The following is a 113,921-nucleotide window of genomic DNA, read 5'->3' on the forward strand; positions in this document are numbered from 1 at the left end:
CCCCCGTGCTCTACGAGGCCAACCCCTCCCGCGTCGGCGGCCGCATGTGGACCCAGCGCGACCACTGGGCGTACGGGCAGACCTCCGAGATCGGCGGCGAGCTCATCGACACCAGCCACAAGAAGATGCTGGAACTCTGCCGCCGCTTCCACCTCCCCGTGGAGGACTTCCTCGGCGGCGGGCCCACCGGCGCGGAGGAAGTCCTCTGGTTCCACGGCACCTACTACCCGCGCCACCAGGCCGACGAGGACTTCAAGGCGGTCTACCAGGCCCTGCACCGCGACCTGTCCGAGGCGGGCGAGGTCATGTGGAACCAGACCACCCCCGCCGGCACCGCTCTCGACACCATGTCGATCCACGAATGGATCGAGTCACGCGTTCCCGGCGGTCACTCCTCGCCGCTCGGCCGGTTCATCGACGTCGCCTACAACGTGGAGTACGGCGCCGACACCACCGAGCAGTCCTCGCTCGCCCTGGTGCTGCTCATGGGCTACCAGACCAATCCCGGCCACTTCAACGTCTGGGGTCTGTCCAACGAGCGCTACCACATCACCGGCGGCAACGATCAGCTGCCGAACGCCATCGCGGGTGCGCTCGCCCCCGGCACCCTGCGCCGGGGCTGGTCGCTGACCGCCGTACGCGCGAACGCCGACGGCACGCAGACCCTCACCTTCGACGAGGCCGGCACCATCCGGACCGTCACCGCCGACCACACCGTCCTGTGCGTCCCGCTGCCCGTCCTGAAACAACTCGACCTCAGCCGGGCCGGGTTCGACCCGCTGATGCAGAACCTGTTGCGGGACGCGCGGATGGGGCACTGCACCAAGCTGAACATGCAGTTCGGCACCCGCCCCTGGCGCGGCACCGGTGCCTGGCCCGGTGTGTCCGCAGGCGATTGCTTCACGGACACCGACGTCCAGCAGACCTGGGACACCACCAAGATCCAGCCCGGCACGGGCGGCATCCTCATCCAGTACGGCGGTGGGCACCTCGCGCAGGAACTGACGCCCGCCGCGCCCTTCTCCACCGAGTCCGATCGGTACGTGCGCGACCTGGTCGCCCGCCGGATCGCGGGCATCGACGCCTTCTTCCCCGGCACCTCCAGGGCCTACACGGGCCGCGCCCAGCTCTCCGCCTGGCACCGCAACCCGTACACCCTCGGCGCGTACTCCATGTGGCCCGTCGGCTACCTGCACCGGTACGCGGGCTACGAGGGAACCGCCCAGGGCAACATCCACATCGGCGGCGAGCACTGCAGCTACGACTTCCAGGGCTTCATGGAAGGCGGCGCGACGGAGGGCGAACGCGCCGCGCTGGAGGTGGTCGAGGCGCTGCGCTGACGCCGAGTCCGCCGTGTCCGTGATCGCCCTCCGCTCGGCGGGCGTTCACGGACACGGCGGGTGAGGCCCGCTGCCGGGTCAGTGCTCCGCGTGCTCCCCGTGGTCGGCGACCTGCGCCGCGCCCCACCGGTGCAGGGCGTCGACCAGAGCGGGGTCCGCGGTGCGGAAGCGGAGGGCCGCGCCGTCGGGCCGCTCGCTGTACGAGACCTCGATCCCGGCGGAACCCGCGGACAGTTCCCGCAGGCCCGGCATGCCGGCGCCGTGGATGCGGGCCGGGTCGGCGTAGTCGCCCCGGCGGAACCGCTCCGCCTCATGGGTCAGGTGCTCGCGGATCAGCCGCACCTGCTCCGCGTCCGTAGCCGTGTCGCTGACCACCTCCTGCCGCAGGCCGTCGTCCACCGGGACGAAGCGGTGCGTCGTTCGTTCCAGGTCGAAGGGCATCACCGACGCGCCCTTGCGTGCGACGTCCTGCTGCCGCGCCGTCGGCGGCGCATCCGCCGCGGACGTCCCGCAGCCGGCGGCCGTCGCGAGCAACGAGACGGCCGCCAGTGCGGCGAGGCCGCGCCTCAGCCGTCGCGGCCGGCGGCGGTCGGCCCGCGCGGGGCCGGTGACCCGGGGCCTAGGTGTCACGACTTGCCTCCTCCAGCAGGCGCAGAGCTCGGATCACGGTCGGGCGCTGCGCCGTGGGCACCCGGTCGAGGAGCGCGGAGAGGCGGTCGGCCCGGCGCCGCGCCACCTCGGCCGCGACCCGTTCACCGTGCTCGGTCAGTCCCACGAGCCGGCCCCGTCCGTCGGCCGGGTCGGGGGCCCGGTCGGCCCAGCCCCGCGCCATCAGCTGGTCGACCAGCCTGCTCATGGTGGATTTGGTGACGCCCAGCCGCTCGCCCAGGACGCGCTGAGACATCCGGCCGGAGCGCAGGAGTGTGATCGCGTGTGCCTCTGCGGTGGTCATGGCGGCGCCGCAGGGGGTGCGATCGGAGTCGAGCAGGCCGAAGGAACGGACGAAGCCGACGAAGGCATCGGAGAACGCTTCCGCGGAAGCGTTGTCAAGGCGACCGGACATGGTTGCAATGTAGAATCAGTTGGTCCCGAACTGCAACTACTTTCCGGGAAGTTGGCGACGTCGGTTGCGCGGGGGCGCCCGCCCGGTGTCCGCCGCGGCCGTGACCGATACGCGGCCGTCGTAGGGTGGCCGACGTGACGACACAGGACGACGCACGCCAGGACAGCGTGCTCTACGGGTGCATGGGACTCGGCGGGACGTGGGACACCGAGCCCTACGGCGCGCAGGAGATCGCCCAGGCCGAGGCGGCGGTCGAAGCGGCACTGGACTGCGGCATCACCACCTTCGACCACGCGGACATCTACCGGCACGGCAAGGCCGAGGCGGTCTTCGGCGAGGTGCTCGCCCGGACGCCCGGGCTGCGCGAGCGCATCGTCGTACAGACCAAGTGCGGCATCCGGCTCGCCGACGGCGACCGGCCCGGCGTCTACGATCTGCGCGGCCACACCGTCCGGCGCCGCGTCGAGGAGAGCCTGACGCGGCTGCGGACGGATGTCATCGACGTCCTGCTGCTGCACCGCCCCGACCCCCTGGCGGACCCGGACGACCTCGCCGAGGCGCTGACCTCACTGAACCGGCAGGGTCTGGTGCGCCGGTTCGGTGTGTCGAACATGGGTGCACCGCAGATCGCGCAGTTGCAGGCACGGCTCGATGTCCCGCTCGTCGCCAACCAGTTGGAGATGAGCCTCCACCGGCGCGACTGGCTCGAAGCAGGTGTCCTGGTGAACACCCCGGCGGCCGCCGCCAACGGCTTCCCGTTCGGGACCCTCGAGTTCTGCCGGGACAACGGGGTGCGGCTGCAGGCATGGGGCGCCCTCGCGCAGGGACGCTACACGGGCCTGCACGAGACGCCCGACGAGGAGGCGACCGCGCAGCTGATCGCCGCCATGGCGAAGGCGAAGGGCACGACGCCGGAGACCGTCCTGTTGTGGTGGCTCCAGCGCCATCCCGCGAGGATCGCACCGGTCGTCGGCAGCGCGCGCCCCGATCGGATCCGCGCCTGCCGGGACGCCGTACAGCGCGACCCCGAGCTGAGCCACGAGGAGTGGTACGAGCTCTGGCTCACCGCCCGCGGAGCCCCACTGCCCTGACCGGCGCGCAAGCGGGCCGCACACGCGAGGTCGGGCTCGGCGGTGCACAAGCGAGGTCGCGCACGCGGCGGTGCGCACGTGGAGGTGCACACACGCGAGGCCGTGCACCCGCGGGGCGGTACGCGTGCGAGGCCGCGCATGCGGCGGTGGGCACGTGGCGGTGCGCACTCTGCGGTGCGCACACGAGGCCGCGCACACGCGGGGCGCTGTACACGCGAGGCCGTGCACGCGGCGGTGCGCACACGCGACGCCGTGCACGGCGGCGGGGTGCACACGAGCGGCCGTGCACGGGGCCGCGCGCACTCCAGCCCACGCGCACGCGGGGCGGGGCGCGCCGGGACACCCCCGGGCGCGGCCCCGCCCCGCCGGCCGAGGCCGCTCAGGTGTCCTCGCGGAGCAGGTCGGCGCACTTCTCGCCGATCATCATCGTGGTGATGCACGGATTGACCGTGACGAGGTCCGGCATGACGGACCCGTCCGCCACCCGCAGCCCGTCGACCCCTTTCACCCGCAGCCGGGCGTCGAGCGGCGCCGACGGATCGTCGTCCGCGCCCGTCTTCACCGTGCAGGCCGGGTGGTACACGGTGTTGTGCGTCTTGTGGATGTAGTCGAGCAGCTCGTCGTCCGTGCGGACATCGGGACCCGGCGCGACCTCCGCCCCGGCCCAGCCGGCGAGCGCGGGCTGCGCGGCGATGCGGCGGGCGAGCTTCAGACCGTACGTCATCACCCGCACGTCGTGCTCGTGGGTGAAGTACCGCGGGTCGACTATCGGCTTGTCGCGGTAGTCACGGGTCCGCAGCCGCACCGTGCCGCGGGACTTCGCGCGCGTGACGTTGGGCGTGAGGCAGAAGGCGTTCTCGGACGTCGGGAAGCCGTGGCGGGCGGTGTTCATGTCGAAGGGCACCGAGCCGTAGTGGAACATCAGGTCGGGCCGGTCCAGGCCCGGTTCGGTGTCGTAGAAGATGCCCGCCTCCCACCACTGGCTCGACACCGTGGTCATCGGCTGCTTCGCCTCCCACATGATCACGCCCTCGGGGTGGTCCTGCAGGTTCTCGCCGACGCCGGCGGAGTCGATGAGCACGTCCACACCCACGTCCCTCAGGTGCTCCGCCGGGCCGATTCCCGAGAGCATCAGCAGCTTGGGCGTGTCGATCGAGCCGCACGAGACGACGACCTCGCGGCGGGCACGGACCGTGCGGGAGTGCACCAGATCGGGGTCCAGGTACTCGGCGCCGACACAGCGGCGGCCCTCGAACACCAGCTTCTTGGCGCGCACCCCGGTGCGTACCTCCAGGTTCGGCCGCTTGCCCATCACCGGGTGGAGGTAGGCGACCGAGGACGACTGGCGGATGTTGTTCTCGTCCGAGTTGATCTGGAACCAGTTGGCACCCCGCACCACCGTCGTCCCGGTGTTGAACGCCGTCGTCGGTATGCCCTCCTGCGCGCACGCCTCCAGCAGTGCCGCCCCGCACGGGTCGCCCCCCTTGAGCGTGCGCAGCTTCACGGGGCCGGTGCGGCCGTGGTGGTCGCCCGGCGCGTCGTTGTTCTCCAGCCGGCGGTACAGCGGGAAGACGTCCGCAGCGCTTCACCCCGAACAGCCCGCCGCCGCCCAGTCGTCCAGGTCCTCCGCCGGCGCCCAGAAGGCGATGCACGAGTTGTGCGACGAACAGCCGCCGAGCACCTTGGCGCGGGCGTGCCGCATGAAGCTGTTGCCGCTGGCCTGCGGCTCGACCGGGTAGTCCCAGTCGTAGCCGGACTCCAGCAGGCCCATCCAGCGCTCCAGTCTCAGGACGCTGTCGTCCCCGACACCGCTCGGTCCCGCTTCCAGGACGCACACCGTGACGGAGGGGTCCTCGCTGAGCCGTGCGGCGACGACATTGCCCGCGGTTCCGCCGCCGACGACGACGTAGTCGAACTCTTCGTTCATGAGGTGGTGAACTCCTTCACTGCAACGGACTCCGGGGACGCGACGGCCGCGTGCTCGGCCAGCACGCCCGTACGGTGCCGCTGGACGAACCAGTAGTAGGCGAAGCCGCCCGCCGCGATCACACCGACGAACAGGACCGCACCCCAGCGCAGGTACCAGTGGTAGGGGGCGGTGGCGTTGTAGACGGCGGACCGCGGCCAGATCAGGTTGAGCGTCATCGCCCCGCCCCACAGGACGGCGAGGATGTTGACGGGCAGTCCCCAGCGGCCCAGGGAGAACTTGCCCTCGGCGGGCTGCCACCTGCCGCGCAGGCGCGCCACCAGCATCGGGCCGGTGACCAGCAGGTAGGCCACGTAGATCATGATGATGCCGATGCTGGTGACCACGGTGAAGATCTGCGGCTGGCGGATGTTGACCACGAGGATCGCCAGCGCCAGCACCCCGATGATCACGGTCGGCAGGACCGGTGTACTGAACCGGGGACTGACCTTCGCCAGCCGGGAGGACGCCGGCAGATTGTTGTCCCGGGCCATGGCGAACGCGAGCCGGACCGCCGCCGTGTGCACAGCCAGCGCGCACACCGTGACCGCGATCAGCACGCACCACAGCATCGCCTTGCCGGCCGTCGGTCCGAGCACGTCCAGCACGACGTACTGGAGCCCGTCCGTCGACAGCTTCTCGCCGCGCAGACTCGACACGCTCATCAGCGCCAGCAGCAGGATCAGTCCGCCGAGCACGAAGGAGGCGACGATGGCCCGGATGATGGCGCGCGGCGCGTTGCGGGAGGGGTCCAGCGACTCCTCGCCGAGTGAGGCGGCCGTGTCGAAGCCGTACATGACGTACGCGGAGGCGAGCGAGGCGATCAGGAACGCGCCGAGATAGCCGAAGGACTGGCCGGACCCGGTCCCGGCCGTGTCCGTGACGACCTGCGGTCCGCGCACGACGTTGACCGCGAGCAGCACGATCAGCACGACGGTGGCGATCAGTTCGATGAAGACGCCGGCGGTGTTGATCCTCGCCATCAGCTTCACGCCGAAGGCGTTGACGGCGGTGGTGAACGCGATCAGGACGGCGGCCAGCAGGACCGCGTTCGTCGCCACGTCGTACGTGCCGGTGCCGTCCCCGACGAACTGGAAGAACGAGGAGATCTGCGGCAGCGTCAGCTGGTAGGCCAGAGCGACCGCCGCGATGGAGACGACGGAGGCGAGGAGCATCATCCAGCCTGCGAGCCAGCCGATGTGCGGATTGCCCACCTTCTTCGACCAGTTGTAGATGCTTCCGGCGACCGGGTAGCGGGCCGCCAGCTCGGCGAAGCAGAGCGCCACCATGAACTGGCCGACGAAGACCATCGGCCACGACCACCAGTACGCGGCGCCGCCGGTGGCGTATCCGAAGTAGAACAGCTGGAAGGTGCCGGTCAGGATCGAGATGTACGAGATGCCCGCGGCGAAGGTGTGGAAGTTGCCGAGGGTGCGCTTGAGCTCGGGGCGGTAGCCGAATTCGGCGAGTTCGGCGTCGTCACCGGCCGGGACAGGGCCGGGTGGGGCAGAGGTCATGAGCTACTCCTTGACGGGGAATGGGAAGTGTCAGGCGAACCAGCCCTGCGGCCCGGGGGCCGTGTTGCGCCAGATGTGTTTCGCCTCGCGGTACTCGGCGAGGCCGGCCGGACCGAGTTCACGCCCTGTGCCGGACTGTTTGAACCCGCCCCACTCGGCCTGCGGCAGATACGGGTGGTAGTCGTTGATCCATACGGTGCCGAGCCGCAGCCGGGAAGCGATCCGCTGCGCCCTGCCCTCGTCGCCGGTCCACACCGCGCCCGCGAGGCCGTAGATCGTGTCGTTCGCGAGCCGCACGGCCGCGTCCTCGTCGCCGTCGCGGAATCGCTCCACCGTCAGGACCGGTCCGAAGGACTCCTCCCGGACGACCGACATCCCGGCGTGGCACTCGTCGAGCACGGTCGGCAGGTAGTAGAAACCGCTGTCGTACGCGGGGCCCTCGGGCCGGGCGCCGCCGCAGCGCAGCACCGCGCCCTCGGCGACGCCGGCCTCGACATACGCCTCCACCTTGGCGCGGTGCGCGGCCGAGATCAGCGGCCCGGTCTGCGCCTCGTCGTCGAAGGGCCCGCCGAGGCGGATCCGCTCCGCCCTGCGCACGACCTCGTCGACGAACCGGTCGTGCAGCGAGTCCTCCACCAGCAGCCGCGTCCCGGCCGAGCACACCTGCCCGGAGTGCAGGAACACGGCGGTGAGGGCCATGTCCACGGCCGCCTCGAAGTCGGCGTCCGCGAACACGATGTTGGGGTTCTTGCCGCCCAGTTCGAGTGCGACCTTCTTCACGGTGGGCGCCGCGGCCGCCATCAGAAGGCGGCCGGTCTGCAGGCCGCCGGTGAAGGAGAGCAGGTCCACATCGGGGTGGTCGGCGAGTGGCGCGCCCGCCTCCGGGCCCGCGCCCAGCACCAGATTGGCGACGCCGTCCGGCAGTCCGGCCTCCGCCAGCAGCCGCATCAGAAGGATCGCCGTGTGCGGAGTGAGCTCGCTCGGCTTGAGGACGAACGTGTTGCCGGCGGCCAGCGCGGGGGCGACCTTCCAGGCCGTCTGGAGCAGCGGGTAGTTCCACGGCGTGATCAGCCCGCACACCCCGACCGGCTCGTACACGACCCGGCTGTCGGTCCCCGCCGTACCGGTGTCGATCACCCGGCCCGTCTCGGTGGCGGCGAGCCGTCCGAAGTACCGGAAGCAGGCGGCGATGTCGTCGATGTCGTACGCGCTCTCCACCAGGCGCTTGCCGGTGTCGAGGGACTCGGCGCGGGCGAGTGCGTCCTTGTCGCGGACCAGGAGGTCGGCCACACGCAGCAGCAGATCGCCGCGCTCGGCCGCCGGGGTGTGCGGCCACGGGCCCTCGTCGAACGCGCGGCGGGCCGCTGCGATCGCGTCCACGGTGTCCTTGCCGCCCGCCTCGTCGACCTCGCCGACGAGGGAGCCGTCGGCGGGACAGCGGATCTCCCGGGTGCGTTCGTCACGGGCGGCGGTCCATGCGCCGCCGATGAACAGATCAGGCACCGATGCCTCCGAGGTTCTCGGTCAGCCAGGAATGGAAAATGCCGATGTGGTGCTCGGTCGGCACCAGGACACCTCCCGAGCGGTAGGCGCGGGACGCCATCGCGGGCTGGGTACGCTCACACGCCTCGAAGTCCTGGGCGTTGACCCGGTGGAACAGCTCCACGGACTTCGACACGTCCGCGCCCGACTCCACCACCTCGGGCGCGTACAGCCAGTCGCACTCGACGATCGTGCGGTCCTCGGCCATCGGGAACATACGGTGCAGGATCACGTGGTCGGGCACGAGGTTGATGAAGACCGTCGGCTTGACGGTGATCGCGTAGTAGCGGCGGTCCTGGTCTTCCGCCACCTCGGGCAGCTTGGCGAAGCCCTCGCTGCCGTCGACCGTGAAGCCCTTGACGTCCTCACCGAACTCGGCGCCGTGGCCCACGTAGTACTGCGCCGCGTATCCGTCGGCGAACTCCGGGAGCACCTCGGTGAGTTCGGGGTGGATCGTCGCGCAGTGGTAGCACTCCATGAAGTTCTCGACGATCAGCTTCCAGTTGGCCTTCACGTCATACGTGATGCGCCGGCCGAGCGCCAGGTCCTCGGTGCGGTAGCGCTCGATGGACGCGGTGTCCCCCAGGCGTTCCACGGCCGCGCCGATCACGGTCTCCTCGAAGGACGGCGGTTCGTCGGCCAGGCACACCCAGGCGTAGCCCAGCCATTCCCGCAGTGCCACGGTGACCAAGCCGTACTCCGTACGGTCGATGTCGGGCATCTTCACCAGGTTCGGGGCGGCGATCAGCTTGCCGTCGAGGTCGTAGGTCCAGGCGTGATAAGGGCACTGGAGGGAGCGCCGGACCTCACCGGACTCCTCGGTGCACAGCCGGGCGCCGCGGTGGCGGCAGATGTTGAGGAAGGCGCGCAGCTCGCCCTTGCGGTTGCGGTTGACGATGACGCTCTCGCGACCGATCTGGACGGTGCGGAAAGCGCCGGGCTTGTCGAGGTCGGCGCTGCGCACGGCGCAGAACCACATCGATTCGAAGAGCCGCTCCTGCTCCTGCCGGAAGATCTCCGGGTCGGTGTAGAAGTGGCCGGGCAGGGTGGCGATCAGGCTCGGGGAGACGGGGGACTCGGGGGAGACGGGGGTTGTCGTCACGACGGGCTCCTCAGGCGGGCGCGGCGCAGAGCCGGCGAGGGTCGAAAAGCTCGATGGGGTGTTCGGTGGTGCCGTTCAGCGACAGGTCGGCGACGATCTCGCCGACGACAGGCACGAACTTGAAGCCGTGTCCGGAGAACCCGCAGGCGACGGTGACCGACTCGGGGTGCTCCGGGTGGCGTGCGATGACGAAGTGCTCGTCGGGTGTGTTGGAGTACATGCAGGTGGCGGCCTTGAGAAATCGGCCGGGGAGGGACGGGACGCACCGGGCCAGCTGGTCCGCCATGGCGGCGACCTCGTCGTCGCGCACGGTCCTGTCGATGGTCTCCGGAGTGCACACCGCGCCGTTGCGGAAGAAGGCGACCTTCGCGCCCAGATCCGGCCCGTCGATCGACGGGAAGCCGTAGATCTGGGCGTCGTTCACGTCCTCCCAGATGTAGATGGGGTGCTTCTCGGGGAGGAAGGGCTCCGTGCCGCCTTCCGGCTGGAACCAGTACATGACCTGCCGCTCGATGGTGAACGGCACGCCGAGGTCGGTGAGCAGCTGCGGCGCCCAGGCGCCCGGGCAGATCACCAACTGCCCGGCCGTGTAGGTGTTCTCCGCGGTGTGGACGCGCACGCCGTCGCGGTACGGCTCCCACCGCACCATCGGTTCCTCGAAGTGCAGGTCCGCTCCGGCCTGCGTGGCGAGCTGGAGATGGGCGGCGACCGTGTTCTCGGGGCGCACCAGACCGGCACGGGGCTCGTACAGCGCCACCTCGTCGTCCCTCGGGGTGAGGGTGGGGAAGCGGCGGCGGATCTCCCCGGCGTCGAGCATCTCGTGGGGCAGGTCCCACTGCCGGGCCGACAGCAGGGAGCCGGACACGGTCCGTGACTCGGGGCGCCCGACCATCACACCGCCGCACAGCGTGGAGATCCGGCGTCCGGTGTCGCGCTCCAGCGCCTCGTACAGCTCGTACGAGCGCAGCAGCAGCGGCACGTAGGCGGGGTCCTCGAAGTAGGACTGACGGGTGATGCGGGAACCGCCGTGGCTGGAGCCGCGGTTGTGCACCGGGCCGAACTTCTCCAGGCCCAGCACGCGGGCCCCGCGCGCGGACAGGTGGTGGGCGGCGGCGCTGCCCATTCCACCCAGGCCGACGACGATCACGTCATGGGTGGGTGACATCCTCGGACCTCCCTAACGGCGGATACGGGCCATCTCGGGGTCGAACAGCGGCTCGTCGGCGACAGTTGCCGGGACCTTCTCGCCGAAGTACTCGACGTGGACGGGCGTGCCCGCCGGCAGCGGCGGCAGCCAGGCGTACGCAATGCAGCGGCCCAGCGTGTAGCCGTACGAGGCGCTGGTGACGTACCCGGCCGGCGCCCCGTCGACGTACACCGGCTCCTTGCCGAGGACGACGGCCGCCGGGTCGTCGAGCAGCAGCGCGGTCAGCCTGCGCCGCGGCTCGCCCGCCTTCTCCAGGGCCTCGCGGCCCGTGAAGTCGCCCTTGTCCATCCGCACGGCGAAGCCGACGCCCGCCTCGTACGGGGTGTGCTCGTCGGTCATGTCGAGGCCCCAGGAGCGGTAGCCCTTCTCCAGCCGCAGGCTGTTGAAGGCCGATCGGCCGGCGGCGATCACGCCGTGTTCCTGCCCGGCCTCCCACAGGGTGTCCCACAGCCGCAGCCCCAGATCGGCGCTGGTGTACAGCTCCCAGCCCAGCTCGCCGACGTAGCTCAGCCGCATCGCCGTCACCGGGACGTGCCCGAGGTGGGTCTGCTTGGCCCGGAAGTAGCCGAATCCCTTGTGGGAGAAGTCGTCCTGGGTGAGCGGCTGCACCAGATCGCGGGCGAGCGGTCCCCAGACGCCGATGCAGCAGGTGCCGGACGTGATGTCGCGGATCTGCACGTCGTCCGGGGCGTGCCGCAGCAGCCAGTCCTCGTCGGCCGGCGAGTTGGCGCCGATCTGGAACCGGTCGGCGGCGAGCCGCGCCACGGTCAGGTCGGACCGGACGCCGCCCCGCTCGTCGAGGAGGAGGGTGTAGGTCACCGCGCCGGGCTTCTTGGCCAGGTTGTTGCTGGTCATGCGCTGGAGGAAGGCGAGGGCGCCGGGGCCGGTGACCTCCAGCCTGCGCAGCGGCGTCATGTCGTACAGGGCCACCTTCTCGCGGGTCGCCCGCGCCTCGGCGGCGGCGATGGGGGACCAGTAGCGGGCCGACCAGGCGTCCCGCTGCGGCAGGTCGATTCCTTCCGCGAGCGGGGCGTTCGCCTCGTACCAGTGCGGGCGTTCCCAGCCGCCGCCTTCGAGGAAGTACGCCCCGAGTTGCTGCTGCCGGGCGTGGAAGGGGCTGACCCGCAGCGGGCGCGGCCGGTCCATGGGCTGGAGCGGGTGCAGGACGTCGTAGACCTCGACGAACTGCTGGGCGCCGCGCTCGGCGACATAGGCGGGGGAGCGCTGTGCGTCCTCGAACCGGGTGAGGTCGCATTCGTGGACGTCGGTCCGGGGACGCCCGTCGACCATCCACTCGGCGACGGCCTTGGCGACCCCCGCCGAGTGGGTGACCCACACGGCCTCGGCGAGCCAGAAGCCGCGCAGTGCCCGGGACTCGCCGAGCACGGGCATGCCGTCGGGGGTGAAGGAGAAGACGCCGTTGAAGCCTTCCTCCACCTCACTGCCGGCGAGCGCCGGAAGGAGCCACCCGCAGTCCTCCCAGCTCGGTGCGAAGTCCTCCTCGGTGAAGGGGTAGGAGGACGGCATGACCGGTGCGTCGTCGTAGGCCGGGACTGTGAACGGGTCGACGGGCAGTGGCTTGTGCGCGTAGCTGCCGATGCCGATCCGGTCGGTGTGCTCGCGGAAGTACAGGTCCCGGTCCTGGAACCGCAGGATCGGCCGGGACGCCTCCGTTCGGGGGTCGTTGACGCCGGCGAGCTCCGGCAGCGGCCGGGTCTTCGCGTACTGGTGCGCGAGCGGGAGCAGCGGGACGTCGACGCCCGCCATCCGGCCGACGACCGGGCCCCAGAAGCCTGCCGCCGAGACGACGTGGTCGGCGGGGAAGGTGCCGCGGTCGGTGACGACGGCGGTGACGCGGCCGCCCTCCTGCTCGATGCCGGTGACGGTGTGCCGCTCCAGGAAGCGGGCGCCGCGCGCTTCGGCCCGGGCCATCTGGGCGCGGCAGGCGAGGACGGCGCGGGCCAGCCCGTCCTCGGGGGTGTGGAAGCCGCCGAGGACCTTGGTCTCGTCGAGCAGCGGCCACAGTTCCTTGCACCGCTCGGGGGAGATCAGTTCGCCGCGGATCCCCCAGGAGGTGGCGTACCCGGCCTTGCGGTGCAGGTCGGCCCAGCGTTCCTCGGTGGTGGCGAGTTCCAGGCCGCCCACGGGGTTGAAGCAGGGCAGGCCGTCGACTTCGAGGGCGCTGAACTTCTCGACGGTGTACTGGGCGAATTCGGTGAGCGTCTTGGACGGGCCGGTCCGGAAGACGAGGCCCGGGGCGTGCGAGGTGGAACCGCCCGGGGCGGGCAGCGGTCCCTGTTCGAGGACCGTGACGTCGGTCCAGCCTCGGGCGGTCAGTTCGTCGGCGAGCGAGCAGCCGACGATGCCGGCGCCGATGACCACGACACGGGGGCTGGATGCGGGCGAGTGGGACATGCCCCTCCTTGAGTCGGGTGGGGTTGGCAGGGATGGCCGGGCGGCGGCGGGACGCGCGGGGAGGGCGGTGGTGACCGCGGGCGCGTCCGGACGCCGCCCGGGCGAAGCGGGGAGCCGGGTCAGCCGGCGTCCGGCACGTTCGGCCGCTCGGCGGCGACCGTGGTGTCCTGGCCGTGCCCGGTGTGGACCACGGTATTCCCGGGCAGGGTCAGCAGCCGCTGCCGGATCGACGCCAGGATCGTCGGGTGGTCCGAGTACGAGCGGCCGGTCGCGCCGGGTCCGCCGTGGAAGAGGGTGTCGCCGGTGAACACGGCGTCCAGGGAGGGCGCGTGGAGGCTGCAGCTGCCCCAGGTGTGGCCGGGGGTGTGCAGGACGCGCACCTCCGTGCCGGCGACCGGGAGCCGCTGGCCGTCGGCGAGTTCGCCGTCCGGCTTGCGCTCAGGGTGGACGTGGTCCCACAGCTCGCGGTCGGCCGGGTGCAGCAGGACGGGCGCACCGGTGGCGTCGGCGAGCGCGGCGGCCGCGCCGATGTGGTCGTCGTGGCCGTGGGTGCACACGACGGCGGTGACCCGGCGGCCGGCGACGGCGGACGTGATCGCGGCTGCGTCATGGGCGGCGTCGACGATCAGTACCTCCTCGTCGTCGCCGATGAGCCACACATTGTTGTCGACGTCGAAGGTCTCGCCGTCGAGGCTGAACGTGCCGGAGGTGACGACCCGTTCGGCGCGGACCGAGCCGCCCGTCACAGGACCACCACCGAGCGCAGGACCTCGCCGTGGTGCATCTTCGCGAAGGCGGCCTCGACCTGCTCAAGGGAGATCGTCTCGGTCACGAAGGAGTTGAGGTCCAGCAGGCCGTAGAGGAACTGGTCGATGAGGACGGGGAAGTCGCGGCTCGGCAGGCAGTCGCCGTACCAGGAGGACTTCAGGGCGCCGCCGCGCGAGAACAGGTCGATCAGCGGGATGTCGATCCTCATCTCGGGATCGGGGACGCCCACCTGGACGAGCACACCGGCGTGGTCGCGCATGTAGAAGGCCTGCTTGTACGTCTCCGGGCGGCCGACCGCGTCGATGGCGATGTCCACCCCGAATCCGTCGGTGAGCGCACGCACGGCCTCGACGGGGTCCGTTCCGCGGGAGTTGACGGTGTGCGTGGCGCCGAACTTCTCGGCCTGGTCCAGCTTCTTGTCGTCGATGTCGACGGCGATGACCTTGCGGGCCCCGTTCAGGCAGGCGCCCGCGATGGCCGCGTTGCCCACGCCGCCGCAGCCGATGACGGCGACCGTGTCCCCGTTGCCGACGTTGCCGGTGTTCACGGCCGCGCCGTAGCCGGCCATCACGCCGCAGCCGATGAGTCCGGCGGCCTCCGGCGGGGCGGCGGGGTCGACCTTGACCGCCTGGCCCGCCGCGACCAGAGTCTTCTCGGCGAAGGCGCCGATGCCCAGGGCGGGGGACAGGGGCGTGCCGTCCAGCAGCGTCATGGGCTGGGTCGCGTTGCGCGAGTCGAAGCAGTACCAGGGGCGGCCGCGGCGACAGGAGCGGCAGGCGCCGCAGGGGGCGCGCCAGGCGATCACGACGTAGTCCCCGGGGGCCAGGTCGGTGACGCCGTCGCCGACGGCCTCGATGGTGCCGGCGGCTTCATGGCCGAGCAGGAACGGGAAGTCGTCGTTGATGGCCCCCTCCCGGTAGTGCAGATCCGTGTGGCACACCCCGCACGCCTGGACGGCGACGAGCACCTCACCAGGGCCGGGATCGGGCACGAGGATGGTCTGCACCTCGACGGGGGCGCCCTTCTTGACCGCTACGACGGCACGGACCTCATGTGGCACGACGTGACTCCTCTGTAGTTGCGCAGTGCACGATGGGTTGCGCTGTGGGGAACATCGTGGGGAGGCGTGGGGCCGCCGTCAAGAGCCGTGGGTTAACGAGAGGCAAAACCGGTCGTGGCGCGGACGCGTACCCGACACACGACGACGCGGGGCCAGGTGTCCCTGGCCCCGCGTCGACGGGCGGTGCTGCTTCGGTCCGGTTGGGTGGTGTGGCGTCAGAAGCCGTACCCCATGCGCCGCGACAGGTCGTTGGCCGCCGCGACGGTGCGCGCCGCCACCTCGGGCAGCCGCGCCCGCTCCAGCCGGTAGGACGGCCCCGACACGCTGATCGCGCCGATGGCCTTGCCGTCGTGCGCGTGGACCGGAGCCGCGGCGGCGTGCAGACCGAGCTCCAGCTCCTCGGTGGCCAGCGCGAAACCCTGGGAGACCACCTTCTCCAGTTCACTGCGCAGCATCCCCGCACTGGTCACCGTGTTCTCGGTGAACCGCGGCAGCGGCCGAGCCAGCAGGCCCTCCCGCAGGGTCACCGGCAGGTGCGCCAGCAGCACCTTGCCGCTGGAGGTGGCGTGCAGCGGAGTGCGTCTGCCCAGCCAGTTCTGCGCGGTGACGGAGGACGGGCCGCGGGCCTGCATGATGTTGACCGCGGCGTCGTCGTCCAGCACCGCGATGTTGACCGTCTCGCCCAACTCGTCGGCCAGCTCCCGGCAGACCGGCGCGCCCTCCTGCGAGATGTCCAGACGCACCGCGGCGGCTCCCGCGAGGCGCAGCACGCCGGCCCCCAGGTAGTACTTTCCGCGGTCCTGGGCCTGCGAGACGAGGCCGCGGTTCTCCAGCACGCCGAGCAGCCGGAAGGCCGTCGACTTGTGCACGTCCAGCTCGTCGGCGATGTCGGTGACTCCGGCCTCGCCGTGCCGCGCCAGGATCTCCAGCACGCTCACGGCGCGGTCGACCGACTGGATCGCTCCTGCGCCGCCCTTCGGTGTCCGCTCCTGTGTCCCCTCGATGTGGTCAGCCGTTATCTGGTCGCGGGTCATAGCTCAACTCTCACCATCTTGCGGTCCATTGGGCACGCATCTTCGGGAAGCCCTTGACGCGGTGGGCCTCCCGACCGGATTCTGTTGCGCATAGCGCTCCCTCATGCGCTATGCGGAACATTATGTTACCGAAGAGTCTGGACCGAGGGGGGCCCGTGATTCCCGTCTGCCGCCTTGAAGACCTCCCTGCGGGCGAATCCGTCCGTATCGACACCACGCCGCCCATCGCGGTGTTCAACGCCGATGGCGAGCTGTACGCCATCGACGACACGTGCAGCCACCAGGACGCGTCCCTTTCCGAGGGATGGCTCGAAGGCTGTCTGGTCGAATGCCCGCTCCACGCCGCCTCATTCGATCTCCGTACCGGGCAGCCCACCTGTCTGCCCGCACGCCGTCCCGTCCGCACCCACCAGGTGGTCGTCATGGACGGTTTCGTCCACGTTCGCCCGGCCGCCCAGGAGGACACCGCAGCATGAGAACCGTCACCGTCGTCGGCGCCTCGCTCGCCGGGCTGTACGCCGCCCGCCAGCTGCGCGCCCAAGGGTTCGACGGGCGGCTGGTGATCGTGGGCGAGGAACGCCACCGCCCGTACGACCGCCCGCCGCTGTCCAAGGACTTCCTCACCGGCACGGCGGACGAGGCACATCTTGCCCTCGCCGACGCCGAGGAGGAGACGGAGCTCGCCGCTGAGTGGCTGCTCGCCACGCGCGCCCGCGGGCTCGACGCACGTGGCCGCACGCTACTACTCGACAACGGGCGCACCCTCGCCACCGACGGTCTCGTGATCGCCACCGGCGCCTCCGCCCGCCCGCTGCCCGGCGCCGACGGCCTCGCCGGCGTCCACACCCTGCGCACCCTCGACGACGCGTACGCCCTGCGGGAGGCGCTGAGCGGCACGTCACGGCGCGTCGTCGTGATCGGCGGCGGGTTCATCGGCGCCGAGACCGCCTCCTCGTGTGCCTCGCTCGGGCACGAGGTGACCGTCGTGGAGGCCGCTCCGCTTCCGCTCGTGCCCCAGCTCGGGCCCGACATGGCCGCTGTGTGCGCCGCTCTGCACCGGCGCGGCGGCACGGAGCTGATCACGGGGACGGGAGTCGCCGGCCTGCACGGAGGGGACGCCGTCACCGCGGTCGAGCTGGCCGACGGGCGCGTGCTTCCGGCGGACGTGGTCGTCGTCGGCATCGGGGCCGTACCCAATACGCGCTGGCTCGCAGGGTCCGCGCTGCTGGTGAACGACGGTGTGCTGTGCGACGACGGCTGCGCGACGGCGCTGCCGCAGGTCGTGGCCGTGGGCGACGTCGCCCGGGTGGGCGCGGTGCGCGCCGAGCACTGGACCAGCGCGACCGAGCAGCCCGCCGTGGCCGTGCGCAACCTGCTGGCCGGACGCACCGTGGAGCACGTACGCCCCCTGCCCTACTTCTGGTCGGACCAGTACGGGGCGCGCATCCAGTTCGCGGGACGGCGGCGTGACCGGGACGTGGTGCGGGTCGCGGAGGGCTCCCCGGAGGAGGGCAGTTTCCTGGCTCTGTACGAGCGCGAGGGCCGCACGACGGCGGTTCTCGCGGTCGACCGGCCCCGCCCCTTCCTGCGCGCCCGCAAGGAGCTGGCCCGGGCGGCCGTGCCCGCGCCGGCGTAGGCCCCGGCACCACCCTCGCGTGACACAACTCGCGCGCCTGCGGATGGGCGTGGGGCAGACGGGGTAGAACGGTGCCGGGCGCTGAGGCACGGCGCCCGGAGCTGCTCGTGAAGCGGGCTGTTCCTCAGATGGACAGAAGGACGGGTATGGCCAGCGGCACGGTGAAGTGGTTCAACGCGGAAAAGGGCTTCGGCTTCATCTCACAGGACGGCGGAGGCCCCGATGTCTTCGCCCACTACTCGAACATCTCGGGTACCGGCTACCGCGAACTGCGTGAGGGCGAGATCGTCACCTTCGACGTCACGCAGGGACAGAAGGGCCCGCAGGCGGAGAACATCGTCCGCAGCTGAGCCGCTTCGACGGCATGAGCACCGGACCGCCACCTTCCCGGTGGCGGTCCGGCTCGCGTTCGGGCCGGTATCCACGGCCCCGAGGTGTCAGTCCACCCGGAGTACGAGCTTGCCGCGGGTGTGGCCGCTCTGGTTGGCACGCCAGGCCTCGACGGCCTCGGCGAGCGGGAGCACACGGTCGACGTGCACCGTGAGCTTCCCGTCGTCGGCCAGGGCCGCCAGCTCCGTCAGGCCCACGCTGTCCGGCCGGACCCATACGTAACGGGCGCCCTTCGCGGGCGCCTTCGGGTCGGCGACGGACGCCACCCGGTCGGGCCTGTCGACGAGTTCGAGCGAGACGTCGACCGCGTCGCCGCCCACGAAGTCCAGGGCCGCGTCGACCCCTTGCGGCGCCAGCGCCCTGACCCGGTCCGCCAGCCCCGGCCCGTACGTGACCGGCTCGGCACCCAGCTCGCGCAGGAAGGCGTGGTTGTGCTCGCTCGCCGTCCCGATGACCCGGGCGCCGAGCGCCACGGCGATCTGCGTGCCGAACGACCCCACGCCACCGGCGGCGGCATGGATGAGGACCGTCTCGCCCGCGCGGACACCGACGCGCTGGACGGCCTGATGTGCCGTCAGCCCGGCCAGTGGCGTACCCGCGGCCTGCTCCCAGCTCATGGAAGCGGGCTTGCGGGCGAGCATCCGCACGTGGGCGGCGACGAGCTCGGCGTAGGCGCCCAGCTCGGCGGTGTCCTTGCGGACGTACCCGTACACCTCGTCGCCGACCTGGAACTCGTCCGCGTCGAGACCGACGCGCTCGACGACTCCGGCCACGTCCCAGCCGGGGATCAGGGGGAAGCGCACCTCCATGATGGCGTCGAGCCCGCCCTGCGCGAGCTTCCAGTCGACCGGGTTCACACCCGCGGCCTTCACGCGCACGAGCACTTCGCCGGGGGCCACCTTGGGCTCGGGGCGGTCCGAGAGCTCCAGCTCGTCGGCCTTGCCGTACCGGCTCATCGTCACAGCTTTCATGACCGGAATATAGCCGGACCGCTCACATGCGCATCGGTGACAAAAAGGCGTGTTCGCAAGGATTTGACGGCTCGGCAGAACGGTCGTCGATCACGCTGCGAAGCTTGCGTCCACCCCACACCGCAGCGGCCGACCCCCGCGCACCATCTGCTCGTGGACATCGACGACGGCTACGCCGATCCCGAGGCGGCCTGTCATGTGGTGCGGAGCCTGGAGCGGAACATCAGCAGGCACCACCGGTAGCACCCTTGTCCCGCCCCCGAAGCTGTCCCATACTCACACCGGTGATTGACAGGGGCACATCATGCAGGGATCGACCCCCTGCCGGTGTCCCTCCTGGCTGCACCTCACGGGTCCGTCACCCATCGGGCCCCTGAACTCCTGAGGAGGAGATCGAGTGAGGAACAAGCGCACCAACTCCGGTACGTCCAGACGGGTCCGCCTGCTCGCCGTCGCCGCCGGCATCGTGGCCGTCACCTCGGCCGGCCTGCCGAACGCCGGTGCCGCGACCCCGGAGACCTACAGCGCCACCCAGCTGTCCCGGGTGAGCGACGCCGTGCTGAAAGCCGGCGTCGGCGGCACCGCCTGGCACGTCGACGAGGCATCCGGCCGGGTCGTCGTGACCGCGGACAGCACCGTGTCCCGGGCCGGGATCGAGAAGTTGAAGCAGGCGGCGGGCGCCCGGGCGGGAGCCCTCAGGATCGAGCGTGACACCGGTGTCTTCACCCCGCTCGGCTCCGCCGGTGACGCCATCTACGGCAGCGGCTACCGCTGCTCGCTCGGATTCAACGTCGTCAGCGGCAGCACCTACTACTTCCTCACCGCCGGGCACTGCGGGGACGTGTCCAGGAACTGGTACACCAACTCCGCGCAGACCACACTCATCGGCCCGACCGTCGGGTCGAGCTTCCCCGGCAACGACTACGCCCTGGTCCGCTACGACAACGCCTCGCTCAGCCACCCCGGCGGCTTCTCCGCGGCCGACGCGTACGTCGGCGAGTCCGTCAAGCGCACCGGATCCACCACCGGCACGCACAGCGGCACCGTCACCGCGCTCAATGTCACCGTCCACTACAGCGGCGGCGGCACGGTCAGGGGCATGATCCAGACCAACGTCTGCGCCGAGCCGGGTGACTCCGGCGGCCCGCTCTACGACGGCAGCAAGGCGCTCGGCATCACCTCGGGCGGCAGCGGCAACTGCCGCACCGGCGGCACCACCTTCTACCAGCCGGTCCCCGAGGCGCTCAGCAAGTACAACGTGAGCGTCTACTGAACGACCGGCGGCCGGACCGGGCTGCGGGCCCGGTCCGGCCGCCGTGCGCGAGGGGGGACTAGAACGTCAGGTTCCAGGCGTTGATCCGGCCCGTGTCCTGGGTGGCGGCGTCACGCACACGCAGCTTCCACGTGCCGTTCGCCACCTCGCTCGAGGCGTTGACACTGTACGTCTTGGCCACGTTGTCGGTGCCGTCGTTGTTCGCGAAGTCCTCCAGCAGGTACACCGTGCCGTCCGGCGCGACGAGCGAGACGACGAGGTCGCCGCGGTAGGTGTGCTGGATGTCCACACCGACCTCGAGCGTGGCGGGCGCGTTGCCCGTGACACCGGAGACCGTGATCGGGCTCTCGGCCGTGGCGTTGTCGGCGATCGCGACATCGGCCGTGTTCTCGAAGAACGTCCCGGTCGGCGGCGTGCTGCCGCCGACGGCCTTCAGCGCGTCGACCTGACCCTCACCGAAGAACCCGTTGTCCGCCGTCGTACCCGTGCACCGGCTGTCGGCCGGGCAGGCGGTGTCGGTGGCCTGCGAGTCCAGCCGGGCCCGGATGTCCGCGGGCGTGTACGCCGGGTTGACGCTCGCCAGCAGCGCGGCGACGCCCGCCACGTGCGGAGAGGCCATCGACGTGCCGTTCATGTTGCCGTACTTGCCGCCGGGCAGCGTCGAGTAGACCCCGTAGGCCCCGTCGCCGCCGGGTGCGGCGACGTCGATGACGCCATTGCCGAAGTTGGAGTACGACGCCTTGACGTTGCCCCTGCCCATGGCGGCGACGGTGACCACGCCGGGCAGTTCGGTCGGGATGTCGATGCAGTCGTTGGTGATCCTGCGGGTGACCGGCGTCGAATCGTTGGGGCTCTCGCTGTCGGTCGTCTTGTTCGCCAGGTCGTAGTTCGAGTTGCCCGCGGCGGCTACCTGGAGCGAGCCCTTGCTCTCGGCGTACTCCTGTGCGCGCCGCACACCCTCGATGATGGCGGCCTGATCCGCGTTGTCCGGGCAGTTGAACTGCCACGGATCGGTGTAGAAGCTGTTGTTGGTGACCTTGAACCCGTGGTCACCGGCCCAGACGAAGCCGCAGATCGTGTTCTCCGCGAAGAACAGGCCGCTGGGCTGCTCCGCGATGCGGACCGACGAGATCTTCACGCCCGGCGCGACGCCGATGACGCCCTTGCCGTTCTTGGCCGCCGCGATCGTGCCCGCGACATGCGTGCCGTGGGTGTCGATGTCCCGCCACGCGCCCGCGCGGGTGTCCGCCTTGCCGTAGGCGCAGGAGACCGAGTCGGCCGCGTTGAAGTTGGGCGCGATGTCCTGGTGCTGGTCGTCCACGCCGGTGTCGAGCACACCGACCTTGACCGACGCCGAGCCGGTGGTCACCGCCCACGCCTGATCGGCCTTGATCTGCGTCATGTCCCAGCGGTTGGACTCCGTCAGCGTCGTCGCCGACTGCGCCGGATTCGCCGGCAGCTTGGGATTGTACGCGTCGGCCGGCACGTCCGACGTGCGGGTCGCGCCCACCTGCTGGACGCCGCTCACGGCGCGCATCGCCGGAGCGAAGGAGGCGGATGCCGAGTGCGCCACGATCACGCCGATCGCGTCGTAGGACGCGAAGACCGTGCCGCCGTTGGCCGTCACCGCACTGCGCGCGGCCGTGGTGTCACCGGGCGCGGTGATCACCAGGTAGGCGCGGGTGCCCGCCGCCCAGGCGGCCGCCTGGGCGGGAATCGCCTCGGGGGCCGCCGGTGCGGCGTGGGCCGACTGGACGGGTCCCGTGAGCGCAACGGCCGTTCCGACGGCGGCAGCGGCGGCCATGGCCGAGAGTCTCAGCCGGGTGGATATGTGGGAAAACAATGCGTCCTCCGAAGGCCCGGAGGCGCTGGTGGCGCCTGCCCCGGGCCGAGTGTTGTGTGGGGTGGACGCAAGATCTCAGACTCTTGTCGTGGAAGGAAGACTTCCGTTCGACGAACCGCAGTGCGTTTACACGCTGTTGACCTGCCCCGGCCTCATGCCCGGCTGCGGTACCGCCCCGGCGCCATCCCGTACTCGCGCTCGAATGCCTTGGCGAATGCGAACTCCGAGCTGTAGCCGGTGCGCTGGGCAAGGTGCGCAGAGGCGAGCCGTCCGCCCCCCTGCAACGGTCGGTTCTGCTGCTCGATGTACTGCCGCAACACGCTGAGCGGTGCCCCGCAACCAACCGAGCTCGCGAAGTACGAGCCTGGCCGGAGCTTGACGCCTGCGGAGCGCACGTAAGACCCGGCGAAGGCCGGGCAGCGCGCACAAGCCCCACCGGCGTGGGGACGAACCAGGAACCCACCCGAAGCCGGTGGATGGCACACGCCCGCGCCTTCGGCGTGCCCCCGGCGGCCGCCCGACCAGCGCGGTGAAGCGGCGGGCGGACGCGGCACGGGACAACCGCGACGGCTCGCTCACGCCGGTGACCGCCGAGACGTACGACGGGCTGGAACGAGTCGTCGACGTTCACCGCTTCATGGAGTCGAACCGGCACACGGGCAAGGTCGTGAGTCGGGTCTGACGCGGGGCTCAGCCCGCGGTCTGGCCGCGATCGAAGTAGGCGGCCAGCTCCGGGGCCAGGGCCTCGACCCGGCGTGGCGTACCGCCGTCCCGGAGCGAGGCCGTGGCCTGAACACCGGCGGCGACGGCCATCCGGGCGGCGACCGGGGAGGTGTCGGTCCGGCCGCCCTCCCGCACGAAGCGGACGAACTCGTCGATGAGAAGCGGGTCGGCGCCGCCGTGTCCGGCGTCGACCGCGGCGGCGGGGATGTCATGGGTCTCGTCCGCCTCGGGACGGTGGCCGGAGCGGCGCGTGTTCCACACCTTGACGCAGCCGCCCGGACCGTCGCCGAAGTTCTCCAGCCGGCCCGCGTCCCCGATGACGGTGTAGTTGCGCCAGTAGTCCGGGGTGAAGTGGCACTGCTGGTAGGCGGCGAGCACACCGTTGTCCAGGCGCATGTTGAGCAGGGAGACGTCCTCGACGTCGATGACCGGGTTGAGGGCGCGCTGGGTGTGCGGCGGCCAGTGGCCGTCCTTCGTGTACCAGTCGTCGGCCTTCGGCTCGCCCGGGGCGCGGCGGTGGGGGTTGTCCCCGTAGACCATGAGGTCGCCGAGGGCCTGGACATCCCTCGCCCAGCCGCCCGCGAGCCAGTGCAGGACGTCGATGTCGTGCGCGGCCTTCTGGAGCAGCAGACCGGTGGTGAAACGGCGTTGGGCGTGCCAGTCCTTGAAGTACCAGTCGCCGCCGTAGCCCACGAAGTGGCGGATCCAGACGGTCTTCACGCGGCCGATCGCGCCCCGGCCGATCAGGTCGCGCATCAGCCGCACCACGGGCATGTGGCGCATGTTGTGACCGACGTAGAGGCGGGTGCCCGTCGCGTACGCGGTGCGCAGGATCTCGTCGCAGCGTTCCACGGTGATGTCGAGGGGCTTTTCGACGAAGACGGGCTTGCCCGCGCGCAGGGCCTCGCACGCCACGTCGGCGTGGGTGTGGTCGGGCGTGAGGACCAGCACGGCGTCGATGTCCCGGTCGGCGATCACCTTGCGGTGGTCGTCGGTGGTGGCGGCGTCGGGGAAGGCCGTTGCCGCCTCCGCACGGGCCCGCGCGTCCGGGTCCGCGACCACGGTGACACGGGAGCCGGCTCCCGGGCGGTGGGCGGTGCGGGCGAGGCTGCCGCGCAGGCCGTAGCCGAGAACACCGATGCGGAGGTCGGTCATGGTCTTCCTTCCCTGGAACTACGGGTGGACGAGGACGTGGGAGAGCGCCACCCGGCCGGTACCGGTGAGCCCGGTCCTGACGAACCGGGTCTCCGAGTCGACTTCTATCAGGGCCGGCCGCAGCGCCGTGCCCGGGATCTGCACCGTACCCGTGTCCGTGATCATGTCGAAACCGGCGGTCGTCATCGGGGAGTTGCGCGTGTGACCGCGTCCTCGGTCCACCCTCTTGCGCGGGGTGGCAAGTGCTTACATGATGCGGTGCACCTCCGGCCTTGGGGACCAACGGAGCAGCCAGTATCGGTGAGATTGATCATGGTCCGGCTGTAGCCGCGGGGAGAGCGTTGACGCGGTTCTCGTACTCGCGGCGTGCCTTGCGCTGCGCCGGGATCACCGGGGCGTCCTCGGTGCCCTCGAGGAGCCGGGCGAGGAGTTGGCGGTGGACGGCGGGCGCGGCGCTGACGCGCAGGGTGTAGCCCTGGCCGCGTCGTACGGTCACGCCGTGGTCGAGCGCGGCCTGCTCGGCAGGGTCCAGTTCCTCCGCGCGGAGGAAGTCGGCGACCTTGCCCGGCATGTCCAGAGTGACCGGCAGTTCCGGGCCCGGCGGCGAGGGTCTGCACCATGAACTTCACGGTGGAGAGCAGTTCGCCGGTGCGCGGGTGGCGGGCGGTGAGGTCCTTGGCAGAGAAGGCGCCGTCGTGGATGCGCAGGGCGAGGCGGTCGCTGTGGAGGACGTCGAGGATGTGCTGGGTGCCGCGCACGAGGCGGAACATCTCGGAGATGTGCACGACATCGCCGGCCGCGCGTACGCCAGTAGGTCACCGAACTTCGGGCGCTGAAGTGGGTGGAGGCGACTGGAGGTGCCGGCCTCCTCCTCGAAGACGACCGGATCCTCGATCCGGGCCTCGGCGAGGACGAGGTTCTGCCGGGCGGTCGACACCCGCTTGTAGACCAGGTTCGCCATCGCCGGCCCCTTTCGCGCGGAGGAACGGACCCTACTGTCACCAAACCCTGTCATCAATCACCAACGGATCTGATGGGATCGACGCCGCCCCGGTGTCCCGGAATGTCGGGGTTCAATGGATGCGCGCCCGGCCTGTCGGCAAACGAACGTTTGCCGACACGTTTCCCCGGAGCGTCGACTACGACGGAAGGGGGTCATGGGCGGGGCCTGCGGGCGTGGAGGACGAAGGCCGGGGGTGTGTTGCGCCATATGGTGCGGCTGGGGACGACTTCCTCGAAGTGGTCGGCCAGCAGCTCGCGGAACCGACGGGCGGGGGTGAGGGGAACGGCGTGGAGGTAGGTGAACGCGGTGAAGGCACCCGCCGGGGCGAGCACCGCGGCTGTCGCCCCCATGAGACGGTGTTGGACGGCGGAGGGAAGGAGTGCCCAGGGCAGGCCGCTGACCACCACGTCGGCGCTTTCGATGCCGCGCTCGTCCAGCAACTGGCGCAGGTGCACGGCGTCGCGCTGGATCACCTCCGCCCCCGGGTGGCGATGGCGGAGGCGCTGGGCGAGGAGTGGGTCGATCTCGATCGCCAGGTGGCGGCCGCGGCCGCCGAGCCGGCGCTGGATCTCGGCGGTGAACGGTCCGGTGCCGGCACCCAGTTCCACCACGACGGGCTCGCCACGTTCGGGCACCGGGGCGCAGACCGCCTGGGCCAGGTGTCGCGAGCTGGGGGCGATGGCCCCCATGCGGGCCGGTGCGCGCATCCACTGCCGCAGGAACAGGGTGTAGTCGTTCGGCTCCTGCGAGGGCCTGCAGAGACGGCAGTGCTGGGCTGCGCGGGGCGTGGTGCTGGTGATCATGCCGATGTCCTTGTCGGGGAGTGCGGGTGGTCGATCGTGTCGGCGTGAACGGGCAATGAGCCGCGTGGTCCAACCGGGCAGGCCGTTCAAGGACGGTGCAGCGTCTCGATGATCTTTGCGGTGACGGCCTGGGGCCGCCGGTCGCCGCTTGGGCCGGTCCGCCAACGGCCTGTTCCTGCCGATCAGCGGGAACAGGCCGTGCCATGCCACGGGCTTGGCGTTCAGACCTGCTCGGTGGGGCGTACGAGGAGTTCGGCGACGGCCACGTGCCGGGGGCGGGTGACGATGTAGCCGACGGTGTCGGCGATGTCCTGGCTCTGCAGCCGGTCGATGTCGCCCAGGGCGGCGACGATGTGCTGCTGGATTACGTCGGGGTTGTGGGTGCGCAGTTCGGTGTCGACGCTGCCCGGCTCCACGACGGACACGCGGACGTGCTGGCGGGCCAGTTCCTGGCGCAGTGCCTCGCTGAAGGCGCCGACGCCGAACTTGGTGGCGCTGTACACGGCGGACATGGCGTAGGCGTTGCGGCCGGCGAGTGAGCCGATATTGACGATGTCGGCGACCTGACGCGGCTCCTGGGCGGCGGCCTTGACCAGGTGGGGGACCGCCGCGTGGGTGGTGTACATCAGGCCCATGAGGTTGATGTCGATCATGCGCTGCCAGTCGTTCAGGTCCGCGCCGGGGGCGGGCCCGAGCAGCATGAGGCCGGCGTTGTTGACCAGGATGTCCAGGCGGCCCAGGTTTTCGACCGTCCGCTCGACGGCCTCCGCGGCGGCCGTGGCGGTGGTGATGTCGGCGGGTACGACGAGGGCCTTCCCGCCGGCGTGGGAGATTTCCGCGGCGAGGTCGGTGAGGCGGTCCTCGCGTCGGCCGACCAGGGCCACGGAGGCGCCCTGGCGGGCGAGCTCCAGGGCGGTGGCGTGGCCAATGCCGCTGGAGGCTCCGGTGACCAGGGCAACGGTTCCTTCAAGACGCTGAGTCATGGTTCTAGCCTTTCGTTGGACGGCCGCGTTGTTGCGGGCCGTGCGGGACAGCGGTGGACGGCCCTGTGGGGTGGGGGCCGTACGGGGGTGGAGACTGCTCAAGGCCGGGCCGAGGGCACAATGTGGGGGTGAGCATCACTGGGCAGACCACCAACGCGACTCGCCGAGCGACCGAGGCCGAGCTGCCGCCGCGCGAGCGCCTGGTCCGGGCCGCGTCGCGGCTCTTCTACTACGAGGGCGTACGCGCGATCGGGGTGGAGCGGCTGATCGCCGAGGCCGGGGTGACCAAAGCGACCTTCTACCGGCACTTCGCCGCCAAGGACGACCTGGTCGTGGCCTATCTGCAGACCAAGGACGCCTACTACCGGGCGGTGGCCGAACCGCTGGCGGCCGGGCACCCGGCCGCGGAGGCGATCGACCTGATCTTCGAGGCCATCGCCGAGCACGCCCGCGAGCGCGGGTTCCGCGGGTCGCCGTTCATGAACGCCGCTGCCGAGTACCCGGACGCCACACATCCGGTGCGCCGCCTGGTGACGTCCCACCGGGACTGGCTTCGCACCCTCTTCCGGGGCCTGCTCACCGAGCTCGGACACACCGACCCGGAGTCGGCGGCCGGCGCCCTGCTGATGCTGTACGACGGGGCGATGGTCGCCGGCCACCTGGACGACTCGACTACTGCCCGTAAGATCCTGCTGGACGCGGTCCGGCTGATCCGATCGCGCGGCTGATTCCCCGCAGGGTGCGGGAAACCGCGATCCTCTGCGGGGCCGCCCCGGCCCCGCCGGTACGACGAGACTGTCGGACATATCCTGCTCCACTTTCACGCAACCGCCCTCCCGGACAGCGGGGACCTCTGTGTTGCCAGGCAGAAAGACCAGTCGCTCCGAGCGGTCGTCGTACGCGTCGTCGGCGTCGCGTCCAGGCCGCCTTGGCTGACACGGCTGGGCGAGTGGCGCCGCAACGGGCTTCACCACGCATTGGGAGAAAGACCGGTCGTTCTACCTCTTGGACGATAGCCTCCCAGGTGCCTTCGCGCCAGTTTCGCCCTCAGCGGCCCAGGTCTCCCTCGCCATCGCCCCGGCTGCGCGAAAGCCCTCCTCCCTTCTTCGGGAGCCCGAGGGAGGGCTGTGACCTGCGAAGACGCTCCGCACGGGCACGCTGAAGCGGACCCCGTCGGCGGAGGCGCACCGCCTACGTGCGGGACTCCGTCTGCAGATACGCCTCGGCCAGCGACACACCCGACGAACGCGCCACAATGCCCCTCCTCGCACTGCGGCCAGACTCTGGCCGGCACCCCGCCTCTTCCAGCGATGTGGCAGGCCGGCGGAGACGCGCCAGGCCGAAGAAGGGCCGTTGGCTACTCCGCGCCGTCCTCATCGTCGTCGAGCCCGGCCGCGTCCCGGGTCGGAGCCTGGCCTGGATCATGCACGCCCGCCGTCACGCCCGGGACTACGAACGGCTCATCCAGCACTCGGAATCTTTGATCACCTGGGCCGCGATCACGTTGATGACCAGACGCATCACCCGCCGGTCCTGCCGCAGGAGCACACAGCCCGCCTCGTATGAGGCCAACCGGGACTGATCGTTCTCAAGTTCACGGTCGGCAACGCCACCAGGACCGGCCCGTGCTCCCGGCCGGGAGCCTACTTTCCCACCAACTTCCCTGAAGCCGCTGACTGTTCATTCTCTGAGTCGCCGCACGGCTCTACAGGTGAGAAGTGAGACGAGACTGCTCGGGGAGGTAATTTCTGACTCCAGTGACGCGGTGGTGGAAGTGCCCGGGTGCTAGTCCGCCTGCAGGACGAACACAGGAAGCGCGGCTTGGCCGCGATGGCTTCGGGGAACAGCTCACGGGCGGCTGGATCAGGCTCCGGCTCGCTGATGACCGTGATCCGGAGACCGGCCCCGGTGAAAAACCTCGATCACCGCGTGCAGCGGCGTGCGCCAGATGCTGATCCGCGCGGTCTGGCCGCCCATGGTCCACTCGTCGGTCCAGTGGGTGGTGTCGAAGTAGTCGTACTCGGCCTCACGGCCAGCCCGACGGCGCATGATGAGCTGCCCCTGAGGGCCCATCTGCTCTCTGTCTGGGGCGAGTGATTGTCAAGAAGCAAAGGTTTTTGCTGTCCCCCTTTGACGCCCCGCGAGTGGTTCCGGATGTCTCACCGGCTACGCGTCGGTGACGTCCTGGGGCGTCGCCGGGTGGAGGGAGTCGATGTCCTCCATGAAACTCAACATCCGGGCGTTGACGAGGTCGGGGTGGTCGATCTGCGGCCCGTGTCCGGTCGCGGCGACGATCTCGGCGCGGGCGCCGGGAATCACCCGAGGAACGCGGTCGAGCTGACGCTTCGGGTGCACCAGCAGGCTGCGCTTACCCATGATCAGGTAGAACGGCGTCCGGATGGAGCTCAGTTCGGCGTCGGACAGCGGCAGTGGAGCGGGACGGCGTATCCGGAAGGCCTTCACGCCGGCCTGGATCCAGGCGCGCAGATCCGGATCGGATATGACCGGCTGCTCCAGCCACTTGGCCAGAGCCGGGCGCAGTCGCTTAGGAGCGAAAGTGGCGAAGAGGCCGGCGAAGATCCAGACGAAGAAGCGGAGCCCCACCTTCTCCAGCCCGCCCGGGTCGAGGGCGGTGACTGAGGCGAGCCGTTCGGGCCGGCGGTGGGCCTGGTTGATGACGAGCCAGCCGCCGTAGGAGGAGCCGACGAGGTGGACTTTGTCGAGGCCGAGGGCGTCGAGGGCCTCGTCCATCCACTGGGCGGCCCGCTCGGGTTGCCACATCGGTTCGCGGTGGATGCTGCGGCCCGGGTCGCCGGGGGTGTCAAGGGCGTAGACGGGGCGGTCGGCGCTGAGCGCGGCCGTATTGGGGTACCACATCGCGGAGCAGCCGCCCGAGCCGTGGATCAGGACGACCGGCGTGCGGGACTCGGCCGCCGGGTCCGCGGGGCCGTACCGGTAGACGTGAGTCGTCCCGAAGCTCGTCTCCACGTCGGTCTCGGAGCGGATCGGTGCGCCCTTCGCGTAGAGCACGTCGCAGGCGGCGAAGTAGCGGTCGCGCAGCTGGTCGTTGACGTAGCGGCCTATGTCGCGGCGCGTTCGGCGCGTGTTCTCGGGCATGGGCACCTCCGTGAGTTCCGCTCTTTGTGATACGACCGTATCATATTGGTGATACGGCGGTACCATGAAAAAGTGTCGCCGAGCCGGACCGGACGGCGAACAGACAACCCATCCACCCCCACCACGGCCGGAGACACCACGGATGCCCAAGCGCGTGGACCACGATGAACGCCGCACCCAGATCGCTGAAGCACTCATCCAGGTCGCAGGGCGGCAGGGCCTGCACGCGGTCGGCATGCGCGACGTCGCCGCCGAGGCGGGCGTCTCACTGCGCCTGGTGCAGTACTACTTCCAGACCAAGGAGAAGCTGCTCTTCCATGGCCTCCAACACCTGACCGACCGCTTCACCGCACGCGTCGGCGCCCGCCTCGCCGCCGCAGGCCGAGACCCGGGCCCCCGCGCGACCATCGAGGCACTGCTGCTGGCCTCGCTGCCGACCGATGAGGAGAGCCGCACCTTCCACCTTCTCTACAGCTCCTACGCGATCCTGTCCGTGACCGACGAGGCCCTCGCCGCCCAGCCGTTCATCGACAACCCTGACGCCGCCGAGAACGCCATTGTCCAACTGATCCAACAGGCACAGGAGACGGGCCGAGCCGACTCTGGAGCCAACGCTCGCACGGAGGCGATCAGCCTGCTTGCCATGACAGCGACCATGGGTACCAGCATCCTCGTCGGACAGCGCACGCCGGAGTCTGCCACCGCGGCACTCCAGTACCACCTCGACAGGATCTTCAATCGCAGCCAGACCGCGCCTACGACCCGGTGACTTCCGCTCTTGGTCTCACCGGGGTCGGCCTGAGCTGCCGTGGAGCGGAGACATCAGCTCACGGTTGGTGTCCCGCGGCGATCTTCAGCCTGTCGCAGGTCAGTCGTCGAAGGCGGCCAGGACGCGGCGGCGTCCACGGACTGAATCGTCGGCGTATGCCTTCGCGAGCCGGTCGGCAGGCAGCGGCCAGCCAACGCTTCCCGTCCTAGCCGGATACCGCTCGCAATACAACGGATGACGGCCTACCTCGTGGCTCAGCTCGGAACATCGAACGGCCTTTGGCGAGGGACCACACACTCGGAGTGCGCTCAGCCAGGCAGTTTCGCCGCGTAGATCCAATCGAAGCCGTCGTATCCGGGGCCGTCGAGATGTTCGGCCCGCATCAGGCCGGCACGTACCGCCACGCGCTGCGAGGCAGCGTTAGCCGGCCGGACTCGGGCGATCAGCGGGAGGTCGGTAACGTGGCGCGATACCCAGTCGGTCACTGCGATCGCCGCCTCGCTGGCGAAGCCCTGACCCCATGCCGAGGTGGCAAAACGGTAGAAGAGGTTGAGAACGTTCATGCCATTCAGGTCCATGGGCTTGATCCCGCAGAACCCCAATTGCCGGGCAGAGTTGTGGCGTCGGACAACCCAGTACCCGTATCCGCAGCTCTGCCATTGGTTGTTCCAGCGCTGATAGAGCACCTCGGCCTCTTCGGGCCGGGCGAGGGCGTCGGAGGGATTGTGCAGGCAGGTTGCGGGGTCACTGTGGATCGCGAAGATCGCATCGATGTCGGCTTCCGTCGGACGCCGCAGTGATAGTCGGGCGGTCGACAGCTCTTCGCCTGCCAGGCTCCATTCGCTCATACGAAGATCGTAGAGCCGCGAAGACGGCGGCGATGTGGAGTCCGGCGAGGTAAATAGTGGCGGACTCACTCCCGGCCTCAGCCGTTCACCACAGCCCCCACGCACCCGCCCTCCGCGCCGCCTTGGCGACCGTGGTGTGCAGCCGCTCCTCCGCAATACGGCGGACCTCGGCGACCTGCCGGGCCAGCACCGAGACCCCCGGCAGCAGCACCCGGTTCCGGCGCAGCCAGCCCACTGCGTGGTCGAACAGAGCCTTCGGCCCCTCCGAGTGCGCCGTCCACGCCCGCCCGTGCAGGAACGCCCGGAACTTCCGGCCCCACTCATGATCCTCGAACTGGTGGTAGCCGTACGCGTCCCGGATCTCCCACGCACGGTCGTACACGGTCTGCCGCCGCTCCGTGTACCGATCAGATCCCGGTCCACGTCGTCCAGGAAGAAGAACCGCTCCAGCTCGGGCCGCGTCGACTCCTCGGCGAACTTCCCGTACGCCTCAGCCTGCTCATCAGTTAAGAACTCCACCGGCATGCGGCGGACGCAACCATCCAGCCCCGGGTGACCGTGGATCTTTCGCAGGACGCCCGCTCGGCGCTGATCACCTGTGCTACTGGATCACGACAGCCGGACCATGATCAATATCACTGATACTGGCTGTTCCGTTGGTCCCCAAGGCCGATCCCCGTGTCCTCGGTGGTCCGGGCGGACGACACGGTGACGGTGGTTCCGGGGCGCAGCCCCTGCTCACTGTCGCCGTCGGCGGCTCCCGCGGCCACACCCACCACGCCGAACTGGCCTGACAGCCCGGACACCGGGAGCCCGCGCACCGAGTGCACCGGCCCCACGGGGAGGCGGCGCGGTGACGACGCCTACGTCGTGACCGCGCCGCGCAGCCCGGGCAGGACCGGATCCACCCGGCGCCCCGCCACCAGCCTGCCGGACGCCACGAATCCCTCCGGCCTGTCCGCCAGTTCGGCCACGAGCCGCTCCCGCCACACCGCGAGACGGGCGGCCGCCCCCGGGTCCGCCGCCAGGTCGTGCGTCTCCCGTGGGTCCGCCGCCAGGTCGAAGAGCTGCTCGTGCCCGTCCCGCGACATCCACACGTACTTCTCACGCCCGTCCGTGAGCCACTGGAGGGACTGGCCGAGGAGCACGTGCTCCCCGTGCAGCCACGGGCGCAGCGGCCCCGCCTCGTCCCGGGCCGCGGGCAGCGCACTGCGCCCGTCGATGCCCTCGGGCGCACCGACGCCTGCCGCGTCCAGCAGTGTCGGCATCACATCGCGCAGTTCCACGACCTCCTCGCACACCACACCGCGGGGCACGCCCGGCCCGGCCAGCAGGAACGGGACTCGGGCGGAGCCCTCGTAGGGGAAGCCCTTGCGCCACAGGCCGTGGTCGCCGAGCATCTCGCCGTGGTCCGACACGAAGGCCACCACGGTGTCGTCCAGCAGCCCGAACTCCTGCAGCGACTGCAGGAACCGGTTCACCTGCTGGTCGATGTGCGCCATGTGCCCGTAGTAGCCGGCCCGCGCCCGGTGCCAGGTGACCGGGTCCGCCCGGCCCACCAGGGTGTCGTGCACCCCGTCACCGCGCCAGGCATCGTAGACGTCCGCCCAGTCCCCGGTCGGCGGTCCGCCCTCCGGAGCCGCGAGGTACTGGTCGAAGGCCCAGGCGGGCGGGTCGTACGGCGGATGCGGGCGGTGGTAGGACAGGAACAGGAAGAACGGGGCGGTGGGGTCCCGCCGGTAGAGGAAGTCGACCGCGCGCATCGTGGCCCAGTTCGTCGGATGCAGCCGCTCCGCCTTGTCCCAGGGCCGTGCCACATGGGAGTTGCAGTTCAGCCCGTGGTCGGCGTAGTCCTCGGCGGCGCCCACGCCCTCCTGCGCGCCCAGCCAGCCGATGTAGTCGTCGTAGGCGCGCGGGTCGCGGTCGCGCCGCCGGCTGACGTGCAGGTAGCCGTCGTGGAGTTCGACGTCGTCGAAGCCGAGCCTCGCCCGCTCCGGCCAGACGTGCATCTTGCCCACGCACTTCGTCTGGAACCCCGCCTCCCGGAAGACCCCCGCCATCGTCGTCCGGTACGGCGTCCACGGCACCGCGTCCTCGTACCCGACGCGGCCGTGGCGGGCCTGCGAGAGCCCGGTGTGCAGCGCCGCCCGCGCCGGCACGCAGGTCGGGGTCGCTGAATACGCCCGGCGGAAACGGACACCACGGCTCGCGATCTCGTCGAGATGGGGCGTACGGACCACAGGGTGCCCGTCGGCGGACAGGCAGTCGCCGCGCCACTGATCGACACAGATGAGCACGACGTTGCGGGTGGGACTGTGGGGCATACGGTCACTTCCCTCGGCCGCTCTCGCGGGGGATCGGGCATCGGGCCGGTTCCAGGCCCATTGATCCCGTTCGCGGCCGACCGCTGTCAAGGCGCTCCCGCACAAGTCCACCGGCTCGCACACTCCGTCCAAGCGGCCGCGTCACGTCCCGTCCCGGCGCCTGCATATCGCGCGGCGCGAGGGCTACCCGTACCCCGAAGCACAGCTGGAGGGAGACGGTGACGGTGATCTCTGAAGCGGTTACTGTTCCTGCCGACGGTTCGGCGATCGCCGGTGACCTGGTGATTCCTCCGCAGGCCCGGGGCATGGTGCTCTTCGCGCACGGCAGCGGAAGCTCGCGGCACAGCCCGCGCAACAGGGCCGTGGCCGCGGCGCTGCAGAACGCCGGACTGGGGACCTTGCTGATGGACCTGCTCACCGAGGAGGAGGAGCGGGTGGACGCGGTGACGGCCGAGCACCGCTTCGACATCGGCCTGCTGGCAGGCCGTCTGGTGGCGGCGGTCGACTGGCTGGGCGAGAACCCGGCCGCCGCCGGACTGCCCGTGGGCCTGTTCGGCGCGAGTACCGGCGCGGCGGCCGCGCTCGTCGCGGCGGCGGAGCGACCCGGCCGTGTGCAGTCGGTGGTATCCCGCGGCGGCCGCCCCGACCTGGCGGACGAGGCCCTGGGCCGGGTGCAGGCGCCGGTCCTGCTGATCGTCGGCGGCGACGACAGGGAGGTGCTGCGCATGAACCGGGACGCGGCCGAGCAGCTGCGTACGCCGCACCGGCTGCATGTGGTGCCGGGCGCCACGCACCTCTTCGAGGAGCCAGGCGCGCTGGAGGAGGTGGCCGAGGTGTCGTGCGCCTGGTTCCTCAGGCCGGGCGGCTACGGATCGGAGGACGCCTGGCAGTGAGGCCGGGCGCGCCGGTGGTGACACCAGGCGCGCCCTGCCCTGCCGCTCACGCCGGGCTCAGTCCATCCACTGCGACTCGTAGCGCGCGTACGTCCCGTCGTGTGTCGCCAGGTGCACGAACTGGTCCACGTACTCCAGGAACTCCTCGTCCCCGCGCGGCGTCGCGAATGCCTTCTCGGAGAAGGTGAACGGCTCCTCGGGGTGGACCGAGCACAGCTCGGGACGGATCTTCGCCTGGTAGCGGGTCTCGCTCGCGTCCGTCATCATCACGTCCGCCCGGCCCTCGACGATCTCGTCGAAGATCGTCGTGTTGTCCGGATGCACCGTGAGGGTGGCCTGCTTGATGTGGGTCCGGGCGAACTGCTCGTTCGTACCGCCGGGGTTGACGACGACTCTTGTCCCGGGGCGGTCGATCTCCTCGAGCGTCCGGAACCTGTCCTTGTCCTCGCAGCGCACGATCGGCGTCTTGCCGTCCGTGCGCGTCGGCTCGCTGAAGTGCACCTGCCGGGCCCGCGAGAGGGTGATCGAGACGCCGCCGACGGCGATGTCGCACCGCCCGGCGGACAGGTCGCCGACGAGCCGCGCCCAGGTGCTGTCCACGAACCGCGGCGAGGCGTCCAGGCTCCTGGCGAGATCCCGCGTCATGTCGATGTCGATCCCGGAGTACGAGCCGTCCTTCGGGTCCTTGTACGTGAACGGCCGGTAGTCGCCCGTCGTGCACACCCGTAGGACGCCCCGTTCGGGCACGGAGTCGAGGAGGCTCCGGTGGTGCTTCGGCGGCTTCGCGGCGCTCGGCGTCGCGGGCGCGGAGGGTGCGGCGGCCGTCACGGCCAGCAGACAGACCAGGGCGGACAGGGTGACTGCACGCTTCATTGCGGCTCCTCGGCGTGATGGGCACACGGTCGGAGTGATCACACTGGCAGATGAGGTGTGCGGGGTGAAGGCCGCGTCAGGAAGCCCGAGTGGCGTGCGCCGGGTGCCGCCCGGGAGCGGGAGAGGCTGTCAGGGGGCGGTACGGCGCTGCTCGTCGCTGTCGCGCCGGAGCCGGTCGGCCTGGCGCGTGATGCTGTCGATCCGGGCCGCGAGGTCGGGGTGACCGTGACCCAGGTGCGGGCGGGTGTCGGCCAGCGGTCCGACCAGGTTGGCCGCGTCGTTGTCCGCGAGGGCGCGGGCGAGCAGGGCGACCGGAGTGCGCGCCTGGCGCGGGAGGTCGGTGAGGGCGGTGATCTGGCCCGCGAGCTGACGCAGATCCGCCGCGTTGTCCCGGGCCCAGGCGGTGACGGTGCGGTTGGCGGCGCGGCGGTCGCGGGTGGCCTTCACCCGCTGCTCGCCGGTGGTGCCGTCGGCGCCGGGGCGCAGGCGCAGATAGCGCCGCTCGGCCGCCTGCCGGCTCGTGACGCCGAGCGGCTGGGCGAGGTCGGCCCAGCTGGCGCCCGCGTCACGAGCCGCTTCGATGAGGGTCGGCTCCCAGCCGGCGAGCCGGCTGCGCACCTCGCGCAGGAGCAGAAGCGCGGCGAGGGCCTGCTCCGGGCTCGTCGCGGCGGGGTCCCCGCCGTCGGGGGAGTCGTGGGCGGCGCGGACGGCCCGGTCGATGACGCCGAGCGCGGAGGCGGCGGCAAGGAAGGAAGCGGGGGCGGGCCTGCTGGGCCGGTCGGCTTCGGTCACGGTGCTCTCCTCCGGGGTGTCACCCTTCCGATGACTTCTTTCTTGTCATCCTTTGGATGACATGCTACAACAGGAGGTAGGTGAAGCGCATTGGCACCCTGCCTGTCTCGACTTGGAGGTGTTTCACGATGTTGATGCGCACCGACCCCTTCCGTGAGCTGGACCGCCTGACCCAGCAGCTGCTGGGCACGTCCGGCACCTGGTCGAGGCCGTCGGCCATGCCGATGGACGCCTATCGGGAGGGCGACGAGTACGTCATCGCCTTCGACCTGCCCGGTGTCTCGTCCGACGCGATCGACATCGACGTCGAACGGCACATGCTGACGGTCAAGGCGGAGCGGCGACCGGTCCAGAAGGCCGAAGACGTGCAGATGGAGCTGTCGGAGCGGCCCCTGGGCGTGTTCTCCCGCCAGGTCATGCTCGCGGACACCCTCGACACCGAGAACATCAGTGCCGACTACGACGCCGGTGTGCTGACGCTGCGCATCCCGATCGCCGAGCGGGCCAAGCCCCGCAAGATCGCGATCGGCAGCTCGGGCACGTCGCGCAAGGAGATCAGCGACTGAGGCCACCCTCGCCGGCAGAGCGGCGGAGGACGGGGCATGTGATCTCCCCCTCCTCCCGGCCCCGCCCTCCGCTCCGCTCGGCGCCGCGCCGGGAAGGGGACAGCGGTGGTGCACATGCGATGGGAAGCGTTCCTGGACGAGGTCCAGGACCGCGGTGAGTACCCCACGAAGACCGAGGCGGAACGGGCGGCCCGGGTCGTTCTCGCCCTGCTGGGCGCGCACCTGGTGGGCGAGGAGAGGAACGAACTGGCCGCCCGCCTGCCGGAGACGTACGCCCTGATCCTGCTCAATCCGCTGCGTGCCGCCGAACCGCTCGGCCCCGACCGGTTCCTGCGCGCCGTGGCGGCGTGGATCGACGGGGCCACCGAGGAGACCGCGACCTGGGACACCAGCGCCGTCCTCAGTGTGGTGGCCGACGCGGCCGGTGACGAGCTCATGCGGCGGGTGCTGCTCCAGCTCCCGCCGGGCTACGACCTGCTCTTCGGCCGGCCGCAGCCCGCCTGAGCCTTCGGGGTCCCCGGTTGAGCCGGGTGCAGTGATCGATCGGCCGGAGACTGTTCAACGCGAACACGCACGGCCACGGGAAAGGACGGGACGACCCATCACCACGACGAAGGACCCTGCCATGACGGACAGTGCTCCCTTGCGCACAGTCGTCACCCCGGCCGGCACCAGGACCACAGTCTCCGTGACCGGCGAGATCGACATCGCCACGGCGCCCGAGCTGCGGAAGGCTCTGGACACGGCCCTGTCGGACGGCGCGACGTGCGTCGAGGTCGACTTCAGCGAGGTGGAGTTCTGCGACTGCTCCGGGCTGAGCGTTCTCGTCCTGGCCCGGCGACGCGCCCGGCAGCAGGGCAGCACCCTGCGGGTCGTGGAGGTGAGGTCACCCCTGGTCCAGCGGCTCTTCCGGACCACGGGAACGATCACGACACTCACCGGAACGGACGTCGGCAGCTGATTCCGCGCGCGGAGCGGCTCGGGCGACCCGCGCGCGATCGGCGCGAGGGCCGAGGGCGTCGGCTGCGGACCGCGGCCGACGCCCTCGGCCCTCGCGCCGGCCGGGTGTGGCGACGCGTCTACCGGGCGGTTACGGAAACGGCCGGAGCGCGACCGCTCGGCGGCGGGGTCTCGTTGCTCGGGGGTGTCTGCGGTGCCATGAGGACGGCGGTGAGGATCATGCCGAGCAGGGCCACGACGGCGACGACGAGCGCTACCACCCACCGCCAGTCACGCCGGTGAGGCTCCTCGCGTCTCTCGCTTCTGACCTCGGCGAACTGCCCGTTCAGCGCGTCCATGCGCGAGGCGAGCTCGGGATCGTCCCGGGCCAGGAAGCGTTCGATCTCCGCGAGGGCGCGGCGGTCGTCCATCGGAGGATTCATTCCGACCACCTGGTTCTTGTGAACGGGTAGCGGGAAGACCGGCAGGGGGTCGTTCGGCTCGAGGTCCGAGCCGGGACCGCGAATGGTGCTCCACCTCCCGAGACTACCCGCGCCGCGGCCTGCCTGCCCCGCGGCCGGATCCTGGTCCGGGCCCGTTTCTGCCGAGGCAGGCGCGGGGAGAGGCGCCTATGCTCCCGCCCATGCGGCAGAGCGAGGTACTCAGACATGTGATCGGCATCCTGACCCAAGCCTCCGAATGGCAGCGCCTGCTGGAGGAGGACGTGGAACGGGTCGACATCAACGACGAGGCCGATGCCGTCACCGCCCTCCTGAACGAGACGCTGCCCAGTGTCCAGGTGCCCGCCGATGCGTCCGTCGAGGAGATCGCCGCCATCGTGGGCCGGGAGCTCGGGGAGGCGGTCCAGCAGCTCGCCGGGGCGTTCACCGTCGCGTTCGTGACCCTGGCCGAGGTGCACGACTCGGGTCGGCAGGAGATCAGCTCCGCGGATGTCCTGCGCGAGCTCGCGCTGCGCGCCGAGGGGTTCGACGACACGGACGAAGAGTGAGCGGGCGGCGCTCCGATGAGCGGCCGCCCCGCCCTTTCTGCCGCCGGTCCCGGGCCGGACACCCCAGCCAGGGCGCGCGGCCGCCCCCACTCCCGGCCGGGCGGACGCGCGCGTCGGGGCGGGGCGGACGGGTATCGGGGCAAGCGGCGGCGACGACCTCGGCCGGGCATCACGGGCGAGGGGCATCAGGTGCGTTTTTAGGGGCAATGGGATTACACCGGACACGCCGCGAGGGGCGGCGCGGCCCGGTGCGGCTCCGGGCGGCGGGCCGAGTGCCGGCCTGCCAGAAGGGCAGTGATCGTGCGCAGTGTCGGAGTGGAGGAGGAACTCCTGCTCGTGGACGCCGCCTCCGGCGAACCGCGAGCGCTGTCCCAGGCCGTACTGGCGGACTGCGACCGCTCGGCGGCCGGCGAGAAGGACGCCTTCGAGGCCGAGCTCCAGCGCCAGCAGCTCGAGTTCGCCACCAAGCCGCAGACCGACATGGGCGAGCTCGCGCAGGAGATCACCCGGTGGCGCGCCGAGGCCATGCGCCGCGCGGAGAAGCTGGGCGCCGGCGTCGCCGCCCTGGCGACCTCCCCGCTCCCGGTCGATCCCGTGATCGTGGCGGGCGAGCGGTACCTGTGGATGCAGGAGCAGTACGGACTGACCGCGCAGGAACAGCTCACCTGCGGCTGCCATGTGCATGTGTCGGTGGACTCCGACGAGGAGGGCGTCGCCGTCCTGGACCGGATCCGGCCGTGGCTGTCCGTCCTGATCGCGCTGAGCGCCAATTCGCCGTTCTGGCAGGGGCGGGACAGCCAGTACAGCAGCTACCGCAGCCGGGTGTGGGGCCGGTGGCCGTCGGCCGGGCCCGTGGAGATCTTCGGGTCGGCGGACCGGTACCACGAGCAGGTGCGGTCGATGGTCGGCACGGGGGTGCTGCGCGACCTCGGAATGATCTACTTCGACGCGCGGCTCTCGCGCAACTACCCCACGGTCGAGGTCCGTGTCGCGGACGTGTGCCTCGATCCCGCCTCGACGGTGCTGGTGGCCGCACTGGTGCGCGGCCTGGTGGAGACCGCGGCCCGCCAGTGGCAGGCCGGTGTGCCGCCCAGCCCCGTCGGTGTGGGCCTGCTGCGGCTCGCCTCGTGGCGAGCGGGCCGCTCGGGCCTGGAGGGGGAGCTCGTCCACCCGGTCACCATGCGCCCCGCGCCCGCCGAAACGGTGGTCCGCGCGCTGTTCGACCATGTACGCGACGCCCTGGAGGACAACGGGGACCTGCTGCACGCGCAGGACACCCTGGCCGCCCTGCTCAGGAACGGCACGGGGGCGCAGGCCCAGCGGGAGATGCTGGCCCGTACCGGGAGCCTGCGGAAGATGGTCACCGAATGCGTACGCCTGACCTGTGCGTGACGCGCCGGCCCGTCACCGCGGGGCGAGTGCGGTCACATTACGGCGCGGGCCGCGGGGGCGCCGCCGTCCTGCACCGGGACGAACGGCTGCATGAAGTCGGGGCCGCCGCGCACGAGGCCGTAACTCGACTCGGGTACCTGGTTCCAGGCGCCGGGCAGGCCGCTGAGCGGTTCGGAGACCACGAGTCGCGTCTCGTCGGAGAGCCCCTCCAGGAACTTCAGATCGGGGTGCAGGGCCCGCAGCGTCTCGACCTCGGCGCTGTAGTACAGGGAACGTGAGCGGCGCTCGCTGGAGTAGCGGAAGGCCCAAAGGTTCTCTCCGTCGGTCACGGCCACCGTCATCTGGAGCGGGAAGTCCACGCCGTGCCGGCGCCCGAGGCTCTCCACCTCCCCCGCCATCCGCGCGACGGCGCCCGGCGGGTCCTGGTCAAGGCCGAAGGTGAGCGCAAGGAAGAACATGACCTCGGAGTCGGTCGACCCTTCGATGTCGGCGAACAGCGAGGGGTCGATCAGGAGGCACAGGTCCCGTCGCAGCCGGTGGAAGTCGACGATCGCGCCGTTGTGCATCCACAGCCAGCGCCCATGACGGAACGGGTGGCAGTTCGTCTGCTGGATCGCCGAACCCGTCGAAGCCCGGATGTGCGCGAAGAACAGGTGGGAGCGGACGTGCGCCGATATCTCGCGCAGATTGCGGTTGTTCCACGCGGGGCCGGTGTCCCGGACCACGGCCGGAGTGTCGATGCCCGGGGTGTACCAGCCGATGCCGAAGCCGTCGCCGTTGGTCGTCTCGACGCCCATCTTGGAGTGCAGGCTCTGATCGATCAGCGAGTGGGCGGGGCGGTACAGAAGGGAGTCGAGGAGCACCGGGGTTCCCGAGTAGGCAAGCCATCGGCACATCTGGGCCCTTCCCCTCTCCGTCCCCGGGAACGCGGGGGGCCGCGTCGCCTCGGGCGTCCTGGCGCGGCCGGAGCCCGTGCGCAGGCAGTTCCATCATCACGCGTCGCACTTGGTGATCGCCATGCGGAATGGCGGCGTCCCGCAGCGTGGCGGCCGGGCGCTCACCGTCCTTCAGGCCGTCCTTCAGGCCGTCCGTCGGGCGTCCTTCAGGCGGGACGGACCGTGATCGAGCCGTCCGGTTCGGCCCGCATGCGGGTGCCGAGGCCGTCGCTGATCCGGCTCAGCACCTGGTGCACCGCGCGGCAGTCGGCGTCCGACGCAGGGGTCAGCCGCATGCGCCGTGCCTGGAGAGGCGTGATGCGCAGCTCGTGGAAGCGGCCGGTGCCGGACTCGACCGAGGCGAGGTAGAGCAGTCGCAGGTCGTCCCGGTACCGCTCGTAGCCGGTGATGCCCTCGTAGTCGTTGATCAGGTCGCCGCAGCCGTAGAGGACGAGCCTGCCGCGGTACACCTCGACGGGCCGGGGGTGGTGCGAGGAGTGCCCGTGCACGATGTCCGCGCCGCCGTCGACGAGCGCGTGGGCGAAGCGGACCTGGTCGCGGGGGATGCGGTAGCCCCAGTTGGAGCCCATGTGCACGGAGACCACCGTCACGTCGCCCGGCCGTTCGTCCCGGCGCAGCTCGGCCGTCACGTCCGCCGCGGCGGCCGACGACGGCTCGGCCGCGAAGTGGACACCGCTGTGCCGCTCGGTGGCGGCCCAGCTCGGCGGCACACCGCTGGACTCCATGCCGAGCGAGACGACCAGCACCCGTCCGCCGCCCGCAACGGGGACGCTCGCGTACCGCCGGGCACTGTCGAGGTCTCGTCCCGCTCCGGCCGTGCGCAGGCCGGCGGCCGCCAGGGTCACGAGCGTCTCCTCGAGCCCGAGGCGGCCGTAGTCCAGGACGTGGTTGTTGGCCAGGACGCACACGTCGGGCCGGGCGGCCGTCAGGCACGGCAGATTGGCCGGGTGCATGCGGTACAGGACCTCCTTGTCGGAGTCGGCGTCGCCGCTGCGCGTGACGGAGGTCTCGAGGTTCACCAGCCGTACGTCGGGCGCGGCGGCGTCGAGCAGCGGCAGCGCGTCGCCCCAGGGCCAGGAGAACGGGACCGGACGCGGAATCGCCCCGTTCACCGCCTCCGCCAGCTCGACGTAGGCGCGGGCATTGCGTATGTACGGCTCGGACAGCGCCGGATCACCGGGGTGCGGGAGGATCTGGTCGACGCCGCGGCCGAGCATCACGTCGCCGCTGAGGAACAGAGTGACGAGGTCACCGTCCATGACGTCCACGGTAGCCCTGTCGTCACCGTGCCTCCCGCGCAGCAGGTCCTCGGGCGGCGGCGCGGCGCCACCGGGACGAGAATGGCAAGGGGGTCGGCCACTGCCGGAACGAGGAGGCCGATCGTGTTCTTCGTGGATCGTCTCGACGCGGGGCGCCAACTGGCCGCCCGCATGCGGGGCTTCGAGCAGGACGACCCGGTGGTGCTGGGGCTCCCCAGGGGAGGGGTACCGGTGGCGGCGGAGGTCGCCCGGACACTCGACGCGCCGCTGGACGTGTGCCTCGTGCGGAAGCTGGGAGTGCCCTACCAGCCGGAACTCGGCATGGGGGCGCTCGGTGAGGGCGGCGTCCGTGTCATCAACGACGAGGTGGTGCGGGGCGCGCGCGTCACACCGGAGGAACTGGAGCAGGTCGAGGCACGCGAGCGCGCGGTGCTCGAGGAACGGGCCCGCCGCTACCGCGGGCAACGTCCGCCGCTGCCGGTGGAGGGCCGCACCGTCGTGCTGGTCGACGACGGGGTCGCCACCGGCTCGACCGCGCGGGCCGCGTGCCGGATCGCCCGCGCGAGGGGAGCCGCCCGGATCGTGCTCGCGGTCCCGGTGGCGCCGCAGGACTGGACGATGCGGCTCGGCGAGGAGGCGGACGACCTGATCTGCCTGGGCACGCCCCGCGAGTTCTTCGCGATCGGCCAGTTCTACGCCGACTTCGCGCAGACGGACGACAGCGAGGTCGTGCGCTGCCTGGAACAGGCGGCCGAGCGCGTCTCCGGCCGCCATACGTAGGGGCGTTTCCTCCGGATCGGCCCCGCGTTCCACGGCCTGGACCGAACATGTTGCGGCTGGGCGCCGTGGCGACGGCTGGCTCCTGTCCGGGTTCAGCGCGCGGCCGGGTGGGGGCAACCCGGTGACGACGGTGGTGGTGATGCGGTCCACCTCCGGGGTGCGCCGCGTGAGGAGCCAAAAGCGGCTGTTCAGCGCCGCGGCCCGCCGCGCGCCCACCCCCTCGTCTCAGTCCCCTTCCGCGGCCCCCGCCCCCTCCAGCGCGTTGAGCAGTTCGCGTTCGCGCGCCGCGGACAGGCCGGCGCGGCGGGTGCGGGTCAGGCCCTGTTCGCGTTCCCACGCGAGGGTGTCGGTGAGCAGGGCCTTGCGGTCGCGGTGACGCAGTCCCGCCGCGCGCGCCGCGGCGCCGCTGCGGGCCGAGAATCCCTCCCAGCCCGGTTCGTCCAGCCACATCGCCAGCGACTCCGGCCCCATGAACTGCGCCACCTCCCGCGCCCGCAGCCATTCCGGGTCGGCGGCGACCACCGGCCCCGTGTGGCCGCCGACTGCGCGGGACAGCTCCAGCCACTCGGCGAGCGGGACCACCGGTCCCACCGCGTCGTATGCTCCCGTCGTCCCCGCCTCCGCCGCGTCCAGCAGCCACGCGGCCAGGTCGCGGACGTCGACCACCTGAGTCGGCGATGCCGGGTCGTCGGGCACCAGCATGGCTCCCTCCGGATCGCGGGCCGCGCGGGCCACCCAGTAGCCGGAGCGGCCGCTGGGGTCGCCCGGCCCGCCGATGAGACCGGCCCGTGCGATCAGCAGCCGGTCACCCACGGCGGCCAGGGACGCCTGCTCGCAGGCGACCTTCGCCTGCCCGTACTGCTCGCGGTCGGCCCGGCTCCCGTCCGCCGCGTCCAGCAGCTCCGTGGACTCGCCGGCGTCCTGTACGGCATGGGAGGCGTAGGCGCTGACCGAGGAGACGTACGTCCAGTGCCGCGCCCGGTCCGCCAGCGCCGACAACGCCTCGCGTACGAAACCCGGCTGCCACGACACCTCGACGACGGCGTCCCACGTATGTTCCCGCAGCCGTGCGTACGCCCCGGCCTCTCCCCGGTCGGCCGTGACCAGCTCCGCGCCCTCGGCCACCGGGCCGCTCTCCCCGCGGGCGAGACATGTGATGCGGTGGCCCCGGGTCACGGCCTGCCGCGAGACCTCGCGCCCCAGCCACGCCGTACCGCCAAGAATCAAGATCTCCATTCCGCCACCCAAGCACGTCCCCCGGCCGCGGGTCCCGGGAATCCGCTGTCGGCTGAGCGCGGGCCGCCGACGGGCCCGCGGGCGGGTCAGGCGCGGCTGTCGGTGATCGTCGAGGCGAGGGCCGCGATGGGCGGCCACGACCACTGGCCGGCCCGCGCGAGCAGGAAACTGCGGCGCAGCCCCGCGACCGGGTCCAGCGGACGGAAGGCCACGTCCGTACGGTTCCGTTCGATGCCCGAGCTCGCGAGCAGCGCCACACCGTGACCGGCTCCCACGAGACTGTTGACCAGGCTGAGGCTGTCCACCCGGTGGGCGATGCGGGGAATGAAGCCGGCGATCGCGCACACCCGTTGCACCAGTTCGTCGTCGTCCGTGCCGCGCGAGTTGGCGATCCAGCCGGTGTCCGCGAACCGCGCCAGGTCCGCCACGGCGACCGGTCGCGACGCGTCGGGCCCGCCGGCCGGGACGGCGAGGTACAGCGGCTGTTCCTCGAACTGCCGGGCGCTCAGCTCGGGCGGCACCTCCCGCGGCACCAGGCTGTAGTCGTACACCACGCCGAGGTCGGCGCCGCCCGAGCGCAGCAGCCGGGCCGTGTGCTCCGGCTCGTGCTCGTGCACCTCGACCACGACCCGCGGATACAGCTCCCGCAGGCGGGCCAGCGCGGGCAGGACCACCGGCTCGACCGCCGTGAAGAAACTCGCCAGGCGTACCCGGCCCACCGGGTCCGCCGTGCCGCGCAGTTCGGACTGGGCCTCCTCCACCGCGGCGAGGATGCCCACGGCGTGCTCGACCAGCCGCTCACCGGCTGGAGTCAGCCGGACGCGGCGGCCGTCCGGCGTCAGCAGCCGCACCCCGACCTCCTCCTCGAGCACCGCCAGATGCTTGGAGACGGCCGAGGTCCCGTAGCCGGTGCCGGCCGCGACCGCGGCCATCGTGCCGAGGCGGTGCAGCTCGACCAGCAGCTTCAGCCGGCCCAGGTCCGGCAGGCGTTCCGTGTCGTCCGTGGCCATACGCCGATTGTCCACGAAAGGTGGCCGATCGGTCCACCTTCGGCCCGTGGACAGAAACGGACGGCTCCCGTCCAATGGCCCGGTGACCGCCACCACCGATACGACGTCCGCCGGCCCGCCCACCGTCGCCGGCACCGCCACGCCCCCGCACGGTACGGCTCCGGCTCCCGGCCGCCGGATGATGCCCGGACCTGCCCTCGTCCTCGTCGCCATGCTCCTGCTCCATACCGGCAGCGCCCTGGCGACCGAGCTGTTCCACAGCCTCGGCCCGGCGGGCACCACCTGGCTGCGCCTCACCTTCGCGGCCGTGTTCCTGGTCCTGGTCACCGGCAGGTCCCTGTGGCGGACGCTGCGCACGATCACGCGGCGCGATCTGCTGGCCACCGGTCTCCTCGGTCTCGTCAGCGCCGGAATGATGCTGCTGTTCTCCGAGGCCGCGGCGCGCCTGCCGCTCGGCACCGCCACCGCGCTGGAGTTCCTCGGCCCGCTGGCCGTGGCCGTCTTCTCGTCACGCCGGACCAGGGAGCTGGCCTGGCTGGGCCTCGCGGCGGCCGGTGTCGTCCTGCTCACCTCGCCCTGGACCGGCGCCACCAGCCTGACCGGTGTCCTGTTCGGCCTCGGGTCGGCCGCCTGCTGGGCGCTCTATGTCGTCGGCACCGCGCACGTCGGCAGCCGCCTGTCCGCACCGCACGCGCTGGCCGTCTCGCTCGCCGTCGCCGCCGTCGCCGCCGCACCCTTCGGAGCGCCGGGCGCCCTCGGCGCCCTGACCTGGCAGACGGCTGCCGCCGCGGCCGGCATCGCCGTGCTCATGCCCCTCCTTCCGTTCCTGCTGGAGATGAAGGCGCTTCAGCGCATCGGCAAGACCACGTACGGCACGCTGGCCGGTCTGGAACCGGCCGTCAGTCTGCTGGCCGCCATGGTCCTCATCGCCCAGACACCGGCTGTCCTGCAGATCGCCGGCACGGCGTTGGTGGTCGCTGCGGGCATCGGTGCCACCCGGGCGGAGTCACGTCGCTGAGCGTTCGGTCGCAGGCCGTAAGCGCGGAAGGCGCCTGCTCCGGATCGTCGACGAGTTCCGCCTGCCGCTGCGCGTCTCCGAGGCCTCCGCGGAGGCCGCGGAGCGCCGTGAGCGCGATGTTCTCGGGCTGCTCCGCGAGGCCGGTGAACTGCTCGGGCGCTGCGTCGTCGGTGTCGTCAACGTCCTTGCGGTCGCCGCGGTGAAGGTGGTCGGCGAGGGGCATGTGCTGTGGCCGTTCCTCGGGCCGTACTTCACCGCGGCGGCGGCCGCCGGGGTGATCGAGCCGCTGAGCGACCTCGAGATCACCGTGTCTCCGTGGCGGGAGGTCGAGCACGCGCGGGGAGCCGCCTGCCTGGTGCCGGCGCGCAGCGGAGCGATCACAGGTTCACGCAGCTAATGCGCTTCAGCTGGAAGAGCTAAAGCGCATTAGTCAAGTCCGGAAGTTCTGTCACCAACCTGCCTGCCACCTGCGCTTTTTCCGCTTGCCTCAAGAAAACCGCGGCGAAAGTGTTGACGCGACCGGGAAATCGGTGCACCTTCTTCCTCGCTCAGCGCCCCCGTGATCGACATCCCGCGGTGCTCACGCCCGCCCACGTGAAGGAGTGATCCACGCATGGACCGCAGAACGTTCATCGGCCTGCTCGGCGCGGCAGGGGTGACCGTCGGTCTCGCCGGGCCGGCGGGGCTGTCCGCACCGGTGGCGCACGCCGCCGCGGACCCTGCCCCGGGACGCGCCCCGCATCAGCCGTACATGCACGGCTACGACGCCGCCTCGATCAAGAACTGGAGCCCGCAGGCCGACCGTTACGCCAGGTTCTTCCGCTCGCGCGTCCCCCTGGCCACCCGCATCGCACCCTTCCCCGCCACCCAGGCGAACCCGGCGCTGGCGACCGGCCCGCTGGTGATGAACCTCAGCTACGACTACGACAACAGCTTCTTCACGGCCTACAAGTACAACGATGTCTTCGCCCGGCGGCTGCTGCGGTTCTGGCAGTACACCGACCTCTACGGCTCCTGGCACGGCCTGCCCGTCGACGGCTCACCGACCGACAACCCCGACCACGGGCTGATCAACCTCCCCAACCCCGCCTACACCGACGCCGCGCACCGCAACGGCGTGAAGAGTCTCGGCTGCTGGTTCTGGCCCCGGTCCGGGGCGTTCTCCGCCTACCTGGAGCAGCGCGTCGACGGGAGCTTCCCGGTGGCGGACAAACTGATAGAGATGGCGGACTACTTCGGCTTCGACGGCTACTTCATCAACCAGGAGGCCGAGACCGCGCCCACCGACGCGGCGCGGCTGATGGACATGCTGAAGTACCTCCGGGCCAAGGCGCCCGAGGGCTTCCACCTCCAGTGGTACGACACGATCATGGTCAACGGGAAGCTGGACTACCAGAACCAGTTCAACGACAAGAACGCCCCCTGGATCCAGGACGGCACGACCCCCGTCGCCAACAGCCTGTTCGCCAACTACTGGATGCCGACGCGGGAGCAGGTCGAGACCTCCCGCGCAACGGCCGAGAAGCTGGGCCTGGATCCGTACGAGGTCGTGTTCCACGGCACGGAGAACGAGAAGTACGGCTACAACCCGCCCTACGACACGCGGCTGATCTTCCCGGAGGGCAAGCCGGCGCTGACCAGTTGGGCGCTGTTCGGCTCCCACTTCGCCTGGGACCGCTACCCGGGCCGCAACGATCCCGACGCCCAGGCCGCCGTCTTCCAGCGGGAACGGCGCTACTGGTCGGGGCCGAACGAGGACCCCACCCGCACCGGGCGCACCGAGTACGTGCCCTGGCCGTACGAGGACGACGGCAAGCCGCGCGACGCCGACAACCACAAGAAGTGGGACGGTGTGGCCCGGTACATCACGGAGCGCTCCGTCATCGGCTCGTTCCCGTTCGTCACCCGCTTCAACACCGGTCACGGGCGCGCGTTCTTCCTCGACGGCAGGCGCGCCGGCGACCGCGAGTGGAACAACGCGAGTGTCCAGGACATCCTGCCCACCTGGCAGTTCTGGACCCGCAGCGGCGGGCCGGGTGCCCCGCTCCCCGTCGACTACGACTACACGCGGGCGTACGACGGCGGATGCTCGCTGCGGATCGCGGGCGACCTCGGGCCGGACAACCCCACCACCGTCCGGCTGTTCAAGACCGCGCTGGAGGTGAGGGGCGGCGAGCGGCTGTCCGTGACGTACACGACCGGGCAGGCGGGAGCGGCGAGCGGGCTGGAGATCGGTCTGCTCTTCGCGGACGCACCCGAGCGTTTCGTGTGGCTGCCGGCCGGCCGCACCACGAGCCGCTCCTGGAACACCGCCGTCCGGAGCCTCGACGCCTTCGCGGGCCGCACGATCGCGGCGATCGGCGTCCGGGTCTCGGCCGAGCGGCGCGGCCCTTACGGGGTGAACATCGGTGAACTGGCCCTCCTCGGCGGCGGGCGGCCCGCCCGGCCGCAGTCGCCCGCGGCCTTCACCGTGGACGCGGCCCACGTCCGGGACGACACCGCCGAGGTGTTCCTGTCGTGGCTCTTCCAGGACGAGGGCGTCTGGTACTACGACCTGTACCGCGAACTGCCGGACGGCCGGCGCGAGGCGCTCGGCCGGGTCTGCGACGAGGTGTACTACGTGAAGGCGCTGTCGCGTGCCGGGGACGAGAGCGCCTCGACGCTCCACCTGGTGGCGGTCGCGCCGGACGGCTCGCGCAGTGCACCGGCGACCGCGAAGGTCCGCTGGTCCTGAGGCCCCCGCCCCGCGGCCCGGGGCCGCGGGCCGATGTGACGGCCCGCGGCCCCGCCCGGGGTCACAGGCGCGACCGCGTCCTCTCCCGGACCACACCGATCGTCACGACGAACGCGGCGGCCAGCAGCGAGAGCAGGACCTGCTCACGTCCCGCGTCGTCGAACAGCATGTAGACGAGGACGAACGAGATCATGGCGATGGTGGCCCAGGTCAGGTAGGGGAAGAGCCACATCCGGACGACGAGCTTCTCCGGAGCCTCGCGCAGGATGATGCCGCGCATCCGCAGCTGCGTGCAGCAGATGACGAGCCAGACGAACAGCGCGACCGCACCGGAGGAGTTGAGCAGGAACTCGAAGACGGTGTCCGGCCACTTGTAGTTGAAGAACACGGCGAGGAAGCCGAAGGCGACGGACGACAGGATGGCGGCCGTGGGGACACCGCGCGGACTGGTCCGGGCGAACGACGCGGGCGCGTCACCGCGCCGGCCGAGCGAGAAGGCCATCCGGGAGGCGGTGTACAGACCGGAGTTGAGACAGGACAGCACGGCGGTCAGGACGATCACGTTCATGATCTGGCCGGCGTGCGGGATGCCGATGGAGTTCAGAGCCGCGACGTACGAGCCGTTCTCGACGATCGACGGGTCGTTCCACGGCAGCAGGGTGACGACGACGAAGATCGAGCCGAGGTAGAAGACGGCGACGCGCCAGATGACGCTGTTGGTGGCCTTGGAGACCGCGCGCCGCGGGTCGGCGGACTCGCCCGCCGCCAAGGTGACGATCTCGCTGCCCATGAACGAGAAGACGACCATCAGGATGCCGGTGAGGATCGCGCCGTAGCCGTGGGGGAAGAAGCCGCCGGCGTCGGTGAGGTGGGCGATGCCCGCACCCGGGTTGTCGGAGCCGGGCAGCAGCCCGAACACGGCCAGGCCGCCGACCACGACGAACGCGCCGATCGCGACGACCTTGATGCCGGCGAACCAGAACTCGAACTCGCCGTAGCTGCCGACCGACACCAGGTTGGTCGCGGTCAGGACGACCATCACGATCAGGGCCCAGCCCCACTGCGGGACCGCGGGAACCCAGCCTTCGAGGATCTCGGCGGCGATGGTGGCCTCGACGGCGAGGACGACGACCCAGAAGAACCAGTACAGCCAGCCGATCGAGAAGCCCGCCCAGCGCCCGAGCGCGCGGTCGGCGTAGGCGGAGAACGACCCGGAGCTGGGGTCGGCCGCGGCCATCTCGCCCAGCATCCGCATGACGAGGACCACCATCAGGCCGACGAGGGCGTACGAGACGAGGATGGCGGGTCCGGCGGCGGCGATGCCCTTGCCGGAGCCCGCGAACAGGCCCGCTCCGATCACACCGCCGATGGCGATCATGGACAGGTGGCGGTTCTTGAGACCGGCCTTCAGGCCGTCGGGGGAGGCGTTCTGCCGTCCGTCCCCGGGATCGCCGCCCTCCCGGGTGGCGGTGGTGGTCGTCGGTTGCGCGCTCATGAAGTTCCTCGACTTTCGCAGGACTGAGTGAGGTGCGTGAAGCAGGTGGATTGCGTGGACCGGCGCAGAAAAAGAGGACGGCACGCGAGCACCACACGGAGGGTCCGCAGGCTCCCGAGGCTCTGCGGCGGGCTGTCACGGCGCTTCTGCGCTCACAGCCGGTACTGCCGGTTCGGCGGTCCGGATCGTATGCACAGGATCGGCTCCACGGCCAGGGCGCGGGAGAGATTTCCCCGCCGGCGCCACGAAACCGCCCCGGCCTTTGAGCATCTGTCTGACCAGGGGACATGAGCGTGTGACATTTGTCTGTGGTGCCGCCCGCGGGCCGCTCCTACCTTCGGGAGACACATCGAACGACGCGCCAGGGGCGACCCCCCGCGCTCGTCCTCCGCCTTGCGGCGCCTCTATCGGAGGTCGCTCCCCGCCCTGAATTCCGGGGCTGCCCCTTGGCGTACTGCCGCATCGCGGCCCGCCGGGCCGTGCGGCCGTCCCCTGCGACCTCAACCGGATCGATGACTGCTGCTACCGCCTCCGAACCCTCCCGCACCGGCGACTCCGCCGAGGGCCGCACACACCACACAGCCGGGTCCCCGCTTCCCGAGAGCGGTGCACCGGGCCGGCGTTTCGTCGTGATCGGCAGCGACGTGGCGCGCAAGGTGTGCGGCTCCCTGCAAGCGGCCGGGCACGTCGTGCACCACCTCACCCAGCCCACGGACGACGACCTCCGGCGGGTCCTGAGCGAGGAAGTGGCAGGCGTCGCGATCCTGCTCGACGACGACGTGGAGTCCCTGCGCTACGCGCTCGCCGTCGAACACATCCGTCCCCATGTCAAGTTGGTCGTCACCCTCTTCGACCGGACCGTCGCCGAGCACCTCGTGCGCGTCGTGCCCAATTGCGAGGTCACCTCACCGGCCGAAGTCGCGGCGCCGGTTCTGCTGGCCGCGTGCCTCCAGCCCGACCTCCTCGCCCTCACCCGCACACCGTCCGGCCACGCCGGCGCCCGCTGGACGGGGGAGGGCGTACGTCTCGAGCCGTACCGGCCGCCGCGCTCCCTGAGATACCGGGCCCGGCTGGGCAAGATCCGGGGCCAACTGCGGCCGCACGACGGCAGCTCACGCATCATGCTGACCGGCCTCGCCGGCCTGCTCGCCGTCCTGCTGTCGGACTGGGTCTGGCTGGTGGCGCTGCACCACCGCCCACCCGTCGAGGCGCTCTTCGAGGCGACGCGCACGGTGTCCACCGTCGGGCCCGCGGAGGTGCACGGCACGGACGTCGCGTACCCCGTCTTCTCGATCGTCGCGATGCTCGTCACCATGGCCTTCACCGCCGTCTTCACCGCGGGCATGATCGACCGTCTGCTCGCCCCGCGCTCCGTCGGCATCGTGGGGCCGCGGGCCCTGCCGCGGGCGGGCCACGTGGTGGTCGTGGGGCTCGGACAGGTGGGGCTGCGGCTGTGCACCCGGCTGCAGGCCCTGGGCATCGGAGTGATCGCCGTCGAACGGAACCCGGCGGCCCCCAATCTCCGGCTGGCCAGGGCGATGGGCCTGCCCGTCGTCGTCGCCGACGCGAAGGACCGGTTCGTCCTGCGCCGGCTCGGTCTGCACCGGGCGCAGGCGATGGCGGCCGTGGCGTCGGACGACCTGGACAACATCGCGGTCGCAGTGGCGGCGTTGGCGGTCGCCCCCGACCTGCGTGTGGTCATGCGCGCGGGCGACCACGAGGCGATCGCGGAGACCCGCTCGCTGTTCAAGATCGGCACCGTCCACGACCTGGGCAGCCTGAGCGCCGCGTACACGACCGCGAGCCTGACCGGACTGAGCCCCCGAGGCGTGCTCGCACACGACAAGCGGCTCCTGGTGGAACGGGGCGACGGCAGCTTCACGCCCTGGCCCCACGCCGACCGCTGCGACCACACCCACGACCACGGGCCCCGGTGCGCCGCCGTCGACGGGGAGGGGACCGCGGCGGAGCGTGCCGGCGCCGCACGCTGAGCGCCGGCCGGCCCGGCTGCCGGGCCGGCCCTTCTCCGGTCGGTGGACCGAAACGACTCTTCCCGGACACCTGGGGGCGGGCGTAGCGCTCGATCGGCACGCCGTGACCGGCCACGACAAGGGAAGGACCAGCGAGTACGCACTCCTCGTCCCCATGCCTTCACGGACGGTAATTCATCCGAATGCCTCGCCGCCGTGCCGTCGGCGGGGGCGTCCGGCAGGGTGATCGCAGGTCTCGCGGCCGGGCCAGGCGCCGGCCGAGGGCCGAGCCACGGGCGCCGACGCACGGCCCCGGCAATCGCCGCCCATGCCAGAGGAGACGGACATGACCAACGCTTTCTCGCACACGTGGGAGCACGCCGTCGTCACCGGCGGCGCGGGGTTCGTCGGTTCTCACCTCTGCACGGCGCTGCTCGACGCGGGCACGGCCGTGACCTGCGTGGACGACTTCAGCACCGGTCGGCCCGAGAACATATCCGCGCTCCGCGACCACCCCGGATTCAGGCTGGTGCGGGCCAACGTCGCGGAACCGCTCACCGTCGACCGGCCTCCCGACCTCGTGCTGCACTTCGCGTCCCCCGCGTCCCCCGCCGACTACCTCCGCCTGCCCCTGCACACGATGGAGGCCGGCAGCCTCGGTACACGCAACGCTCTCGCTCTCGCCCGCGGTGCGGGGGCCAGGTTCGTGCTCGCCTCCACCTCCGAGGTCTACGGCGACCCCCAGCAGCACCCGCAGAACGAGGGGTACTGGGGAAACGTCAACCCCGTCGGCCCGCGCAGCGTGTACGACGAGGCCAAACGCTTCGGCGAGGCACTGACCACCGCCGAGAACGACGCCCACGGCGTCGACACCGCGATCGTGCGGCTGTTCAACACCTACGGCCCCCGTATGCGGGGCTATGACGGCCGCGCCGTCCCGACCTTCGTCCGGCAGGCGCTCACCGGGCAGCCGCTGACCGTGACCGGTGACGGACTCCAGACCCGCTCGCTGTGCTACGTCGACGACACCGTGCGCGGCATCCTGGCGGCAGCCGCCCACGGGATGCGCGGCCCCGTCAACATCGGCAACCCCACCGAGATCACCATGCTCGAACTGGCCGGTCTGGTCATCGAGTTGGCGGGTTCGACCTCGGAGATCCGCTTCATCGAACGGCCGACGGACGATCCCGCCGTGCGCTGCCCGGACATCACCCTCGCCCGCGACAAGCTCCAGTGGGAGCCGCGCGTCGCCGCCGAAGAGGGCCTGCGGCGCACGATCGCCTGGTTCCGCGCCCACACGGACAGCTGATCCGGCCGAGTCCCTCGGCCGCCGCACCGCCGTGCGGCCGGCTCCGACCCGTCCGCCGAAAGGCCTGGCACCCCATGCGCATTCTTGGCATCAACGCTCTCTTCCACGACCCCGCCGCCGCCCTTGTCATCGACGGCCGATGCGTGGCCGCCGCCGAGGAGGAACGGTTCTCCCGGCGCAAGCACGGCAAGCGGCCGGTGCCGTTCTCCGCCTGGGAACTCCCGGAGAAGGCCGCCGCCTGGTGCCTCAAGAGGGCCGGACTGCGCCCCCAGGACCTCGACGCCGTGGCCTACTCGTTCGACCCGGCCCTCGCCCGGCCCGCGGACGCCATGGGACTGCACGACCCCTGGGACCATCTCAGGCTCACGTACGCCCGCCAGGCCCCCGGATTCCTCGCGGCCGCGCTGCCCGGACTGGACCCGCAGGCCGTGCGTTTCGTCCCGCACCACATGGCACACGCCGCGTCGAGCGCGTTCGCCGCGCCCGATGCCGAGGCGTCCTCGGTGCTGGTCCTCGACGGCCGCGGCGAGCGGGCCTCGCACCTCGCCGCCCACCGGGTGGGCGACCGCCTGGAGGGCCTCCACGCGCAGGACCTGCCGCACTCCCTCGGCCTGGTCTACGAGGAGCTCACCGAGCACCTCGGATTCCTGCGCTCCTCCGACGAGTTCAAGGTGATGGCACTCGCCTCCCACGGCACCCCCCGCATGCTGCCCGAACTGCGCCGGTACGTGTACCCGACCGGCGACGGCGGCTTCCGCGCCACGGCCGTGCCCTGGTCCGAACTGTGCGCGCCACGAGGCCCGGACGAGCCCTGGACCCAGGACCACGCCGACGTCGCGGCAGGCGCGCAGGCCGTTCTGGAGGAGACCCTGCTGGACCTCGTGCGCTGGCTGCACGGACGCACGCACGACAGCGTGCTCACCCTCGCCGGCGGCGTCGCCCTCAACTGCGTGGCCAACTCCCGCATCGCCCGCGAGGGCCCCTTCTCCCGCGTATGGGTCCAGCCCGCCGCCGGCGACGCGGGCACCGCGCTCGGCGGCGCCCTGCTCCTCGCGGCCGGCGAGGGCGACGATCCGCAGCCCATGACCGGCGCGGACCTCGGCAGGGACTGGTCGGACGCGGAGCTCGGGGCCTGGCTCAAGACGGCGGCCGTGCCGTTCGAGCGGCCCGCGGACATCGCCGCGACCGTCGCCCGGGCGCTCGCCGACAACGCGGTCGTCGCCTGGTTCCAGGGGCGTTCGGAGTACGGCCCCCGTGCTCTGGGCCACCGCTCGCTGCTGGCCCACCCCGGTCACGCGGGGAACCTGGAGCGGCTCAACGACGTCAAGGGCAGGGAGCAGTTCCGGCCGGTCGCGCCCATGGTGCTCGCCGACCGCGCCGCCGACATCTTCGACGGCCCGCTGCCCAGCCCCTACATGCTGTTCGTCCACGACGTGGCGGACGCCTGGAAGGACCGGATCCCGGCCGTCGTGCACGTCGACGGCACCGCCCGCATCCAGACCGTCGACCCCGCGAGCGAACCACTGGTCGCCCGCATGCTCACCGAGTTCGAGCGGCTCACCGGCCTGCCGGTGGTGGTCAACACCAGCCTGAACACGGCCGGCAGGCCCATGGTGGACGACCCGCGCGACGCCCTGGAGTGCTTCGGCTCCGCATCGGTCGACCTGCTGGCCATCGGCCCGTACGCGATCCGGCGCGCCGGTCTCTTCCAGTCCAGTGACGAGGAGGCCATGCGATGACCGTCTTCGGGCCGTGGTCCGCCGAGACCGCATACGCCGTGGTCGTCCCGACCCTCGGACGTCCCAGCCTGAGCGTCTGCCTGCGCGCCCTGGCGGACGCCACGGGACCGAAACCGGCACGGGTGGTCCTCGTCGACGACCGGCCCGAGGCCGGCGCCACCCCGCTCCCCGTCGAGATCCCGGTGGCCCTCCAGCCGGTGACCACCATCGTGCCCGGCCGGGCACGCGGCCCCGCCGCGGCCCGCAACACGGGGCGCCAGGCGGCCGGACCCGTGCCCTGGATCGTCTTCCTCGACGACGACGTGGTGCCCGGACCCACCTGGGGCGAGGACCTCACGAGCGACCTCGCGGCCACGACGTACCGGACCGCGGGAGTCGCGGCCCGCATCACGGTGCCGCTCCCCGCGGACCGGCGCCCCACCGACTGGGAGCGCAACACGGCGGGCCTCGCCACCGCCCGGTGGATCACCGCAGACATGGCGTACCGCCGCGAGGCCCTGGACGCCGTCGGCGGGTTCGACGAACGGTTCCGCCGCGCCTTCCGCGAGGACGCGGATCTGGCCCTGCGGGTGCTCGCCGCGGGCTGGACGCTGCACACCGGCACCCGCGGCACCGCGCACCCCGTCCGCCCGGCCGACCGCTGGACCTCCGTACGCCTTCAGGCGGGCAACGCGGACGACGTGCTGATGAACCGGTTGCACGGACCGGACTGGTGGAGCCGTGCGGACGCGCCGCGGGGCCGCCTGTCCCGCCACCTCGCCGTCACGGCCGCCGCCGTGACCGCCCTGTCGTGCGCGGCTCTGCGGCGGCCCGCGGCGGCCGCGGCCTGCGGCGCCGCATGGCTCGCCGGCACCGCCGAACTTGCCGCGGCGCGCATCGCGCCGGGCCCGCGGACCCGGCACGAGGTCGTCACCATGGCGCTGACCAGCATCCTCATTCCCCCCGCCGCCACCTGGCACTGGCTGCGCGGCCAGGTGAGGCACCGCGGCACACCGCCGTTCGACCCGGTGGCCACGACGAGGCCGCCGCGCGCCCCGCGCGAGGCGGCCCGGCAGCGGGTGCTGCCATGACCTCCTCCGCCACGGTGGGCCATCGGCGGCCCGCGACCGGCCCCTGGCTCTTCTACGGCCCCAGGGGCGCGCGCCCGGACACCCGTGCGTCACGGCAGGGGACGAGTGCACACGGCGCTCTCCCGCAGGCGGTGCTGTTCGACCGGGACGGCACGCTCGTCGCCGACGTCCCCTACAACGGCGATCCCGCGCGGGTCACACCGATGCCGGGCGCGCCGGAAGCCGTCGCCGCCCTGCGCTCGCTCGGCATACCGGTGGGCGTCGTCAGCAACCAGTCGGGCGTCGCCCGAGGTGTGCTGACGCATCGTCAGGTGGAGTCGGTGCGGCAGCGCGTGGACGCGATCTTCGGCCCCTTCGCGGTCTGGGCCGTCTGCCCCCACGGACCGCGCGACGGCTGCGGCTGCCGCAAACCGGCACCGGGCCTCGTGCTCGCCGCCTGCGACCGGCTCGGCGCATCACCCGAACACACCGTCGTCATCGGCGACATCGGCTCGGACATCGCGGCAGCCCGCGCGGCAGGCGCGCGCGGCGTGCTGGTGCCGACACGGGCGACCCGGCCCGCGGAGATCACCGCCGCCGACGAGACGGCCGCCGACCTGATCGACGCCGTGCGCCTGGTGCTCGGCCGTTCACCGGGAGGCCGCCGATGACGGCTCCCCGTACCCTCGTCGTCCGCCTGGACAGCGCCGGCGACGTCCTCCTCGCCGGACCCGCCGTGCGGGCCGTGGCAGCGGGCTCCTCGCACACCGCCCTGCTGTGCGGGCCGCTCGGCGAGCAGGCCGCGCGGCTGCTGCCGGGCGTCGACGAGGTCCTCGTGTACGACGCGCCCTGGGTCGGTCTCGAACCGGCGCCCGTCTCGCGCGAGGAGACCCGCGCCCTGCTGGCGGCCCTGTCCGACGGCCGCTACGACCGCGCCCTCGTTCTCGTCTCCTACCACCAGAGCCCGCTGCCCGTCGCCCTGCTGCTGAAGCTCGGCGGTGTCGGCTGGACCGCGGCCGACAGCGAGGACTACCCCGGCTCCCTGCTGGACCTGCGCCACCACCGGCTGCCCCGCCGCCACGAGGCCGAGGCCGCGCTCGACCTGGCACGCGACGCGGGCTTCCCCCTGCCCCCCTCGGACCCCGGGACCCTGCGCATCGGCGACCCGCCCGACACCACCCACCTGACAGGACCGGAGCCGTACGTCGTGCTCCACCCCGGCGCGGCCGTACCGGCCCGGGCATGGAGCGCCGGACGGGCGGCCCGGGCCGTGGCCGCGCTCGCCGCCGAAGGCCACCGCGTCGTCGTCACCGGCGGCGCGGGGGAGAAGGACCTCACCGCCCGCGTCGCCGGCGAGCACGCCCTCGACCTCGGCGGCGCCACCGACCTCCCGCACCTTGCGGGCGTACTCGCGCGGGCACGCGTCGCCGTGGTCGGCAACACCGGACCCGCCCACCTCGCCGCCGCCGTGGGGACGCCCGTCGCCTGCCTGTTCGCGCCGGTGGTGCCGGCCGAGCGCTGGCGCCCGTACGGCGTGCCGCACGTGCTGCTCGGCGACCAGCACGCACCGTGCGCGGGGAGCAGAGCCCGCCGCTGCCCGGTCCCGGGGCACCCCTGCCTCGACGCGGTGACCGACAGCGCGGTGCTCGCCGCCGTCGCCGCGCTCGGCTGCGGCTCGGACAACGGGGCGGCTCCGGCCGGGACGGGCAGCGCGCCCGTGCCCGGCCGGGCATCGGGAACAGAACGAGGAGCGAGCGTATGAACATCCTGCTGTGGCACGTTCACGGTTCCTGGACGACCGCGTTCGTCCAGGGCCCCCACACGTACCTCGTTCCCGTCACACCATGGCGCGACCCCGACGGCCTCGGCCGCGCCCGCACCTTCACCTGGCCGGACTCGGTCCGGGAGGTGACGCCGCAGGAGCTGAGCCGGACGCAGGTCGACCTCGTCCTCCTCCAGCGTCCGCACGAGGCGGACCTCGCCGAACTCTGGCTCGGCGGGCGCCGGCCGGGCCGCGACGTGCCCGCCGTCTACCTGGAGCACAACGCACCGGACGGCAACGTCCCCGACACCCGGCACCCCTGCGCCGACCGCGACGACCTCACCCTCGTCCATGTCACCCATTTCAACCGGCTGTTCTGGGACAACGGCTCCACCCGCACCCACGTCATCGAACACGGCATCGTCGACCCGGGGCACCAGTACACCGGCCGCCTGGCCCGCGCCGCCGTCGTCGTCAACGAACCGGTCCGGCGCGGCCGTCACACCGGTACGGACCTGCTGCCCGCCCTGTCCGAGGCGGCGCCGCTCGACGTCTTCGGCATGGGCACCGAGGGCCTCGCCGCCCATCTCGGCCTCCCCGAGGACCGGTGCCGCACGGCCGACCTGCCGCAACAGGAACTGCACGCCGCCCTCGCGGAGCGCCGGCTGTATCTGCACCCGGTGCGCTGGACCTCCCTGGGACTGTCCCTGCTGGAGGCCATGCACCTGGGCATGCCCGTCGTGGCACTGGCCACCACCGAAGCGGTGGAGGCGGTCCCGCCCGGCGCGGGCACACTGTCCACCCGGCCCGAGGTCCTCGCCCGGGTCGCCCGCCGCTACCTGGCCGAGCCGGAGGCCGCGGCCGAGGACGGCGCGCGCGCCCGCCAGGCAGCCCTCGAACGGTACGGGCTCAAACGCTTCCTGACCGACTGGGAGCGTCTGATCACGGAGGTGCGCTCATGACATCCCTCGGACCTCTCTCCGCCGGCACTCTGTCGATCGCGCTCGTCTCCGAACACGCGAGCCCGCTCGCGACGCTGGGCGGCGTCGACGCGGGCGGACAGAACGTGCATGTCGCGCGCCTCGCGGGCGCACTCGCCGACCGGGGCCACGGCGTCACCGTCTACACCCGCCGAGACGCCCCCGACCTCCCGCAACGCATCCGCGTGCGCGACGGCGTCGAGGTCCACCACGTGCACGCGGGCCCGCAGGAGAAGATCCCCAAGGACGAACTCCTGCCCCACATGCTGGCGTTCAGCCGCCACCTGGTCCGCGAATGGCAGGCCCGCCCGCCCGACCTGGTGCACTCGCACTTCTGGATGTCCGGCCTCGCCTCGCTGGAGGCGGTCGGTGAGCTGCGGCTCCCGCTCCTGCAGACGTACCACGCGCTCGGCACGGTGAAGCGACGCCACCAGAGGCAGGCCGACACGAGCCCGCCGGCGCGCATCGCCTGCGAGAAGGAAGTGGGCCTGGCGTGCGACCGCGTGATCGCCACCTGCCGCGACGAGGTCGTCGAACTCGGCAGGATGGGCATCCCGGCCCACCGGATCAGCGTCGTGCCGTGCGGCGTCGACACCGAGCAGTTCACGCCCGCCGGGCCGGTCGCCGACCGCGGCCCGTACCGCTACCGGCTGCTGCATCTGGGCCGGCTCGTCCCGCGCAAGGGGGCGGCCGTTTCCGTCACCGCCCTGACCTGGCTGCCCGAGGCCGAACTCGTCGTGGTCGGCGGCCCCTCGGCCGACCGGCTCGACGACGACCCCGAGGTCCGCAGGCTTCGCCACATCGCGCACTCCGCGGGAGTCGCCGACCGGGTCACGTTCACCGGCGGTGTCCCCTCCGAGGACGTCGCACCGCTGCTGCGCAGTGCCGACGTGGTGCTCTGCCCCGCGGACTACGAACCGTTCGGCATCGTGCCGCTGGAGGCGATGGCCTGCGGCAAACCGGTCGTCGCCAGCGCGGTGGGCGGCCACCTGGACACCGTCGCCGACCCGGCCACCGGCCGGCTCGTGCCGCCCGGGTCCCCGGAGGCCCTCGCCCGCGCCGCCGCCGAACTCCTCGCGGACCCCGCGCTGCGGGATGCCTGCGGGACGGCAGGACGCCGCCGCGTCCTCAGCCGCTACGGCTGGCCCAGGATCGCGGCGGCCACCGAGACGGTGTACAGCGCGGTGCTCACCGCGCGGTACGCCGTGACAGGAGCGACCTGAGACGAACTCCGTGCGAACCTCGCGCAGCACCGACGCCCGAAGGAGGTGCGGGTCCGGCCGTCGTCCGTCCGACGCGCCGCCCCGACCACGATGAGCGAACACCCTGCACTCCAGGACGCCCACGAGCACTGCCAGTCGCTCCAGGACACGCTCGCCCGGTTCCGCCGGCACGGCATCGGCCGGATCGCCGACTGGGCCGCCCACCTCGCCTCGGTCCTCCCCGCCGGCGGCCGCCTGCTCGCCGCGGGCAACGGCGGCAGCGCCGCCCAGGCCCAGCACCTGACCGCCGAGCTGGTGGGACGCTACCGGCACGAACGCCCGCCCTTCTCGGCCATCTCCCTGCACGCGGAGACCTCCAGCGTGACCGCCATCGGCAACGACTACGGGTTCGACCAGGTGTACTCGCGGCAGGTGTCCGCGCACGGCCGCCGCGGGGACGTCCTCGTCCTGCTGTCGACCTCGGGGCGCAGCGCCAACCTCATCTCCGCCGCCGTCACCGGCCGGGCGGCGGGACTGCGCGTCTGGGCGATGACCGGACCCGCGCCCAACCCGCTGGCCGAGGCGGCCGACGACGCGCTGTGCATCGACGCCCCCTCCACGGCGACCGTTCAGGAGGCCCACCTGGTCGCCGTGCACCTGCTCTGCGAATGCTTCGACGCGGCCTCCCCGGTCCCCGGGACGGTCGTGAAACGGCCCGTGGCGGTCCACCGGAGGAGCCCATGACAGGGGCCGGGCCGCTCGTGGTCGTCGGGGACGTCCTGCTGGACGAGGACATCGACGGCGTCGCCACCCGGCTGTCCCCGGACGCGCCCGCCCCCGTCGTCGACGTCACCGGCGACCGGCGCCGGCCCGGCGGAGCGGGTCTCGCCGCGGCGCTGGCCGCCCGCGCGGGCCGGGACGTGACCCTGGTGACCGCGCTCGGTGACGACCCGGCGAGCGACGTCGTACGGACCGCGCTGCGCGGCCGCGTCCGGCTCGTGGAACTGCCGCTCGACGGGTCCCTCCCCGTGAAGACCCGGGTCCTGGCAGGCGGCCGTCCCCTGCTGCGGATCGACCGCGGCGGCGGCGCGCCCGGTGCCCCCGACGCCGCCGTGCGGGACGCGCTGGAGCGGGCCCACGCGGTCCTCGTCGCCGACTACGGGCGGCACACGGCACGTGCCGTACGGGACGAGCTCGCGGCAGCGGCCCGCCGCGTGCCCCTGGTGTGGGACCCCCACCCCTGGGGCGACGCGCCGGTCCCCGGTGCACGGATCGTCACCCCCAACGCGGCGGAGGCACGCGCCCTGTGCGACGACGGCACCGGTGACTCGCTGCGTGCGCACGCCCGCCGGGGATCCGAGCTGGCCGACCGCTGGCGGGCGGCGACCGTCGCCGTGACCCTGGGCGAACGGGGCGTGATGCTGACGCTGCCCGGCGGCGGGACCCCGATGCTCGTACCGCCTCCCTACCGGGCCGAGGGCGACCCCTGCGGCGCCGGCGACTGCTTCGCCGCCACGACCGCCGCGGCCCTCGCCGACGGCGCGCTCCCGGAGGAGGCCGTGCAGCGGGCCGTGGCCGAAGCGGCGGCGTTCGTGGCGGCGGGCGGCGCCGGAAACCCGGCCCTGTGGCGCGACGAGGCCCCCTCCCGCCCGGCGCGGACCCGCGAGACGGACCCGTTCGCCCTGGCCCGCGAGGTCCGTGCCCGCGGGGGCACGGTGGTCGCCACCGGAGGCTGCTTCGACCTGCTGCACGCGGGCCACGTCGGACTGCTGGAGAGCGCCCGTCGGATCGGCGACTGCCTCATCGTGTGCGTCAACTCCGACGCGTCCCTCGCCCGCCGCAAGGGCCCGGGCCGGCCGCTGAACCACTTGGCGGACCGCGTACGCGTCCTGGCCGCCCTCGGCAGCGTGGACGCGGTCGCGGTCTTCGAGGAGGACACCCCGGAGGCGCTGCTGAGCAGACTGCGCCCGGACGTGTGGGTGAAGGGCGGGGACTACGCGGTCGAGGACCTGCCCGAGGCGGAGGTCCTGCGGACGTGGGGCGGCCAGGCGGTCGTCCTGCCCTACCTGGACGGCCGTTCGACGACCCTGCTGGCCCGCCGCGCGGCTCAGGCCGCCGTACGCCCCGGCCGGCCACCGGCCTGAGGCCCCGGCGCCGCCGGTGAGAGCCGGCCCGACGCGAGAGAGGTGTCCGTGACGTGAGCACCCCCGGCCGTACGGCCCCCCGGGACGACGGTGACCCGACGGCGGCGCCCCGCCCGCGCGTCCTGGTGCTGCGCGCACTCGGCCTGGGCGACCTGCTGACGGCGGTACCCGCGCTGCGCGCGCTGCGCCGGCACCTGCCCGGCCACGAACTCGTGCTCGCCGGCCCCCGCAGGCTGTCCGCGGCCGCCGCCGCCACCGGCCTCGTGGACCGGTTGCTGCCCACCACGGCCGCCGGCCGCGACGTGCCCGCCGAACTCGCCTGGAGCGGGCCGGCACCCGACGTCGCCGTGGACCTGCACGGCAGTGGTCCGCCCAGCCACCTGCTCCTCCAGCGGCTGCGCCCGGGCCGGCTGCTCGCCTACGCGCACTCCGGCACGCCCGGTATCCGGGGCCCGGTGTGGCGGGAGGACGAGCACGAGCGCGACCGCTGGTGCCGGCTGCTCGCCTGGTACGGGATCGCCGCCGACCCCCGCGAGGTGGAGATACCGCCGGCCCCCGTCCCGTCCCCGGCCCCCGGCGCCGTCGTGGTGCACCCGGGCGCCGACGCGGGCGCTCGCCGCTGGCCGCCCGAGCGCTTCGCGGCCGTGGCGGCCGAGCTGCGCCGCTCCGGACACGACGTCGTGGTGACCGCCGGAGCGGACGAGGGGCCACTCGCACACCGGGTGGCGCGCGAGGCGGGCCTGCCGCCGGAGGCGGTGTTGGGCGGCAGGGACGACATCCCGTTCGAGCGGCTCGCCGCGCTGGTCGGGCAGGCGCGCTGCGTGGTGGTGGGGGACACCGGGCTCGCCCACCTCGCGACGGCGCTGGGCACACCGTCCGTCGTCCTGTTCGGCCCGGTGGCCCCGCGGCTGTGGGGGCCGCCCGCCTCCGCACGGCACCGTGTGCTGTGGCACGCCGGCGGCGACGAATCGCCCCGCCCGGGGGACGCCCACGGACGGCTGCCGGACGAACGGCTGCTGAGGATCGGTGTCGGCGAGGTGCTCGACGCGGTGCGCGGACTGCCGGGGCCCGAGCCGGGGGAGCTGGATCCGGCCCGCGGGCCGGCCACCGGCCCGGGAAGGACCCCCGGTGGCCCGCGCGTGAGCCACGGGGCACCGCCGGCGGCCGGCCGCGGGCGATCGGACGGCGCCGATCAGACCGCTGCGATCAGGCGGCGGTGATCAGGGTCGGCCGCTGTTCGGCCGCGCTGGTCTCCTCCGTGCGCAGGACCACGGCCGGGGCCGTACGGCGCCGGTGCAGCACGTGGCCCGCTCCGACCGCGCCCGCGATGAGGAGTCCACCGGTGACGAGGGCGCCCCGCGCCCCGGCGAGCTCCATGAGGAGGCCGAGCGCCGGCGGTCCCGCCAGACCCCACAGGGTGCGGATGCTGCCCCAGACGCCGAGAACACGGCCGCGCAGATGCGCGGGCGGGTCCGTCTGGAGGACCGTCGTCCCGGCGGTGTCCGACACCGACTCGACCACGGCCATGGGAAGTACGAGGACCAGCAGCACGGCGAGCGACGGCGACAGGCCCGCCACCACCTGGAGCAGGGCGCCGGCCGCGGCGAGCGTGCCGACCAGCCGTACGGAGGGCTTGCGCAGCCGGGCACCGAGCACGGCGCCGATGATGCCGCCCACCGCGAGAACGGTGGAGACGGTGCCGAACGCCCCGGCGCCGCCGGCCAGCGGACCCGTGACGAGAACCGCCAGCGTGAGGCCGTAGTTGCGCCCGAAGACGGCACTGATGCCGGTGATGCCGGCGAGCGCGACCAGGCGCGGGCGGCGCATGAAGAACGCCAGGCCCTGACGCACCGTCATGTCCTCGTGGTCGGCCCCGCCCCGGGCGCTGCCCGGGGCCCGTTCCGTGCGCTTCGCACCGAGTTCCGCCCGCGGCCGCGGGATTGTCCGGTGCACGGGGCGCAGGAAGGGGATGACGCAGGCGACGAACAGGAACGACACTCCGTTGGCCGCATAGGCGGCGCCCGTGCCCAGGAAGCCGACCGTCACACCGGCCAGCGCGGCGCCCGCGAGCCGCCCGGCGTTGTGCACCAGGGAACCCACGCCGATGGCGGAAGGGACGTCCTCGGCGCGGACCAGGTCGTTGCCCAGCAGCGCACACGCGGGCCCGTCGACCGTGGCGATCACACCGGTGACGGCGGCCAGGGCCATCAGGATGCCGAGATTGAGCTGGTCGACGGCCACCAGGACCGCCGTCAGGAACGCCACGCCACCGAGCAGTGCCTGGCTGACGGCCGCGGTCATCTTGCGGGGCCAGCGGTCGACGGCGGCGCCGCCCGCGACGCTCATCAGAAGACCGGGCGCCGCCTGCACGGACATGGACAGACCCGTCGCCGCGGCGGACCCCGTGATCTGGAGGACCAGCAGGTTCTGCACCGTGAGCTGCATCCACGTACCGGCGTTGGAGACGAAGTTCGCGACGGACCACCAGCGCATGCTGCGGTACCTGAGGGAACGCCAGGGCGAGCGGTCGGGAGCGGACGCGGGCGTGGTCGAGCGGACGGCGGAGGAAGAAGACACAGTGAGGTACCCGGAGATGAGCCCGGAGGCGGGTGCGGCAAACGGTGGAGGTCGGAAGGCCGGCTGCGCTGCGCGGCTGCTCCACCGGATCTGTCTGGTGTGCCGTTGCGCCCAGGGACGGTTCACTCCGGGAGACGGCGTCGACCATCGTGGCAGACGGGACCGCGGAAGACGGGCCGCGGCAGGGCGCTGCCAGGGCTGTCGGTTGCCACAGCCCTTGTGCCGCCTGGGAACTCGTACTTCTGGTGTGCTTGCTCACAGTGACGACGACGGTGCCGGGAGCGGTGTGTGCGGGCTCCGTGAAGGTGACGGCCGCCACTCCCGGACATCTCCGGCGGCGGCCTAGTACGGCGTGCCGGAGGCGGCCCGCGGGGTCACAGTGAGAGACGGAGTGGTTTCCCGGCGCACACGGCGGTACCCGGGGACGCTGAGTCGTCGGAAGGCAGGGACATGGGCAGCGCGGTACAGGTCGATCTTCGCGGCAGGCAGGCACTGGTGACCGGAGGCGCCCGGGGGCTGGGGGCGGCCGTCTCGCGCCGGCTGGCGGGGGCGGGAGCGTCGGTCCTCGTGGCGGACGTACGGAAGGAGACCGCACAGGAACTGTGCGCGGACCTGACCCGGGCCGGCCACGACGCCCGGTTCGTGGAGATGGACGTCTGCGACTCCGCGATGGTCGCGGCTGTCTTCCTCGACCTGGACGCCGAAGGTCAGGCGGTGGACATCCTGGTCAACAACGCCGCGGTGGACGTCTCCAAGCCCATCGAGCACCTGACGGCGGACGAGGTGACGCGCGTCGTCACCACCAACCTCCTGGGCCCGATGTATCTGTGCCTGGAGACCTACCGCCGCATGATCGCGCGAGGCGGCGGACACATCGTCAACATCCTCTCGACCGCGGCGAACCGCACCTGGACGGAGGCCGGACCGTACGCGGCGGGCAAGTCGGGCCTGCGGGCGTTCACGCACACCCTGTTCAAGGAGGCGCAGCGGGACTGCCTGGGTATCGGCGTCACCGGGATCATCGCCGGGGGCATGGAGACGCCGTTCATCCTCGACCGCTTCCCGGACGCCGACGTCTCGATGCTGCAGAGCCCCGACATCGTGGCCGACACGCTGATGTACGCCCTCTCGGTGCCGCCCGGCAGCGCGGTGTCCGAACTGGTGGTCGTGCCCCGCAAGGAGCCGTCCTGGCCCTGAACGCCCCGCCGGCGTCCCTCGGATGTCTGATTCGTATGGGTTCGGCCTCCTCGGGTACCCGCCCCGCAGCAGGGCACCCCGAGCACGCGCAGGAACGAAGGAGGCGGCCAGGACATGAACAGCACGGAGCGAGGCAGCAACCCGGTGAGCCCGCGCGAGGACGACGAGCGGAAGCACGAGCTGGAGGGCTACCTCCGGTCCGGTCAGCACACCCACGCGGAGGAGTCGCACGACCCGGAGCCCGCCGCCGACGACGACGTCGAGGTGCACCCCAGCGGGCCGGTCCCACCACCGGGAGAGGCCCGCGACCAGGCCGAGGCGGAGGCCGGTGCCGACGCTCTGCGCCTGGAGATCGCACGGCACCTCGACCGTACGGTCTTCCCGGCGGACCGCGCTGCGGTGGTGCGCGCCCTGGAGGAGAACCACGCGCCCGACCCGGTGGTGGCTCAGGCGCGCAAGCTCCCCGAGGACGGCACGTATCACAACGCGGACGAGATCGTCAGGGCGCTCGGGTATCGGCCCACCACCTGAGGAACCACGGGACCCGCCCCATGGACTACGGGACGGCCCCCTACTTACGGTCGGCCCCGGGGCCGGCGAGCGCCCCGACAGGCAACCGCCCGGACCCGGGGCCGACCGGATCACCCAGGGCCGTCGCCGTCCTGTACCGGCCGGGGGCCGAAGAAGTCGGCGATCACCCCGGCCGCGTCGGCGGTGAACGCCGCGGCGCCGCGGGCCAGCTGTTCCTCCCGGGCGGTACCGGCGCGCGCCAGCCGGTCCACGGCCCGCAGCAGTTCCGGAAGGCTCCCGGCCCGGACGGAGAGGCCGGCCGCCGCCATGCTCCGCACGCCTTCGGCGCCGTGGCCCGGAATGGGCCGGTAGCCGATGACCGGAACGCCCGAGGCGAGCGCCTGCACCGCGGTCTGTCCGGCCGCGTTGTCGATCAGAACGCGTACCGAGGCGAAGAGCTGCGGCATGTCCGCGACCCAGCCCAGCCCGAGCACGCCCGGCAGCCGGGTCGTCCGCCTGCGCAGTACCCGGTCCCGCCCGCACAGCACGACCGGCAGACAGCCGTGGTGCGCGAGCGAGCGGGCGGTGTTCTCGATCGCTGTGCCGACCCCCCAGGCGCCGGTGGACAGCAGCACGGGCGCACGGCCGAACCCCACCCGCGCGAACTCGGTCTCCCAGTGATCGGTCTCCCAGTGAGAAGAGGGCACGCGTGTCCCTGCCGTATGAAATGCGGGCGCGACGACCGGGCCCGACGCCATCGCGGGGCGCCCGGTGGCCGCCCGGACGTCCGCCGCGGTCGCCTCGGTGACGCAGACGTACAGGTCGTTGCCCGGGTGCAGCCAGCCGCGGTGGACCGCGAGGTCCGTGAGGAAGACAGCCGCGGGGACCGGCAGCGTCCCCTTGGCGCGCAGCCTGCCCGTGAGCTCGGCGGCCAGATGGAACGTGGAGACGACGACGTCCGGCCGCCACAGCTCCACGAGCTCCATGAGCCTGCGTTCCGCCGCCACGGCGAGCGGCGTGCTGCTGGGCCGCGGGCCCTTGGCGGGGGACATGAACAGGGCGTAGATCCCCTCGTAAACCCAAGGGGCGTACCGGACGGTCGCGCGGTAGGAGGACCGGACGGCCGGGCCGACGCCCGGCGGGAGGAGCGTGAGCACGTCCCGCACGAGGGCGTGGTCGCCGCGCTCGCGCAGTCTGCGCGCCAGCTCGGCGGACACGGCCGCGTGGCCGGCGCCCATACCGGCGCCGAGGAGCAGGAACCGCCGCCGCATGATCGCTGATCCTCCGAGGGGAGATGCCCGGCATTGTCAGGGGCGTCATGCCGTGACGGGCGGGCACCGAATCGAGCCGTTCGAGTGACCGGGCACCAGGGGGATCTTGCGTGGACAGGCGCTTCCCCGCCGCAGCGCCGAAGCTGGCAGAGAGGCGTCGAGGAGATCCGGAGGACTGCCGGTGCGTCGGACCAGGCGCAGGACGAACCGCGCGGCTCGGCACGGGACGAAGCCGGCCATGTCGCGCCGTGACGCCCGCTCGGGCGGAGTGCCGCCGGTCGTGCTCATCACCGGGGCGTCCTCGGGAATCGGCGAAGCCGTCGCGGCCGCACTCGCGGCCGAGGGCGGCTGGCGGCTGCTGCTCAGCGGCCGGGACCCGGAGCGCCTCGCCGCGGTCGCGGACCGCACCGGCGGCCACGCGCTGCCCGCCGACATGGCGGACGCGGGCGACCGCGACCGGCTGGCCCGGCAGGCGCTGGACCATGCGGGCCACGTCGACGCGGTGGTCGCGTCGGCCGGGACCGGCTGGTACGGCCCCTTCACGAGGATGCCCGCCGAGGCCGTCGACCGGCTGTTGACGGTCAATCTGGTGGCGGTGATCCACATGGTGCGCCTGCTGCTGCCGCAGATGGTGGCGCGCAGGACGGGCCGGGTCGTCCTCATCGGTTCGATCGCCGGATCCGTCGGCGTGCCGAACGAGGCGGTCTACGCCGCGGGCAAGGGCGCCCTCCTCTCCTTCGCCGAGAGCCTGCGTCAGGAGCTCGTCGGAACCCGTGTGCGTGTGTCGGTGATCTCGCCCGGCGCCGTGGACACACCGTTCTTCGCCACGCGCGGGGCCCCGTACCACCGCACCCGGCCGCGCCCGGTGCCCGCCGACCGGGTCGCCGTCGCGGTCCGGCAGGCACTCGTGAGCGGTCGCAGCGACGTGTTCGTGCCCGGCTGGTTGGCCGTGCCGGTGCGGCTGCACGGTGTCGCGCCGGGCATCTTCCGGTACCTGGCCGGACGGGCCGAACCGGCGGTGCGATGATCGGGCTCTCGGTCGTCCTGGCCCTGCTCGCGGCCCTCGGCAACGCGGCCGCCTCCGTGCTCCAGCGGCGTGGCGCCGCCGAGGAGTCGGGCCCCGCATCGGCCTCGGCCCGCCGGGGGGCGTGGGTGGCCGGCCTGGTCCACCGGCCGGTCTGGATCTGGGGTGCCGCCCTGCTCGCCGTCTCGGGGCTGTGCCAGGCGGCGGCCCTCGCCGCCGGGCCGCTGTCGGTCGTGCAGCCGGTGATGACCACGGAACTGCTCTTCACGCTGGTCATCGGCGGCATCGTGTTCCGCCGCCGTCCGGACGCCCGTACCTGGTGGGCCTTCCTCGCCATGGCCATGGGCCTTGCCGTGTTCCTGGCGCTCCTCGAACCGTCCGGCGAACGGGCGACCGTACCCGGCGTCCGGTGGGTATGGACGGCGGTGGGCGTCGCGACGGTCGTCGTGGCGCTCGTCGCCGTGTCACCGCGGCTGCCGTCCGCGCCCCGGGCGGCCGTCCTCGGCACGGCGACAGCTCTCGGCTTCGCCTGCACGGCCGCGCTGATCAAGGACGCGACCGGACGGCTGGACGAAGGCGTCGCGGCCCTGTTCGCCGCGTGGCAGCTGTACACCGCGATCGCCGTCGGCCTCGGCAGCTTCCTGCTGCTGCAGGTGACGCTGCGGGCGGGCACGCTCGTCGCCTCACAGCCGGCACTCACGCTGGGTGACGCCCTGCTCAGTGTGGTTCTCGGCGCGGTGCTGTTCGGCGAACACGTCGAACTCGGCTGGCGGACCGTGCCCGAGGCGGCGGCGCTGGCCGTGCTCATCGCGGGCACGGTGCAACTGGCAAGATCGCCCCTGCTCGCGGGCGAGCAGGGCAAGGAGGCAGCCTGGTGAGCACCCCCCGCACGCCCCCGCCCGGCGGGCGCCGGACCGTCGCACCGGCACTGGCCGCGGCAGCCCTGGCGGTGACCGCCGGGCACATCGGCCCTGCGGTCACCTGGATCCCGTCGGTCCGGGCCGCGTTGGGCCCCGCCCTCCACGGACGCGGCGACTCCCGGCGGGTGGCCCTCACCTTCGACGACGGCCCCGACCCCGGCAGCACGCCCGACTTCCTGCGCGCCCTCGACCGGCTCGACGTGCGCGCCACGTTCTTCGTGCTCGGCAGCAGGCTCGCAGACCAGCCCGACCTGGGACACAGGATGGCGGCCGAGGGCCACGAGCTGGCCGTGCACGGCTGGCGCCACGAACGCGGCTGGGCCCCCCGGCCGCTGCGCGACGCGCGCGACCTGGAACGCGCCGCGGAGGTCGTCCACGGCGTCGCGGGCACATACCCCGTCTGGTACCGGCCCGCCTACGGTGTCCTCACCGGCGGCCGCTGGGCGGCGGCCCGCCGCGCCGGTCTCCACCCGGTGCTCTGGTCCGCCTGGGGGCGCGACTGGACCGCGTCGGCGACCCCCGGGAGCGTGCTCGCGGAGGTCACCAGCACCCTGCGCGGGGGCGCGACGGTGCTCCTCCACGACACCGACGCGTACAGCGCGGCCGGGTCCTGGCGCGTGACCCTGGCCGCGCTGCCCCTGGTGGTGGAGGCATGCCGTTCCCGCGGACTGACGGTGGGACGGCTCGCCGATCACGGAATCGGCGAGCCGACGCCGGTTGTGGGCGGTCCCGCACGTGCGGGCCACCGCGGCCGCTGATCAGGCTATCCCACCGCCGCGCCGCTCACCGGGAACGGGCTTCACGCGTCTTCGAACGGTTCTCCTTGCGAATGGCATCCAGCAGCTCGGACCTGCTCATCCGGGACCGGCCCGCGATGTCCATACGCTGGGCCAGGTCGTACAGGTGCTGCTTGGTGGCGTTCTCGTCGACGCCCTCACCGCTGCGGGCGGGCCGCTGCCGCGGCGTCTCGGCGCGCGGGTCCGAGGGCCCCTTGCGGCCCTGTTCCTTCCGCTCCCAGTGGTCGGCGACCTTCTCGTACTTGTGCTTGAGCGCGCTGAAGGCGACCCGGTGGGCCCGCTCCCCTTCGCCGTACTGCTCCACGGCGGAGTCGTGGGCCTTGATCCACGTGCGCTGCGCGTCCTTGGGCGAGCGCTCCAGCGTCGAAGGAAGCTCCTCGCGTCCTGGCATGGTTCACCTCCGGTGCGATGCAGGCCGTGTGCCCGCTGCGCCCGGGACGAAACGGCCCGCGCGGCGCCGCGGAGAGGGCCGACATGCGCGGGAAACGCCACCGACCGCGCAGGAGACCTGCGCGGTCGGTGAAGCGGCGCCGAATGCGGGGCGACGTGTCGTCGGTGTCCTGGCGTGTCCTCAGCCGAGGCAGAGGACAAGCAGGCACACCTCGGTGGGTGACGTAGTGGCCGTCTGCGAGGGGGTCGCCTCCGGCTGGTCGTCACGGGAGCTGTCCGAACCGCCGTCCGTGCCGCCCGAGGTGTTCGGTTGCGTCGTGGAGCCGGCAGCGGTGGGCCGCGGGGCCGGCGTCTCGGACTGCTGCGCCTCCGGCTGCGCGGTGGCCTCGGTGACGGGGCGCGGCGGCGGGGGCGTGGCGGCGGGGCGGGAGACGGTGACCGTCGAGGTCCGCTGTCCCGGGACGGCGGTCGGGGAGGGGCGCGTGTCGGGCTTCCGTGTCGCCGGCTTGGCCGGCTCCGCGGACGGCGAGACGGGTTCGCTCATCCTGGCGGCGTTCGGGGTGACGGTCTCCGGCGCCGAGACGGCGTTCATCTTGCCCTTGGAGGATCCCGAGGGAAGAGCAGCGATGGTCAGCCCTCCGCCGACGAGCGCGATGGCCGTCCCGGCCACGGCGCGGCGCCGGCTCTTCTTCCAGCGGGCCAGCTGCCGCCGCCGGGCCGCACGGCCCGGCGCGCTGGACGCGGTGTGCGCGGACGCGTCGGACGGCGCGCCGTCCGCGGCGTCCCCGGATATGCCCGCACCTGCCGCGTACGGTGCGCGGGCGGAGTCCTGGGAACCGGCACCGGACGACGACTTCGCGGCGGGCGACCGCTCCGCGCGGAACGGGTCCCACTCCGCCGTCGCCTGCTCACTGCGATGGGAAGGCGGTGCGATGTCCGGGGCGTAATCGCCGCAACCCGGGCACACCAGCGCTCCGTTGAGGTGCCGACGACATGACGAGCAGTAGTCCATCTGCAATCTTTCTGTGCTGCCGGAGCTGCCAGAGACATCGGCGCCTTGTGCGCTGTCGCGCGCGGGTTCAATCGGCCAGCAACGCTAACGGCGTTCTCCGAAGGCCCTGCGCAGCAAGTGTGATGCTTCTGCAAAGATCCGCCGCAGGCCGTGACGTCGGCGCCACCGCCGCGTGGTGGGCCGGGCGCCCCATTCGGCGGGGACGGCGTGGGCGACGTGCCGAACGGCGCACACGTGTGCGCACGTCGGCCGGGCAGGCGGGCGGAAGCCGTGGTGGCGAGGCGTCAGACCGACCGTGACCAGCTCCCACGAGGCCGTCGCGAGCTCGGCGGTGCGCTCCCGTTCCGCCTGCGTGGCGCCGTCGGGTGCCCGGACGGACATGCCCTGGAGGACGGCGGTGCAGTACGCCGCGACCGCCTCCGCGTCGACGCCGGGGCGCACGTCGCCTTCCCGGCCGCCCTGTTCCAGACGCCGTACGAGCTTGTCCACGTCGGCGCGCCGCCGGTCCGCGAGGTGTTCGCGCACCGAGGAGTTTTCGCCTCCGAGCAGTTGGTCGCCGCGAGGACGTGGCGCACGTGGAGGCGGTGACCGAGGCCGTTGAGCGCACCGCCGCCGAGTTCGGCCGGCTGGACATGCTCGTCAACAACGCGGGCCTGTTCCCGAGCGGACCGATCGAGGACGTCACCCTCGAGGAGATCGAGCACACCCTGGCCGTGCACGTGCGCGCCGCTGTCCTCGCCGCACAGGCCGCGGTGCGTCATCTCCCGCGCGGGGGGCGGATCATCAGCACCGGCAGCAACCTCGCCGCACGGGTGCCGTTCGCCGGTGTCGCGCTCTACAGCATGAGCAAGGCCGCGCTGGACGGCCTGACCCGGGGGCTCGCCCGCGACCTCGGCCCGCGCGGCATCACGGTGAACGTGGTCCATCCGGGCTCGACCGGCACGGACATGAACCCCGCCGACGCGGCAGACGCGCAGGCGCAGCGCGACGTGACTGCTCTGGGCCGCTTCCTGGAACCGGACGAGGTGGCCCGCGACCGTGGCCACCTCGCGGGCCCGGGCGGTCGCGGCGTCACCGGGGTGGGCATCACGGCCGACCTGGGGACCAACGCCTGACGGGACGGGCCCCGGCAGGGAAGGCAGGACTCACGCGGGACGGCCGCCGAACTCGGTGACACGGTCGACGAATTTCCGCTCAAGTCCCTCCGGATCGGGGACGACCGCGCGGGTCCGTCGGATGTCGGCAGGCGGGAATTTCCGCACTTGCCGATATCGGACCCGTCCGGCGTCCGTGTAACGCTTCATTCGCGGACGGCGCAGTTCCGGACAGGGGCGCGAAAGGGCGCCCCGTATGCGGTCACGGCCGGGATTTCTCCGCTGCGGTGATTTCCCTCCGCGCTGTGGCCGCGTTTCCGTACCGTCGAGGCGGTGTACGCGCCAGATTGGGACTCCAGTGAGCAACACCGAACCCCTGCCGGACCAGCGGCAATACGACCTCAACCAGGGTGGCGGCCACCGCCACGCACCCGACGGCGACGGGTCCGGCGCGCGTCGGGCGGCCCTGATCATCCACACGATCGCCGACGTCGCCGCGGTGTTCCTCGGGCTGTGGATCGCGCTCTACCTGCTCGAGGCGAACCAGGCGAACGTCTTCGTCGGGTTCGTGGAAGGCATGGCGGACTGGCTGGCGTGGTGGTCACAGGACATTTTCACCATGGACACGGACGGCCTCCGCGTTCTCCTCAATTACGGGCTGCCCGCAGTGATTTATCTGCTGATCGGGCACGGTGTCGCCTCGCGGGTGCGCCGGCTCTGAAAGAAATTCACGGGCCGTTCGGTTCTGTGAAGAAACGGCAATTGTGCGGCGGAGGATGTGAAAGAACTCTGCCGCATTCCGCGGTCGTTCGTCGGCCGGCCGGGGGTGGCGTGCCAAAAGACGCCGCCACCCCCGCCGTGCCGGGCCTCACGGCTTGCGGAGCAGTCAGCCGTACTCGTACACGCCCTTGCTGTTGTCGGAGGCGCCGAGGTACGGGGCCAGCGCCGCGTGCACCGGAGCGAGCGCCGGCTGGTCGGGGTCGGGGCGCCAGTCGACGAGGTCGACCATGCCCGGAGCCACCGGTTCCAGGCCGTCCAGGAAGCCGTCGACCTCGGCCGGCGTACGGGTCTGCCACGGAATGCCGCCGCCCGAGATGTGCGCGGTCATCTCGGCACCCCGGGCCGGCTCGTCGCAGACGACCTGCGACAGCCCCAGGTGGCTGCGCGTTCGTTGACCACAGCGCGCACTCCGCCTCTCCCCACCCGCAGGTGCCGACCCGCATCCGTCGCGGCGACCCTACCGGCGTCCGGCCGCTCCTCCGGAGCAAATGCCTTGATAACGCGTCCAGTTGGTCTGCGGGGTGTGGCGGTGCCCGGGTGGTCCGGCGTGAGGGGAGTCGTGTCTCAGGTGCGCAGGTACGAGGCTCCGTTGACGTCCAGCACCGTGCCCGAGCACCACGTGGCCTCCGGCGAGGCGAGGTAGAGCACGGCGGAGGCGATCTCGTCCGGTGCCGCGACCCTGCCGAACGGGCTCTGCGAACGGATCTGCTCGCCCTCCGCGCCGCTGAGGCGGTCGGCGACCCTCTCGGTGGCGACGAATCCGGGCGCCACCGAGGCGACCGCGATGCCGTGCGGGGCGAGCGAGACGGCCAGTGACTGGCCGAACGCGTGCAGCGCCGCCTTCGTGGCGCCGTACGCCGGATGGTCGGGCTCGCCCCGGAACGCGCCGCGCGAGCCGATGTTCACGATGCGCCCCGCCCGGCCGTCGTCGATCATGCGGCGGGCGGCGCAATAGGTGACGTTCACGGCGCCGAACAGGTTCACGGCGGCGGTGCGCTGCCACGCCTCCTGCCAGTCCCCGTACGACGTGTCGGGCAGCGGGTGACGGATCATCACCGCGGCGTTGTTCACCAGGACGTCAAGGCCGCCCAGCGCCTCGTCGGCTTCGGCGACCAGGGCCTCGACGCGCGCGGGATCGGTGAGGTCGCCGACGACGAGCGTGTGGCCCTCGCCGGGCAGGCCGACGAGGGTGGCCTCCGTATCGGCCTTCCTGGTGGAACAGTGCACCGCGACCCGGTCCCCCTGCCGGGCGAACGCGGCGGCGACGCCCCGCCCGATGCCCCGGGACGCCCCGGTCACCAATACGCCCCGGTTCATCCGAGGATCTCCTTCCGTCATGGTCACCCGACTTTGACTGGCCAATGTTCGAATGTCAACATTGGCCTGACGGGCCTCCCTTGAACCCCGATGGCGCCGCGGGCTTCGGCGCATGCCGCGAACAGAGGAGCCGCCGCACCGTGTTCACCACCCGACCCACCCTCCAGGGCACCTTCGGCATGGTGTCCTCCACCCACTGGCTGGCCTCGCAGTCCGCCATGGCCGTCCTCGAGGACGGCGGCAACGCCTACGACGCCGCCGTCGCCGCCGGCTTCGTGCTCCACGTCGTCGAACCGCACCTCAACGGCCCCGCCGGCGAGGTCCCGATCATCCTCGCGCCCGCCGGCGGACCGGTGCGCGTCCTGTGCGGCCAGGGTCCCGCCCCGGCGGGGGCGACCATCGCCCACTACAACGCACTCGGCCTGGAACTCGTGCCCGGCACCGGGCCCCTCGCCGCCGCCGTACCCGGCGCGTTCGACGCGTGGATGCTGCTGCTGCGCGACCACGGCACGAAGTCCCTCGCGGCGGTGCTGAAGTACGCCATCGGCTACGCCGAGGCCGGTCACCCGCCCGTCGAGCGCGTCGGGCAGACGGTCGAGACCGTGCGCGAGCTCTTCACGACCGAGTGGACCTCCTCCGCCGAGATCTATCTGCCCGGGGGCCGCGCACCGGCCCCCGGCCGGCTCCTCAGGAACCCGGCGCTCGCCGCCACGTGGCGCCGCCTGCTCGCCGAGGCGCAGGCGGCCGGCAGCGGCCGCGAGACCCGGATCGACGCCGCCCGGCGCGTCTGGCGGGAAGGGTTCGTCGCCGAGGCGCTCGCCGAGGCCGCCGCCCGCCCCACCCTCGACACCTCCGGCACCCGTCACGCCGGCACGCTCACCGGCGACGACCTCGCCGCCCACCGCGCCACCTACGAGGACCCGGTCGGCTACGACTGGAACGGCTGGACGGTCTGCAAGGCGGCCGGCTGGTCCCAGGGCCCGGCCCTCCTCCAGCAGTTGGCGCTGCTCCCCGGCCGTCTCCCCGCCTACGGCAGCGCCGAGTACGTCCACACCCTGATCGAGGGCACGAAGCTCGCCATGGCCGACCGGGAAGCCTGGTACGGCGACGCCGAGGGCCCGGGAACCGTACCCGTCAAGACGCTGCTGTCCGACGCGTACAACACCGAACGCCGCGCCCTGATCGGCGACACGGCCTCGTACGCCCTGCGCCCCGGCAGCCCCGACGGGCGCACGCCGAGGCTGAGCCGGCACGCGCTCGCCGTCGCGGCGGGCGAGCCCGGCCCCGAAGCCGGGGGAGTGCCGGGCGCGGGCGAGCCGACCGTCGCCCGGACCGGCGCCACCCGCGGCGACACCTGCCACCTCGACATCGTCGACCGGTGGGGCAACATGGTCGCCGCCACCCCCAGCGGCGGCTGGCTCCAGTCCAACCCGGTCGTACCGTCCCTCGGGTTCCCGCTCGGCACCCGGCTCCAGATGACCTGGCTCGACCCGGGCCTGCCGAACTCCCTCACCCCCGGCCGCCGCCCCCGGACCACTCTCACCCCCTCGCTCGCCCTGCGCGACGGCGTGCCCGTCATGGCCTTCGGCACCCCGGGCGGCGACCAGCAGGACCAGTGGCAACTGCACTTCTTCCTCGCGGTCGCGCTTCGCGCCCCGGTACGCGGCGGGCTCGACCTCCAGGGGGCGATCGACGCGCCCAACTGGCACACCGACAGCTTCCCCGGCTCCTTCTACCCACGGCACATGCGACCGGGCGGCGTGACCGTCGAGTCCCGGATCGGCCCTGAGGTGATCGCGGAACTGCTGCGCCGCGGACACGACGTCTCGACCGGCGACCCGTGGTCGGAGGGCCGCCTGTGCGCGGTGTCCCGCGACCCGGAGACCGGCATCCTGTCGGCCGGAGCCAACCCGCGGGGGATGCAGGGGTACGCGGTGGGCCGCTGAGCCGCCGCCGTGGCCCGGGTGTTCTAGCCGGCCGCCGTGGCCGGGTGCGGAGTGCCGAGGTAGGGGAATTCCGGCAGCAGGTCGGTGTGCGGACCGATGTGGTCGCTGGTGATCCTCCCGCCGGAGATCATCGCGAGGCGTGCCGAGGTGACATCGTCGGTGAGGGCGCGGCCGTTGGGGTAGGCGGCGGGCCGGTCGCGGTCGAAGCGCAGCACGTCGGGCAGCACGGTGCGCAGCGCCAGCTCGGCGTCCAGGGGCTCGTAGCCGCCGGTGTGCCGCAGGACGGCGGTCCACGGTTCGCGGTACGTCTCCCAGTCCTCGGCGGGCTCGCCCTCGTTGTACGCGACCTTGGCGTCGTTGTCGGCGTTGAAGTACGCGGTCAGGGACGGATGGGCGCCCCGGTCCACGGACTGGAGCACGCCGTTCTGCCGCAGGCTCACCCGCGCCCACACGCCGACGACCGGGTCGGCGCTGAGCTGGGCGTCGGGCATTTCGAGGACGATGCCGAAGACGTTCTTGTCGGCTCCCCAGTCCACGCCCGTCCACCGGAAGTCCTGGACGATGCCGTCGAGGTCCGCGAAGAACGGGTCGCTGCGCAGGCCCGCGGAGAACAGGTACGGGCCCGCCTCGATCACGTAGGGCTCCGGACCGAACGCGACCGGGGCGTCGGTGAAGATCTCCTGTCCGGCCGCGTCGTGGGCTCGGGCCCGGTCGCCCGTGGCCCGGTACACGGTGGCGGTCTGCTGCCCGTCCCGGGGCTCCGAGAAGACGAAACTGAACGCCACGTCTGCCTGGTTGTCGCCGTCGGTGTCGACATTGACGCGGTAGACGGCGTCGGGGTGGAACGCCTGCCCGCCCGTGGGGGCGAGCGGGTTCACGTTCATGATCAGAACGGTGCGGTCGCCCGGCACCGTGAACGCGAAGAGGTCCGTCAGGTCCAGCCGGGCATCGCCCATGGGGGACCGCAGGTCCGGTCCGCTGAGGTGATGAGACATGACGGCCAGCCTCCACCCCGCGGTGTGCCCCGCGCGACGGCATCACGACGCGGCGCCCGAGGATCACTCCATTGGCCAGGTCCCGGTGCCGCGGTCCCTCCGGCGTTCGAGGCCGTCGGCGGCCGGGTCCCGTTCCCGGGCGCCGGCATGCGCGGGCTTTCCAAGTGGACGGAAAGGGAGGCGCGTTGATCGGTCCCGTCCCGTGCACACGGTCCGCCCCGGTGGAGGCGGGCGAGGACCGTTAACGAAAACGATTGTCATCGTGTTAAGGTCGGGGCCTCCCTCCGCATCGCGCCTCCCTGGGGTCTTCCTTGCATTCGATTGAACGTTCACGCATACGTCGCCGGAGACTGGTGCTCCCGACCGCCCTGGCCGCCTGCTCCGTACTCCTCGCCGGCTGCTTCGCCGGCAGCGGGTCCACCGGCGCGGGGTCCGGCGGCACCGGGGACGGCCGCGTGCGCGTCGCCATGATGCAGCCGCCGCGCTCCGGGCTCTCGCCGCTGTCCGACGACGCCTTCAAGCTGTCGCGCTGGTCCGCCGCCGAGACGCTGGTCAAGCTGGACAGGGACGGCGACGCCGAGCCCGCGCTGGCCACCTCGTGGAAGCAGTCCGGCAGGACCTGGACCTTCACCGTGCGCGAGGGCGTGACGTTCCATGACGGAACGGGCCTGACCGCGCAGTCCGTTGTCACGTCGTTGAAGGCGGCCGCGAACGCCTCGCCCAAGCCGCGCATCCTCGACGGCGTCACGCTCGACGTGAAGGCGCTCGGTCCGCGCACCGTCGCCGTCACCACCGCCACGGCCGACCCCCTCGTCCCGCAGCGGCTCAGCTCGCCGCAGCTGTCGATCCTCGCCGCCAAGGCGTACCGGGGCAAGGTGGTGAACCCCGTGGGCGCCGGCACCGGCCCGTTCGAACTCGTGAAGGTCAACGGCACGGCGTCGGCCACGCTCGACCGCTTCGACGACTACTGGGGCGGCAAGGCGCGAGCCGCCGGCATCGACGTGAGGTTCGTCCCGGACGGCACGGCACGCGCGGCCGCCCTGCGCAGTGGCGAGGCCGACATCGTCGAGGCGGTGCCGGTCTCCCAGGCCCAGCTGCTCGACGAGAAGCTGATCACCGAGGTGCCGATGCCGCGCACCAACACCCTCTACCTCAACACCCGTTCGGGCCCCTTCCAGGACGCGGCGCTCCGGGCGGCGGCGCGCGAGGCGATCGACGCCCAGGAGATCGTGCGGAGCGTCTACGAGGGACGCGCGGACGTCGCCTCGGGCCTGCTCGGTCCCGCCCTGCCCTGGGCCGCGAAGCTGCGCCAGGACGTCCGGCACAAGGCGGCGGGCGATCCGGACGGCGCCGAGATCACCATCGGCACCTTCACCGACCGCGCCGAGCTGCCCGAGGTCGCCCAGATCCTCCAACAGCAGCTCCAGGCCGCGGGATTCACGGTGAAGCTCGACGTGCGCGAGTACGCCAACATCGAACAGGACGCGTTGGCGGGCAGGTTCGACGCGTTCATCCTGTCCCGGGCCACCGTCCTCGACTCCGGCGACGCGGCGGCCTACCTCTACAGCGACTTCGCGAGCGAGGGGTCCTTCAACATCCCGCAGCTCGCCGACCCGGCCGTCGACAAGGCCCTGGCCGACGCCTCCGGGACCGCCGTCGGCGAGGCCCGGCGCAAGGCGATCATCGGCGCGGAGGCGGCCGTGCTCGCCACCGACGCGGCCGTCCCGATGCTGCACGAACGGGTCGTCCAGGGCGACGCGGCCGGTGTGACCGGCGCCGCGCACGACCCGCGCGAGCGCGAACTCGTCACCATCGACACGCACGTCAGGTGAGGGCCGCGCTCTCCCGGGCGGTGTGCCTGGCCGGCGTGCTCGCCGTCGTCGGACTGCTGCCCTGGCTGTCCGACCGGGACCCCGCGCTGAGCCTGCTGCGGGCGAGATCCGCCGAACAGGAGCCGACCCCCGAGGCGCTGGCCGCCATCCGCGCCGACCTCGGCCTCGACGCCGGGCCCCTCGGCCTGCTCGGCCGGTGGGCGGCCGGACTGCTGCGCGGCGATCTCGGCACCTCCTGGGTGTCGGGTACCGACGTGCTGCCGTCAGTGGTCGCCGGCCTGCAGGTGTCCCTGGCGCTGATGGGCGCTGCCCTGGCGGTCGCCCTCCTCGTGGCGGCGGCCCTCGTCGCGCCGGTCCTGATACGGGGCCGGGGGACCTCCGGCGCATCCGCCGCCGCGCTCACGGCCGTGCCCGAATTCCTGCTCTCCACCGTGCTGCTGATCGTGGCCGGGGTGTGGCTCGGCTGGCTGCCGACCTCCGGATGGGCCGGCCCCGCACACCTGGTCCTGCCCGCCCTCGCCCTCGGCCTTCCCGCCGGCGGGCTGCTCGGCCGCCTGGTCGCCGAGGCGCTGCCCGCCGTCCTCGACGAGCGCTGGGCGCACCTGTGGCGCGGCGCGGGCGTCGCCCGCGCACGGATCGCGGCCGCCGCGCTGCGGCGCGTCCTGCCGCCGCTGGCCGGGCAGTTCGGGATGGTCGCGGTCGGCCTGACCGGCGGGGCGGTCGCCGTGGAGACGATCTTCGCGATCCCGGGGCTCGGCCGCACCACCCTCGGTGCCGTCAAGTCCCAGGACGTGCCGCTGCTGCAGGGCTCGGTCCTCGCGCTGCTGACGCTCGGACTGCTGGCCGGCGCCGGGGCGTCGGCGCTGCGCAGGAGGCTGCTCGGTCCCGCGCTGCGGGATGCGGGCCTCAGCCTGCCGGCGCCCCGCCCCGTACGGGTGCCCGTACCGGTCCCCGCGGTACTGGGCCTCATCCTCGTCGGCGTGATCGGCTGGGGACTGCTGCGCGATCCGTACGCCGTCGACACCGCCGCACGGCTCGCCGCGCCGTCGGGGGCGCACCCGCTCGGCGCGGACGCACTCGGGCGCGACGTCCTGGCCCGGCTCGGACACGGCGCGGCGGCCACGGTCGGCATGGCGGCCGCCGTGAGCCTCCTCGGCCTGGTGACCGCCCTCGTCCTCGGCTTCCTGCCGCAGCTCGCCACCGGAGCGGCCGACATCGCCAACGCGCTGCCCCCGGTGATCGTCGGCGTGCTGGTCGCCGCCGTCCTCGGCCCCCGCGCCGACGGGGCCGCACTCGCCGTGGCCCTCGTGTCCTGGCCCGCGCTGACGGCCCACGCGGCGGCACTGGTCCAGGAGATACGGGCCTCCCGGTTCCTGTCGGCCCAGAAGGCCATCGGCGCGAGCCCGGCCTGGATCCTGACCCGGCACGTCCTGCCCTCGGTGGCCGTCCCGGTCGCCCGGCACGCCGTGCTGCGCCTGCCCGGTACCGCACTCGCTCTGGCGTCGCTCGGCTTCCTCGGACTCGGCGCCCAGCCGCCGTCCCCCGAGTGGGGGCTGCTCCTCGACGAGTCCGCCGACTACGTGGAGCGCGCACCGGTCGCGGCCCTGGCCCCGGCCGTCGCCCTGGCCCTCCTCGCCGCACTCGCCGTCACCCTGTCCGCGTACACCGGAACCCGGCACGCCGGACAGCCACACCTGCGAAAGAGGACGACGTCCGTTGCGGTCTGAACCCCTTCTCTCGGTACGCGATCTGCGCGTCGCCTTCGGCGGCGTCGAAGCCGTCCGCGGTGTCTCCTTCGACGTACGGCCCGGTGAGGTCCTCGCCCTCGTCGGCGAGTCCGGGGCCGGGAAGTCGCTGACGGCACGGACCGTGCTCGGCATGACGCCCCACGACGCGGCCGTCTCCGGCGGCGTGCTGCTGGGGGGCGAGCCCGTCACCGCGGCCCACTGGGGCCGGCGTGTCGCGTTCGTACCGCAGGACGCCCTGTCGGCCCTGTCTCCCGTGCACCGCGTCGGCACCCAACTGGAGCTGGCCGTACGCTCCGTGCAGGGCCTGCCCCGGCGAGAGGCGCGTGCCAGGGCCGAGGCGGCCCTGGAGCAGGTCGGCATCCCTGGCGCCCGGCGGGAGGCCTTCCCGCACGAGTTCTCCGGCGGGATGCGGCAACGCGCCGTCATCGCCATGGCCACGATCAACGAGCCGGATCTGCTCGTCGCCGACGAGCCGACCACCGCGCTCGACCCCCGCATGCGCGCCCAGGTCCTGAAGGTGCTGGCCGAGCGGCGCGAGGCGACGGGCGCGTCGCTCGTCCTGGTCACCCACGACCTCGACGCCGTGCGCGAGCACGCCGACCGGACGGCCGTGATGTACGCGGGGCGGCTCGTCGAGTACGGCCCCACCGACCGGATCCTGGACCGGCCCCGGTCCCCGTACACCGCCGCGCTCCTCGCCTCCGTCCCGGCGGCCGACCTGCCACGCAAGTCCCGGCTGCCCGCGGTGCCCGGCCGGCCGCCGGCGCCCGGTGCCCTCCCGCCCGGCTGCGCCTTCGCACCGCGCTGTGCGCACGCGACGTCCCGCTGCCGCACCGAACTTCCCCTGCCCCGCCCCCTGGACGGGCGCGAGGTCGCCTGCCATCACGACGTCCTGGAGCCCGTATGAGCCCGCAGCCGCCCCTGCTGGACGTCCGCGACCTGGTCGTCCGGTACGGCGCGACGACCGCCGTCGACGGGGTGTCGTTCTCCGTGGACGCCGGCGAGACCGTCGGGCTGATCGGCCCGTCGGGCTGCGGCAAGTCGTCGACCGCCGCGGCCGTGCTGCAACTGCGCCGCCCGGACAGCGGCCGGGTGCGGTTCGACGGCACCGACCTGACCACGCTCGGCGAGAAGGAGCTGCGGAAGGTCCGGCCCCGCATCCAGCCCGTGTTCCAGGACCCCTACGGCACCCTCAGCCCGCGCAGGCGCATCCGCGACCAGATCGCCGAACCCCTGCGCGTCCAGGGCCGCTGGTCCCGGACGACCGGCCCCGGCCGGGTGGAGGCGCTCCTCGGCATGGTCGGCCTCGACGCGTCCCACGGGGAGCGGCTCCCGCACGAGCTCTCCGGCGGTCAGTGCCAGCGCGCCGGGATCGCCCGCGCACTGGCGAGCGATCCCGCACTGCTCGTCCTCGACGAGCCCGTCTCCGCCCTCGACCCCTCCCTGCGTGCCGGGATCGTCAACCTCCTGCTCGACCTCCAGGAGGAACTCGGCCTCGGCTACCTGTTCATCTGCCACGACATGCCCGTCGTACGGCACTTCTGCGACCGTGTCCTGACCATGCACGACGGAAGGCTCACCGGGTGACCCCGCTCGCGCACCTGCTCGTCACCAGTCAGTTCGCCTTCAATGTGGGCTTCTTCGCCGTACTGCCCTACCTCGCCGACCACCTGGGAGGCACGCTGGGCCTCGGCGGCGCCCTGATCGGGCTCGTCCTGGGGCTGCGCACCTTCAGCCAGCAGGGCATGTTCGTGGTCGGCGGCGCGCTGACCGACCGCTACGGGGCCCGGCCCGTCGTCCTCACGGGGTGCGCGCTGCGGGTGGCCGGCTTCGTCTGGCTGGGCTACGCCGAGGCCGCCTGGTCGGTGACCGCCGCCGTGGTGCTGGTCGGCTTCGCCGCGGCGCTGTTCTCGCCCGCCGTGGAGAGCGAGATCGCCCGTGAGGCCGTACGGCTGGAGCAGGCGGGCGGCCCGGTGCGCACGCGGGTCCTCGCGAGGTTCTCGGCCGGCGGGCAGGCGGGTGCGCTGATCGGCCCCCTCGTCGGCACGCTCCTGCTCGGCGAGGGCTTCCGTGGTGCCTGCCTGGCCGGCGCCGCCGTCTTCACCGTCGTCCTGGCGGGCCACTGGCGGCTGATGCCCCGCGCCGAGGCCGCGACCGCGGGCGAACGCGTGGCGTTCCGCCCGATCGTGCGCAACCGCCGCTTCCTCGCGCTCGCCCTCGCCTACTCCGCCTACCTGATCGCCTACAACCAGCTCTACCTCGCGCTGCCCGCCGAACTCGACCGGGCCATGGGCTCGCAGAAGGCGCTCGGCTGGCTCTTCGCGCTCTCCTCCGCCCTGGTCGTCATCGGCCAGGTGCCACTGGAGCGCTGGGCGTCGGCGCGTCTGGGCCCGGCCGCGATGATCCGCTGCGGTCTGGCCCTGATCGCCCTCGCCTTCGCCGCGACCGGCGTCCTGCTGCCCGTGCGGGGGCCCTGGCCGGCCCTCGCCTTCGTCGTCCTGCTCACGCTCGGGCAGATGCTGGTGGTGCCCGCGGCCCGCGCGTGTGTCCCCGAACTGGTCGACGCGCGCCGCCTGGGCCTGTTCACCGGCGCGTTCTCCTCCGTCTCGGGGCTGGTCGTCCTCGCGGGCGGCGCACCGGCGGGCGCCCTCCTCGAACTCGGCGGCACGGCCCCCTGGCTGGCCCTGGGCATCGTCCCCGTGCTCGGTGTGCTGCTCGTCCCGCGCGTCGGCGGCATGCCGGGGGACCGCACTCCTGAGACGGCCTCAGAGAACCGGTTTTGTCAGAAGCGTTGACGAAACCCGGCGGCCCTCCTAGTTTCATCGCGTCGTACTTCGTACGTCATATATGAGACGTGATACGGGAGATCCGAGGGTACCCATGACCTCTGTGCCGACCCCGATCCCCTCCCGCACGCAGTTCGTGCTGGAGGCGATCAAACACCGCATCCTGACCGGGCGGTTGAGCCCGGGGCAGGCCCTGGTCGAGACCGAACTCGCGGAGCAGTTCGGGGTCTCCAAGACCCCCGTGCGCGAGGCGCTCAAGACCCTGGCCGGCACCGGGCTCGTCGTCATGAGCCAGTACAAGGGGGTCACAGTGCGCATGGTGGACGCGGACATGGCGCGCGAGGTGTACGACGTGCGGCTGCTGCTGGAGCCCGAGGCCCTGCGGCGCACCGTCCGGCGCGGCGCTTCCCTGGAGGCGGCGCGCGAGGCGCTGGAGCGTGCCGACACGGCCGCCGACCCGGCCGAACGCTCCCTCGCCAACCGGGAGTTCCACCGCGCCCTCTACCTGCCGTGCGGCAACCCGCTGCTCGGCCGGATGCTCGACGAGGTACGCGACCAGGCGGCGCTCGTCTCCACCGTCGCCTGGGCAGCCGACCCGTCCTGGCAGCGGGAGGCGGCCGAGCACCGGGAGATCCTCAGGCTCGCTCTCGACCGCGACGAGGAGGGAGCGGGCCGCGCCCTGCACGGCCACATCGCGTCGTTCGTGCAGCGCGCCTTCCCCGAGGGCGGCGAAGAGCCGCGACGCGGATGACCCGCGGCGCAGACCCCCGGGCCGACGAGGATCCACAAGGAAAGGGACGGCAGATGACGTACGCATCGCAGCGGGCCGCGCTCGCCGATGTCGTGGCGATACCGGTGACCCCGTTCACCGACGACGGCTCGATCGACCGGGCGGCACACCGCGCCCTGCTGCGCCGGATGCTCGACGCGGGTGTACACACCCTCACCCCCAACGGCAACACCGGCGAGTTCTACGCACTGTCCGCCGACGAGCGGCGGGCCGTGACCGAGCTGACCGCCGAGGAGGCGGGGGAGCGGGCCACGGTGCTCGTCGGTGTCGGGCACGACGTCCCGACCGCCGTGGCGGACGCCCGCCACGCCCAGGAGACCGGGGCGCAGATGGTGATGGTCCATCAGCCCGCACACCCCTACGTCTCCGACGCCGGCTGGGTCGACTACCACCGCGCGATCGCCGAGGCCGTCCCCGCACTGGGCGTCGTCCCCTACATCCGCAACGAGCGGCTTCCGGGCACCCGCCTCGCCGAACTCGCGGACACCTGCCCGAACGTCATCGGAGCGAAGTACGCCGTGCCGGACGCGGCGCGGTTCGCCGGCTTCGCGCGCGACGCGGGCCTGGACCGGTTCGTGTGGGTCGCGGGCCTCGCCGAGCCCTACGCCCCGGCCTACTTCTCGGCCGGAGCCACCGGCTTCACCTCGGGCCTCGTGAACGTCGCCCCGGCGCTGTCCCTCGACATGCTCGAAGCCCTGCGGTCCGGCGACTACCCGGGCGCGATGAAGGTGTGGGAGGAGATCCGCCGCTTCGAGGAACTGCGGGCCGCGGGCGCGTCGGCCAACAACGTCACGGTCGTCAAGGAGGCCCTCGCCGCGCTCGGCCTGTGCCGGCGCGACGTACGCCCCCCGAGCAAGCCGCTGCCCGAGTCCGAGCGCGCCGAGGTCGCGGACATCGCCGCGAGGTGGTGCCCGTGACCCGCGAGGCGCACGAACTGCGCAGCCACCAGTGGTACGGCCAGGACGGGCTGCGCTCCTTCAGCCACCGGGCCCGGACCCGGCAGCTCGGCTATCTGCCCGAGGAGCACCTCGGCAAGCCGGTCATCGCCGTCCTGAACACCTGGAGCGACATCAACCCCTGTCACGTCCATCTGCGCGACCGCGCCCAGGCGGTCAAGCGCGGAGTGTGGCAGGCGGGCGGCTTCCCGCTCGAATTCCCCGTCGCCACGCTCTCCGAGACGTTCCAGAAGCCGACGCCGATGCTCTACCGCAACCTGCTGGCGATGGAGACCGAGGAACTGCTGCGGTCCTATCCGGTGGACGGCGCCGTCCTGCTCGGCGGCTGCGACAAGTCGACGCCCGCCCTGCTCATGGGCGCCGCGTCCGCCGACCTGCCGACCGTGTTCGTGCCCGCCGGGCCGATGCTGCCCGGCCACTGGCGGGGCGAGGTGCTCGGCTCCGGGACCGACATGTGGAAGTACTGGGACGACCGGCGCGCCGGACTGATCGGCGACTGCGAGATGACCGAACTGGAGAGCGGCCTGGCCCGCTCGCCCGGGCACTGCATGACCATGGGCACGGCATCGACGCTCACCGCCGCCGCCGAGGCGCTCGGCACGACCCTGCCCGGAGCGTCCTCGATACCCGCCGTCGACTCCGGGCACGACCGGATGGCGGCCGCGTCGGGACTGCGCATCGTCGAACTCGTCCACCAGGACCGCAGGCTCTCGCGGATCCTGACCCGCGACGCCTTCGAGGACGCGGTCACCACCGTCCTCGCCCTCGGCGGCTCCACCAACGCCGTCATCCACCTGATCGCGATGGCCGGGCGCGCCGGAGTGCGGCTCACCCTCGACGACTTCGACGGGATCGCCCGCACCGTCCCGGTGCTCGCCAACGTCAGGCCCGGCGGTGAGAGATACCTCATGGAGGACTTCCACTTCGCCGGCGGCCTGCCGGGACTGCTGTCCCGCATCCCGGACCTGCTCCACCTGGAGCGGCCCACCGTCGCGCACGACACCCTGCGCGAGCAGCTCGCGGGGGCCCGCGTCCACAACGACGAGGTGATCCGCCCCCGCGACAAGCCGGTGGCGCCCGAGGGGGGACTCGCCGTACTGCGCGGCAACCTGTGCCCGGACGGCGCCGTCGTCAAGCACATCACCGCCGACCCGCGGCTGCTCCGGCACACCGGACCCGCCGTCGTCTTCGACGACTACCGGACGATGCAGCGCACGATCGACGACCCTGCGCTCGGCATCACGCCCGACCACGTGCTGGTGCTGCGCGGCGCGGGCCCCAAGGGCGGACCCGGAATGCCCGAGTATGGCATGTTGCCGATCCCCGCGTACCTGCTGAAGCAGGGAGTGCGGGACATGGTGCGCATCTCCGACGCCCGCATGAGCGGCACGTCCTACGGCACCTGCGTCCTGCACATCGCGCCCGAGTCGCACGTCGGCGGCCCGCTCGCCCTCGTACGGACGGGGGACCACGTCACGCTGGACGTCGCGGCGCGCAGCCTGCGGCTGGAGGTGTCCGACGAGGAGCTGGAGCGCCGACGGGCCGCGTGGACGCCACCGCCGGAGCGCTTCGAGCGCGGCTACGGGGCGCTGTACAACGAACAGATCACCCAGGCCGACACCGGCTGCGACTTCGCCTTCCTGGCCAGGCCGGGCAAGGTCCCGGATCCGTACGCGGGCTGACGCCGCGCCATTCCCCGTATCCCCGCACCCGCTTATGTCCGAGATGTCGAACGTCGATCGGAAAGCGCTTCACCCGCACGTCCTCACACCCAGAACGGAGACAGTCATGGCCCACGCCGCAGCCGTGGCGAAGCCGCCGCCGGAACGCACACCCCGGCGCCGCACCGGGGCGGCCCCGCGCCGGCTCCCCTACCTGCTGATCGCGCCGGCCGGACTGCTGATGCTGGGCTTCATCGCCTACCCGGTCCTCAGCGTCTTCTACTACAGCCTCCAGCACTACAACCCGACCAAGCCGTGGCGGAACGGCTTCGCGGGCCTCGACAACTTCGTCACCGCCTTCACGGCCGACCCCGAGTTCTGGCGGACCCTCGGCTTCAGCCTCCAGTGGGTCGCCGTCGAGGTGGTCCTGCAGCTGCTGTTCGGCCTCGTGCTCGCGCTGCTCGTCAACCAGACCTTCGCCGGCCGCGCGCTGGCCCGCGCCCTGGTCTTCTCGCCGTGGGCCGTCTCCGGCGTGCTCACCTCGACGATCTGGCTGCTGATCTTCAACTCCCAGACCGGCATCACCCGTTACCTCGCCGACCTCGGCATCGGCTCGTACGGCACGTCCTGGCTCTCCGACACCGCCACCGTCTTCCCGGCGGTCGTCACCGCCGAACTGTGGCGCGGCGTCCCCTTCTTCGCGATCCTCATCCTCGCCGACCTCCAGTCCGTGTCCAAGGACCTGTACGAGGCGGCGGAGGTCGACGGTGCCAGCCGCCTCCGGCAGTTCTTCCACATCACCCTGCCGCACCTGAAGGACGCGATCATCCTGTCCACGCTGCTGCGCGCGGTCTGGGAGTTCAACAACGTCGACCTGCTCTACACCCTCACCGGCGGCGGTCCCGCGGGCGAGACGACGACCCTGCCGCTGCGGATCGCGTCGATCGCCGTCGACTCCCACGACTTCGGGTACGCCTCCGCGCTGACCTCCATCGCCTTCGTGATCCTTCTCTTCTGCTCGATCGTCTACCTGCGCGTGAGCAAGTTCGGGGGCCAGGACAAATGATCACCAAGGAAGCTCCCGAGGCGGCAACCGTCACTACTGTCCCCGCCGCGGCGCCCGCCGGCGACGGAACAGCACCCAAGCGGCGGCGGCGCGCCTGGGACGAGGCGCCGCGTTGGCAGATCTACCTCCCGCTCGGGCTCTACCTCCTCTTCACCCTCGTCCCCTTCTACTGGATGCTGCTCTTCGCGATACGACCCGCGGGCTCCAGCTCGCTCCTGCCGTGGCCGCTCACCTTCGAGCACTTCGAGAAGGTGTGGACCGAGCGCAGCTTCGGTCTGTTCTTCCAGAACAGCCTCGTCGTGGGCCTCGTCTCCATGGTGATGACGACGGTCGTCGCACTCGCCGGCGGCTACGCGCTCGCCCGCTTCGACTTCAGGATCAAGCGGGGCTTCATGCTGGCGCTGCTGTGCTCGCAGTTCATCCCCGGCGCACTGATGCTCGTGCCGCTCTTCCAGATCTTCGCCAACCTGCGGATGATCAACTCGCTCGGCAGTGTCATCATCGCCGAGACCGTCTTCCAACTGCCGCTGTCGATGATCCTGATCAGCGGCTTCATCAAGAACGTGCCGTACTCCCTGGAGGAGGCCGCCTGGGTCGACGGCTGCGGACGCCTGCAAGCCTTCCGCGCCGTCGTCCTGCCGCTGCTGCGACCCGGGCTGATCGCCGTCGGCTCCTTCGCGTTCGTGCACAGCTGGAACCACTTCCTGTTCGCCCTGATGTTCCTCAGCAACCAGGACAAGCAGACGATCCCCGTGGGCCTGGCCACCCTGATGAGCGCGGACAGCGTCGACCTGGGCGCGCTGGCCGCGGGCGGTGTCGTCGCCGCCCTTCCCGTCGTGATCGTGTTCGCCTTCATCCAGAAGTGGCTGATCACCGGGTTCAGTGCCGGGGCGGTGAAGGGATGAGGCGCGCACCGGCAACAACACCGAGAGCGGTCCGACTCGCCCTCGCCCTGGCCCTGTTCGCGGGCCTCGCCGCACCGGGCGCCCGCGCCGCGGAGCCCGCCGCCGGGGCCGGTGCGGCCGAGGCCACCGCCGGGCGCGATCCGGGGCGCGACCTCGGGCGCGAGACCCTGGCGGCGGACGACGGGTGGGCAGCCGCGGAGGGAGGGACCACCGGCGGCGCTGCGGCCGACGAGGCCCACGTCTTCACCGTGCGCAGCCGCGGCGAACTCGTCCGCGCCCTCGACGCGGGCGGAGACACCCCGAAGATCATCCGCATCGCCGGCACGATCGACGCCAACACGGACGACCGGGGACGCCCCCTGGACTGCTCCGACTACGCCACCGACGGCTACGACCTGACGGCATACCTGGCCGCCTACGACCCCCGCACCTGGGGCGGCGCCAAGCCGTCCGGCCCCCAGGAGGAGGCGCGCCGCGCCTCGGCCGCCCGGCAGGCCGAACGCGTGGAGATCGCGGTCGGCTCGAACACCACCCTCGTCGGGCTCGGCGAGAACGCCGTCCTCACCGGCGCGTCGCTGCGCGTCGACGGCGCCGACAACGTGATCGTCCGCAATCTCCACCTGCGGGACGCCTACGACTGCTTCCCGGTCTGGCAGCCCAACCAAGGCGGGCTCAGCGACTGGAAGACGGCGTACGACAACCTGTGGCTGCGCGGGGCAACCCACGTGTGGATCGACCACGTCACGGTCTCGGACCGGGGGCACCCGGACGACCGGGAGCCCACCCTCTTCGGCCGCAACTACCTGCGCCACGACGGGCTGCTGGACATCACCAACGGCTCCGACCTGATCACCGTCTCCTGGAGCAGGTTCGCCGACCACGACAAGGCGATGCTCATCGGCAACAGCGACTCGGCGACCGGCGACCGGGGCAGACTGCGCGTCACCCTGCACCACAACGCCTTCGAGAACGTCGTGCAGCGCGCCCCACGCGTCCGCTTCGGACAGGTCCACGTCTACAACAACCGCTACGTCGTGCCCGAGAACGCCCACGACTACCGCTACTCCTGGGGCATCTCCACCGAGTCGGCCGTCTACGCGGAGAACAACGCCTTCACCACGCCCGGCCATATCGAGGCCGCCGACCTCGTGAAGAGCTGGAACGGAAGCACCCTGCACCAGACCGGCACCCTCTTCAACGGCTACCCGGTCGACCTGCTGACCATCCACAACGCCTACAACTCCGGCAGCGAACGCGACCTCACCGCCGACGTCGGCTGGACCCCCGCCCTGCACGGACGCGTCGACAGCGCCCAGCGGGCGGACCACGACGTCGCACGCGGCGCGGGCGCCGGGAGGATCCGATGACCACGCCGAACACCCCGCTCCCCGTCGTCCTCGCGGGCGCCCGCGGCCACGGCCGCCGGCACCTGGAGAACATCCGCCGCCTCCAGCTCCTGGGCCTGGCCAGACTCGTCGGGATCTGCGAACTCTTTCCCCTAACCGAGGAGGAGCTCGACGGATTCGGACCCGTCGCGCAGTCCGCGGACTTCGCCGGACTGCTCGACTCCACCGGCGCCGCCCTCGCCGTCATCAGCACGCCCATTCCCACGCACACCGACCTGGCGGTCGACGCTGCCGAGCGGGGCGTGCACCTGCTCCTGGAGAAGCCGCCCGCCCCCTCGTACGGGGAGTTCCGGCGGATGGCCGACGCAGTCGCATCGGCCGGAACGGCCTGCCAGATCGGCTTCCAGTCACTCGGCTCGCACGCGATACCCGCCATCCGCGAACTCATCGCCGACCACGTGATCGGCGAGGTCACCGGCGTCGGCGCCGCCGGTGCGTGGGCGCGCGACGAGGCGTACTACCGCCGCGCCCCCTGGGCGGGCCACCGGCGCCTGGACGGGGCCGACGTCGTCGACGGCGTCCTGACCAATCCCCTGGCCCACGCCGTCGCCACCGCGCTCGCCCTCGCCGGAACCACCAGGGACGAGGACGTCGCCGCGGTGCACACCGAATTGTTCCGCGCGAACGCCGTCGAGTCCGACGACACCTCGTGCGTGCGCATCGACACCGCGGACGGCCGCCGCGTCACCGTCGCGGCGACACTCTGCGCCGAACAGCCCGGGGAACCGTACGTCGTCGTGCACGGCAGCAAGGGACGCATCACCTTCTGGTACAAGCAGGACCGCGTCCGCGTGCACCACGCGGACCACGGACCGCAGGAAGCCCGGTACGGACGCACCGACCTCCTCGACAACCTCGTCGAGCACCTCGCGGGCCGCGCCGAACTCCTGGTGCCGCCCAGGGAGACGGGCGCGTTCATGCGCGTAGTCGAGGCGATCCGGCTCGCGCCCGACCCGGTCGAGCTGCCTCCCGGAGCCTGGTACACCGCGCCCGGCGAGAGCACCGGCCGGCGCGTCGTCCACGGCATCGACGCCCTGGTGGCCTGTGCCGCCGACACCCTCGGGCTCTACTCCGAACTGGGCGCCGACTGGGCCGTCCGCGCACCCGCGAAGCGCCCTCGTCCCACCCGCAACGACCGCCCCGATGAGGTGAGGACGTCATGAACCGCTCCCTCGTCCTGCGCTGCGCCGGCCGACCCGTCGGCCGGTACGCGCTGCACCCCGAGACGGCCCGGAGCCGCTCTCCGCGCCCCTGCCTCCACCCCGTCAGCACCCTCGCCGGAACCACCGTCACCGAACTCGCCCCGAAGGACCACCTGCACCACCTGGGCGTCGGCGTGGCCGTACCCGATGTGGCGGGCCACAACTTCTGGGGCGGCAGGACCTTCGTGCGCGGACAGGGCCCCACGGACCTCGACAACCACGGCACACAACAGCACCAGGGATTCCGGCTGTGCGACCCGGACGGATTCGTGCAGGAGCTCAGCTGGGTCGCCGGCGGATCCGAAGTGCTGCGGGAACACCGCACGGTCGCGGCCACCGAACTCAACGGCAGCGCCTGGGCGCTGGACTTCACCTTCTCGCTCACCAACACCACGGGAGCCGAGGTGACCATCGGCAGCCCCGCCACCAACGGCCGCCCCGGCGCCGCGTACGGCGGATTCTTCTGGCGCGCCCCCAAGGAGCGGGAGACCCCCACCGTCTTCACCGCCGACCGGGAGGGCGAGGCGGCCGTCCACGCGTCGCACGCGGACTGGCTGGCCCTCGCCGGCGACGGCTGGACGCTGGTGTTCGCCGGCGCCACGGCACGGACCCGCCGCGACCCGTGGTTCGTGCGCGCCGCCGAGTACCCCGGCGTCGGATCCTCGCTCGCCTCCACCGCACGGCTGCCGATCGCCGCGGGCGGCAACATCGTGCGCCGCGTCGTCACGGTCGTCGCGGACGGCCGCCTGGACCGGGACGAGGCCGCGGCCCTGGTGCGCAAGGCGGTGACGGCGTGATCGGCGCAGACCTCGGCGACGGGACGTACCGCAACCCGGTTCTGGCCGCCGACTGGTCCGACCCCGACGTGGTGTGCGTCGGCGACGACTTCTACCTCACCGCGTCCAGCTTCGGCCGCGCCCCCGGACTGCCGCTGCTGCACTCGCGCGACCTGGTCAACTGGACGCTGATCGGGCACGCCCTGAACCGGCTCGAGCCCGAGGAGGCGTTCACGGCACCCCGTCACGACTGCGGTGTGTGGGCGCCCTCCATCCGCCACCACGACGGCCGGTTCTGGATCTTCTGGGGCGACCCCGACCACGGTGTCCACCAGATCAACGCCCCCGACATCCGCGGCCCCTGGAGCCGACCCCACCTCCTCAAGGCCGGCAAGGGGCTCATCGACGCCTGCCCGCTGTGGGACGAGGAGACCGGCGAGGCGTACCTGGTGCACGCCTGGGCCAAGTCGCGTTCCGGGGTGAAGAACCGGCTCACCGGCCACCGGATGAGTCCCGACGGACGGCACCTGCTCGACGAGGGCCGGGTCCTCGTCGACGGCGACCGCATCCCCGGATGGTTCACCCTCGAAGGCCCCAAGCTCTACCGCCACGACGGGTGGTTCTGGATCCTCGCCCCGGCCGGGGGAGTGGAGACCGGCTGGCAGGGAGCCCTGCGGGCACGGGACTTCTTCGGTCCCTACGAGGAGCGCGTCGTCCTCGCTCAGGGCGGCACGGACGTCAACGGACCCCATCAGGGCGGCTGGGTGCGCACCCGGCGCGGCGAGGACTGGTTCCTGCACTTCCAGCAGCGCGGCGCGTACGGGAGGGTCGTGCACCTTCAGCCGATGTGCTGGAGCGACGACGGCTGGCCGGTGCTCGGCGACGAGGGCGAGCCCGTCCTCGTCCACCCCAAGCCCGACCTGCCCGCGCAGCCGGTGTCGGCCCCGGCCACCGACGACGACTTCCCCGGCGGCCGCCACGGCCGCCAGTGGCAGTGGACCGCCAACCCGCAGGCGGGCTGGACGACATCGCACCACGCGGACGGGCTGCGCCTGACCTGTGTCCGCACGCACACCGCGCAAGACCTGCGGCGGATGCCCCACGTGCTGACCCAGCGGCTGCCCGCCACCTCCTTCACCGCGGAGGTGGACCTGTCCCTGGCCGGTGCGGAGCCGGGAGCGAAGGCCGGTTTCGCCGTGCTCGGCGACGCGTACAGCTGGATCGGCCTCGAGCGCGGCCACGACGGCACCGCATGGCTGGTGCACCGGTTCGCCGAGACGACCGCCGAGGAGGAGCGGGACGCCGCCCATCCGAGACCGGCGCCGCTCGGCACCGCCCGGCTGCGGATCGAGGTCGGTGCCGGGGCACGCTGCCGCTTCCACGCGGACACCGGCGACGGGTTCCGGCCCTCGGGGCAGCCGTTCGCCGCGACCCCGTGGCGCTGGGTCGGCGCCCTGCTCGGCCTGTTCGCCTCCGCTCCGGCAGGCCGGCCGGACGCCGGCACAGCGCTGTTCACCCGGTTCCGCACCACCCGCTGAACCGATCCCTTCCCTGTCCGAGGAGTCCGCAATGACGTATCTCCGAAGCAAACGCCCGCGCGCCCGTGGTCTCGCCTGGCTCGCCGCCCTGGCGGCCGCGGCCGGGCTGATGACGCCGGGTCCGTCGCAGGCCGCCACGGCCGGGGAACCGGCCGTCGCCGCGACCGCCGCACCACCCGGCAAGGCGGCCGACACCCCGCACGGCTTCGCCTCGCTCGCGGGCGGGACCACAGGTGGCGCGGGCGGCAAGGTCGTCACCGTCACCGACCAGGCGTCGCTCGCCGCGTACGCGGCGGCCGAGGACCCCTACATCATCAGGGTCAAGGGCGCGATCGCCGTCGCACCCTTCGGCTCCGAGATCGAGGTCGCCTCCGACAAGACCATCATCGGCGTCGGCACATCGGGCGAGATCGTCCACGGCGAGCTGCACCTGGCCCCCGGCACGAGCAACGTCATCATCCGCAACCTCACCCTCCGCGACTCGTACGTCGAGGGCGACTGGGACGGCAAGACCCAGGACTTCGACGGCATCCAGATGGACGGCGCCGACCACGTGTGGATCGACCACAACCGGTTCACGCACATGGGCGACGGGCTGCTCGACATCCGCAAGGACAGCCAGTACATCACCGTCTCCCACAACCGTTTCGACCACCACAACAAGGCGTTCGGGATCGGCTGGACCGACAACGTCACCACGCAGATCACCATCGACCACAACTGGTTCAGCGGAACCAAACAACGCAACCCGTCGGCCGACAACGTCGCCTACGCCCACCTCTACAACAACTACCTGTCGGCGCAGGTGGACGACGGCGACCCGGTCTGGTCGTACGGCAACTGGGCACGCGGCCGGACCCGGATGGTCATCGAGAACAGCTTCTACGAGGACGTCCAGCACCCCTACCAGGCCGATGCCACCGCGGAACTGGTGCAGCGCGGCTCGATCACGAAGAACACGACCGGGCGGCACGACACCTGGGGCGACGCGTTCGAACCGCGTGACTTCTACGCCTATGAACCGGACCCGGCCGCGGCCGTCCCGGCGCTGGTGCGGAGGTTCTCCGGACCGCAGCGGACCATCGGCACCGACACCGTGCTGAACGTGCCCCGCGACTACCCGACCGTGCAGGCCGCGGTGAACGCCGTGCCCGACGGCAACGACGGCACCGTCACCCTGGCCGTCGCCCCGGGGACCTACCGCGAGCAGGTGCGCGTCCCGGCCACCAAGCCGCACCTCGTCCTGCGCGGCACCGGCACCGACCGCGCGCAGACGGTGATCGTGCACAACACACCCGCCGCGTACGGCGGTTCGAGCGGCAGCGCCACCGTGCTCATCGCCGCGAGCGATGTCACCGCCCGCAACCTCACCTTCGTCAACGACTTCGACGAGGCCGCCCACGAGCTGAACGGCGAGCAGGCCCTCGCCATGAAGACCACCGGCGACCGGATCGTCTTCGAGAACGCCGCCTTCAAGGGCAACCAGGACACCCTGATGACCGACAGCCCCAAGCTGACCACCGTCAGCCGCGTCTACATACGCGACGCGTACATCGAGGGCGACGTCGACTTCCTCTACGGACGCGCCACCACCGTCGTCGAGCGCTCCGTGATCCGCGCGCTCAGCCGCGGATCCGCCACCAACAACGGCTACATCACCGCCGCATCGACCTGGAAGGGCAACCCGTACGGCTTTCTGATCACCGGGTCCCGGATCGTCAGCGACGCGCCCGCGAACTCCTTCCACCTCGGGCGGCCCTGGCACCCGGGCGGCGAACCCGATGCCATCGCCCAGGTGCTGATCCGGGACACCGAGCTGCCGGCGGCCGTCAAGGCGTCCCCCTGGACCGACATGGGCGGCTTCTCCTGGAAGGACGCGCGCTTCGCCGAATACCGCAACCACGGCCCTGGCGCGACCGTCACCGCGGACCGGCCGCAGATGAGCGACGCCGACGCCGCACGGCACACCGTCGCCCACTACCTCACCGGTACGGACGGCTGGGCGCCGTACCGCCACTGACCCCGTCGAGATCCACACGAAGAGAGCCGACCATGATCAGCATCCGCAGCAGCAGAGCGCGGCGCACGACCGCCGCCCTCGCCCTCACCACCGCGCTCGTCCTGTCCGCCGCAGCCTGCGGGGACGACGGCAGCGGCGCCGCCGGGGACAAGGGCGGTGAGGGCTCCGGCAAGGGCGAGATCACCTTCTGGGACAACAACGGAGGCGTCCGTACCGAGGTCTGGAAGGAGATCATCAAGGACTTCGAGACGGCGCACCCCGACATCACCGTGAAGTACGTCGGCATCCCCGCCGCCGGCGTCCAGTCCAAGTACGACACAGCCATCCAGGGCGGCGGCCTGCCGGACGTGGGCGGTGTCGGCGCGGCGATGCTCGCCGGGATCGCCGCCCAGAACGCCCTGGAGCCGCTCGACGGCCGTATCGAGGACAGCGCGCTCAAGGGCAAGTTGAACGCCGCCATGGTCGACAGCGTCCGGTCCGCGGGAGGCGGCGACCGGATGTACACCGTGCCGACGTCCGCCAGCAACGGCGTGCTGTACTACCGCACCGACCTGTTCGAGGCCGCCGGCCTGGCCGCGCCCACCACCTGGGACACGTTCTACGAGGCGGCCCAGAAGCTCACCGACAAGGGCGCCAACAAGTTCGGCTACACCATCCGCGGGGGAGAGGGCTCCATCGCGCAGGCCCTGGACGCGATGTACGGCCAGTCCGGCATCACCTCCTTCTGGGACGGTGACCGGACCACCGTCAACGACCCCAAGAACGTCGCGGCGCTGGAGAAGTACACCGCGCTCTACAACACGGCCACACCGTCCGCCGACGTCAACAACGACTTCAAGAAGATGAACGCCCAGTGGGACAGCGGCCAGATCGGCATGCTCAGTCACAACCTGGGCTCCTACACCGACCACGTGAAGGCACTCGGCGAGGACAAGTTCCGCGGCCTGCCGCAGCCGACGTCCGCCGACGGCACCCGGGTGCAGGTGTCCAACCCCGTCGACGGCCTCGGCCTCTTCAAGTCGAGCAAGAACAAGGCCGCCGCGTGGAAGTTCATCGAGTTCGCCGCCTCCCACGAGGCGAACAGCAAGTGGAACGAATCGGCGGGCGCCATCCCCGCCAACACCGACGCGGCGAAGGACGAGTGGCTGAACAGGGCGGAGCCCACCAAGCTCGCCGCGGCGGCCCTGAACGACGGCTCGATCAAGATCGTGCAGCTGCCGTACTACCTGCCCGACTGGAACACCATCAGCAAGGCCGACAACGAACCGAACTACCAGAAGGTGCTGCTCGGCAAGATGTCCGCCGAGGACTTCCTCGACACCCTCGCCGAGCAGCTCAACGCGGCGCAGGCCGAGTGGAAGCAGCAGAACGGATGACAGCCACGCGCCGGCACGTGGTCGCGGCCCTCGCGGGGCTCCCCCTCGCGGTGGCCGCGGCCCCGGCCGCCCTCGCCCGCTCCGAACACGCCGACAGGACCATGCGCACACTCCACATCGCCGGTGACTCCACCGCCGCCCAGAAGTACGCCGACGCCGCTCCGGAGACCGGATGGGGCATGGCCCTCCCGTTCTTCCTGCACAAGGACCTCACCGTCGCCAACCATGCGGTCAACGGCCGCAGTTCGAAGAGCTTCATCGACGAGGGACGCCTCACTCCCGTGCTGGAGGTGCTGCGGCCCGGCGACTTCCTTCTCGTCCAGTTCGGGCACAACGACGCCAAGAAGGACGACCCCGCCCGCTGGACCGAACCGTGGACGACGTACCAGGACCACCTGCGGCAGTACGTCGACGGTGCCAGGGCCCGCGGGGCACGGCCGCTGCTCGCCACGTCCGTCGAACGCAGACGCTTCGACGCACAGGGCAACGCCCTGCCCAGCCACGGCGACTACCCGGCGGCCATGCGCGCCCTCGCGGCCGAGGAAGAGGTCGCGCTGCTCGACATCCAGGAGCTGTCGCTCGCGCTCTGGCACAAGCTCGGCGCCGAGGAGACCAAGCGCTACTTCAACTGGACGGACACCGAGCAGGACAACACCCACTTCAACCCGCCCGGCGCGATCGCCGTGGCCCGCCTGGTGGCGTCGGAGCTCGTGCGGCGGCGGGTGCTGGAGCCGCGGGACGTACGCCGCCTGGACGACGAGATACCCGACTCCTGGATCACCTGGCCGGAAGGAGCACGACCATGAGGACCTCCCGTATCCCCCTCGTCGCGCTGGCGGCCTGCACCGCCCTCGCCCTCACCGGCGCCCCCGCACATGCGCGGCCGGCCGGCGACGTCCTGCCCCCGAACGACGGCTGGGCCTCCGCCGATGGCGGGACGACCGGCGGCGCCGGGGCCGACGCCGCGCACACCCACACCGTCTCCACCTGGGAGCAGTTCAGGGCCGCGCTCGACCACGGCGGCGACACACCGAAGATCATCCGGGTCAGAGGCACCCTCGACGCCACCGCCTCCGGCTGCGCCGCCTTCGAGGCCGACGGCTACGACTTCGAGCGGTACCTCGCCGACTTCGACCCCGCCGTCTGGGGCCGCGAGCGGCCGGTTAGCGGCCCGCAGGAGGACCTGCGGGCGGCATCGGCCGGCCGGCAGGGCGCGGCGATCAAGGCGTACGTCCCGGCCAACACCACCATCGTGGGGATCGGCCGGAACGCCGGGATCACCGGCGGCAGCCTGCAGATCAAGGACGTCGACAATGTCGTCGTCCGCAACCTGACGGTCGAGAGCCCCCTCGACTGCTTCCCGCAGTGGGATCCGACCGACGGCGAGCGGGGCGCCTGGAACTCCGAGTACGACAGCATGGTCGTCCACGGCGCCACCCACGTGTGGATCGACCACAACACGTTCACCGACGGCCGCCACCCCGACAGCTCGCTGCCCAGGTACTACGGCGAGCTGTACCAGCAGCACGACGGCGAACTGGACATCGTGCGCGGTGCCGACCTCGTCACCGCCTCCTGGAACGTCTTCGCCGACCACGACAAGACCCTGATGATCGGCAACAGCGACAGCGCGGGCGCCACCGACCGGGGCAGGCTGCGCGTCACCCTGCACCACAACCTGTTCCGCGACGTCGTCGAACGCGCCCCCCGGGTCCGCTTCGGCCGCGTCGACGCGTACAACAACCACTTCGTGATCCCGCGCAGCGGCTACGTGTACAGCTTCGGCATCGGCATGGAGTCCCGGCTCGTCGCCGAGAGGAACGCCTTCACCCTGCCCGCGGGCGTGAGCGCCGCGAAGATCCTCAAGAAGTGGAAGGAGGCACCGCTCACGGCCGCCGGCAACCGCGTCAACGGCCGCGAGGTCGACCTGATCGCCGTCCACAACGCGGAGATGCCCGAGGAACACCTGGCGTCGGGCGCGGGCTGGACGCCCGTCCTGCGCACCAGGGTCGACGACCCGCGGGCGGTGCCCGGCATCGTCGGCAGCCGCGCGGGCGCGGGGAAGCTGCGCTGACGCCCCGCCGGAGTCCCGCCGGCCCGACCGGCAACGTCTGCGCGGGCAGCGGCGACTGACGTACGGAATCCCCTACCTTCCCCACAGGAGGACCCCGTGCACAGCTCGCTACCCCCGCGCAGACGTGCCCCTGCCCGCCTGCTGCTCGCCGCCCTCGCCGCGGGCACGCTCGGCGCCGCCGGGCTTCTCGCCCTCCCCGGCACCTCGCAGGCGGCTGCCGCCCGACAGGTGGAGAGGCTGGACCGAGGCGTGGTCAGCGTCCACACCGGCACCGGCAATCTCGTCAGCTGGCGCTGGCTCGCCACCGACCCGGACGACGTGGCCTTCAACGTCTACCGGGCCGGCACGAAAGTGAACACCGCGCCCCTCACCCGGACCACCGACTTCTTCCACTCCGGCGCGCCCGCCCACGCGGACTACACCGTCCGCGCGGTCGTCGGCGGCGTCGAGCAGGGCGACTCCGTCCACGCCGTCCAGTTCCGCACCGGCTACAAGGACGTGCCGATCTCCCCGCCGGCCGGCGGGCGGACGCCGGACGGCGTGTCGTACACGTACGAGGCGAACGACGCGTCCGTGGGCGACCTCGACGGTGACGGCGACCTCGACTTCGTCCTGAAGTGGCAGCCCACCAACGCCAAGGACAACTCGCAGTCCGGCTACACCGGCAACACCGTCCTCGACGGCGTCACCCTGGACGGCACCCGGCTGTGGCGGATCGACCTGGGGCGCAACATCCGCTCCGGGGCCCACTACACGCAGTTCCAGGTGTACGACTACGACGGCGACGGCCGGGCCGAGGTGGCCGTGAAGACGGCCGACGGAACCGTCGACGGCGCGGGCAGGGTCATCGGCAACGGATCGGCGGACCACCGCAACAGCGCCGGCTACGTGCTCGCCGGACCCGAGTACCTCACCATGTTCAACGGCCGCACCGGCGCCGCGATGGGCACCGTGGACTACGTACCGGCGCGCGGCAATGTGGCGTCCTGGGGCGACAGCTACGGCAACCGGGTCGACCGGTTCCTCGCCGGGACCGCGTACCTCGACGGGGCCAGGCCCTCGCTCGTCATGGCGCGCGGGTACTACACGCGGTCGGTGATCGCGGCCTGGGACTGGCGCGACGGGCGGTTCACACGCCGGTGGACCTTCGACACCAACTCGTCGACGAACGTGGGCAAGGGGTACGACGGCCAGGGCAACCACAGCCTGTCCGTCGCGGACGTGGACGGCGACGGCAGGGACGAGATCGTCTACGGCGCGATGACCGTCGACGACAACGGACACGGCCTGTGGACGACGCGGCTCGGCCACGGCGACGCCGGGCACGTCGGCGACCTCGACCCGGCCCGGGCGGGCCTGGAGTACTTCAAGGTGTCGGAGGACCGCTCCAAACCCGCCTCGTGGATGGCCGACGCCCGGACCGGACAGATCCTGTGGCAGACGGCGTCGGGAGCCGACAACGGCCGCGGCGTCTCCGCCGACATCCACGCGGGCTCGCCGGGAGCCGAGTCCTGGTCGGCGGCCGACGGCTCGCTCCGCTCACCCACCGGGGCCTCGCTCGGCCGCAAGCCCTCCAGCATCAACTTCGTCAGCTGGTGGGACGGTGACACCACCCGCGAGCTGCTGGACGGCACCCGTATCGACAAGTACGGCACGGGCGGGGAGACCCGGGTGCTGACCGGCGCATCGGTCGCGTCGAACAACGGCACCAAGTCCACCCCCGCGCTCTCCGGCGACATCCTCGGCGACTGGCGCGAGGAGGTCGTCTGGCGCACGGCGGACAACCGGGCCCTGCGGATCTATTCGACACCGCACACGACGAACACCCGCATCACGACCCTGCTGCACGACACCATGTACCGCACGGCCCTGGCCTGGCAGAACACCGCCTACAACCAGCCCCCGCACCCGAGCTTCCCCATCGGCGCCGGGATGCGCCCGGCACCGCGGCCGGCGGTCACGACCCCCTAGGGGGTGTCTCGCACCGCTCCTGCCGTCACGCGAATGAGCCGGGAGGGCCACGAACAGCGGCCCTCCCGGCTGTGACGTACGCGGAGCCACGCGGGGCTATTCGAGGAGTTCCGCGTACGAGCCCATGGCCAGGGCGATGTCCGCCTGCGCCCAGAACCGGTGGTAGGTGAAGACGGGCGCGGCGCCGCCCTTGAGGTATGCCTCGACCTTCGGCCAGGCGGGGTCGTCCTGGTAGAAGGAGCGGATCGAGGCGAAGGTCGACGCGCTGTCGACGGCGTCACCGTTGGGCATGACCCCGGTCCAGCCGCTCGGGACGTACACGGGGTCGTCGAAGCGGTTGTAGTCGGCGCGTGTCTCGGGCACCGCGATGCCCAGCGGGTCCTGGTGGTGGGCCCACATGCCGTCGAGGAGCGCCTTGGCGACCCGCTTGGCGTCCGCGTCTCCCGACCTGGCCCCGTAGTACGTCAGGGTCTTGGCGTACGCGGCGGCCACGCCCACGTCGTCGGTGTAGTCCGCGACGGTGACGTGCAGCCCGGTGTTGGCGCCGGGGCTCGACGGGTTCCAGGTGTCGGGCCTGCCGGACCACTGGAGGGTGGACGGGATGCGGTAGGTGCCGTCGGGGTTGACGGTGGTCTTCGACAGGGCCCAGTCGACCCACTTGTCGAGGACGGTCCTGGCGGCCGCGTCCCCGGTCTGGTGGTAGTACTCGGCGACCCGCTCCATGGACCACGCCTGGAAGCCGAACCACTGGTTGGACGCCGGGTCGTGGTAGACCGGCTTCTCGTCGTAGTACATGCCATGGAACGTGGGCGTGCCGCTGGGCGGGGTCGCGTACCGTCCCTGCCAGCTGTTGGTGGCGCCGCCCGCGATGGCACCCTCGGACGACTGGAGCCAGCGGTAGAACTCCAGCTGCCGGTCCAGGCTGGTCCCCCAGTCCTGCTGCCCCGTGGCCGACTTGGGCTTCAGCGGGGCGTACTCGCTGAGCGCGTAGGCGGCGAGCGGGTTCTGGTAGCCGCCGTGGGCGTGGCTGGAGCCGATGCGCCAGGACCAGCCGGCGCTGGTGTCGGTGGCGCCGCCCCAGGCGTAGTACCAACTCATCAGGTAGTGCGCGCTGTTCTTGCCGGTCCCGGCGGGGCAGGCGGTCGGCCCGACGCAGTTGCCGACCCGCTTGAAGTACTTGTCGAACATCGAGTAGCGCAGGTAGTCGCCCATCTTGGCGGCCTTGGTGACGGTCGCGGTGACCTGGCCGCCCTTGCCCTGCTGCTTGGCCCAGATGTCGGCCCAGTACGCGGCCTGGACGGCGCGGGCGTCGGCGTCGGGGGCGTTGGTGAACTTCCACTGCCTGGCATAGGAGGCGTCCCCGGTGAACAGGTCGAGGTAGCCGTTCCTGCCGCCGTAGCCGAAGTTGTCGCAGGTGGGGTGGGGGACGGTCTCCCAGACGGACTCCTGGGGACCCCGCTGGAAGGTGTTGATGTACGAGGGGCCCTGCGCCGTGGGTCCGGCGGAGCACTTCCCCGGCTCGTTGCCGTACCCGTAGACGTTGTCGACGTCCTGGAGCCAGTGCATGCCGTAGATGTCTTCCGTGCCGTACGCGCTCTTCAGCTCGCCGGCGATCGGATCGGCGCCGGCCGCGACGCCGGAGTCGAGGCGCGCGGGGTACTGGGACGGCAGGTCGTGCTCGGGGGCGTAGGTGGCCGGCTTGGACGCGTTGTAGGACGCGTTCGTGGGCTGGTCGGCGTGGGTGGGGATCATGAACTTCTCCATGGTGTCCCACGCACCGTTGAACTTGCTCCAATCGCCGGTGATCTTCCCGTACATGGCCTGGAGCCAGATCAGGTAGCTGTACGCCTCCGAGGTCGTCTCGTGCCCGTGGTCCGGCGCCTCGACGACGAGGGTCTCGACCGAGTGGTACGGGATTCCCTCGGGCGAGAAGTAGCCGTTGGCCGGGTTCGTGATCTTCCCGTGCAGGTCGAGGAAGCGGGCATCGTACGTGGAGTCGGCCGCCAGCTGCGTCACGGTGACCTCGGCCTTGGTGTGGCCGGGTGCGGTCGCGGTGAAGACGGCCGAACCGGTGCCGGTGGCGGCCGCGGTGACGGTCACCTTCCGGGCGGTGTTCCAGTTCGAGGGGGTGAAGGTGAGGGAGGCCGGGGTCGCGGTGAGGTTCGTGTTGCCCGAGGTGCGGGTCAGGTTCACCGTGACGTCGGCGGACGGCTGGGTGGAGAGCTTCAGGTCGAACGTGCCGGTCGTGCCCTGGCGCACGCCGAGCTGGGCGGGCGTGGCGACCAGCGCCGGGCCTGCGGCGACCGTGATGCCCACGGGCGCCGACTCGGCGGCGGCGCCCTGGCTGTCGTAGGCCTTGGCGTAGAGGGAGTGGGCGCCGGCGGCGAGATTCTGCGCGCTGAACGCGTAGGGCGATGTGGTGTCCGTACCGAGCAGGGTCGTGTCGCTGTAGAACTCGACCTTGCTGATGGTGGCGCCGTCGGCGGCCGCGGCGGTGGCGGCCATCGGGACCGGGTCTCCGCTGGTGAAGACCGCGCCCGCGGCCGGGCTGGTCAGCACGGCGACGGGTGGCTGGTGGGCGCCGGTGCAGGGGGTGCCGTTGACGGCGAACGAGGCTGCGGCGGGCGCCGGGTTGGTGCCGGTGTAGGTGAACTGGGCACCGGCCGTGACGGCGGCGCCCGCGGCGACGGTCTTGTTCCATGCGGCGTTGCGGACGGTGACCGTCCGGCCGGTCTGGGTCCAGGTGCCGTTCCAGCCGTTGGTGACCTTCTGGTCGCCCGACTGCTCGTAGGTGACCGTCCATCCGTCGAGGGGGTCGGCGCCCCGGTTGGTGAGGGTGAGCTCGGCGGTGAAGCCGGAGCCCCAGTCGTTGGTGGTCTTGTAGTCGACGCTGCACTGCACAGCGGCGGCAGCGGCCTGGGCGGGGGCGGCGCCGGCGGCGGCGGTCATCGCGAGGGGGAGGGATACGACGGCGGCCAGCGCGGTCCATAACCGTCTTGGTCCTGGTGGCATCGCTTGTTTCTCCTCGGCGGCTCGGAAGGGTGGGGGTGAGCACAAGCTGTGAGCACAAGCCTTGAACCAGTGGGAGCGCTCCCACTATGCGGAGAGGTGTCCGGGCGGTCAAGGTGCTTGAAGAGTCGAAGAAAATCGACAGAGAAATTTGACGGCCCCTCTGTTCCTTGACAGGGCTTGCCGCTACGGTCTGCTGCACCAGTGGGAGCGGTTCCATTCCAGTCGGCGCGTCGTCAGGCACGCGCCCGAGCTGCAAGGAGTCGCTCATGCGACACCCCCCGCGCTTAAGCGCGCTGCTCGCCGCCGCAGCGGCCCTGGCAACGGTGAGCGGCGCACTCGTCCCGGCATCCGCGGCGACGGCCGCTGCCGTCGCCCCCGTGTGCACGGTCGAGTACAGCACCGTCAACCAGTGGACCGGCGGCTTCCAGGGCTCGGTCACCGTCACCAACAACGGCCCGGCACTCCAAGGCTGGCGCCTGGGCTTCGACTTCACGGGCGGCCAGAAGCTCACCCAGGGCTGGGGCGCGAAGTGGTCCCAGACCGCGGCGTCGGTCACCGCCGCCAACGAGAGCTGGAACGGCGCGCTCGCCACGGGCGTGAGCGTCACGGCCGGGTTCATCGCCTCGTGGTCGGGCACCAACCCGGCTCCGGCCGCCTTCACCCTCAACGGCACGGTGTGCAACGCGGACCCGGGCGGTCCGACCGATCCGCCGGACCCGCCCGACCCGCCGGTCCCGGTCGACGGGCCGCCCGTGCTCACCGTCTCCGGCAACAAGCTGGTCGACGAGAACGGCGCCACCCGCCGGATGCTGGGCGTCAACCGCTCCGGCGGCGAGTTCATGTGCGTCCAGGGCCACGGCATCTTCGACGGCCCGGTCGACGACGCGTCCGTCAAGGCCATCGCGGACTGGAACGCCGACACCGTACGCATCCCGCTGAACGAGGAGTGCTGGCTGGGCCTCGAGAACATCAAACCCGAGTACCGGGGGGCGAACTACATCAACGCCGTGAAGGATCTCGTACGCCGGGTCGAGGCCCACGGCATGACCCCGGTCGTCGAACTGCACTGGAGCTGGGGCCAGTACACCGGCAACTCCGCCGGCTGCTCCGACATCCACGCGAGCTGCCAGAAGCCGATGCCCAACGCCCGGTACACCCCGGACTTCTGGACCTCGGTGGCCAACACCTTCAAGGACGACCGGCGCGTGGTCCTCGACCTGTTCAACGAGCCGTACCCGGACCGCGCCACCTCCACCGCCGCGCAGGCATGGACCTGCTGGCGCGACGGCGGCACCTGCCCCGGCATCGGCTACGAGGTCGCCGGCATGCAGGACCTCCTGGACGCGGTACGGGCGACAGGAGCCCGCAACCTCGTCCTGATCCCAGGGATCGCGTACTCCAACGACCTGAGCCAGTGGCTGACGTACGCGCCGACCGACCCGGCCGGCAATCTGGCCGCCGCCTGGCACGTCTACAACTTCAACACCTGCTCCCACGAGGCGTGCTGGGACTCCACCCTCGCGCCGGTCGCCGCCCGCGTACCGCTCGTGGCCGGTGAGATCGGCGAGAACACCTGCAGTCACGGCTTCGTCGACCGCGTCATGAAGTGGTTCGACGACCGCGGCCTGTCCTACCTGGGCTGGACCTGGAACACCTGGGACTGCTCCTCGGGACCGGCCCTGATCAGCAACTACGACGGCACTCCCACCGCATTCGGCATCGGGCTGCGCGACCATCTGCGCGCCCTCGACTGAGAGGCACACCGGGAACATGAGCCGCACCACCACACCCCCCTCCCGCCGCCGCACCGCGCTCCTGGCGGCCACCGCCCTGATCGCGGCGACCGGCGCCACCGCCACCGCACTGACCGGCACGGCAGGCGCCGCCGCCCCCGGCTGCACCGTCGACTACAAGGTCACCAACCAGTGGAACACCGGCTTCGGAGCCAACGTCACCCTCACCAACACCGGTGACCCGGTCAGCTCCTGGACCCTGGAGTGGACCTACGCCGGCAACCAGCGCGTCACCCAGGGCTGGAACGCCACCGTCACCCAGTCCGGCGCCGCCGTCACCGCGAAGAACGTCTCGTACAACGGCACGCTGGCCACCGGCGGCTCCACCTCCTTCGGTTTCAACGCCTCGTACAGCGGCACCAACGCCGTGCCGACGACGTTCAAGCTGAACGGCGTCACCTGCAACGCCGGCCCGGGCGGCCCCACGGACCCGCCGGACCCGACCGATCCGCCCGCCGGCAGCCGGGTCGACAACCCCTACGCGGGCGCCAAGGTGTACGTGAACCCCGAATGGTCCGCCAAGGCCGCCGCCGAACCGGGCGGCACCCGCATCTCCAACCAGCCGACCGGCGTCTGGCTGGACCGCACCGCCGCCATCGCGGGCGTGAACGGCGGCATGGGTCTGCGCGCCCACCTCGACGAGGCGCTGCGCCAGAAGGGCACCGGCGAACTCGTCGTCCAGCTGGTGATCTACAACCTGCCGGGCCGCGACTGCGCCGCACTCGCCTCCAACGGCGAACTGGGCCCCACCGAGATCGACAGGTACAGGACCCAGTACATCGACCCGATCGCGGCGATCCTCGCCGACGCCAAGTACGCGGGCCTGCGCATCGTCACCACGGTGGAGATCGACTCCCTGCCCAACCTGGTCACCAACACCACACCACGTCCGACCGCCACGCCCAACTGCGATGTCATGAAGGCGAACGGCAACTACGTCAAGGGCGTCGGATACGCGCTGAACAAGCTGGGCGCGATCTCCAACGTCTACAACTATGTCGACGCGGGCCACCACGGCTGGCTCGGCTGGGACGACAACTTCGGGGCCTCCGCGGAACTCTTCAAGCAGGCCGCCACCGCCGAGGGCTCCACACTCGGCAAGGTCCACGGCTTCATCGTCAACACCGCCAACTACAGCGCGCTGAAGGAGGACCACTTCACCATCGACGACGCGGTGAACGGGGTGTCGGTGCGCCAGTCCAAGTGGGTCGACTGGAACCGCTACACCGACGAACTGTCGTACGCCCAGGCCATGCGCGCCAAGCTCGTCTCACTCGGCTTCGACGCCAACCTCGGCATGCTGATCGACACCTCCCGCAACGGCTGGGGCGGCACAGCCCGCCCGACCGCGCCCGGAGCGCGGACGAACGTCGACACGTACGTCGACGGCGGCCGCTACGACCGGCGCATCCACCTGGGCAACTGGTGCAACCAGTCGGGCGCCGGCCTCGGCGAACGCCCGAAGGCGGCCCCGGCGGCCGGCATCGACGCCTACGTCTGGATGAAGCCCCCGGGCGAGTCCGACGGGTCGAGCCGCGAGATCCCGAACAACGAGGGCAAGGGCTTCGACCGCATGTGCGACCCCACGTACACGGGCAACCCGCGCAACAACAACAACATGTCGGGCGCCCTCCCGAACGCCCCGCTCTCGGGCCACTGGTTCTCCGCCCAGTTCCAGGAACTGATGAAGAACGCGCATCCGGCGCTGTGACCCGAAGCTGACACCCCCGCCCCCGGCAGCCTGCCGGGGGCGGGGGCGCGTTTGTGCGAGCGGGCCACCGCGGCGGGGGAGGGGCGCCGTCGGCCGGTCGCGGGTCGCGGGTCAGGTCGAGTCGCGGACCACCAGTTCCGTCGGGAGCACCAGCCGGCGCGGGTGGGCCGTCGCGCCGGCGATCTCCTGGAGCAGGAGGCGGGCCATCCTGCGGCCCATCTCCTCGATCGGCTGCCGCACGCTCGTGAGGGCGGGATCCATGTGACGGGCCGTCGCCGAGTCGTCCACGCCGATGAGCGCCACGTCGTCGGGGACGCGGCGGCCCGCCTCGCGCAGGACGCCCCGCGCGCCCGCCGCCATCACGTCCGAGGCCGCGAAGACGGCGTCCAGGTCCGGACAACGGGCCAGCAGATCGCGCATGGCGCGACGGCCGCCCTCCTCGGTGAAGTCCGCGGTCGCGACGAGCCGTTCGTCCGCCGGGAGGCCCGCGGCCTCGATGCCCTGGCGGTAGCCGTCGAGGCGGCAGCGCGCCGCGTACATGTCGAGCGGACCCGTGATGGTGGCGATCCTGCGGCGGCCCCGCCCGGTCAGGTGGTCCACGGCCGACCGGCCCGCCCCCACGTTGTCGGAGTCGACGTAGGCCACGGGCTCGTCCTCGGAGCGCCGGCCGTTGAGGACGGCCGGCAGCCGCAATTCCTCGACGACGTCGGGCAGCGGGTCGTCACCGTGCACGGAGACCAGCAGCACGCCGTCCACGCGCTGGGCGGCGAGGTACTGCTCGAACCGCTGCCGTTCCTTGCTCGACCGGATCAGGGTCAGCAGCAACTGCATGTCGGCGTCGGCCAGTTCAGCACTGACACCGCGGATGATGTCGAGGAAGTACGGCTCGGCGAACAGCCGTGCCTCGGTCTCCGGGATCACCAGGGCGACGGCGTCCGTGCGGGCGCCGGCCAGGGCGCGGGCGGCACGGTTGGGGACGTACCCCAGTTCGGCGATGGCCTGGCCGACCGCTGCCTTCGCGCGGTCGCTGACCCGCGGAGAGCCGTTGATCACCCGGGACACGGTGCCGCGGCCGACCCCCGCCCTCGCCGCGACCTCCTCCAGCGTGGGCCTGCCGGTCTGCCGTCCGCTCACCGCCATCGGCCCTCCCGTCGAACGTCGTACATCGGATGAGGTGGTCAACCTAGAGGGTGCCCCTCCGCCGCCGCCAGCGGGCCGGGTGGCCCGACCTCATGGGAGCGCTCCCACAGTAAGGGAAAGGTGCGCCGTCCGCCACCTCGCTCGTTCAGGAGCTGACGGCGGTTCCCGTCGCCGGCTCCCGCGATCTGCCAATTCGTATTCATCTCTTGACACTTGCACCCGTGAGGCAGCAACCTTCCGGGCAAGAAGGCAGTGGGAGCGCTCCCACGGATGCACCGCCGTCCGATCCGGCAGCCGAGCCGCTGAAGCCGACCCGGACCTCAATGGCGCACAACAGCACCCCCTGGACGAGGAGAGTGGAATGCGCACTTCCAGCAGAACGCGCAGAAGAATGCGCAGCAGTACAGGCGGACGCCGCAGCCCCGCGGTCGCGGTCGTCGCGGCACTCGCGGCCGGCGCGGTCCTGGTCACCGGCTGCAGCAGTGACGGCAGCGGTTCCGGCGGGACGGCCGGCGGCGAGCAGATCACCCTGCGCATCGGAACCTTCGGTTCCTTCGGCTACGACAACGAGAAGGGCGCCAAGCTCTACGCCGAGTACGAGAAGCTCAACCCCCACATCAAGATCGTCGAGTCGAACGTGGCCGACGGTCAGAAGTACTGGGACACGCTGAAGCTGCGCCTCTCCCGCAACAGCGGCCTCGCCGACATCCAGGCCATCGAGGTCGGCTACATCGCCGAGGCCACCGGCCCCACCATGGGCAACAAGTGGGTCGACCTGTCCAAGACCGGCGGCGCCGACACGGCCGCCTTCCTCGACTGGAAGATCAAGCAGGCGACGACACCCGACGGCGCCGTCATCGGCCTCGGCACCGACATCGGCCCCATGGCCGTCTGCTACAACAAGGACCTCTTCGCCAAGGCCGAGCTGCCCACCGACCGCGCGGAGGTCGCCAAGCTGTGGGAGGGCGACTGGTCCAAGTTCGTCGCCACCGGCAAGGAGTACCAGAAGAGCGCCCCGGCCGGGACCGCCTTCCACGACTCGGCGAGCGGCCTGTTCAACGCCGTCCTGTCCAGCCAGCCGCAGCAGTACGCCAACGACGAGGGCGAACTCGACTACGAGAACAGCCCCGGTGTGAAGAAGGCATGGGACCTCGCGGTCGAGGCCGCGCAGAGCGGGATCACCGCCAAGTACCGCCAGTTCGACGAGAAGGGCACCTGGAACGCCGGCTTCAAGAACGCGAAGTTCGCCACGGTCGCCTGCCCGAGCTGGATGACCGGCATCATCAAGGACCAGGCCGGGCCGGCCAACCAGGGCAAGTGGGACATCGCCGCCCCGCCCGAGGCGGGCAACTGGGGCGGCTCCTTCCTCGCGGTCCCGAAGGCCGGCAAGCACGCCGAGGAGGCCGCCAAGCTCGCCGCCTGGCTGACCGCCCCCGAGCAGCACGCCAAGGTCTTCGGGGTGAACGGCAACATTCCCTCCACCAAGGACACCCTGACGTCGGCCGCCGTCCAGAACGCCACGCTTCCGTACTTCGGCGACACCCCCGTCGGCAGGATCTACTCGCAGGCCGCCGCCGGCATCTCGCCCGCACCGGTCAGCCGCTACGACGGCCAGGTCAAGACCTTCCTCACCGACAACGGCATCCTCGACATCGAGCAGCGCGGCACCGCACCGGACACGGCGTGGGAGAACGTGAAGAAGCTCGTCGACGACAAGATCGACCCGTAGCCGGCCAGGCGCACGGCCGCCCGGCGCTCCCCCGCCGGGCGGCCATCCGCCACCACCGACCCGACCGACCTGGAAGGACGCCCTCGTGGCCACCTCCGTCCGTGCGGCGGCCGACGGCACCCCGCCGCCCACACCGCCGCCGCCCCCCGCCGTGCAGGTCCGCGGCAGCCGGCCCAGCCGGCTCTACCGATGGGACCTCAAGGCGGCTCCGTACGCGTTCATCGCCCCCTTCTTCCTGTGCTTCGCCGCGTTCGGGCTCTTCCCGCTGATCTACACGGGCTGGCTGTCCCTCCACCGGGTGGAGCTGGGCGGGGAGGCACAATGGCGCGGCTTCGAGAACTACACGGGACTGCTGGACAGCGACTTCTTCTGGAACGCGCTGGCCAACACGTTCACCATCGGCGTCATCTCCACCGTCCCGCAGCTGCTGATGGCGCTGGGCCTGGCCCACCTGCTCAACTACAAGCTGCGCGGCCGAGGGTTCTTCCGGGTCGCGGTGCTGGCTCCGTACGCCACGTCGATCGCCGCCGCGACGCTCGTCTTCGCCCAGCTGTTCAACAGTGACTACGGGCTGATCAACACCGTCCTCGGCTGGGTCGGATTCGACCCGGTCGACTGGGAGTCGTCCAAGTGGCCCGCACAGATCGCGATCTCCGTGATCGTCATCTGGCGGTGGACCGGCTACAACGCGCTGATCTACCTCGCCGCGATGCAGGCCGTGCCGCAGGACCTGTACGAGGCGGCCTCGCTCGACGGGGCGTCGCGCTGGCGGCAGTTCGTCAGCGTGACGATTCCGTCCATCCGGCCGACGATCCTGTTCACCGTCGTCGTGTCCACCATCGGCGCCACGCAGCTGTTCGGCGAGCCGATGCTGTTCGGCGGCAGCCTCGGGGTCAGCGGTGGCAGCGGCAACCAGTTCCAGACTCTGAGTCTGCTGATGTACGAGAAGGGCTGGATGACCGGGGCGCTCGGCCAGGCGTCCGCCATCGCGTGGGTGATGCTGCTGCTCCTGCTGCTGATCGGCGCGGTCCGCCTGCTTCTGGCCCGCCTCAACCGCGACCGCAACGGCGAGCGGAGGACCGCATGAGCATCAGGCAGAAGGCGGGGCGCCAGCAGCACGCGGGGCCGTTCACCTACGTCCTGCTCGGACTCGCCGCCCTCGTCTCCCTCTTCCCGCTGTACTGGAACCTCGTCGCCGCCTCGCACACCGGTGAGCGCGTGGTCGAGGCCCCGGCGCCGCTGCTGCCGGGTCCGCGCCTCTTCGACAACCTCACGTTCGCCTGGAACCAGGTGGACATGGGCGAGGCGCTGGTCAACACCACGGTGGTGGCCGGTCTGGTGGCGCTGTCCACCGTGGTCTTCTCCACGCTGGCCGGCTTCGCCTTCGCCAAACTGCCGTTCAGGGGCCGCAACGCACTGCTGGCGACGGTGGTCGCGACCATGACCGTTCCGCCGCAGCTCAGTGTGATCCCGCTGTACCGGATCATCACCGATCTGGGATGGGTGGACCAGTTGCAGTCGGTCGTACTGCCCTCGCTGGTCGCCGCCT

Annotated in this window: 100 protein-coding genes and 6 pseudogenes (2 of these 106 only partly in view); 65 read left to right on the forward strand and 41 right to left on the reverse strand. The window is 72.0% G+C overall.

What is annotated here, in order from left to right:
* Positions 1–1,340: the 3' portion of a flavin monoamine oxidase family protein gene (locus ACF08N_RS05595; RefSeq protein ID WP_392323296.1), read on the forward strand. It extends 346 nt beyond the left edge of the window; the window shows 1,340 of its 1,686 coding nt (coding positions 347–1,686); its start codon lies off the left edge, out of view; its stop codon occupies positions 1,338–1,340.
* 78 nt (positions 1,341–1,418) lie between these two features.
* Here ACF08N_RS05595 and ACF08N_RS05600 read toward each other — a convergent pair whose 3' ends face one another.
* A complete protein-coding gene (locus ACF08N_RS05600) occupies positions 1,419–1,970 on the reverse strand; it encodes an aspartate carbamoyltransferase (protein ID WP_392323297.1) in 552 nt (183 codons plus the stop codon).
* Positions 1,960–2,403: a MarR family winged helix-turn-helix transcriptional regulator gene (locus ACF08N_RS05605; protein ID WP_392323298.1), complete on the reverse strand. Its 444-nt coding sequence runs from the start codon at positions 2,401–2,403 to the stop codon at positions 1,960–1,962. The genes ACF08N_RS05600 and ACF08N_RS05605 overlap by 11 nt, the downstream gene beginning before the upstream one ends.
* Positions 2,404–2,537: 134 nt before the next feature.
* Between ACF08N_RS05605 and ACF08N_RS05610 the strand changes: the two genes are divergently transcribed.
* Positions 2,538–3,494: an aldo/keto reductase family oxidoreductase gene (locus ACF08N_RS05610; RefSeq protein ID WP_392323299.1), complete on the forward strand. Its 957-nt coding sequence runs from the start codon at positions 2,538–2,540 to the stop codon at positions 3,492–3,494.
* A gap of 379 nt (positions 3,495–3,873) precedes the next feature.
* Here ACF08N_RS05610 and ACF08N_RS05615 read toward each other — a convergent pair.
* The 9 genes and pseudogenes from ACF08N_RS05615 to ACF08N_RS05655 form a co-directional block, all read right to left on the reverse strand.
* Positions 3,874–5,421 (reverse strand): annotated as a pseudogene (locus ACF08N_RS05615) (GMC family oxidoreductase).
* A complete protein-coding gene (locus tag ACF08N_RS05620; RefSeq protein WP_392323300.1) occupies positions 5,418–6,977 on the reverse strand; it encodes an APC family permease in 1,560 nt (519 codons plus the stop codon). Before ACF08N_RS05620 ends, ACF08N_RS05615 begins: the two are co-directional and overlap by 4 nt.
* A gap of 30 nt (positions 6,978–7,007) precedes the next feature.
* On the reverse strand, positions 7,008–8,480 hold the full coding sequence (locus ACF08N_RS05625; RefSeq protein ID WP_392323301.1) for an aldehyde dehydrogenase family protein: 1,473 nt from the start codon (positions 8,478–8,480) through the stop codon (positions 7,008–7,010).
* Positions 8,473–9,621 carry an aromatic ring-hydroxylating dioxygenase subunit alpha gene (locus tag ACF08N_RS05630; protein WP_392323302.1) on the reverse strand — a complete coding sequence of 383 codons (1,149 nt, stop codon included), beginning with the start codon at positions 9,619–9,621 and terminating at the stop codon, positions 8,473–8,475. Before ACF08N_RS05630 ends, ACF08N_RS05625 begins: the two co-directional genes overlap by 8 nt.
* 10 nt (positions 9,622–9,631) lie before the next feature.
* The gene (gene solA / locus ACF08N_RS05635) at positions 9,632–10,786 is read right to left on the reverse strand and encodes an N-methyl-L-tryptophan oxidase (RefSeq protein ID WP_392323303.1); all 1,155 of its coding nucleotides are present in this window, start codon (positions 10,784–10,786) and stop codon (positions 9,632–9,634) included.
* Positions 10,787–10,798: 12 nt separating this feature from the next.
* The gene (locus ACF08N_RS05640; RefSeq protein ID WP_392323304.1) at positions 10,799–13,243 is read right to left on the reverse strand and encodes an FAD-dependent oxidoreductase; all 2,445 of its coding nucleotides are present in this window, start codon (positions 13,241–13,243) and stop codon (positions 10,799–10,801) included.
* 119 nt (positions 13,244–13,362) lie between these two features.
* A complete protein-coding gene (locus tag ACF08N_RS05645) occupies positions 13,363–13,989 on the reverse strand; it encodes an MBL fold metallo-hydrolase (protein WP_392323305.1) in 627 nt (208 codons plus the stop codon).
* The gene (locus ACF08N_RS05650) at positions 13,986–15,071 is read right to left on the reverse strand and encodes an S-(hydroxymethyl)mycothiol dehydrogenase (protein ID WP_392323306.1); all 1,086 of its coding nucleotides are present in this window, start codon (positions 15,069–15,071) and stop codon (positions 13,986–13,988) included. The genes ACF08N_RS05645 and ACF08N_RS05650 overlap by 4 nt, the downstream gene beginning before the upstream one ends.
* A 215-nt stretch (positions 15,072–15,286) precedes the next feature.
* Positions 15,287–16,030, reverse strand: a complete 744-nt coding sequence (locus ACF08N_RS05655) for an IclR family transcriptional regulator (RefSeq protein ID WP_392323434.1) — start codon at positions 16,028–16,030, stop codon at positions 15,287–15,289.
* Positions 16,031–16,260: 230 nt separating this feature from the next.
* On the opposite strand from ACF08N_RS05655, the gene ACF08N_RS05660 reads away from it, so the two are divergent.
* The 3 genes from ACF08N_RS05660 (at position 16,261) to ACF08N_RS05670 (ending at position 18,091) form a co-directional block, all read left to right on the forward strand.
* A complete protein-coding gene (locus ACF08N_RS05660) occupies positions 16,261–16,581 on the forward strand; it encodes a bifunctional 3-phenylpropionate/cinnamic acid dioxygenase ferredoxin subunit (protein WP_392323307.1) in 321 nt (106 codons plus the stop codon).
* Positions 16,578–17,741 (forward strand): NAD(P)/FAD-dependent oxidoreductase, encoded by a 1,164-nt coding sequence (locus tag ACF08N_RS05665; RefSeq protein ID WP_392323308.1) that lies wholly within the window; start codon positions 16,578–16,580, stop codon positions 17,739–17,741. The genes ACF08N_RS05660 and ACF08N_RS05665 overlap by 4 nt, the downstream gene beginning before the upstream one ends.
* 146 nt (positions 17,742–17,887) lie before the next feature.
* Positions 17,888–18,091: a cold-shock protein gene (locus ACF08N_RS05670; protein WP_392323309.1), complete on the forward strand. Its 204-nt coding sequence runs from the start codon at positions 17,888–17,890 to the stop codon at positions 18,089–18,091.
* Positions 18,092–18,178: 87 nt separating this feature from the next.
* Here the strand turns inward: ACF08N_RS05670 and ACF08N_RS05675 are convergent, their stop codons facing one another.
* A complete protein-coding gene (locus ACF08N_RS05675; RefSeq protein WP_392323310.1) occupies positions 18,179–19,102 on the reverse strand; it encodes an NADP-dependent oxidoreductase in 924 nt (307 codons plus the stop codon).
* A gap of 135 nt (positions 19,103–19,237) precedes the next feature.
* Between ACF08N_RS05675 and ACF08N_RS05680 the strand changes: the two are divergent.
* Together ACF08N_RS05680 and ACF08N_RS05685 are read left to right on the forward strand one after the other, a co-directional pair.
* Positions 19,238–19,321 (forward strand): annotated as a pseudogene (locus ACF08N_RS05680) (carboxyvinyl-carboxyphosphonate phosphorylmutase); the annotation flags it as partial.
* Positions 19,322–19,499: 178 nt separating this feature from the next.
* Positions 19,500–20,375 (forward strand): S1 family peptidase, encoded by an 876-nt coding sequence (locus ACF08N_RS05685; protein WP_392323311.1) that lies wholly within the window; start codon positions 19,500–19,502, stop codon positions 20,373–20,375.
* 58 nt (positions 20,376–20,433) lie between these two features.
* Here the strand turns inward: ACF08N_RS05685 and ACF08N_RS05690 are convergent, their stop codons facing one another.
* Entirely contained in the window at positions 20,434–22,179 is a 1,746-nt protein-coding gene (locus ACF08N_RS05690) for a S8 family serine peptidase (protein WP_392323312.1), read from the reverse strand.
* A 511-nt stretch (positions 22,180–22,690) separates the two neighbouring features.
* Between ACF08N_RS05690 and ACF08N_RS05695 the strand changes: the two genes are divergently transcribed.
* Positions 22,691–22,900 (forward strand): zinc-binding dehydrogenase, encoded by a 210-nt coding sequence (locus tag ACF08N_RS05695; protein WP_392323313.1) that lies wholly within the window; start codon positions 22,691–22,693, stop codon positions 22,898–22,900.
* Positions 22,901–22,908: 8 nt separating this feature from the next.
* On the opposite strand, the gene ACF08N_RS05700 is transcribed toward ACF08N_RS05695, so the two are convergent.
* The 3 genes from ACF08N_RS05700 to ACF08N_RS05710 all read right to left on the reverse strand — a co-directional run bounded on the left by ACF08N_RS05700 (position 22,909) and on the right by ACF08N_RS05710 (position 24,667).
* A complete protein-coding gene (locus tag ACF08N_RS05700) occupies positions 22,909–24,096 on the reverse strand; it encodes a Gfo/Idh/MocA family protein (protein ID WP_392323314.1) in 1,188 nt (395 codons plus the stop codon).
* A gap of 18 nt (positions 24,097–24,114) precedes the next feature.
* Positions 24,115–24,282 (reverse strand): hypothetical protein, encoded by a 168-nt coding sequence (locus ACF08N_RS05705; protein WP_392323315.1) that lies wholly within the window; start codon positions 24,280–24,282, stop codon positions 24,115–24,117.
* Positions 24,283–24,406: 124 nt separating this feature from the next.
* Positions 24,407–24,667 (reverse strand): hypothetical protein, encoded by a 261-nt coding sequence (locus ACF08N_RS05710; protein WP_392323316.1) that lies wholly within the window; start codon positions 24,665–24,667, stop codon positions 24,407–24,409.
* On the opposite strand from ACF08N_RS05710, the gene ACF08N_RS05715 reads away from it, so the two are divergent.
* Entirely contained in the window at positions 24,666–24,932 is a 267-nt protein-coding gene (locus ACF08N_RS05715; RefSeq protein ID WP_392323317.1) for a hypothetical protein, read from the forward strand. The two genes, ACF08N_RS05710 and ACF08N_RS05715, sit on opposite strands and share 2 nt — an antisense overlap.
* Positions 24,933–25,251: 319 nt before the next feature.
* On the opposite strand, the gene ACF08N_RS05720 is transcribed toward ACF08N_RS05715, so the two are convergent.
* On the reverse strand, positions 25,252–25,902 hold the full coding sequence (locus ACF08N_RS05720) for a class I SAM-dependent methyltransferase (protein WP_392323318.1): 651 nt from the start codon (positions 25,900–25,902) through the stop codon (positions 25,252–25,254).
* Between the two features lie 221 nt (positions 25,903–26,123).
* On the reverse strand, positions 26,124–26,885 hold the full coding sequence (locus tag ACF08N_RS05725; RefSeq protein ID WP_392323319.1) for an SDR family NAD(P)-dependent oxidoreductase: 762 nt from the start codon (positions 26,883–26,885) through the stop codon (positions 26,124–26,126).
* Between the two features lie 128 nt (positions 26,886–27,013).
* Here ACF08N_RS05725 and ACF08N_RS05730 point away from each other — a divergent pair, with 128 nt between their 5' ends.
* Both ACF08N_RS05730 and ACF08N_RS05735 read left to right on the forward strand, forming a co-directional pair.
* A complete protein-coding gene (locus tag ACF08N_RS05730) occupies positions 27,014–27,613 on the forward strand; it encodes a TetR/AcrR family transcriptional regulator (protein WP_392323320.1) in 600 nt (199 codons plus the stop codon).
* A 605-nt stretch (positions 27,614–28,218) separates the two neighbouring features.
* Positions 28,219–28,413 (forward strand): annotated as a pseudogene (locus tag ACF08N_RS05735) (IS5/IS1182 family transposase); the annotation flags it as partial.
* A gap of 277 nt (positions 28,414–28,690) precedes the next feature.
* On the opposite strand, the pseudogene ACF08N_RS05740 reads toward ACF08N_RS05735, so the two are convergent.
* Both ACF08N_RS05740 and ACF08N_RS05745 read right to left on the reverse strand, forming a co-directional pair.
* Positions 28,691–28,982 (reverse strand): annotated as a pseudogene (locus tag ACF08N_RS05740) (SAM-dependent methyltransferase); the annotation flags it as partial.
* A gap of 69 nt (positions 28,983–29,051) precedes the next feature.
* A complete protein-coding gene (locus tag ACF08N_RS05745) occupies positions 29,052–30,002 on the reverse strand; it encodes an alpha/beta fold hydrolase (RefSeq protein ID WP_392323321.1) in 951 nt (316 codons plus the stop codon).
* A 142-nt stretch (positions 30,003–30,144) separates the two neighbouring features.
* Here ACF08N_RS05745 and ACF08N_RS05750 point away from each other — a divergent pair, with 142 nt between their 5' ends.
* Positions 30,145–30,771: a TetR/AcrR family transcriptional regulator gene (locus ACF08N_RS05750; RefSeq protein ID WP_392323322.1), complete on the forward strand. Its 627-nt coding sequence runs from the start codon at positions 30,145–30,147 to the stop codon at positions 30,769–30,771.
* Positions 30,772–31,079: 308 nt separating this feature from the next.
* On the opposite strand, the gene ACF08N_RS05755 is transcribed toward ACF08N_RS05750, so the two are convergent.
* The 3 genes and pseudogenes from ACF08N_RS05755 to ACF08N_RS05765 form a co-directional block, all read right to left on the reverse strand.
* Entirely contained in the window at positions 31,080–31,619 is a 540-nt protein-coding gene (locus ACF08N_RS05755) for a GNAT family N-acetyltransferase (RefSeq protein WP_392323323.1), read from the reverse strand.
* 106 nt (positions 31,620–31,725) lie between these two features.
* Positions 31,726–32,144: pseudogene (locus ACF08N_RS05760) on the reverse strand (DUF4158 domain-containing protein); the annotation flags it as partial.
* Positions 32,145–32,482: 338 nt separating this feature from the next.
* Positions 32,483–33,943, reverse strand: coding sequence for an arylsulfatase (locus tag ACF08N_RS05765; RefSeq protein WP_392323324.1), 1,461 nt, complete (start codon positions 33,941–33,943; stop codon positions 32,483–32,485).
* A 224-nt stretch (positions 33,944–34,167) separates the two neighbouring features.
* On the opposite strand from ACF08N_RS05765, the gene ACF08N_RS05770 reads away from it, so the two are divergent.
* Entirely contained in the window at positions 34,168–34,836 is a 669-nt protein-coding gene (locus tag ACF08N_RS05770) for a dienelactone hydrolase family protein (RefSeq protein ID WP_392323325.1), read from the forward strand.
* A gap of 57 nt (positions 34,837–34,893) precedes the next feature.
* On the opposite strand, the gene ACF08N_RS05775 is transcribed toward ACF08N_RS05770, so the two are convergent.
* Together ACF08N_RS05775 and ACF08N_RS05780 are read right to left on the reverse strand one after the other, a co-directional pair.
* Positions 34,894–35,709: a transporter substrate-binding domain-containing protein gene (locus ACF08N_RS05775; protein WP_392323326.1), complete on the reverse strand. Its 816-nt coding sequence runs from the start codon at positions 35,707–35,709 to the stop codon at positions 34,894–34,896.
* A gap of 129 nt (positions 35,710–35,838) precedes the next feature.
* Positions 35,839–36,501, reverse strand: coding sequence for a type III effector protein (locus ACF08N_RS05780; protein WP_392323327.1), 663 nt, complete (start codon positions 36,499–36,501; stop codon positions 35,839–35,841).
* A 128-nt stretch (positions 36,502–36,629) separates the two neighbouring features.
* Here ACF08N_RS05780 and ACF08N_RS05785 point away from each other — a divergent pair, with 128 nt between their 5' ends.
* The 3 genes from ACF08N_RS05785 to ACF08N_RS05795 all read left to right on the forward strand — a co-directional run bounded on the left by ACF08N_RS05785 (position 36,630) and on the right by ACF08N_RS05795 (position 38,028).
* Positions 36,630–37,067, forward strand: coding sequence for an Hsp20/alpha crystallin family protein (locus ACF08N_RS05785; protein ID WP_392323328.1), 438 nt, complete (start codon positions 36,630–36,632; stop codon positions 37,065–37,067).
* 114 nt (positions 37,068–37,181) lie between these two features.
* Positions 37,182–37,571 (forward strand): DUF2267 domain-containing protein, encoded by a 390-nt coding sequence (locus tag ACF08N_RS05790; RefSeq protein ID WP_392323329.1) that lies wholly within the window; start codon positions 37,182–37,184, stop codon positions 37,569–37,571.
* Positions 37,572–37,692: 121 nt separating this feature from the next.
* Entirely contained in the window at positions 37,693–38,028 is a 336-nt protein-coding gene (locus tag ACF08N_RS05795) for an STAS domain-containing protein (RefSeq protein ID WP_392323330.1), read from the forward strand.
* A 118-nt stretch (positions 38,029–38,146) separates the two neighbouring features.
* Here ACF08N_RS05795 and ACF08N_RS05800 read toward each other — a convergent pair whose 3' ends face one another.
* Positions 38,147–38,449 (reverse strand): DUF3040 domain-containing protein, encoded by a 303-nt coding sequence (locus ACF08N_RS05800; protein WP_392323331.1) that lies wholly within the window; start codon positions 38,447–38,449, stop codon positions 38,147–38,149.
* Between the two features lie 188 nt (positions 38,450–38,637).
* Here ACF08N_RS05800 and ACF08N_RS05805 point away from each other — a divergent pair, with 188 nt between their 5' ends.
* Together ACF08N_RS05805 and ACF08N_RS05810 are read left to right on the forward strand one after the other, a co-directional pair.
* On the forward strand, positions 38,638–39,015 hold the full coding sequence (locus tag ACF08N_RS05805) for a hypothetical protein (protein ID WP_392323332.1): 378 nt from the start codon (positions 38,638–38,640) through the stop codon (positions 39,013–39,015).
* A 300-nt stretch (positions 39,016–39,315) separates the two neighbouring features.
* Positions 39,316–40,407, forward strand: a complete 1,092-nt coding sequence (locus ACF08N_RS05810) for a glutamate--cysteine ligase (protein WP_392323333.1) — start codon at positions 39,316–39,318, stop codon at positions 40,405–40,407.
* A 32-nt stretch (positions 40,408–40,439) separates the two neighbouring features.
* Here ACF08N_RS05810 and ACF08N_RS05815 read toward each other — a convergent pair whose 3' ends face one another.
* Positions 40,440–41,303 carry a class II glutamine amidotransferase gene (locus ACF08N_RS05815; RefSeq protein WP_392323334.1) on the reverse strand — a complete coding sequence of 288 codons (864 nt, stop codon included), beginning with the start codon at positions 41,301–41,303 and terminating at the stop codon, positions 40,440–40,442.
* 206 nt (positions 41,304–41,509) lie between these two features.
* Positions 41,510–42,622, reverse strand: a complete 1,113-nt coding sequence (locus tag ACF08N_RS05820) for a CapA family protein (RefSeq protein WP_392323335.1) — start codon at positions 42,620–42,622, stop codon at positions 41,510–41,512.
* A gap of 123 nt (positions 42,623–42,745) precedes the next feature.
* Here ACF08N_RS05820 and ACF08N_RS05825 point away from each other — a divergent pair, with 123 nt between their 5' ends.
* A complete protein-coding gene (locus ACF08N_RS05825) occupies positions 42,746–43,402 on the forward strand; it encodes a phosphoribosyltransferase (RefSeq protein WP_392323336.1) in 657 nt (218 codons plus the stop codon).
* Positions 43,403–43,627: 225 nt separating this feature from the next.
* On the opposite strand, the gene ACF08N_RS05830 is transcribed toward ACF08N_RS05825, so the two are convergent.
* Entirely contained in the window at positions 43,628–44,638 is a 1,011-nt protein-coding gene (locus tag ACF08N_RS05830; RefSeq protein ID WP_392323337.1) for an NAD-dependent epimerase/dehydratase family protein, read from the reverse strand.
* A gap of 86 nt (positions 44,639–44,724) precedes the next feature.
* Positions 44,725–45,648: a LysR family transcriptional regulator gene (locus ACF08N_RS05835; protein ID WP_392323338.1), complete on the reverse strand. Its 924-nt coding sequence runs from the start codon at positions 45,646–45,648 to the stop codon at positions 44,725–44,727.
* An 82-nt stretch (positions 45,649–45,730) separates the two neighbouring features.
* On the opposite strand from ACF08N_RS05835, the gene ACF08N_RS05840 reads away from it, so the two are divergent.
* The 3 genes from ACF08N_RS05840 (at position 45,731) to ACF08N_RS05850 (ending at position 49,400) form a co-directional block, all read left to right on the forward strand.
* A complete protein-coding gene (locus ACF08N_RS05840; RefSeq protein ID WP_392323339.1) occupies positions 45,731–46,666 on the forward strand; it encodes a DMT family transporter in 936 nt (311 codons plus the stop codon).
* On the forward strand, positions 46,638–47,063 hold the full coding sequence (locus ACF08N_RS05845) for a hypothetical protein (protein WP_392323340.1): 426 nt from the start codon (positions 46,638–46,640) through the stop codon (positions 47,061–47,063). Before ACF08N_RS05840 ends, ACF08N_RS05845 begins: the two co-directional genes overlap by 29 nt.
* 216 nt (positions 47,064–47,279) lie before the next feature.
* Positions 47,280–49,400 carry a hypothetical protein gene (locus ACF08N_RS05850; protein ID WP_392323341.1) on the forward strand — a complete coding sequence of 707 codons (2,121 nt, stop codon included), beginning with the start codon at positions 47,280–47,282 and terminating at the stop codon, positions 49,398–49,400.
* A gap of 61 nt (positions 49,401–49,461) precedes the next feature.
* On the opposite strand, the gene ACF08N_RS05855 is transcribed toward ACF08N_RS05850, so the two are convergent.
* Positions 49,462–50,895, reverse strand: a complete 1,434-nt coding sequence (locus tag ACF08N_RS05855) for an amino acid permease (protein WP_392323342.1) — start codon at positions 50,893–50,895, stop codon at positions 49,462–49,464.
* A gap of 512 nt (positions 50,896–51,407) precedes the next feature.
* Between ACF08N_RS05855 and ACF08N_RS05860 the strand changes: the two genes are divergently transcribed.
* The 11 genes from ACF08N_RS05860 (at position 51,408) to ACF08N_RS05910 (ending at position 64,270) form a co-directional block, all read left to right on the forward strand.
* Positions 51,408–52,886 (forward strand): NAD-binding protein, encoded by a 1,479-nt coding sequence (locus tag ACF08N_RS05860; protein ID WP_392323343.1) that lies wholly within the window; start codon positions 51,408–51,410, stop codon positions 52,884–52,886.
* A gap of 325 nt (positions 52,887–53,211) precedes the next feature.
* Complete coding sequence (locus tag ACF08N_RS05865; protein WP_392323344.1) at positions 53,212–54,174, forward strand: NAD-dependent epimerase/dehydratase family protein; 963 nt, start codon at positions 53,212–53,214, stop codon at positions 54,172–54,174.
* A gap of 74 nt (positions 54,175–54,248) precedes the next feature.
* On the forward strand, positions 54,249–55,913 hold the full coding sequence (locus ACF08N_RS05870) for a carbamoyltransferase (protein WP_392323345.1): 1,665 nt from the start codon (positions 54,249–54,251) through the stop codon (positions 55,911–55,913).
* Entirely contained in the window at positions 55,910–56,983 is a 1,074-nt protein-coding gene (locus tag ACF08N_RS05875) for a glycosyltransferase family 2 protein (RefSeq protein ID WP_392323346.1), read from the forward strand. The genes ACF08N_RS05870 and ACF08N_RS05875 overlap by 4 nt, the downstream gene beginning before the upstream one ends.
* Positions 56,980–57,633, forward strand: coding sequence for a D-glycero-alpha-D-manno-heptose-1,7-bisphosphate 7-phosphatase (locus tag ACF08N_RS05880; protein WP_392323347.1), 654 nt, complete (start codon positions 56,980–56,982; stop codon positions 57,631–57,633). Before ACF08N_RS05875 ends, ACF08N_RS05880 begins: the two co-directional genes overlap by 4 nt.
* Positions 57,630–58,724 (forward strand): glycosyltransferase family 9 protein, encoded by a 1,095-nt coding sequence (locus ACF08N_RS05885; RefSeq protein ID WP_392323348.1) that lies wholly within the window; start codon positions 57,630–57,632, stop codon positions 58,722–58,724. The genes ACF08N_RS05880 and ACF08N_RS05885 overlap by 4 nt, the downstream gene beginning before the upstream one ends.
* Positions 58,721–59,686, forward strand: a complete 966-nt coding sequence (locus ACF08N_RS05890; protein ID WP_392323349.1) for a glycosyltransferase — start codon at positions 58,721–58,723, stop codon at positions 59,684–59,686. Before ACF08N_RS05885 ends, ACF08N_RS05890 begins: the two co-directional genes overlap by 4 nt.
* Positions 59,683–60,927 (forward strand): glycosyltransferase, encoded by a 1,245-nt coding sequence (locus ACF08N_RS05895; RefSeq protein WP_392323350.1) that lies wholly within the window; start codon positions 59,683–59,685, stop codon positions 60,925–60,927. Before ACF08N_RS05890 ends, ACF08N_RS05895 begins: the two co-directional genes overlap by 4 nt.
* 90 nt (positions 60,928–61,017) lie before the next feature.
* Positions 61,018–61,650, forward strand: coding sequence for an SIS domain-containing protein (locus tag ACF08N_RS05900; protein WP_392323351.1), 633 nt, complete (start codon positions 61,018–61,020; stop codon positions 61,648–61,650).
* Positions 61,647–63,050: a D-glycero-beta-D-manno-heptose 1-phosphate adenylyltransferase gene (gene rfaE2 / locus ACF08N_RS05905; RefSeq protein ID WP_392323352.1), complete on the forward strand. Its 1,404-nt coding sequence runs from the start codon at positions 61,647–61,649 to the stop codon at positions 63,048–63,050. Before ACF08N_RS05900 ends, rfaE2 begins: the two co-directional genes overlap by 4 nt.
* 53 nt (positions 63,051–63,103) lie before the next feature.
* Entirely contained in the window at positions 63,104–64,270 is a 1,167-nt protein-coding gene (locus ACF08N_RS05910) for a glycosyltransferase family 9 protein (protein ID WP_392323353.1), read from the forward strand.
* Here the strand turns inward: ACF08N_RS05910 and ACF08N_RS05915 are convergent.
* Positions 64,257–65,543, reverse strand: coding sequence for an MFS transporter (locus ACF08N_RS05915; RefSeq protein ID WP_392323354.1), 1,287 nt, complete (start codon positions 65,541–65,543; stop codon positions 64,257–64,259). The two genes, ACF08N_RS05910 and ACF08N_RS05915, sit on opposite strands and share 14 nt — an antisense overlap.
* A gap of 534 nt (positions 65,544–66,077) precedes the next feature.
* Between ACF08N_RS05915 and ACF08N_RS05920 the strand changes: the two genes are divergently transcribed.
* Entirely contained in the window at positions 66,078–66,824 is a 747-nt protein-coding gene (locus ACF08N_RS05920) for an SDR family oxidoreductase (RefSeq protein WP_392323355.1), read from the forward strand.
* A gap of 114 nt (positions 66,825–66,938) precedes the next feature.
* The gene (locus ACF08N_RS05925) at positions 66,939–67,355 is read left to right on the forward strand and encodes a DUF2795 domain-containing protein (RefSeq protein ID WP_392323356.1); all 417 of its coding nucleotides are present in this window, start codon (positions 66,939–66,941) and stop codon (positions 67,353–67,355) included.
* A gap of 110 nt (positions 67,356–67,465) precedes the next feature.
* Here the strand turns inward: ACF08N_RS05925 and ACF08N_RS05930 are convergent, their stop codons facing one another.
* Positions 67,466–68,605 carry a galactosyldiacylglycerol synthase gene (locus tag ACF08N_RS05930; protein ID WP_392323357.1) on the reverse strand — a complete coding sequence of 380 codons (1,140 nt, stop codon included), beginning with the start codon at positions 68,603–68,605 and terminating at the stop codon, positions 67,466–67,468.
* Positions 68,606–68,843: 238 nt separating this feature from the next.
* On the opposite strand from ACF08N_RS05930, the gene ACF08N_RS05935 reads away from it, so the two are divergent.
* The 3 genes from ACF08N_RS05935 to ACF08N_RS05945 are packed head-to-tail and all read left to right on the forward strand — an operon-like array spanning position 68,844 to position 71,307.
* Positions 68,844–69,632 (forward strand): SDR family NAD(P)-dependent oxidoreductase, encoded by a 789-nt coding sequence (locus tag ACF08N_RS05935; RefSeq protein ID WP_392323358.1) that lies wholly within the window; start codon positions 68,844–68,846, stop codon positions 69,630–69,632.
* A complete protein-coding gene (locus ACF08N_RS05940) occupies positions 69,629–70,507 on the forward strand; it encodes a DMT family transporter (protein ID WP_392323359.1) in 879 nt (292 codons plus the stop codon). Before ACF08N_RS05935 ends, ACF08N_RS05940 begins: the two co-directional genes overlap by 4 nt.
* A complete protein-coding gene (locus ACF08N_RS05945) occupies positions 70,504–71,307 on the forward strand; it encodes a polysaccharide deacetylase family protein (protein WP_392323360.1) in 804 nt (267 codons plus the stop codon). The genes ACF08N_RS05940 and ACF08N_RS05945 overlap by 4 nt, the downstream gene beginning before the upstream one ends.
* A gap of 25 nt (positions 71,308–71,332) precedes the next feature.
* Here the strand turns inward: ACF08N_RS05945 and ACF08N_RS05950 are convergent, their stop codons facing one another.
* From ACF08N_RS05950 to ACF08N_RS05960, 3 genes are all read right to left on the reverse strand, one after another.
* Positions 71,333–71,737: a ChaB family protein gene (locus ACF08N_RS05950; RefSeq protein ID WP_392323361.1), complete on the reverse strand. Its 405-nt coding sequence runs from the start codon at positions 71,735–71,737 to the stop codon at positions 71,333–71,335.
* Between the two features lie 180 nt (positions 71,738–71,917).
* Positions 71,918–72,748 (reverse strand): hypothetical protein, encoded by an 831-nt coding sequence (locus tag ACF08N_RS05955; RefSeq protein ID WP_392323362.1) that lies wholly within the window; start codon positions 72,746–72,748, stop codon positions 71,918–71,920.
* A gap of 84 nt (positions 72,749–72,832) precedes the next feature.
* Positions 72,833–73,273: a hypothetical protein gene (locus ACF08N_RS05960; protein ID WP_392323437.1), complete on the reverse strand. Its 441-nt coding sequence runs from the start codon at positions 73,271–73,273 to the stop codon at positions 72,833–72,835.
* A 26-nt stretch (positions 73,274–73,299) separates the two neighbouring features.
* Here ACF08N_RS05960 and ACF08N_RS05965 point away from each other — a divergent pair.
* Both ACF08N_RS05965 and ACF08N_RS05970 read left to right on the forward strand, forming a co-directional pair.
* Positions 73,300–73,863: pseudogene (locus ACF08N_RS05965) on the forward strand (SDR family NAD(P)-dependent oxidoreductase); the annotation flags it as partial.
* A gap of 337 nt (positions 73,864–74,200) precedes the next feature.
* Positions 74,201–74,563 carry a hypothetical protein gene (locus tag ACF08N_RS05970; RefSeq protein ID WP_392323363.1) on the forward strand — a complete coding sequence of 121 codons (363 nt, stop codon included), beginning with the start codon at positions 74,201–74,203 and terminating at the stop codon, positions 74,561–74,563.
* Between the two features lie 165 nt (positions 74,564–74,728).
* On the opposite strand, the gene ACF08N_RS05975 is transcribed toward ACF08N_RS05970, so the two are convergent.
* Both ACF08N_RS05975 and ACF08N_RS05980 read right to left on the reverse strand, forming a co-directional pair.
* Positions 74,729–74,998, reverse strand: coding sequence for an SAM-dependent methyltransferase (locus ACF08N_RS05975; RefSeq protein WP_392323435.1), 270 nt, complete (start codon positions 74,996–74,998; stop codon positions 74,729–74,731).
* A 188-nt stretch (positions 74,999–75,186) separates the two neighbouring features.
* Positions 75,187–75,939 carry an SDR family NAD(P)-dependent oxidoreductase gene (locus ACF08N_RS05980; protein ID WP_392323364.1) on the reverse strand — a complete coding sequence of 251 codons (753 nt, stop codon included), beginning with the start codon at positions 75,937–75,939 and terminating at the stop codon, positions 75,187–75,189.
* Between the two features lie 140 nt (positions 75,940–76,079).
* On the opposite strand from ACF08N_RS05980, the gene ACF08N_RS05985 reads away from it, so the two are divergent.
* Positions 76,080–77,885, forward strand: coding sequence for a gamma-glutamyltransferase family protein (locus ACF08N_RS05985; RefSeq protein ID WP_392323365.1), 1,806 nt, complete (start codon positions 76,080–76,082; stop codon positions 77,883–77,885).
* A 23-nt stretch (positions 77,886–77,908) separates the two neighbouring features.
* Here the strand turns inward: ACF08N_RS05985 and ACF08N_RS05990 are convergent, their stop codons facing one another.
* Positions 77,909–78,880: a DUF4331 family protein gene (locus tag ACF08N_RS05990; RefSeq protein ID WP_392323366.1), complete on the reverse strand. Its 972-nt coding sequence runs from the start codon at positions 78,878–78,880 to the stop codon at positions 77,909–77,911.
* Positions 78,881–79,233: 353 nt separating this feature from the next.
* On the opposite strand from ACF08N_RS05990, the gene ACF08N_RS05995 reads away from it, so the two are divergent.
* From ACF08N_RS05995 to ACF08N_RS06085, 19 genes are all read left to right on the forward strand, one after another.
* Positions 79,234–80,712 (forward strand): ABC transporter substrate-binding protein, encoded by a 1,479-nt coding sequence (locus ACF08N_RS05995; protein WP_392323367.1) that lies wholly within the window; start codon positions 79,234–79,236, stop codon positions 80,710–80,712.
* Positions 80,709–82,439 (forward strand): ABC transporter permease subunit, encoded by a 1,731-nt coding sequence (locus tag ACF08N_RS06000; protein ID WP_392323368.1) that lies wholly within the window; start codon positions 80,709–80,711, stop codon positions 82,437–82,439. The genes ACF08N_RS05995 and ACF08N_RS06000 overlap by 4 nt, the downstream gene beginning before the upstream one ends.
* On the forward strand, positions 82,429–83,367 hold the full coding sequence (locus tag ACF08N_RS06005) for an ABC transporter ATP-binding protein (RefSeq protein WP_392323369.1): 939 nt from the start codon (positions 82,429–82,431) through the stop codon (positions 83,365–83,367). Before ACF08N_RS06000 ends, ACF08N_RS06005 begins: the two co-directional genes overlap by 11 nt.
* Positions 83,364–84,047 (forward strand): ATP-binding cassette domain-containing protein, encoded by a 684-nt coding sequence (locus ACF08N_RS06010; protein WP_392323370.1) that lies wholly within the window; start codon positions 83,364–83,366, stop codon positions 84,045–84,047. The genes ACF08N_RS06005 and ACF08N_RS06010 overlap by 4 nt, the downstream gene beginning before the upstream one ends.
* Positions 84,044–85,255 carry an MFS transporter gene (locus ACF08N_RS06015; protein WP_392323371.1) on the forward strand — a complete coding sequence of 404 codons (1,212 nt, stop codon included), beginning with the start codon at positions 84,044–84,046 and terminating at the stop codon, positions 85,253–85,255. The genes ACF08N_RS06010 and ACF08N_RS06015 overlap by 4 nt, the downstream gene beginning before the upstream one ends.
* 85 nt (positions 85,256–85,340) lie before the next feature.
* Entirely contained in the window at positions 85,341–85,997 is a 657-nt protein-coding gene (locus tag ACF08N_RS06020) for a GntR family transcriptional regulator (RefSeq protein ID WP_392323372.1), read from the forward strand.
* Between the two features lie 53 nt (positions 85,998–86,050).
* Positions 86,051–86,953: a dihydrodipicolinate synthase family protein gene (locus ACF08N_RS06025; RefSeq protein WP_392323373.1), complete on the forward strand. Its 903-nt coding sequence runs from the start codon at positions 86,051–86,053 to the stop codon at positions 86,951–86,953.
* Positions 86,941–88,674 (forward strand): L-arabinonate dehydratase, encoded by a 1,734-nt coding sequence (gene araD / locus ACF08N_RS06030; protein WP_392323374.1) that lies wholly within the window; start codon positions 86,941–86,943, stop codon positions 88,672–88,674. Before ACF08N_RS06025 ends, araD begins: the two co-directional genes overlap by 13 nt.
* A gap of 106 nt (positions 88,675–88,780) precedes the next feature.
* Positions 88,781–89,719: a carbohydrate ABC transporter permease gene (locus ACF08N_RS06035; protein ID WP_392323375.1), complete on the forward strand. Its 939-nt coding sequence runs from the start codon at positions 88,781–88,783 to the stop codon at positions 89,717–89,719.
* Complete coding sequence (locus ACF08N_RS06040; RefSeq protein WP_392323376.1) at positions 89,716–90,624, forward strand: carbohydrate ABC transporter permease; 909 nt, start codon at positions 89,716–89,718, stop codon at positions 90,622–90,624. The genes ACF08N_RS06035 and ACF08N_RS06040 overlap by 4 nt, the downstream gene beginning before the upstream one ends.
* Positions 90,621–91,991, forward strand: a complete 1,371-nt coding sequence (locus tag ACF08N_RS06045; RefSeq protein WP_392323377.1) for a polysaccharide lyase family 1 protein — start codon at positions 90,621–90,623, stop codon at positions 91,989–91,991. The genes ACF08N_RS06040 and ACF08N_RS06045 overlap by 4 nt, the downstream gene beginning before the upstream one ends.
* Positions 91,988–93,193 (forward strand): Gfo/Idh/MocA family protein, encoded by a 1,206-nt coding sequence (locus ACF08N_RS06050; protein ID WP_392323378.1) that lies wholly within the window; start codon positions 91,988–91,990, stop codon positions 93,191–93,193. The genes ACF08N_RS06045 and ACF08N_RS06050 overlap by 4 nt, the downstream gene beginning before the upstream one ends.
* Positions 93,190–94,029, forward strand: coding sequence for a PmoA family protein (locus ACF08N_RS06055; protein WP_392323379.1), 840 nt, complete (start codon positions 93,190–93,192; stop codon positions 94,027–94,029). The genes ACF08N_RS06050 and ACF08N_RS06055 overlap by 4 nt, the downstream gene beginning before the upstream one ends.
* The gene (locus tag ACF08N_RS06060; RefSeq protein ID WP_392323380.1) at positions 94,026–95,546 is read left to right on the forward strand and encodes a family 43 glycosylhydrolase; all 1,521 of its coding nucleotides are present in this window, start codon (positions 94,026–94,028) and stop codon (positions 95,544–95,546) included. The genes ACF08N_RS06055 and ACF08N_RS06060 overlap by 4 nt, the downstream gene beginning before the upstream one ends.
* Before the next feature lie 31 nt (positions 95,547–95,577).
* Entirely contained in the window at positions 95,578–97,566 is a 1,989-nt protein-coding gene (locus tag ACF08N_RS06065; protein ID WP_392323381.1) for a pectinesterase family protein, read from the forward strand.
* Positions 97,567–97,598: 32 nt separating this feature from the next.
* Positions 97,599–98,942 (forward strand): ABC transporter substrate-binding protein, encoded by a 1,344-nt coding sequence (locus tag ACF08N_RS06070; RefSeq protein WP_392323382.1) that lies wholly within the window; start codon positions 97,599–97,601, stop codon positions 98,940–98,942.
* Positions 98,939–99,748 (forward strand): rhamnogalacturonan acetylesterase, encoded by an 810-nt coding sequence (locus tag ACF08N_RS06075; protein ID WP_392323383.1) that lies wholly within the window; start codon positions 98,939–98,941, stop codon positions 99,746–99,748. Before ACF08N_RS06070 ends, ACF08N_RS06075 begins: the two co-directional genes overlap by 4 nt.
* Complete coding sequence (locus ACF08N_RS06080; protein WP_392323384.1) at positions 99,745–101,016, forward strand: polysaccharide lyase family 1 protein; 1,272 nt, start codon at positions 99,745–99,747, stop codon at positions 101,014–101,016. The genes ACF08N_RS06075 and ACF08N_RS06080 overlap by 4 nt, the downstream gene beginning before the upstream one ends.
* Positions 101,017–101,112: 96 nt before the next feature.
* A complete protein-coding gene (locus tag ACF08N_RS06085) occupies positions 101,113–102,987 on the forward strand; it encodes a rhamnogalacturonan lyase (protein WP_392323385.1) in 1,875 nt (624 codons plus the stop codon).
* Between the two features lie 96 nt (positions 102,988–103,083).
* On the opposite strand, the gene ACF08N_RS06090 is transcribed toward ACF08N_RS06085, so the two are convergent.
* Entirely contained in the window at positions 103,084–105,999 is a 2,916-nt protein-coding gene (locus ACF08N_RS06090) for a glycoside hydrolase family 48 protein (RefSeq protein ID WP_392323386.1), read from the reverse strand.
* A gap of 266 nt (positions 106,000–106,265) precedes the next feature.
* On the opposite strand from ACF08N_RS06090, the gene ACF08N_RS06095 reads away from it, so the two are divergent.
* Both ACF08N_RS06095 and ACF08N_RS06100 read left to right on the forward strand, forming a co-directional pair.
* Positions 106,266–107,753: a cellulase family glycosylhydrolase gene (locus tag ACF08N_RS06095; protein ID WP_392323387.1), complete on the forward strand. Its 1,488-nt coding sequence runs from the start codon at positions 106,266–106,268 to the stop codon at positions 107,751–107,753.
* A gap of 16 nt (positions 107,754–107,769) precedes the next feature.
* On the forward strand, positions 107,770–109,503 hold the full coding sequence (locus ACF08N_RS06100; protein WP_392323388.1) for a glycoside hydrolase family 6 protein: 1,734 nt from the start codon (positions 107,770–107,772) through the stop codon (positions 109,501–109,503).
* 111 nt (positions 109,504–109,614) lie between these two features.
* Here ACF08N_RS06100 and ACF08N_RS06105 read toward each other — a convergent pair whose 3' ends face one another.
* Positions 109,615–110,643: a LacI family DNA-binding transcriptional regulator gene (locus ACF08N_RS06105; RefSeq protein ID WP_392323389.1), complete on the reverse strand. Its 1,029-nt coding sequence runs from the start codon at positions 110,641–110,643 to the stop codon at positions 109,615–109,617.
* Between the two features lie 391 nt (positions 110,644–111,034).
* Here ACF08N_RS06105 and ACF08N_RS06110 point away from each other — a divergent pair, with 391 nt between their 5' ends.
* The 3 genes from ACF08N_RS06110 to ACF08N_RS06120 form a co-directional block, all read left to right on the forward strand.
* The gene (locus ACF08N_RS06110; RefSeq protein ID WP_392323390.1) at positions 111,035–112,372 is read left to right on the forward strand and encodes an ABC transporter substrate-binding protein; all 1,338 of its coding nucleotides are present in this window, start codon (positions 111,035–111,037) and stop codon (positions 112,370–112,372) included.
* A gap of 85 nt (positions 112,373–112,457) precedes the next feature.
* Entirely contained in the window at positions 112,458–113,459 is a 1,002-nt protein-coding gene (locus tag ACF08N_RS06115; protein ID WP_392323391.1) for a carbohydrate ABC transporter permease, read from the forward strand.
* A protein-coding gene (locus ACF08N_RS06120; protein WP_392323392.1) for a carbohydrate ABC transporter permease crosses the window boundary here: on the forward strand, positions 113,456–113,921 show its 5' portion. Its footprint extends 383 nt past the window's final position; 466 of the gene's 849 nt are visible here — the first part of the coding sequence; the start codon lies at positions 113,456–113,458; the stop codon falls past the right edge of the window. The genes ACF08N_RS06115 and ACF08N_RS06120 overlap by 4 nt, the downstream gene beginning before the upstream one ends.

Origin of the sequence: Streptomyces sp. NPDC015127, assembly GCF_043080095.1 — a bacterium.
Lineage (GTDB): Bacteria > Actinomycetota > Actinomycetes > Streptomycetales > Streptomycetaceae > Streptomyces.

What these genes read in the sequence shown, in the direction of transcription:
- ACF08N_RS05815 (WP_392323334.1), bottom strand. Translation starts at nt 41,303, where the DNA reads ATGTGCCGATGGCTTGCCTACTCGGGAACCCCGGTGCTCCTCGACTCC.
- ACF08N_RS05890 (WP_392323349.1), top strand. Translation starts at nt 58,721, where the DNA reads ATGAACATCCTGCTGTGGCACGTTCACGGTTCCTGGACGACCGCGTTC.
- ACF08N_RS05830 (WP_392323337.1), bottom strand. Translation starts at nt 44,638, where the DNA reads ATGGAGATCTTGATTCTTGGCGGTACGGCGTGGCTGGGGCGCGAGGTC.
- ACF08N_RS05620 (WP_392323300.1), bottom strand. Translation starts at nt 6,977, where the DNA reads ATGACCTCTGCCCCACCCGGCCCTGTCCCGGCCGGTGACGACGCCGAA.
- ACF08N_RS05675 (WP_392323310.1), bottom strand. Translation starts at nt 19,102, where the DNA reads ATGAAAGCTGTGACGATGAGCCGGTACGGCAAGGCCGACGAGCTGGAG.
- ACF08N_RS05875 (WP_392323346.1), top strand. Translation starts at nt 55,910, where the DNA reads ATGACCGTCTTCGGGCCGTGGTCCGCCGAGACCGCATACGCCGTGGTC.
- ACF08N_RS06110 (WP_392323390.1), top strand. Translation starts at nt 111,035, where the DNA reads ATGCGCAGCAGTACAGGCGGACGCCGCAGCCCCGCGGTCGCGGTCGTC.
- ACF08N_RS05880 (WP_392323347.1), top strand. Translation starts at nt 56,980, where the DNA reads ATGACCTCCTCCGCCACGGTGGGCCATCGGCGGCCCGCGACCGGCCCC.
- ACF08N_RS06090 (WP_392323386.1), bottom strand. Translation starts at nt 105,999, where the DNA reads ATGCCACCAGGACCAAGACGGTTATGGACCGCGCTGGCCGCCGTCGTA.
- ACF08N_RS06050 (WP_392323378.1), top strand. Translation starts at nt 91,988, where the DNA reads ATGACCACGCCGAACACCCCGCTCCCCGTCGTCCTCGCGGGCGCCCGC.
- ACF08N_RS05990 (WP_392323366.1), bottom strand. Translation starts at nt 78,880, where the DNA reads ATGTCTCATCACCTCAGCGGACCGGACCTGCGGTCCCCCATGGGCGAT.
- ACF08N_RS05745 (WP_392323321.1), bottom strand. Translation starts at nt 30,002, where the DNA reads ATGCCCGAGAACACGCGCCGAACGCGCCGCGACATAGGCCGCTACGTC.
- ACF08N_RS06080 (WP_392323384.1), top strand. Translation starts at nt 99,745, where the DNA reads ATGAGGACCTCCCGTATCCCCCTCGTCGCGCTGGCGGCCTGCACCGCC.
- ACF08N_RS05765 (WP_392323324.1), bottom strand. Translation starts at nt 33,943, where the DNA reads ATGCCCCACAGTCCCACCCGCAACGTCGTGCTCATCTGTGTCGATCAG.
- ACF08N_RS06095 (WP_392323387.1), top strand. Translation starts at nt 106,266, where the DNA reads ATGCGACACCCCCCGCGCTTAAGCGCGCTGCTCGCCGCCGCAGCGGCC.
- ACF08N_RS05710 (WP_392323316.1), bottom strand. Translation starts at nt 24,667, where the DNA reads ATGCCGGGCAAGGTCGCCGACTTCCTCCGCGCGGAGGAACTGGACCCT.
- ACF08N_RS06065 (WP_392323381.1), top strand. Translation starts at nt 95,578, where the DNA reads ATGACGTATCTCCGAAGCAAACGCCCGCGCGCCCGTGGTCTCGCCTGG.
- ACF08N_RS05915 (WP_392323354.1), bottom strand. Translation starts at nt 65,543, where the DNA reads ATGCGCTGGTGGTCCGTCGCGAACTTCGTCTCCAACGCCGGTACGTGG.
- ACF08N_RS05790 (WP_392323329.1), top strand. Translation starts at nt 37,182, where the DNA reads ATGCGATGGGAAGCGTTCCTGGACGAGGTCCAGGACCGCGGTGAGTAC.
- ACF08N_RS05690 (WP_392323312.1), bottom strand. Translation starts at nt 22,179, where the DNA reads ATGGCCGCCGCTGCCGCCGTCGGAACGGCCGTTGCGCTCACGGGACCC.
- ACF08N_RS05950 (WP_392323361.1), bottom strand. Translation starts at nt 71,737, where the DNA reads ATGCCAGGACGCGAGGAGCTTCCTTCGACGCTGGAGCGCTCGCCCAAG.
- ACF08N_RS05980 (WP_392323364.1), bottom strand. Translation starts at nt 75,939, where the DNA reads ATGAACCGGGGCGTATTGGTGACCGGGGCGTCCCGGGGCATCGGGCGG.
- solA (WP_392323303.1), bottom strand. Translation starts at nt 10,786, where the DNA reads ATGTCACCCACCCATGACGTGATCGTCGTCGGCCTGGGTGGAATGGGC.
- ACF08N_RS05925 (WP_392323356.1), top strand. Translation starts at nt 66,939, where the DNA reads ATGAACAGCACGGAGCGAGGCAGCAACCCGGTGAGCCCGCGCGAGGAC.
- rfaE2 (WP_392323352.1), top strand. Translation starts at nt 61,647, where the DNA reads ATGACAGGGGCCGGGCCGCTCGTGGTCGTCGGGGACGTCCTGCTGGAC.
- ACF08N_RS05795 (WP_392323330.1), top strand. Translation starts at nt 37,693, where the DNA reads ATGACGGACAGTGCTCCCTTGCGCACAGTCGTCACCCCGGCCGGCACC.
- ACF08N_RS06045 (WP_392323377.1), top strand. Translation starts at nt 90,621, where the DNA reads ATGAGGCGCGCACCGGCAACAACACCGAGAGCGGTCCGACTCGCCCTC.
- ACF08N_RS06070 (WP_392323382.1), top strand. Translation starts at nt 97,599, where the DNA reads ATGATCAGCATCCGCAGCAGCAGAGCGCGGCGCACGACCGCCGCCCTC.
- ACF08N_RS05930 (WP_392323357.1), bottom strand. Translation starts at nt 68,605, where the DNA reads ATGCGGCGGCGGTTCCTGCTCCTCGGCGCCGGTATGGGCGCCGGCCAC.
- ACF08N_RS05670 (WP_392323309.1), top strand. Translation starts at nt 17,888, where the DNA reads ATGGCCAGCGGCACGGTGAAGTGGTTCAACGCGGAAAAGGGCTTCGGC.
- ACF08N_RS06075 (WP_392323383.1), top strand. Translation starts at nt 98,939, where the DNA reads ATGACAGCCACGCGCCGGCACGTGGTCGCGGCCCTCGCGGGGCTCCCC.
- ACF08N_RS05885 (WP_392323348.1), top strand. Translation starts at nt 57,630, where the DNA reads ATGACGGCTCCCCGTACCCTCGTCGTCCGCCTGGACAGCGCCGGCGAC.
- ACF08N_RS05705 (WP_392323315.1), bottom strand. Translation starts at nt 24,282, where the DNA reads ATGACGACCGCCGGTTTCGACATGATCACGGACACGGGTACGGTGCAG.
- ACF08N_RS05775 (WP_392323326.1), bottom strand. Translation starts at nt 35,709, where the DNA reads ATGAAGCGTGCAGTCACCCTGTCCGCCCTGGTCTGTCTGCTGGCCGTG.
- ACF08N_RS05750 (WP_392323322.1), top strand. Translation starts at nt 30,145, where the DNA reads ATGCCCAAGCGCGTGGACCACGATGAACGCCGCACCCAGATCGCTGAA.
- ACF08N_RS06025 (WP_392323373.1), top strand. Translation starts at nt 86,051, where the DNA reads ATGACGTACGCATCGCAGCGGGCCGCGCTCGCCGATGTCGTGGCGATA.
- ACF08N_RS05700 (WP_392323314.1), bottom strand. Translation starts at nt 24,096, where the DNA reads ATGACCGACCTCCGCATCGGTGTTCTCGGCTACGGCCTGCGCGGCAGC.
- ACF08N_RS06010 (WP_392323370.1), top strand. Translation starts at nt 83,364, where the DNA reads ATGAGCCCGCAGCCGCCCCTGCTGGACGTCCGCGACCTGGTCGTCCGG.
- ACF08N_RS05805 (WP_392323332.1), top strand. Translation starts at nt 38,638, where the DNA reads ATGCTCCCGCCCATGCGGCAGAGCGAGGTACTCAGACATGTGATCGGC.
- ACF08N_RS05820 (WP_392323335.1), bottom strand. Translation starts at nt 42,622, where the DNA reads ATGGACGGTGACCTCGTCACTCTGTTCCTCAGCGGCGACGTGATGCTC.
- ACF08N_RS05785 (WP_392323328.1), top strand. Translation starts at nt 36,630, where the DNA reads ATGTTGATGCGCACCGACCCCTTCCGTGAGCTGGACCGCCTGACCCAG.
- ACF08N_RS06105 (WP_392323389.1), bottom strand. Translation starts at nt 110,643, where the DNA reads ATGGCGGTGAGCGGACGGCAGACCGGCAGGCCCACGCTGGAGGAGGTC.
- ACF08N_RS05940 (WP_392323359.1), top strand. Translation starts at nt 69,629, where the DNA reads ATGATCGGGCTCTCGGTCGTCCTGGCCCTGCTCGCGGCCCTCGGCAAC.
- ACF08N_RS05720 (WP_392323318.1), bottom strand. Translation starts at nt 25,902, where the DNA reads ATGATCACCAGCACCACGCCCCGCGCAGCCCAGCACTGCCGTCTCTGC.
- ACF08N_RS05870 (WP_392323345.1), top strand. Translation starts at nt 54,249, where the DNA reads ATGCGCATTCTTGGCATCAACGCTCTCTTCCACGACCCCGCCGCCGCC.
- ACF08N_RS05865 (WP_392323344.1), top strand. Translation starts at nt 53,212, where the DNA reads ATGACCAACGCTTTCTCGCACACGTGGGAGCACGCCGTCGTCACCGGC.
- ACF08N_RS05955 (WP_392323362.1), bottom strand. Translation starts at nt 72,748, where the DNA reads ATGGACTACTGCTCGTCATGTCGTCGGCACCTCAACGGAGCGCTGGTG.
- ACF08N_RS05860 (WP_392323343.1), top strand. Translation starts at nt 51,408, where the DNA reads ATGACTGCTGCTACCGCCTCCGAACCCTCCCGCACCGGCGACTCCGCC.
- ACF08N_RS05920 (WP_392323355.1), top strand. Translation starts at nt 66,078, where the DNA reads ATGGGCAGCGCGGTACAGGTCGATCTTCGCGGCAGGCAGGCACTGGTG.
- ACF08N_RS06055 (WP_392323379.1), top strand. Translation starts at nt 93,190, where the DNA reads ATGAACCGCTCCCTCGTCCTGCGCTGCGCCGGCCGACCCGTCGGCCGG.
- ACF08N_RS05800 (WP_392323331.1), bottom strand. Translation starts at nt 38,449, where the DNA reads ATGAATCCTCCGATGGACGACCGCCGCGCCCTCGCGGAGATCGAACGC.
- ACF08N_RS05935 (WP_392323358.1), top strand. Translation starts at nt 68,844, where the DNA reads ATGTCGCGCCGTGACGCCCGCTCGGGCGGAGTGCCGCCGGTCGTGCTC.
- ACF08N_RS06100 (WP_392323388.1), top strand. Translation starts at nt 107,770, where the DNA reads ATGAGCCGCACCACCACACCCCCCTCCCGCCGCCGCACCGCGCTCCTG.
- ACF08N_RS05850 (WP_392323341.1), top strand. Translation starts at nt 47,280, where the DNA reads ATGGACCGCAGAACGTTCATCGGCCTGCTCGGCGCGGCAGGGGTGACC.
- ACF08N_RS05605 (WP_392323298.1), bottom strand. Translation starts at nt 2,403, where the DNA reads ATGTCCGGTCGCCTTGACAACGCTTCCGCGGAAGCGTTCTCCGATGCC.
- ACF08N_RS05755 (WP_392323323.1), bottom strand. Translation starts at nt 31,619, where the DNA reads ATGAGCGAATGGAGCCTGGCAGGCGAAGAGCTGTCGACCGCCCGACTA.
- ACF08N_RS06035 (WP_392323375.1), top strand. Translation starts at nt 88,781, where the DNA reads ATGGCCCACGCCGCAGCCGTGGCGAAGCCGCCGCCGGAACGCACACCC.
- ACF08N_RS05855 (WP_392323342.1), bottom strand. Translation starts at nt 50,895, where the DNA reads ATGAGCGCGCAACCGACGACCACCACCGCCACCCGGGAGGGCGGCGAT.
- ACF08N_RS06040 (WP_392323376.1), top strand. Translation starts at nt 89,716, where the DNA reads ATGATCACCAAGGAAGCTCCCGAGGCGGCAACCGTCACTACTGTCCCC.
- ACF08N_RS05640 (WP_392323304.1), bottom strand. Translation starts at nt 13,243, where the DNA reads ATGTCCCACTCGCCCGCATCCAGCCCCCGTGTCGTGGTCATCGGCGCC.
- ACF08N_RS05725 (WP_392323319.1), bottom strand. Translation starts at nt 26,885, where the DNA reads ATGACTCAGCGTCTTGAAGGAACCGTTGCCCTGGTCACCGGAGCCTCC.
- ACF08N_RS05665 (WP_392323308.1), top strand. Translation starts at nt 16,578, where the DNA reads ATGAGAACCGTCACCGTCGTCGGCGCCTCGCTCGCCGGGCTGTACGCC.
- ACF08N_RS06020 (WP_392323372.1), top strand. Translation starts at nt 85,341, where the DNA reads ATGACCTCTGTGCCGACCCCGATCCCCTCCCGCACGCAGTTCGTGCTG.
- ACF08N_RS05895 (WP_392323350.1), top strand. Translation starts at nt 59,683, where the DNA reads ATGACATCCCTCGGACCTCTCTCCGCCGGCACTCTGTCGATCGCGCTC.
- ACF08N_RS05900 (WP_392323351.1), top strand. Translation starts at nt 61,018, where the DNA reads ATGAGCGAACACCCTGCACTCCAGGACGCCCACGAGCACTGCCAGTCG.
- ACF08N_RS05715 (WP_392323317.1), top strand. Translation starts at nt 24,666, where the DNA reads ATGTCCAGAGTGACCGGCAGTTCCGGGCCCGGCGGCGAGGGTCTGCAC.
- ACF08N_RS05835 (WP_392323338.1), bottom strand. Translation starts at nt 45,648, where the DNA reads ATGGCCACGGACGACACGGAACGCCTGCCGGACCTGGGCCGGCTGAAG.